Here is a 115,343-nt window from a genome sequence, read left to right on the forward strand (position 1 = left end):
AAGGCACTCTATATGGAGCATTCTGGTATGTAGATGAAACCAGTCTTGAAAGAGCTAAGGAATGGGACAAAACCTGGGGTGGTAAGTTAGGGGTCAATGATCCGTTCGTATACGGCCGCGACTGGTACGTAGATGCTTCTAATCGTAAGTTCTCTATACGTACTTTCGATCCTTATGATTACATGATTCGTGAATGGGCTCCTTCGCAAACACATAATATCTCGTTGAGCGGCAGGAGTGGTAAGACTGTGTTCAATGTCGGTTTAGGCTATTTGGACCAAAATGGTTTGATGAAATTGGCTAAACATGATGATTTCCGCAGATGGAACGGTTCTATACGTTTAAGTACCGAAATCAACAAGTATATTACAGCCCGTGCCGGAGCTAATTATTCGAAACGTAACAAACGCTATGCTTACGCGACAAACTCTACAACGGCTGACCCATGGCTCTATCTCTATCGTTGGGATAGTACTTATCCGATAGGATATGATGAGAACGGAAATGAAATGCGTAGTCCGGCTTCTGAAATTCATCAGGCGAACACTGCAAACAAAGAGAATAATTACTTGAGTTTCAATGTAGGCGCAACTCTGCAAATAACGAAGGATTGGAAGTTTGACATCGATTATACTTATGCAGGCGAAGACCAGATATGGAAAAAAAACGGTACTAAATTTACAGCCGCTGATACATGGACGTCTCCCGTCAAGAGATTGGATGGTAACGGTAACCAAATATACGTTAATAATATGGGAGAAGTGGTATCAGCAGGTACTGAAGGTGCTATGCCTGCATACGACTTGAGCTATCGGCAGTATACTGCAGACGGTGCTAATCCTGACCATATTCGTCGTGAAGTGACTAACGCTAAAAGACATACGCTCAATATTACAACTGATTATAATTGGCAGATCAACGAAAAAAACAATTTGAAGGTATTGGTTGGAATGAACCGGACTGACTGGGAATCTGAAGATAATTGGTCGCAGATCACTAACCTTACAGATATTAATAACCTCAGTTGGGATAAAACCATCGGCACGCAGACTTCCAGCGGTAACCTCTACTGGGATGGTCAGCTCGGTTTCTTCGGACGTGTCAATTACAATCTGATGGACAAATATTTGCTGGAAGCGAACATCCGCTATGATGGTTCTTCTAAATTTCCCAGCAATCTACAATGGCGCGCATTCCCTTCTTTCTCTTTAGGCTGGCGCCTCAGTGAAGAGAAATTCATGGACTGGTCCAAAACGTTCCTCTCTTCTTTGAAACTCCGAGGTTCTTGGGGTATGATTGGTGATCAGACTGTATCCAGTTCATTGTATGTGCCCACTATCAGCCAGGGACAGGCAAGTTGGCTTGATCCGAGTGGTAATAAGATTATTTATGCCGGAACTCCAGCGGCAGTAGATCCTAGAATCACTTGGCAAGATATAGCCACATTGGATTTTGGTTTCGATGCGCGATTCTTTAACGGTGAATTAGGGGTAACATTCGACTGGTATCAACGCGACACCAAGAACATGATTGTTCCGGGTGAAGGTGTTACATGGACTTTTGGTGCCGGTTCTCCGAAAGGGAATTTCGGCTCTTTAAGAACACGAGGCTGGGAACTTTCTATCGACTATAATCATCGATTTGAAAACGGATTAGGGATCAACGCTATGGTTTCTTTGTCGGATGCCCAGACTGAAATCACTGCTTATGGTGATACAAAGAGCATTGACAGTTGGTATATAGGGAAAAAATATGGTGAAATATGGGGCTATCGCACAGATCGCCTTTATCAAAAAGACGATTTCGTATATGCCGATGGTAAGTTAGTTACCGTTTGGGCCTTGAATGGTAAAGAAGTGCCCGCTAACACTCCCGGCGCTAAAGAAATGAACAAACTGAAAGATCCGAATGGGGTATATCAAGATTATTTCCAAACGGGAACAATAAAGTTTGGCCCCGGCGATGTGAAATATAAAGATGTGAATGGTGATGGGAAAATTGATGGCGGTTCCCGATCAGTAGGTACGGTAACCGATGAAAATGATCCGAATTACGGTAAACGTGATACGGGGGACTTGGAAGTTATTGGTAACTCTACACCGCGTTACGAATATGGTATCCGTTTGGGTGCTGACTATAAAGGCTTTGACTTCTCTATCTTTATGCAGGGTGTAGGTAAACGCGATATTTGGGGTGCCGGTTTTCTTGCTATCCCTGGCTTTAATACGGGTGACGGTGCTATGCCGCAGGCTATTGCAGGTAATTATTGGAGAGAAGATCGTACAGATGCTTTTTATCCGGCCGCTTATAATCTGGCAGGTTCCAATACTGGTTTCAACATGCAAACACAGGATCGATACTTGCTCAATATGTCTTATTTCCGTATCAAAAACATCACGCTAGGTTATACACTGCCTGCCGTATGGACTAAGAAAGTACTGATTAACAAGGCTCGTATTTATGTGGCCTGCGAAAATTTCTTTACGTTTGACAAACTGGGAGGTTTGCCGATTGATGCGGAAGAAATCTCAGGTTTCTCTATGTTCAACTCTACAAACTATAACTCCGGCCGTACAGGTGTTGGTACGCCAACCATGAAGAATATGTCTGTAGGTATTCAGTTAAACTTCTAAAAATATATCAATATGAAAAAATATATATTAATCATACTCTCTGCGGTAGTTCTAGCTACTACATCTTGTGATGACATTTTGGACCGCCCGCAACTAAACACTCCGACTGATGGCACCTTTTGGAAAACCGAGATGGATGCCCGTCTGTATGCCAACGGGTTTTATAGGAACTATTTTGTAGGCTATGCTGATGGATGGACAACTAATTATGCTCCTTTGCGTGGTTACTCCTTTTCGGATGATTTAGCTTCTACAGGTCAGCAGTCATCGTTTAGCAATTCGATTCCCAGTACCCTCGGCAGTTCAAATACAGGTGATTTGGCTACCTATCAGACCCAGTACGTTGGTCCGACTTGGAATTTTACCTGGATTCGTAAAGCGAACGTTTTTATGGAACGTCTGGAAGCTAATATGAAAGGGAATGTAACGGAAGAAGCGTATAATCACTGGCATGCTGTAGCAGCTTTCTTTAAATGCTTCTCTTACTCCCGGTTGGTAGCTGTATTTGGTGACGTACCCTACTATGAAACCTCATTTGCCAATAGCGACCTGGAAGCCATGTATAAAGACCGCGACAGCCGTGTATTTGTAATGGATAAAGTTTATGATATGTTAAAGAATGAAGTGTTGGTCAATATACGCACTAACGATGGCGATAACACTTTGAACCGGTATGTTGCAGCAGCGTTTGCCTCTCGCTGGATGCTTTTTGAGGGGACATGGCAGAAGTATCATGGCGGAGACCAGACTGCGGCAAACAAATATTTGCAGTTGGCAAAGGAAGCTGCCGAAATAGTAATCAATAGCGGTAAATACGCTATCGACACTCCATTCCGTGATGTGTTCGGTTCGCAGGACTTGAAAGGTAATAAAGAGGCTATTATGTATCGTCATTATACATTCGAAATGCTTAAACACCATATTGCATCTTATTCTAATGGTGTAGAAAGCCAGGCGCCAGCCCCCAATCTTGCGCTAGCAAAGTCTTTCATTTGCCAGGATGGTAAAGTTTATCAGCATTCTGATCTTGAGAATGCAAAGTTGTTGAGTGTAGCAAACTTGGCAAAAACTCGCGATCCGCGTTTTGAGGCAACATTTATTGATCATGTGAATATCAATTCTGTCACACTGCTGTATGCTTCCAAATTCATCGATCGTGAAGCATTGACGATGGATAATCCCAAGAACAATCCTATTTATGATTCTAATACCAATACAAATGATGCTCCGGTAATCCGTTACGCGGAAGTGCTGTTAAATTGGATTGAAGCTAAAGCTGAATTGGGTGGGGTAACTCAAGAAGATATCAACGCGTCTATTAATCAGTTAAGACGCCGTCCGCTGGATGCTACTGCACAGGCTAAAGGACTGAAAAACACTGCCGATATGGTATTAGCCGATATAACAGAAAATTTTGATCCTGCTAGGGATAAGGATGTCACCCCATTGATTTGGGAAATCCGCCGTGAACGCCGCATGGAGTTGTTTTATGAGCACTGCCGTTTGCATGACATCAAGCGTTGGAAGAAATTGGAGTATATGGACAACAACAAGTATCCGGATACAATGATAGGCCCTTGGGTAGATATGGTAAAAGAAGTTCCGGCTTACTTGGATGAACAGTATATTGGCAAGAGACAGGTCAAGAAGGAAGACGGTACAGTCATTACTTTCGATGGGAGCAATGCCTCCGAAATGGTAGGTTATTATATGCCTACTAATGTTCAGCCGCGTAATACTTTCAGTGACCGGAGTTATTGTTCTCCTGTAGGAGAGCAAGAAATCAATGCTTATGCGGAGAAAGGTTTCAAACTGACGCAGACAACAGGGTGGTAACTTTGTATAATAGTTTCTGAATCATTCTGGTTAAGAATATAATGCCCGCCCATTTGTGTTTTCAGCATAAATGAGTCGGGCATTATTGTTTATTCATTCATAATATAATGTAAATATGAAAAAATGCTTGCTTTTATTCTATTGGGCATGCACTGTATGTATGCTATATGCACAAGACAAGAATACTTCTTCTTTTCTTTTTGATGATTTTCAAGAAGCGGTTGTCTATTTCAAGAACGGTTCGCAATTTCGCGAAAAAATGAATTACAACATACTGGCAAACAAATTTTATTTTGTTGATCGTGTTGATAATAAGGTGAAGGCATTAAGTAACCCGCAAGATATACAGGTTATAAAATTCGGTAACCGGGTGTTCTATACGGAAGGGAATAATGGTATCGAGATTTTGCCGACGAATCCTGTACTGTATGTACAATACAAAGGGAATATGCGCAAAGAAGCCTCAAAAGGTGCGTTCGGCCAACCTACAGAAACAACTTCTGTAAAAACATACGGAGGAACGTATGCAGGACGCGGAGAACGTTATGATTTCGATCCGGAGAAGTTAATACTCGGGAGCCGATATAACATTTATTGGATAGAGCAAAAAGGAAAGAAAAAGCCTTTCAAGAATTTCAATCAGTTTTTGAAACTATATCCTAAACAGAAAGAAGAACTAAAGAGGTTTATCAAAGAAAACAATGTAGATTTCAATAATGTACAGCAAATCTCTATTTTGTGTATGCACGCTGAGTCTATTTATAACATTACCGACTAAAGTTACATTATTAAATGGTCATTAAATTAATGACCATTTAATAATGCAACGATAAAGACCAAGGGATAATGAGCGGATGATTATGAGATGAAAGATACAATCTTTTTTGTCCAATCCGCTAAATATAAAGGGATATTAATCAGTGTCCCGTCTTGCTTCAGATTGTTTAATGAATAGCGCAACTTGCATACCGGATGATAGGTTGCATCATAAACAGATAAGCTTTTACCTCCCAAACGGGTTTGAGCTTTTACTTCAACAGGGATAATGTCACTATCGGATTGAATGATAAAATCGACTTCCGCTTTTCCTAAAGAAGTCCAATAGCGTGGAAGGATGTCATATTGAGGCGCTAAACTTTGCAAAACGTAGTTTTCGGCAACAGCACCTTTAAATTCTGTATAAGTTTCATTTCCTAAAAAGATAGCTTCCGGCGGAAGACCTGACAATTCACGTAATAATCCGACATCAGATAAATAAACTTTAAATGCAGACAAATCATCGTAAGCTTTTAAAGGAAGAAAGGGCTTGGTGGTACAAAACACCCGATAAATCAAACCTGCGCTTTCCAACCAAAGCAGAGCGTCTTCATAATCACGGGCACGAGCGCCGGGTTTGACCATTTTGTAAACAAACTTTTGGTTCTCTTTGGCTAACTGGCTTGGGATAGAATTCCATATATGGATAATACGGGGAATATCCTTGTTTTCAGCATGCTTTGAAAAATCTAAAATATAGGCGTTAAGTATTGCCTGTTGTTCCTTTTTGACTTTTTCCATGCCTTTGTTTTCAAGGAAACTGTTGATGACAGCAGGCATGCCACCTATTACCAAATACTGCTGGTACAACTCGCTAAGGCGGTCTGTAATAAATTGAGGTAAAGCTGATATCTCGGACAATTCTTCCACGTAATTATATAGTTTCTCATTGGCTGTTTTCAGAAACTCTTTGAATGTGAGGGGATATAAATCGAGAAAATCAACTTTGCCTACCGGAAATGACTCCCCTTTAGTCAAAGCTACGCCTAATAATGAACCGGCAGCTACTACAACATATTCGGGTGAATCTTCGTAAAAATACTTTAATGAGTTTAAGGCAGAATTACATTCTTGAATTTCATCGAAAATGAGCAATGTCTCATTCGGTAAGATAGGGTAATCGGTCAGTAAGGACAATTGCGAGATAATCCGCGAAGGCTCTTTGGTCATTTTAAAGATTTCATGGATAGAATGATCCTTATCAAAATTGAATTTGACGGTGTATTTGAATTCTGTTCGTCCAAAATACTCAAGAATCCATGTCTTGCCAGTTTGACGAGCCCCTTTTAAAATAAGAGGTTTTCTCTCTGGATTGCGTTTCCACGTTTTCAATTCTTCGATTATACTACGATATAATTCCATAATAACTACTTTTATGTTTCGATTATTGGCAAAATATCACAAAACAGGTTCCGTTTATTGGCAAATATACCATAAATCGGAATATGAACAAATAATAAAGAGCTAAATAACATTTCTAATAAGAAAAACACAAAGAATAATTTGGCGTTAGCTAATTAAATGGGCTTTAATTAAATAATCCTCTATTTAATACAAAAACAAGGCATAAAAGATAAGTATATCGGACATGCGGCATCTATATATCGGACGCGTCACATCTATATATCGGATGCGCAGTATCTATATATCCAACGTCACCGATATATAGACGCTAAAAGAACAGGATGAAATCAGACTTGCCTGAAATTACATTGCTTGTTGTGAATAAGAACAAGCAATGTAATCATTCTCAACATTACTTGTTCCAGATCACAACATTACTTGCTTTCAGGTCAATCTTTCTTCTTTCAGGTTTCAGTTTTCCCCGAACGCCCTGTTCATCGGCATTCCGGCTGAAAGATACCTGAAACAGTCATAAGGTTGAAAGTTTCAGCTGTAACACCGATGAACAGGGTGCTCGGGGAAAACTGAAGGACCTGAAAGAGTATTTTCAGATTAAATAATTAGGTATAAGATGATACTCCATTTAATTCATTATCTGAAAGAAAGATATTAATTCTGCCAACAGATGTTATTATATTCTTTTTACCATAAAAAACTCGGCAATGTTCTCTTGGAACTTAGCTGATATATAATTATGGTAACAGAGATATAATATAAGTTAAACCTATAAATAGAGAAAGAGCCTATGAAACAGAAACTTATCTGACAGGAGAAATAGCCTTAGCTATTTCTAACTGACTATCCTTACCCCAACTTTTTAGAGAGAACTATTTAATTAATAACAAAATCATCAATCTTTTTATGAATGAAGATCGCAAAAAACGAGGATTAGCACATAGCAAATTCCTCACAGTAGTAGCAATGAGCGCACTGTTTTTAAGTAGCGGTAATGTGATGGCTACTCAAGTTGCTTCGGATAATGTCTTGGAAGTAACTGAGCAGTTACAATCTATTAATGTTACAGGTTTGGTCGTAGATGCGACGGGCGAGCCGATTATCGGTGCCAGTGTGGTAGAAAAGGGAACGACGAATGGTATTGTAACTGATATCGATGGTAAGTTTATTTTGAGTGTAAAGACTGGAGCTATATTAAAAATATCATTCGTAGGTTATCAGCCTCAGGAAGTGAAAGCTACACCTACTATGAAAATCGTGTTGAAGGAAGATACGGAATTACTGGATGAAGTTGTAGTTGTAGGTTATGGTGTACAGAAGAAAGCTAATCTAACAGGTGCGGTAACTACTGTAGACTTGAATAAGACTATGGCGGGACGCCCTCAGCAAGATGTATCCAAGGCATTGCAGGGTGCGGTTCCTGGTTTGAGCATTACTACAGAAAATGGTGATATCAACGGGAATGCTTCAATGCGTATTCGTGGTGTCGGTACGTTAAGCAACTCTGAAAAGAGTAATCCACTGATTGTGGTGGATGGAGTTCCGATGGACGATATCTCTTTCTTGAATACGCAGGATATTGAAAGTATCTCTGTACTGAAAGACGCCGCTTCTACCTCTATTTATGGTACCCGTGCTGCCTTTGGTGTTATTTTGATCAATACAAAGAGTGCTAAACCGACGGAAAAGGTTACTATAAATTATAGCAATAACTTTGCTTGGGATCAAGCAACCTACCTTCCGAATTTCTCGGATGTTCCCACACAACTTCGTTCTGCGTTGGAGGCTAAGGCAAATGCCAACCAATATGAAGTCGAACTTTTTGGTATGTATTTCGATAAGTTGTTGCCTTATGCTGAAAAGTGGGCACAACAGAATGGAGGAAGAAAACTGAAATACGGTGAAATGAGACCGTATCAGAGCGATAGCAATGTCGGTGATTATACCATCATTGACGGAACTCCTTATTACTATGCCGATTGGGATGTTCAGGATATTTATTATAGCAAAGCTGCTCCTTCGCAGAGCCACAACTTATCCGTTCAGGGAAGTTCAGGTAAAACTAACTACTACCTTTCTTTTGGCTATGATGAGAAAGAAGGTATTATGAAGGTGCGTCCGGATGAGTTGAAGAAGTACAACGTTTCAGTAAATGTGACTACGAATTTATATGATTGGTTGCAAGTAGGCGCACGTGTCAATTACTCCCGCAAGGCTTATCAACGCCCTGATATTTACAGTAGTACTTATCAGACCCTTTGGCGCTGGGGTTCTTTCTTCATTCCATCAGGCACCATTGATGGTTATGATACTCGCCTCATGGCTATGCGTAAACAAGCATCTGATCGTAAGGAAATAACAGACCTTACTCGTATGAATGCATTCTTGAAAGCTGAAATTATCAAGGGGCTTACTTTAAATGCCGATTTTACTTATGCAATTCAGAACTTGAACAGTGGTTCTGAGGACTTTTCGGTCTATGGTATCAACTGGTCAGGAATGCCTGTTCCCAGCTATATCGTTACCAAAAGTAATTCAGCTATTTGGCGTGATAATTCCAAGCAGAATACTTGGACTCTGAATGCGTATGCCAACTATGCCAAGACTTTTGCAAAGAGTCATAACTTGAATGTAATGGTTGGAGCCAATGCGGAAGAAGTGGATTACACTTATTTATATGGATATCGCAAAGGACTGTATGATGAAGCATATCCCGAATTGAATTTGGCGAGCCAAGATGGACAGCAAATAAACTGGTCACATACTTCCCGTGCATCAGCCGGTTATTTCGGTCGTATTAACTACGATTATAAGGGTATCTATCTGTTGGAAGTGAATGGACGTTATGACGGTTCTTCCAGATTCCCGCACAATGATAAATGGGCATTCTTCCCTTCTGCCTCTATAGGATATCGATTCTCGGAAGAAGCTTATTTTGCACCGTTGAAGAAAGTTATCAGCAATGCTAAATTCCGTGCATCCTATGGTGAAATTGGAAATGAAGCTATCGGAAACTATATGTTTGAAGAATTGATCAGCCAACGTGAAAATACATCGGCTACGGGATATATTTATTGGGTAGATGGCAATGGGGCCAATGCTAACAGATTGACTCAATACAATATGCCTAAACTGGTATCGAAGTCTCTTACCTGGGAACGTATCCGCACTACTGACATTGGTTTGGACTTAGGTTTCCTGAATAATGAACTGACCGTAGGTTTTGACTGGTATCAACGTGAAAACCGTGATATGCTTGCTCCAGCTCAAGTTTTGCCGAACAGTGTAGGTGCCACTGCTCCTTACGATAACGCAGGTACACTGCGTACTCGTGGATGGGAGTTGAACCTCGACTGGCATCATAAATTCGGTGAATTTAATGTTTATGCCAATTTCAATCTTAGCGATTCTAAAACGAAAGTAACAAAGTGGAATAATGATACTAAGTTGCTTAGTTCTTATTTTTCGGGCAAGACTTATGGTGACATTTGGGGCTTCGAAACAGATCGTTATTTTGAAGAATCAGACTTTACAGGTCAGAATGCAGATGGTTCATGGATCTATAAGTCAGGCGTTGCCAGCCAGTCCGCACTTGAACGGGCTCCGTTCCACTATGGTCCTGGTGATATTAAGTTCAAAGATTTGGATGGCAGTGGTGCGATTGACGGTGGAAAAGGAACAGCTGATGATCATGGTGACTTGAAAGTTATCGGTAATTCACTTCCTCGTTACGAATATAGCTTCCACTTAGGTGGTAGTTGGAAAGGCATTGACCTGGATTTGTTCTTCCAAGGCGTAGGCAAACGTTCTGATTGGACTATTGCTTCTCTGAATTTCCCGATGATGCGTTCTGCCGACTTAGCTGTTTACGAACATCAATCAAGTTACAACAGAGTGTTCTATAGTGATGACTGGAAAACAATTACCGGCTATGATATCAACCAAGGCAATACTTATCCTCGTTTATATCCGGGAAATGAAGCCAAAGGTACTGTATCGGGTATTGCGAACGGTTCCAACAACTACTATCCGCAAAGCCGTTACTTGACTGATATGTCTTATCTCCGTTTAAAGAACGTAACTGTCGGTTATACTTTACCGAAGGAATGGACCCGCAAAGCTTTCATCGAAAAGGCGCGCATCTACTTTAGCGGTAGCAACCTCTTCTTGCTTTACAAGGGTAGCGATCTCCCCGTTGATCCGGAAATCAGTACAGGCGACGGGCTTACTTCAGCAGGTTGGGGACGTACGGCACCTATTACCCGTACTTTCTCGTTCGGTATTCAGGTAACCTTATAATAATGATTAAAACAATAAGAATGATGAAAAAGCTATTCATATACGGAACAATGGCACTGATGGCCTTGACAAGTTGTAATGACTTTCTCGACAAAGCACCTTTGGATGCCTTTACCAATACTCCTGCATATTGGAGTAATACGAGTAATCTTGACAACCAATGCAATACGTTCTATAACAACTATTCAGGTTATGGAAACGGCAGTGGTAGCGGATGGTACTATTTTAAGACATTGAGTGATGATCAGGTAGACTATCAGTCGACAGTCTGGACTTACACAAGTGTAGTGGCTACTTCTACAAATTGGTCCGACCCTTTCACCGAAATCCGTCGTGCTAATTATATTATCGAAGGATTGAAAACATCTTCTCTTGATGACGCTGTTAAAGCTAATTATGAAGGTCTGGCACGTTTGAACCGGGCATGGGAATATTATCAATTGGTTCGCATGTATGGTGACGTACAGTGGATAACTACGGTTGTAGACCCGGCAGAAAAAGATGTGGTTTACGGACCACGTACGGATCGCGATATTGTAATGGACAATGTCCTTGAAGATCTGAACTATGCTACGACTACAATTACGGGAACCAACAAGCAACGCTTCAGTGCTGACATGGCACTGGCTATGAAAGCTGACATCACGTTGTACGAAGGTACCTACTGTAAGTATCGCAATGCAAATGACAATGCTGGTAAGGCTGCCGACAACGCTCGTGCTGAGAAGTACTTGCGTGAATGTGTGTCTGCTTGTGAAACTTTGATGGGGAAGGGATATTCATTGAATCCGAGCTACCAAGGAAATTATAATTCAATATCGCTCAGCTCCAATCCGGAAATGATATTCTATAAGCCTTATTCGCAGAATACATTTATGCATTCTACTATTGACTACACTATAAATACCAGTGGTACCAGCGGTATGACTAAAAATGCTTTTGACAGTTATCTGTTCCTTGATGGTAAGCCCAAAGCAACCACTACAATGGATACCAATGATGCCGCAGTAAAAGATGCAAATGGAAAGTATAACCTTGAGTCTGTGCTTGCTGTTCGCGATAAGCGATTGGCGATTACTCTCGATCCTGTATTATGCTTTAAGGGTAGTGCTTATAGCCGTGCCGGAGTTGCTGCATTTACTTCTACTACCGGTTATGGCATAGCTAAATATGATAATACGGCGGAATTGTCAGTAAGTGACCGTAACAGTATTGGCAAGCAATATACAGATTGCCCGCTTTTCTGGTTGTCTGTTGTCTATCTGAACTTTGCTGAAGCCAAGGCAGAGCTTGGAACATTGACGCAAGCCGATCTTGATAATTCCATCAATAAATTGCAGGAACGTGCCGGTCTGCCCGCTATGACTACCAGTCCGGAAGCCGATCCGGCTAATAATATGGGTGTCAGTAATTTGCTTTGGGAAATCCGCCGTTGCCGTCGTTGTGAGTTGATGTGCGATAACTGGACACGTTATTGGGATTTAATTCGTTGGCATAAGCTTGATTTACTTGACTCTTCCAAGAATCCTACGATCTATCTTGGGGCTAACATGAAGAATGTAGAAAATCCGGAAGTGGATGTTAATAGTGATGGGTACATGATTGGTTCCAATACCATCAACCAACCGCGTACCTACGAGGCTAAGCATTATTTCTATCCTATACCTACCACTCAGCTGACTCTGAACTCGAATATGGAACAGAATCCGTTCTGGAAATAAGGTGAGATTGTTAATGGCGTAACTGAAAGAGGTTGGATTCTATTTGTTAGAGTCCAGCCTCTTTCTTGTTGGGATATAGGGGCGTTGTTGGATATCACAAAATATTCTCTATCTTTGTAAAAAGCTGTCCGATACTAAAATCATAATTTTATCATTTGAACCATGCTTAAACTAAGAATGTTGTCACAGGGTATTGCAGGACCACGGTTTGAAAAGCCGGAGGAAGTTGTTGAATGGATGGGTGCCATGCAGGCACAGGACATCAGGGCGGCGAAGTGGGCTGTAGGGTTGCGTATTGCAAGTCCCTCGCTGACGGCTGTGCAAGAGGCGCTGGATACGGGCCGGATTTTGCGTCTTCATGTGATGCGTCCCACGTGGCATTACATTCCCGGTAGAGACATCAAATGGATGACGGGGTTATCCACTAAAGGTCTGCTGTCTAAATTTCGTTTTTATGCCAAGCATTTCAGTCTGACTGAAGAAGACTTCCTCCGCAGTAAGCCCCAGATAGAAGAAGTGTTGAGCGGACAACACCTGACGAGCCAGGAAGTTCTTGAACAACTCCACTCAAAGGGCATTGCTCTCGATGAACCCATCGTGAAAATGTATCTGAGTTTTGGCGAGGCAGACGGTACCGTGTGCAGCGGCATCGAGAAGAACGGAAAGCATACCTACGCACTGACCTGTGAAAGAATTCCGGATGCCATCGAGCTCTCCCATGAGGAGGCTCTTGCAGAACTTACACGGCGATATTTCAGGAGCCACGGTCCGGCCACACTGGAAGATTTTGTTTGGTGGTCTGCATTGAATATAGGCGAAGCGCGTAATGCCATCGCTTCACTTGGCACTGAAATGATAACAGAGCGGTATAATGACCGTGAAATGCTGATACATGCTTCTTCGCCCGGGCTTGTAGGAGAGGTGGAGATTGATGAAAGAAATGTATTCCAGTTCCTTCCACCGTTTGATGAATACTTGGTAAGTTACAAAAATCGTTTAGACTGTATAAAGGAAGCGCATACGAAGTATGCTTATAATAATTTTGGTATATTTCAATCTGTAATTCTCCATCAAGGCCGTATCACCGGGAATTGGCGTAAAACTTCAAAGAAAGGGGTTTTTGATACATCTTTTTTCCCTGGGTGCAGGCCTGCTGCGAAGAAACTTATCGAAAAAGCTATAAAGGAATGTGTATTGTTCCATGAAAGTTGAATTTTTCTTTATATTGTAATATGAAAGAAGAGGCTATCTCACATTCGAGACAGCCTCTTCTTCATTAATTACCATTTCTTTAATGGATATGTCTTTATCAGTAATGCTTAGAGAGCATTCTCTTTTACCAAATATTCTGCAATCTGTACTGCGTTCAGTGCAGCACCTTTCTTGATCTGGTCACCCACAATCCAGAAAGTCAGGCCGTTTTCATTAGCCAGATCCTTACGGATACGACCTACATAAACGGGGTCTTTACCTGCAAGGAACAAAGGCATTGGATATTCCTTTTCGGCAGGGTTATCCTGCAATACCAAACCGTCGCCTTTTGCAAAAGCTTCACGAGCTTCTCCCACTGAAATAGGACGTTCTGTTTCTACCCAAATACTTTCAGAGTGAGAACGAAGAGCAGGAACGCGTACGCAAGTTGCGCTTACTTTTATGTCAGAATGCATAATCTTGCGGGTTTCGTGGAACATCTTCATTTCTTCTTTGGTGTATCCATTATCAGTGAATACATCAATCTGAGGAATGAGGTTGAATGCCAACTGGTATGCAAACTTTTCAACAGTAACAGATTCACCTGCTAACACCTGGCGGTATTGTGTGTACAATTCATCCATAGCGGCAGCACCTGCACCGCTGGCGGCCTGATACGTAGAAACGTGTACAGTCTTTATGTGAGAAAGCTGTTCGATGGCTTTCAGTGCCACTACCATCTGTATAGTGGTACAGTTAGGGTTGGCGATGATGCCGCGTGGACGATCTTTTGCGTCGGCAGCATTTACCTCGGGAACTACCAAAGGTATGTCATTATCCATACGGAAAGCACTGGAGTTATCGATCATCACGGCACCATGTTTGGTGATGGTCTCGGCATACTCTTTAGAGGTACCAGCGCCTGCGGAAGTGAAAGCGATATCAACCCCTTTAAAGTCATCGTTGTGTTGCAAGAGTTTTACCTCGATCTGTTTACCGCGGAATGTGTATTTTGTTCCGGCACTGCGTTTAGAACCGAACAACACTAACTCATCCAACGGGAAATTTCTTTCATCGAGCACACGCAGGAACTCCTGTCCCACGGCTCCGCTTGCTCCAACAATAGCTACTTTCATTTTCTTTTGTTTTTTATTAAGTTTATAAAAATGTTCTTCTATGCTTAAAAACGATAGAATTGGCTGCAAATTTATAACAATTTGCTGTATGACAACGTATAAAATGAAAACTTTTTTGTTATTTTGCAACGTAAAACCTAAAACTTGAAGCCCATGGACTTATTTGACTTCAGTCTGAAACTTCCGATTACTGATCCTACATGGATATTCCTCCTTGTATTGCTTATCATATTGTTTGCTCCCATTTTGTTGAATAGATTGCGTATTCCACATATCATCGGTATGATATTGGCGGGATTGGTAATTGGTGAGCATGGATTTAATATTTTGGCGCGGGATAGTAGTTTTGAACTGTTTGGTAAAGTTGGTTTATACTATATAATGTTTTTGGCTGGTCTGGAAATGAATATGGCGGATTTCAAGCAGAATCGGGGGAAGGCCGTAATGCTGGGATTATTAGCTTTTATTATTCCAATCATGATCGGTTTGGTGGTGAATATGACCTTCTTGAAGTATAGTTTGATCACTTCAGTCCTGTTGGCAAGTATGTATGCTTCACATACTCTGGTAGCATATCCCATTGTTATCCGGTATGGTGTATCCCGACATCGAAGTGTCAGTATTGCTGTAGGAGGTACAGCGGTGACTGATACACTTACGTTGCTGGTCCTGGCTGTAGTGGGTGGTATGTTTAAGGGAGAATCCGGTGGACTGTTTTGGGTATGGCTGGTGGTTAAAGTCGTTTTCCTTGGTGGATTGATCATGTATTTTTTCCCCCGTATCGGTCGTTGGTTCTTCCGTAGGTACGATGATAATGTAATGCAGTTCATCTTTGTGCTTGCTATGGTATTCTTAGGGGCAGGATTGATGGAATTTGTAGGAATGGAGGGTATCCTTGGTGCATTCCTTGCGGGGCTGGTGTTGAACCGGTTGATACCCCATGTTTCTCCGTTGATGAATCATTTGGAATTTGTAGGTAATGCGCTTTTCATTCCTTACTTCCTGATTGGTGTGGGAATGATGATTGATATACATGTGATTTTTGGGCATGGTGATGCTCTGAAGGTGGCAGGAGTAATGATAGCGGTTGCTTTGACCGGTAAATGGATTGCTTGCTGGTTGACACAGAAAATCTATAAGATGGGAGCCATTGAGCGGGAGTTGATGTACGGTTTAAGTAATGCCCAGGCTGCTGCTACACTGGCTGCCGTCTTGGTCGGATATAACATCATCTTGCCCAATGGTGAAAGGTTGCTGAATGATGATGTGCTGAACGGTACTGTGTTGCTTATCCTTGTGACTTGCGTGGTGAGTTCGTTTATTACTGAGCGCGCTGCCCGTAAAATAGCTATTGATGAGGCGCATTTGGAGGATGAAAAGCGTCCGACAGAACTAGAGAAGATTTTGATACCGGTTGCAAATCCGGATACGATTGAAGACTTGGTTAATCTGTCATTGGTGATACGTGACCCTAAACAGAGGGATAATCTGTTAGCGCTGAACGTAATAAATGATAATAATGCGTCGGAAGCTCTGGAACTCCGTGGAAAACGTTATCTGGAGAAAGCGGCAATGATAACGGCTTCAGCGGATGTATCACTGAAACAAATTAGTCGTTATGATCTGAATATTGCTTCGGGTATTATCCATACTGCTAAAGAACATGGAGTGACGGATGTAGTGATTGGCCTGCACCGTAAGGTGAATATCGTGGATTCTTTCTTTGGTATGCTGGCTGAGAATTTGCTGAAAGGCTTGCATCGGGAAGTAATGATTGCTAAGTTCCTGATGCCGATTAATACTTTACGGAGAATTAATATTGCCGTTCCGCCCAAGGCGGAATATGAAGCTGGTTTCCAGAAGTGGGTGGAACATTTCTGCCGTATGGGAAATACATTGGGGTGCCGGGTGCATTTCTTCGCTAACGAAGAAACAACCACGCTTTTGCAAATTCTGGTGAAGAAAAGATTTAGTTCCACCATGACTGATTTTTCTCGTTTGGACGATTGGGGAGATTTGTTGTTGCTGACCGGGCAGGTGAATTATGATCATTTACTCGTGATTATCAGTGCCCGTCGTGGTTCTATCTCTTATGATCCTGCATTTGAGAGACTTCCCGCGCAATTAGGAAAGTATTTTGCCAATAATAGTTTGATAGTGCTGTATCCGGATCAATTGGGTGAGCCTCAAGATATGTTGTCATTTTCTAACCCGCGTGGCAATAATGAGGATCAGCATTATGAAAAGGTGGGTAAATGGTTCTATAAATGGTTTAGGAAAAGTGATAAGTGATTAGTAAGGATGGAAGATTGGCGGCAAAGGACACAACTCTTGTTGGGTGATGAAAAGATGGAACGGCTACGGCAGGCGCATGTGCTTGTAGTAGGCCTGGGTGGAGTAGGAGCGTATGCGGCGGAAATGATTTGTCGCGCGGGAGTAGGGCGTATGACGATTGTGGATGCAGATATGGTGCAACCAACGAATTTGAACCGTCAGCTTCCGGCTTTGCATTCTACGCTGGGGATGAGTAAGGCGGAAATTCTTGAGAAACGCTTCCGGGACATTAATCCGGAAATTGGACTGACCGTATTGCCCGTATTTCTGAAAGATGAAAATATTCCTGAACTGCTGGACGCGGCCTCCTATGATTTTGTAGTGGATGCTATTGATACATTGTCCCCAAAATGTCATTTGATTGCAGAGGCCATGAAGCGACATATTAAGATAGTCTCCAGCATGGGAGCCGGTGCAAAGAGTGATATAACTCAGGTCTGTTTTGCCGATATATGGGATACTTATCATTGCGGGCTGAGCAAAGCAGTCAGAAAACGACTCCAAAAAATGGGAATTAAGCGTAAACTGCCGGTAGTGTTCAGTACGGAGCAGGCAGATCCGAAAGCGGTACTGCTGACTGAGGATGAAATGAATAAGAAATCGACATGTGGAACTGTTAGCTATATGCCGGCGGTATTCGGATGTTATCTGGCGGAGTATGTGTTGAAGAGATTATGATCAGCAAGCACATCTTTTGCCATCTTATTGGCAAAGAATCAGTACTTAAGTAATTATTCATTAGATAAAAATGAAGTATGTATGATACAATTACAAGGAATAACCAAGAGTTTCGGTAGCCTGCAAGTTCTGCGGGGAATCGATTTGAACATAGATAAGGGCGAGATCGTTAGTATTGTTGGTCCGAGTGGAGCGGGAAAGACTACTTTACTTCAGATTATGGGAACTTTGGATGCCCCTGATAGCGGAATGATAACGATCGACGGTACATTGGTTAGCCGTATGAAGGAGAAGGAACTGTCGGCTTTCCGTAACAAACATATTGGGTTTGTCTTTCAGTTTCACCAGCTTTTACCAGAATTCACGGCATTGGAAAACGTGATGATACCTGCATTTATTGCAGGTGTGGGGCAGAAAGAGGCTACTGCATCTGCGCTGGAATTATTGGAGTTTATGGGCCTGACTGACCGTGCCGGGCATAAGCCCAATGAACTTTCAGGTGGGGAAAAACAACGTGTGGCCGTAGCCCGTGCTCTTATTAATCATCCGGCTGTGATACTGGCTGACGAACCTTCGGGTAGCCTGGATACTCATAATAAGGAAGAATTGCATCAGCTTTTCTTCGATCTTCGCAATCGTTTCGGACAAACATTTGTTATTGTCACTCACGATGAAGGACTGGCACGGATTACGGACCGTACGGTGCACATGGTTGACGGGGAAATAGTTTGATTTTATTTTCCCGTACTCATTACTCCTGATTCATTATCGCTATTGTTTACTTTTCTTTGTGTTGCTTTGAACTTACGCCCAAAAGAAAAATTGTAGGATAAGCTGACTAGAAACATACGTGAGCTTTCCTTAATATAGCTTTTAGTCTTGTACGAGGCAAATTGATTCCAATTCTCATTCTCTACTTTATAATTATCAGTGAATGGGTTGAAAGCACCTACGCCCAAACGGAGATCTTTATATTATTAATATAGACCTAATATCTGGATGTTTTCTCCTCCTGAGAGGGTTTCTCCCCAAAAGTTGTTCCAATTGGTATTGATCTGCCAGAACAGGGAGAATCGTTTGTAATTGAATGAAGCTTGTCCTTCGTAATACCAGTTGGTATAAGTATGAGAATAATTGTTTCCATGACTCATATAATGGTTCACTCCTCCTGTAAATGAAAGTTGTAGCATATCCCATAGTGGACCTACACGGAGCATCAGACGTCCAGATAACTTTTGCCAGTCTTTCTGGTTATCCCACGTTTGTACTATTTTATTGTCTTCCTGTAACTTCTCATCCATAATGGCATTGGGACGATAATCATATGCACCCCATAGATTACTGTAGAAAATGCCTTTCTTCCATTCATAAGTCAGTTCCGTGCGATAGCACATATACGATTTCAGGTTTGGATTACCACGGCGTATCTGGAAAGAGTCTATAGTTTGTTCTATAGCACTCAGGTTACTCAATGAAGGAGTTGCATTGAATACTTCGGCTTTCCAACGGAGGTATGAGTTCTCGGAAAAAGTGTAATGCAATGTAGCTTTCGGGTTTACATTGTACTTTTTAGAAGAATCATCATTCCCGCTTTGGTTGTAATAGAAACGGGTTAGACTGATTCCTAATCTATAATCCAATTTGTTTATCTTACCACGGTATTCACTGAATATGTAACTGTTTCCCTGGTTCATCCGGGTATCATAATTATGGCCGTTTCTGTATTCGTTGTTAGAATAGGACTGGGTGTGCTTTAAGCCAAAACTCAATGCGTTTCCTTTTGAGAACTGCTTTTCGTAAATGGCTTCTCCAATTAAGGAGTATTTGTCACCCAATACATTGTTATTAATGTCAGTCAACATTTCGTTGTGTAGGCTTTCCTGATAGATACGGTGCGACTTCTCCCGGTTGTAAGTTCCTACCAGATTGAATACCAACGTCTGCTTCTTTTTTAGGTTTTGCTGATAGTAGAGGTCTAAAGAGGGGCGAGTCCAGCTATTCTTGGTGCGGTCTATCATATTTACCATATCTGTTTCATCATTCACATTATAGAGCACTCCTTGGTAATCCCAATTGGGTTGATTGTTTCCACGCAGGCGGAATGTGGCACTGAAGAGAGAATTCTTGGATGCCTGAAGGCTGTAACTGACATTCAGATTTTGCATAAACAACATGGCATGGCTGGGTTCTCCCTTTTCTACGCGCTGAGTGGTATTTCCATCTGCTAAGCGGAATGTTTCTTCATTATCCCGATACATACCGTAGAAATCGCGGGGGCCCATGTGGTAAGAAAGACCGAATTCTGATTTTTTATGATTGACTTTACCGAATACGTTGTAGCTTCCCCACATTGCATTGATTCCCTGACTGAGATCGGTGCCGAAGCTTCCTCCCGTATCGGGGCGGCGAACAATGTAATCGAGTACGATTTCCGCATTGCCATAACGTAAGCCGGGATTGTCATGATATTCTATACGGATGATATCGGCGGGGCGCAGAGCTTTTATCTCATTGATATCTGCCTTGACTCCGTTGATACGTATTTGTAGTTCACCCCCACCGGATATTCCGATTTCGTTATTCATCGGATTGACCTGGATACGTGGGAGCATCAGTTCTTGTAACAGATTGACTCCATTGGTGGAGACTTTCATCTGGCGTTCGGAAGGGAATACCAGTTTCCGGTCGGGACGGTTGATTTGATTGGAACCATTGATGATTACACCCTCCAAGGCTACTGAGGCATCTTCCAGAAAAATATCTCCCAGATCTGTATTACGTTTTACTCCATTCAATGTGATGTATTGTGTGTTGTATCCAACACAAGAAAGAACCAATCGGTAATTTCCAGCTTCTACTTTATTGAAGATGAAGCTTCCGTTATTGTTGGTAGACACACCATTTACAAAGACAGAGTCGGTGGTTTGTAGTACTACGTTTACAAATTCTGTGGCTTCATTGTCTGTTGCATTGCGTATAGTACCTTTTATCTCTATTTTTTGAGCAAATACTCCCTGTACCATACTGACTATTAGTATGGCTATTAATAATCTTTTCATTGTGATTTTTTTATTTTAATTTCTAATTTCAGACTGGCCTGTCCTGTTTCAGATTGTTTTCTATTGATTAGACGAAGTAGAGTCTGGTAAAGTTGCATCAATTGCTATTTTTTATTTAGAAAAACAAACGCCTTTTAAATCTGTTTCTATATAAGATGGATGGAAATTATAACATTTTGTTATATCTTAGCCCTGATTTTTATAACTTATATAGATTGCATTATGAAAAAAGTAATTCTTGCTTTAGTTGCATCTGCATTTGTGTCATTCACTTATGCGCAGGATGTAAATTTCGATTCCTTTAAACGAATCGAATCGGATAAGGTGTTGAACCTGTCAGCCGATCAAATTGCAAAAATCAAAAAGCTAAATAAAGAAGTGGGACCTAAGTTTAGAGCTATTGGACGGAGTAACCTTACTGGATATGAAAAGGGGCAAAAGAAGAGGGCGTTGGCTCTTGAACACAAAGCTGCCATTAGGGCTATCTTGTCAGAAAATCAAATCAAAGCATGGGAAACGCATTATGGAAGTATGAATAATGGTGAAGGCTTGCGCGGCATCATGAAAGATGATTACGATAATAGACTCGATCAATTGGAAGCGAAGTTTGAAAAAGATAAAGAGGCTATTGAAAATAGTTCTTTATCTAAAGATGTCAAAAAAGACAAGGTGAGGTCCCTTAAAAATCAATATAAACAGGAGAAGGAACACTTGAAGAATGAACGTGATGCTGCTATCCGGTCAGGAGTTTTGGAGAAGTAATTTTAAGGCTATCACTCAAAGCAGACATAGTGGCTGATTCTTTCCAGATCAGCTTTTGTAAATTCCTCGTAAAGGGAGAAAGGTTTAAGGCTCGTTAACGAGCCTTTTTTCTTGCGGTATTCTACAATGGCTTTGGCTTGATAGAAGTTGATGTAAGGGTGGGAGCGTAATCTGTCTATGCCAGTGTGGTTCAAGTTTATGCGGTGAACATTTGTCAGGTCGATACTAAACCAGGCTTGCAGTTGTTGGGTATCCAGATTGATATCCTTTAATTGTTCTATTTGGTAGAATCCGCCAAGGTGTTGCCGATAACCCACAATCAGGCGGGCAATGCCGCTTCCGATACCCGGAACCTTTTTTAATTCGGTGGTGTCGGCGCGATTAAGATCAAGAATAGTGCCGGTTTTATATTTTATATTTTCCACTGGTACAGTTTCTGTAATATACAGTTGTGGTGTATGACGTACTGTGTCTTCCGGTGGGATATGTATGTAAGGTGACAGAACAGAGTATTGATCTTCTGTCATTCCATATATCTTTTTAAAATCTTCCGTTTTACGGAATTTGCCACCCTTTGCCCGATAGTGCAGGATATTCTTTGTCATCCATGCTGGTAGTCCTAAGTGTCGGAATGTTATGGAGTCTGCCGTATTGGGATTGAAAGAAGCCAAGATGACGGGAATGCTTTCTACCTTCTTTGGCTTATAACTCGTATATTGCTTTTCACCGGATTGCTCTTTTTCTTCCAGTGAGGCTATGAATTCTTCATATTCCTGTTGGGCGATAGCTTGTATAAGCTTGTCATCCAGAGAGATCTGATCTCTTCGTTGCCAGGCGGATATAAGATACCCGGCGAGAAAAACGATACAGATAGTTGCTATGAGCATCAGGATACCTCGCTTTTCTCCCCGGGAAAAGTAAAAGAAATCTTTAAATAGATTCTGCATCTCCTACAATTTCAAGAATCCCAATTCCTTAATAAAGATGAGTGAAATTGCTATCGGAGCTATAAACTTCAATATGAAAATCAGCAATTTGTAGAACGTTACTTTCAGTGTTCCGTTATTGCTGACTTCTTCCCAGACAATCTTTTTATTCAGATACCAGCCGGTAAAGATGGAAATGCACAGACCACCTAACGGTAACATGATCTTAGCTGTGACAAAGTCGAACATGTCGAATAAATTCAGTCCGAACAGAGTATATCCTTTACCTACTCCCAATGAAAGAGAACATAAGGTTCCCAAAAATATACAACCGCCCGTTACGAAGCTTGCCGCGCGTTTCCGGCTCAGGTGGAATTCCTCGTGCAGATAAGCCGTCACCACTTCGTGCATAGAGATGGTGGAAGTCAGTGCTGCAACTGCCAGAAGAATATAGAACATGACTGAAAATATATAAGCTAATAAAGGTACTCCGCTAAATGCCTGTTGGAATACATTGGGTAGTGTAATGAAGATAAGACTCGGACCGGCATCCGGCTGAATACCCACCGAAAATGCAGCAGGAAAGATGATAAGTCCTGCCAATATAGCTACAAATGTATCGATAATACTGACACTGAAAGCAGTTTTAGTCAGATTCGTGTCTTTTTTGAAATACGATGCATAGGTGCAAAGGCATCCCATTCCTAGACTCAGGGAGAAGAAGGCCTGTCCCATGGCACTTAGGAATACGTTGGTAGTTACCTTATCCCATTCCGGTTTTAGAAGAAATTCCAGACCGGCACCAGAGCCAGGTAATGCAATGGAACAACCTGCCAGTATGATTAACAGAATAAACAACATCGGCATCATAATTTTGGCAGACTTTTCAATACCTTTTTCCACCCCTTTCACGATGATGAAGTGGGTGGAAAGAAGAAAGAGTACCAGCCAAATAACGGGGCGCCAGGGATTAGAAGAGAAGGAATTAAAAGTGTTAATATAATCGGCTGCTGTTTTTCCGGCAAAGTTATCGGTAACAGCTTCACCAATGAATTCCAGTGTCCAGCCAGCCACTACGGAATAGTAGCTCAAGATCAGAAAACCTGCCAATACTCCCATACGACCTACCCAACGCCAGTGCGTACCCGGTGCCAGTTTTTGATAAGCACCGGCAGTGTTGGCGCGTGAATGACGTCCGATAAGAAACTCGGATACCATGATAGGAATTCCCAATATAAGTACACATGCTAAGTAGATGAGAATAAACGCAGCACCGCCGTGATTACCTGTCTCATAGGGAAATCGCCAGATATTACCCAGACCAACCGCGGAACCTGCCGAAGCAAGTATGACACCTAATTTGCTCCCAAAATTGGCTCTGTCATTTTTAGTCATAAAAAAGTAGATTTTTCTTTCATTTCGTTATTATTCTCTACTAGAACATGCAAATATAGAAAATGTTCTGTACTTTTGCGCACAAATCGTTCATAAATTGAGATATGCTATACTATATTAAGAAATATCCGGTATCATTACTGATTATACTGACGGTAATCTATTTGTCGTTCTTTAAACCGCCTACCACCGATTTGAGCAATATTCCTAATATTGATAAAATCGTACATGTTTGTATGTATTTAGGGATGTCTGGTATGTTGTGGCTGGAGTTCCTGCGGGCGCACCAAAAAGGAGATTCTCCATTGTGGCATGCATGGGTAGGAGCGTTTGTCTGTCCGGTATTATTTAGTGGAATGGTAGAATTGTTACAGGAATACTGCACTACTTATCGTGGAGGCGATTGGCTTGACTTTGCTGCAAATACAACAGGAGCGCTGATTGCTTCGCTGATAGGATATTTTGTATTACGTCCGCGAATGGCAAAGAAACAATAATGGTGATTGACTATAAATAATCAATCACCGTACTCAGTTTAATCCCGTTCGACCCTTTGATTAGGATCGTTTTTCCATGAGGTTTGCTTTTCTGTAAAACTTCGATGACTGCCGGGGCATCCGGGTAAGTCGGGAAGTTATGCTTTGCGGCGGCGAATTGCTCTCCTACCAGCATTACATCCTTGAAACCACATTCTGCCAAGAAGTCTGCAATTTTCTGATGTTCTTTCGGACCATCCTTTCCCAATTCCCTCATATCCCCCAATATCAGCATTTTATTTTCAACTTCCATATTACGGAAGTTGCTGATTGAGGCTTGCATGCTGGTTGGATTAGCATTGTATGCATCGATAATCAGTGTATTGTCTGCTGTCTGCTTCAGTTGTGAACGGTTGTTCTGCGGGGTATATTCTCGTAGTGCTGCATCTATTTTCTCCGATGCTACCTCAAAGAAGTGACCGATAGTAACGGCAGCAAGTGCATTGGCAAAATTATATTCACCGATTAGCTGTGTTTTTACTTCATGAGATTCACCGTCTTTGCCTGCTCTCCATTCAAAAATCAGATAGGGAGAATTGCCCGTAACGTGTCCGTTGACGTATAATTCATCCGCACTTCCATAAGAAATCAGGTTCAATCCCCGAGCCATATTCCTCAGATATAAATTATCGTGGTGGATGAAGATAGTAGAGTTTTTACGTTCGCGAAGATAGTCATACAGTTCGCCTTTAGTCTTGATGACCCCTTCGAAAGAACCGAAACCTTCCAGATGTGCTTTTCCTACATTCGTGATGATTCCGTATTCCGGTTCGGTAATGTCCACTAATTCTTTGATGTCACCCGGGTGGCTGGCTCCCATTTCTATGATGCCGAGATCGTGCTCTGCTCTTAGTCGTAGTAAAGTAAGGGGAACACCGATATGATTATTCAGATTTCCTTGTGTATAAAGTACATTGTATTTTTTAGAAAGAACAGCGGCCATTAGTTCTTTGGTAGTTGTTTTTCCATTAGTCCCCGTGATGCCGATAATACGTGTACCTATTTGACGGCGGTGATAGTTGGCTAGTTCCTGTAAGGTATGCAGACAGTTGTTAACTAATATGTAGTGTGAATCTCCGGCGAGTGCATATTCGGCTTCATCTATTATAACATAGGCACTTCCCGATTCTAACGCTTTGGCTGCAAAAGCATTTCCATTGAAATTGTCACCTTTTAGTGCGATGAATAAAGAACCTTCAGGGCAGTTGCGGCTGTCCGTAGTTACACTGGTACATTCCAGAAATATCTTGTATAGGGCGGTGATATCCATAACTATCTCCTTTTTGAAACGTTGTTATTTTCTGTTGTATAAAACGTTGCAAAGATAGGCATTCTCCGCTACAGTGATACATTTACAATGAAAATGTTTTTATTCTTTCAAAGGTAAAATCAGAATAAAACGGGAACCTGTGGTATAAGTTGAATCAATGGTGAGGCTACCTCCCATCTTCTCTACAATCAGGCGACTAATGGATAAACCTAATCCGGTGCCGGGCATAAACGTATCCAGTTTGTTGAAACGTTCGAAGACAGATTCTTGTTTCTCTATCGGGATGCCTATACCTGTATCGGTTACGCTAAAAAGAATCATCTTTTCTTCTTCACGAATGTGATAGGAAAGGGAAATACTGCCATGTGTTGTGAACTTTGCTGCATTTTGCAAAAGATTCATTAGAACCTGTGAAATGCGCTCGGGATTAGTCTGCATGGAGAAATTTTCCCGTTCGGGAGTAAATATGAGTTGTACATTAGGTTTCAGATAGGAATATGTCTGATCTATGCAAGTTTGACAAACACCTGTAATGTCTGCAATGGTTTCCGCAGGAATGTTTTGTTCTCCATCCAGAAAAGAAAGGTCGAGAACATCATTGATCAGTTGCAGCAGGTTAGTGCTGTTTTGTTCAATGATATGGGCGTACTCCTTGGTGTCCTCATTGTCACCGTAGTAGCTGCTAAGTATTTGTGAGAAACCTACAATGGAATTGAGTGGCGTACGTATCTCATGGCTCATATTTTGTATGAATTCCGATTTCATGCGGCTACCTTCTTCTGCTTGTTCTTTAGCATGTTTCAGTTCTACTTGTGAACGAATCAGTTCTTTGTTCTTTTCGCTAAGCTGTTTCTGAGAGATGCGTAATCGGCTGTTGAGCAGATGCTCACGATAGAAAATAATGAATCCAAGACTCAACAGGACGATTAGGAAAATAATGATACGTTGTTTGTTTACCAGATCGCGCTGTTGTATTTGTTGTTGCAGCTCGCTTTTTTCGAGATTCAGGCGTTCTACTCCCAGCATGGCGGCAAATTCTCCTGCGGCAATATCTTCATTTGTTATCTGAATTGAATCATTTAAAGCGTAATATTCCTGATAGTATTGTGCCGATTTGGAATTGTCCCCCATTTCATAATATATAGATGCGCGTCTACGCATAGCTTCTACTTTGTACCTTCCGTTCGGGTTGAATGTAGCAATTATATAATCCAGGGTTTCTAATGCTTTTTTGAATTGCTTTGTTTCTGTGTAGTATTTTTGTAGGACTTCATAATATTCTTCTACGTTTTTCTGTACCTCTTTCTTTGAGAGAAATAATTCTTTGGCTTTTTGCAGGTTTTTCCAGGATTGGGAATAGTCTTCAATAAAAAGGTAATATTGGGCTGCACGCACATGATAGTAGAACTCTTGCGTACTACTATAAAGACAGGAGGCACTTTTGTTGAGATTCTCGAGCGCTTTATCTGCTTCCCCCAATTCGCAGTAAAGGTTTGTTAATCCTGAGTAGGAGGTAGATAGATTGTACTTATCCAGATCGTATTGTAGAATGATTTCTATTTCCTTCTTTTTGTTGTCGATAGACAGGTTGAATAATCTTTTGAGGTGATAGATAGAACCTAAGACATTGTAGGCATTGGCTATGCCATTCATGTATTTCTCTTGTTCTGCCTCTTTCATCATTTTGTTAGCCTCGTATAAGGCTATGTTATATTGGTATTGCTTGATGTAGTAATTGATGAGTCTCATACTCCAAACAAAATAGTAATATTTAGGCTGATTGGTTTTCTTCGCAAAGTTTTTAACTACTTCTACATAATGATTGATACTGTCTGGTTGGCTATTTTGGTAATAATAGAAATCCAGTTTATTGCATAATGCCACGGCCTGCATGCGTTGGTCTCCTTTTTCTTCGGCCATAAGGAAAAGTGTATCTGACATTTGCACGGTGATAGGAGAACTCACTTCGGCTTTGCAACGCATATAGTAAGCATATAATGTGCTATCTACGTTGTATTCTTTTTGTGTGTCTCTTTGCTGTCCTTGCATTGGAGAACTGTATAAAGTGCCGAGACAATACAAAATGATGAAAATAGGAAAAAACGGCTTTTTTGTGTTCATTACTAATGTGGTAAAACTCTTTTTGCAAATTTAGCCTTTCTTTGTTGGAATAAAAAGTTTTTATGGAACTTTCTGGAAACTATTATATAGGTAAAGTCAGCATAAAGCGACACCCATCCGTATATTGGGTATCAAGTACAAGATTACCACCCATTCTTTCCATAATGAGACGGCTGAGGGCAAGCCCTAATCCGGTACCTTTTGAAAATGTATCTAACTTAGCGAATCGTTCGAACACAAAATCTTGTTTGTTTTGGGGAATGCCAATGCCGGTGTCAGTGATGCAAATCATGATTTGCTTTTGTTTGGGAAGAATGCGCCAGCTAAGTGTAATACCACCTTCTTCTGTAAATTTTGCTGCGTTGTGCAGTAATTGTAATACTACCTGTTCAAGACGTGCTGGGTTTGTATGCAGATAGAGTTCGTTCTGTTCAGGTTGATAAGAAAGAACGACTCCGGGTTTAACCAGGCGTTTTGCGCGTTCCATCCATTGTAGACAAAGCTCATTTAGCTCACTCTTTGTGTCGATAGGGATGGTAGTGCCACTATCAAGACTGGATAATTCCAATACGTCGTCTACTAATTGAAGCAGATGATTACTGCCTTGCTCGATGATAGTTGTATACTCTTTCGACTCTTCGTCTTCTTCGGAAATCTTGCTACTGAGTATTTGCGAGAAACCAACTATGGAATTGAGTGGGGTACGTATCTCATGGCTCATATTCTGTATGAATTCTGTTTTCATGCGGCTGGCGCTCTGTTCTGCATCTTTGGCACGCCGCAGAACTTTATTCAGTCGGGTTTCGCGAAAAAACATAATACCGACAATTACTACTATGATACATAATAGAATGATGATATGCCGGCGTGTTTCCAATTGTATTTCCTGATTTTTCTGTATTAACTCCTTGTTCTCTAAATTAAGATGTTCCATTCCCAAAATGGTTGCGAACTCTCCTACAGCTATGTCTTCCTGGGCACTATTCAGTGAATCACTGAGTTCAAAAGCTTTTTCGTAACTCTCAATTGCTTTCTGATAGTCCTTTTTAGCAGTATAGATAGCCCCACGTGTGCGGTATAGTGTTGGGGTGATAAATCCGTTTTGGCTCAGCTTTTCAAAGGCTTGTTGGAATATCCCCAGGGCTTTATCGTATTCACCGGTTTCTATGTAGTAATTGGTTTCAATTTCCAGTAGATTAGTAGCACGCTTAATACGCAGTTCGGTATTCTTGCTGAAAAGTTGTGTGGTTTCTTTTAGTGTTTCCCGGGCTTTGACCATATCTTTGGTGTGGATGTAATAACGGAGTAGTCCGCATAGATAAGCTCCTTGGTTTAGTTCATTACCTATATACAATTTACTTTCTTCAAGAGCCTTCCAAGCCTTTGCAGGTTCGTTGATGCGGAGGTAGCAGTTACTTAATTCAAGATATTTATTTGTCATATTATATTTATTCAGGTTGTATTTTAATATGAGGTCTATCAGTTTTTGCGCATATAAAGTGGCTTGTTTGTAGAGTTCTTTACTCTGATAGATGCGCAACAGTGCTTGGTAGCAATTCTGCATACCATCGATTTCTTCCCGGCTTTCCGACTCTTGTTGCATCTTGTTGGCCTCATAGAGGGCCAGGTTTAATTTCTTCTGTTTTGTGTAGTAAGTTATGAGGCGGCTGGCCCAGGCAAAATAATAATATTGAGGTTGATTGGTTTTCCGGGCAAAGTCTTTGATGGCATTGGTATACAATATCAGGCTGTCCTCTTGGCCTTCAAAGGACGGACCAAAATAGAAATGATCAGTTTTGCTGGATATGGCGACTGCCTGCATACGCAAATCTCCTTTTTCTTTGGCCATAAGGAATAACGTATCGAGCATCTGCATGACAGAAGGAGATTTTATTTCTGCCTTACAATGTTGATAATATACAAATAATGTACTGTCAACATGATACTTTTCTTGTTCGCTTGTCTGTTGCCCGTGGATATGTCCGGGAATAAGCAACCAGAAAAGTAGTAGAAAAAGAGAGACCAGTCCAGTCGTTCTGCATGCTTCCATAGTTTACTACTTCTATCTATTGGTTGTTAATCCTGAGCAAAGTTAACTTGTTTTTTTGTATTTAATGTATTTACGATAATCTTTTTTGGTTACATTTGCAAAGTATAAACGAAAAAGGATTATCCATGGAAACATTATCCTCTAAATATATTAACGTTAACGGTTCTTTGCTCGACCTGTCCGTTCCCTGTGTCATGGGAATATTAAATATTACTCCTGATTCTTTCTATGCCGGTTCGCGTATGCAGACTGAGGCTGAGATAACTGCGCGAGCACAGCAGATCTTGGATGAAGGTGCTGGAATTATAGATATCGGTGCATATTCTTCCCGGCCGAATGCGGAGAATGTTTCTCCTCATGAAGAAATGGAACGTTTGCGTATGGGATTGGAAATCTTGCGTAAGACACACCCCGGAGCTGTTATTTCTGTTGATACTTTCAGGGCAGATGTGGCACGGATGTGTGTGGAAGAATATGGAGTGGCAATCATCAATGATATTGCTGCCGGAGAGATGGATACGGATATGTTTCGTACAGTGGCTGAACTGAATGTGCCTTATATTATGATGCATATGCAGGGAACCCCACAGAATATGCAGAAACATCCGCACTATGACAATGTTTTGAAAGAGGTCTTCTTATATTTTGCACAGAAGGTGCAGCAATTACGTGATCTGGGTATGAAGGACATTATTCTTGATCCCGGTTTCGGTTTCGGTAAGACGGTAGAACATAACTATGAACTTCTGGCGCATCTCGAAGAGTTTCGTGTCTTTGAGTTGCCCTTATTGGTAGGTGTCTCCCGTAAGTCGATGATTTATCGTTTGTTGGGAGGTACTCCGCAGGATGCATTGAACGGAACAACAGTACTCGATACGATTTGTCTGCTGAAGGGTGCTGATATTCTCCGGGTGCATGATGTACGAGAAGCTGTGGAAACGGTGAAGATTGTGGAGGTGATGAGAAGGAATGGTGATAAGGTGATGGAGTGATAAGTGATAGAGGAAGGCCACTTGGCTCATAAATCATAAATTATAAATCATAAATCTTAAACTATTGTGTTTTTTGATATTGGAGTAAAAGATATTATCGATGTTTTGCTGGTTGCATTTCTGCTTTACTATACGTATAAGCTGATGAAAGCTTCCGGTTCCATCAATGTGTTTACGGGTATCCTGATATTCATATTGATCTGGTTGGTAGTGTCGCAGGTATTGGAGATGAAGTTGCTCGGTTCCATCTTTGACAAGTTGGTGAGCGTGGGTGTGGTAGCACTTATCATCCTCTTTCAGGATGAGATACGGCGTTTTTTACTGACGCTTGGTTCACATCAGCATGCCAGTGCATTGGTACGCTTCTTCACCGGGAATAAGAAGGAGAATATGCAGCATGATGAAATCATGCCGGTGGTCATGGCATGTATCAGCATGGGTAAACAGAAAGTAGGAGCTTTGATTGTAATTGAACATAATTTCCCGTTAGACGATGTGGTACGCACGGGGGAAGTTATCAATGCTGATATCAACCAACGTTTGATAGAGAATATCTTTTTCAAGAATAGCCCTTTGCATGACGGTGCAATGGTGATCAGCAAAGGAAGGATCAAGGCGGCAGGATGTATTTTACCGGTATCACATAATCTGGATATACCTAAGGAACTGGGATTGCGCCATCGTGCGGCGATGGGTATCTCTCAGGAATCTGATGCATTGGCTATTATCGTTTCCGAAGAAACCGGTTCCATTTCCGTAGCTTATAAGGGACAATTCCATTTGCGCTTGAATGCGGAAGAATTAGAAAGCCTGTTGACGAAAGAAAATTAGTTTCAGTTGTGACAAAATGATATTAAATTGCGTCTTATATACTGAAAACATATTTTATACAAAGAATATAACTTGATTATTAGCAATCTTAAAGAATAAAAAGATGGATAGACGGAATTTCTTACGGATGGGTAGTCTGGCGGTATTAGGTTCGCTGGCTGCTCCGTCGCTTGCCTTACCTGATACGGTACGGGGAGCTTTGGGAGGCACGGATAACAAATCTGCTGTAGCTGCGGCTATGAAGCATTTCGGTGTAACGGAGGCAGACCTGAAGAAGGTGCTGACTGCTGCACTTGAAAAAGGTGGGGATTATGCGGACCTTTATTTTGAACACTCTTTTAATAATGCTGTAGCCCTGATGGACGGTAAAGTGAACAATTGCAGTTCAAATATTGACTTCGGTATGGGGGTACGTGTATTAGCCGGTGACCAAAGCGGTTATGCTTATGTGGAAGGTGTGACGTTGGAAGAAATGTTGCGTGCTGCACGTACGGCTGCCCGTATTGCTTCTTCCGGTAAGGCTGGAAAGCCTGTCGCATTTAAGGAGAAGACGATTGATAGAGACCGTTATTCTGTAGTTACTCCTTGGGAAGAAGTGAGCCTGAAGGAGAAAATGCCTTATCTGCAAAAACTGAATGATAAAGTCTTTGCGTTGGACAATCGTGTACGTAAGGTGCAGGCTTCTTTGAGCGACAACACAACACATGTGCTGTTCTGTAATTCAGAAGGTGTGACTTACTATGATTACCGTCCGATGGTATCCTATATGGCTTTCTGTATTATGGAAGAGAACGGACGTATGGAAAATAACTACGCCACTCGTTCCTATCGTAAAGGATTTGAGTTTATGACGGATGATATCATCGAAGTGATAGCTCGCGAGGTTGTAGATAATACAGCAATCATGTTTAAAGCCATTAAACCTAAAGGTGGTGAACTCCCTGTGGTGATGGCATCCGGTGGTTCGGGTATCTTGTTGCACGAAGCTATCGGACATGCGTTTGAAGCTGATTTCAACCGTAAAAATGTTTCTATCTTTGCCGATCAGTTGAACAAGAAAGTATGTAATGAACATATCAGTGTGGTAGATGACGGTACGATTCCTTTCAATCGTGGTTCTGTAAACTTCGATGATGAAGGTATAGAAGGACAGAAGACTTATATCGTGAAGGATGGGGTATTGACCAGTTATCTGCACGACCGTATCAGTTCTAAACATTACGGTGTGACTCCTACCGGAAACGGACGTCGCGATACTTTCCGTAATGTACCTATTCCTCGTATGCGTGCCACGTATATGGAAGCCGGAGATATGAAGGAGGAAGATATCATCTCTACTGTAAAGAATGGTATTTATGCACAACAATTCACCAACGGACAGGTGCAGATTGGTGCAGGTGACTTTACATTCTTCGTAAAATTCGGTTATATGATTGAAGACGGTAAGCTGACACAACCTATCAAAGATATCAATATTATCGGTAACGGACCCAAAGCATTGGCAGACATCACGATGGTGGCAAGCAATGACCAGATCGATAACGGTACGTGGACATGCGGTAAGGACGGACAGTCTTGTCCGGTGACCTGCGGTATGCCTTCGGCTTTAGTAAGTAAATTAACTGTAGGAGGAGAAAACTGATGATAACAGATAATAATAAAAAACTGGCTCAATGGGCGATGGATTTCGCTTTGAAGAATGGTTGCCAGGCAGCCAAAGTTGTATTGTATGCCAATTCAAACACTTCTTTTGAATTGCGTGATGCTAAGATGGATCGTCTGCAACAGGCTTCTGAGAGTGGCATGGGAATTAATGTATATGTAGATGGGCGTTACGGTAATTATTCTACCAACCGTTTGGATAAGAAAGAACTTGAAACATTTATCAAGAATGGTATCGAGTCTACCCGTTATCTGGCTCCGGATGAATTCCGTGTATTGGCAGATCCCGCCCGCTATTATACAGGTGGCAAACCCGATTTGCAGATGTTCGATGATAAGATCTTTGGTATCAATCCGGATGATAAAGTAGCTTTGGCCCGTGCTGCCGCTGGAGAAGTTATGGGTAAGAATGATCGTATCATCTCAGTAGAGACTTCATACAGTGATGGTGAGAATGCTTCTTACCGTCTAATGAGTAATGGTTTTGAAGGTGAATCCAAATCAACCTGGTATTCAGTTTCTGCCAGTGTAGCCATTAAAGGTGAGGGTGAAGCCCGTCCGTCTGATTATTGGTATGGAAGCTCCCTGTTCTATGATAAATTGCCTAAAACAGATATCGGTTCAGTAGCACTGGAACGTGTATTGCGTAAATTGGGACAGAAGAAAGCTAAGTCTGGTAAATATACAATGGTGGTTGATCCGATAAATTCGGGACGTATGCTGAGTCCTGTATTGAGTGCTCTTTATGGCTCCTCTTTGCAGCAAAAGAACTCTTTCCTGATTGATAAACTAGATCAGAAAGTATTCTCGGATAAGTTGACTGTAATGGATGATCCGCACGTGATAGGGGCTAACGGTTCGCGTTATTTCGACAACGAAGGTGTGGCAACAGAACATCGTCCGATCTTTGAGAATGGTGTGTTGAAGACTTACTTCTTTGATACTTATAATGCCAAGAAGATGGGTGTAGCTCCTACTATTAGCGGTCCGTCACGTCTGGTACTTACTCCGGGTGATAAAGATCTTAATGGTTTAATTGCTGATGTAGCGAATGGCATCCTTGTTACCGGTTTGAATGGTGGTAATAGCAATAGCAACACAGGTGATTTCTCTTACGGTATCGAAGGGTTCCTTATAGAGAACGGTAAGTTGACGCAACCTGTCAATGAAATGAATGTTACCGGAAACTTCCTGACGCTATGGAATTCGTTGGCGGCTATCGGTAATGATGCTCGCACGGATCGTAGCTGGCTGGTTCCTTCATTAGTGTTTGAAGGAGTTGACTTCAGTGGACTTTAAGAGATTCTAAATAAAAGAAATCCCGCTTTTCTATGATGTTTATCACGGAAGAGCGGGATTGATTAATAATAATATAGGTATGAAAGCAATTGACTGGATAAACCATCTGAATATGAGTCGCCATCCTGAGGGTGGATACTACAAAGAAATATTTCGTTCCGAAAAGCTGGTTGATAACGATAAATCAGCCATGACTTCCATTTATTACCTGTTGGAAAATGAAGATAAATCAGCTTTCCATAGACTGACTTCTCCCGAAGTATGGTACTACCATGCGGGATATCCCCTGATGCTACATGTGATCCATCTCGATGGTAGATTAGTTACTCACTTGATGACTGCTGACTTTTCGGGCGAACAGCAGGTTGCCATTGAACCCGGATGTTGGTTTGCAGCTGAATTGCCTTCGCATTTCGGATATGCATTGGTCAGTTGTGCCGTTGCTCCCGGTTTTACCTTCGATGATTTTGAGTTGGGTACGTTCAATCGTTTATCGAAACTTTACCCGGATCATGAAGATTTGCTAAAACGGTTGTGTCAATAAAGGATTTATGGAAGAAAGTGTCATGCTTTTTTTATAATATCCAGTACCTTTATTGCAGCCGGAAAACCGATATAAGGCATACATTGTATGACGGCAGCAGTCAGTGTTTCCTTACTGTTCCCTACTTTCAGATTGGCTTGCAGATGTGATTGTAGTTGGGGTTCTGCACCAATTACAGTCAGTACGCAGAAGGTCAATAATTCACGCGTTTGGGTATTCAGTCCGCTTCGGGTTTGGAAATCTCCGAAATGAACTTCAGTCAGGAAACGTGCTACGTCGGCTCCCATGCCGCCCGGAACGTCTTTCAGTAATTCCTTCATAGCCTCTCCGTAAAGCGGTTTTTGAATAGCAAGACCTTTCTCCAAGCGATCTTCTTCTGTCACTGTCTCCTGTTTTTCCAAAGGTAACTTGATACCTCTTTCCGTGAATGTGGAGTTTATTGCACCCAATGCATTCAATACTTTGGGGAAGCCGATAATGGGGGCGCACTGATAGATAGCCTCGCGCAGTTCTATAGGAGTTACCCCTGTGTTTAGTGCAGCTCCGGCGTGACTTTTAAGCTGTGGCAGTTGCTGCATGGCGGCTAATGATACGCAAGTAATCATCTCACGGGTTTTTATATCCAGATCACCTGTGCGAAACACTTCTCCAAAGATATATTTCTGAAGTATATCCATCATTTCCGGATCTGTTCCTCCTCCGGTCAAAGCTTCTCCACCGAATAGTTGGGTGTAGTTCTCTTTGCATAATTCAATTCTATTCTCATCCTTTCCATTCTTACTGTTTCTGTCTTTTACAGCTTCCGCGTATTCTTCATCATTCACCACCTCAAGCCAGGTGTTCTGATTCGTTTGCGGATTGCACGCTATGGCAAGGTGTGAGAACCAACTGTCGGGTGCGGCACCGTGCCAATGTTCTACGTTGGGAGCGATTTCTACTACATCACCGGGCAACAGGCGGCGTGCAGCCTTTCCACGTTCCTGATAATAGCCCACACCACCTACGGCAATCAGTAGTTGTCCGCCTGTGTGGCTGTGCCAGTTATTGCGGCAACCGGGCTCAAACGTAACGTTGGACATCGGTACATTTAATTCTTTGCTGGTAGTCAAAGGTGCCAGCCAGGATTTACCTGTGAAATACTGTGCGTAGCCAGTATTCTCTTCCCCTACCGGGAAGTCACTGATTTTTGGAACTTCTGTTTTCATATCTTGTGCGTTTATATTGCCTGTACCGATTAAAACAACCGTTATGGCAATGATTATTCTTTTCAAATTCATAATATCTTGTTTTTATGATGGTAGATTCTATTGTCTTTCAATCTTCACGACTACATTGCCTGTTACGTCAAAAGCTTCTATTCCGTTTCCGTCGATGCGTCCCAAATGTATCAGTTCGCTGCTATGACTTCCACTTTTATAAAAGAGAGCGACGTTTCCCCAGGGAGCATATAAATCAATATCTCCCCGGGATGGAGTATGTCCTTTGGGAGCACCTTCTGTGTTGAATGCAGGTTCCGGATAAAATATCTTTTCAGCTCCGGCATAGTCATTCATAGTAACTTCTATAGGCAGACGTGACAGGAAATCACGAGCTGTAACATTATCTTTCATCGTTGCGGTAACTTCACGGTTACCTACGGTTATTTTAATCTTCATACTATTGTCTTCTGGTTTATTATCTTCGTCACCATCATTTTCGGGAGTTTTCGGTTGTTCAGTTTCCGGTTCTTCAAAACCATTGGGAGAATTGCTGCATGCCGTTATTGTAAGGGCAAACAATAACATTACTGGAAATAAGAATAGCTTTTTCATATTACTTCTTTATTAAATCAATATTTATTGGATTTTATATTCGCTTCATTCACAATGCAAAATTACCGAAGATACTCCGTAAACGTTGTATACAGATTACAGATAAAAGTAACTGAATTACTGTTTTTACCGGTTAGTGGGATTAATTTAGAATAAGAAAGGAATAGGAGTTAAGCTGCCAAGCCGCCACTTTTATTTCTTTTCCCTACTACCGTTAAGGAGAAGTCGTGCATCTGCTTATTCTTTCCACCGTGGAAAGAATAGACAGATACAGGAAAGCTCGCTAATCTTCCTCAGACAGGAACTTAAGAGATGCCGGTTTAGTGGTTGGTGATTTAAGTTTCCTTGACTTGTAACTCCGGGAGCAAGGTGGGAGATATAGTCTGTACACAAATTACGGATGGCTGTTTTTTTTGCCGGACGGGTACAGCTGAAAGGACTACCTACAGCCAGCCATTGTGCAGAACAACTTAAAATGTCTTCTTCTTATTTCGTGGATTTGCTGAAACATGATACAGGAAAGACCTTTCATGAATATGTGCAGTTTAAACGTATAGAGATTGCGAAGAACTGGTTGACAAAGACTGATAAATCAATTCTTCAGATTGCAAATGGGCTGGGATTTTCTTCTTCCAGATATTTCAGTTTGTTATTTAAAAGAATAAGTGGTTGTACTCCTGACGAATACAGGCAGCCTAACTAAATAGAACTAAGTTAGGCCGGTATTTGCTTAGTTTAGCATTAAACTCATATATGCTCGTTCCGAAGCAAAGATTTTTTCTGTTAATTGCCCGATGGTTAGTCGCTCGTGTGCACCCGGAAGTCGTCTGTGGCTATACATACATTTCCCTTTATTCAGATAATAATAACCGTTATTGGCTGAAAGTTCATTATCAATGAGGTCAATGTTCATTTCCTCTTCAGGATGTGCGGCTGCATAAAGTTGCAGTACAGGTTTGGCTTGAATGATGCGTATCATGCCCAGATCGAAAGCAGATTGATCTTTAACAGGGGGCATGATGATGTCGAGGCTTTCAGTCTGCATGTCTTGGCAAATGCGGGTGAGTAGCAAACGTTCTGCTTCGGGAGTATCTGCAAATAATTCATTTATAAACAGTTTAGAAGCTTCTTTATCGGGATATACAATGGCAAGAGCGGCGATTCCAAATTCATCCGAAAGAGTGAAAATACATCCACGGTTTAGGTTGAGGTCGGCCAGTATGACGTGGAAGTCAGCTTTTGTATGTTGCAGGCAGCAAGGGCGTTCCTGCATTTTACGACTCATATATTGATAGACATCTTCATCATAGTCTGTGTAAGCCTGAAAACACCAGCCTGTTTCGGCAGATGAAGTGAGAGAAGAAGTATCCGTTTCACTGGTTGGTAAATGAAATGTGCGTTTACCGTAACGGAAGGCCGTTGCGTAACCTACACGTGCGTAATAGCCAAATAGCCAAGGTTCGGCAGGAATAAGGGTAGTAAATGCGATATTATTACGATACATACGTCCGAATGCCTGAGATAGCAATTCTCGCATAACGCCCCGGCTACGGTAGTCGGGGTGAGTGCATGCGCCCGAAATATATGCAGTCGGTACGCTATTGCCATGAAAAGTGATCGGATAGGGAAGCATTTGTAAGGCGGCAATGACTTCATCACCACTTTCGATGGCAACATTCACTTCGCTGTTGTAACGAAGGTTAAAGTACATATCCACAAACTCGTCATTATCATTAAAACAAAGCTTCCATAGCTTCTTTACCTTTTCGCGCATTATTTCTATCTCCTATTCAAATGCTTACTATCTTTATTAACTATTTATTACTTGCTATTAACTGCTTTAAAGAATCTTACCATTTCACCGGATCTACAGGGATATCTTTCAGGCAAGCCATATATTTTTCCAGAATAATCACCGGCTGGTAGGACAGTTTGGCTTTGCGTAGTCCTTCGATACCCAAATCTTCTTCCCGGTTGATATAAGTATATTGTTCGGGAATATGATTGGCAAATTCATAATTTATCATGGTGTAGGCACCATCAATTGTGGTATCTGCTTTTTCTACATGCACGCCGAAAGTATCTTGGTTGATGGGCATACCGAAAGTGAAAGCTACAATTTTACCATCTACATGAAGAATACCTCCCGTCAGACCAAGGGCATCGAAGTTATGCAGCGCATAGATAAGGGCACGGCGTTCGTTACCCGTACCTTCGTGCTGGTCGCAGTTGTTCACTTTGCACCATTCGGCTTCCAGATCGAGACATTCCTGTATACGGTCGGAAGTGAGAGGAACATATTCATAATTGGTATAGGTCCGACGGAATTTATTGAGGTGGTTTCGTTTAGCTTGGAATTTCTTACCGGCCAATGTGGCAAGGTCGGTCCGAAGATATAGGTAGTCGGCATAATCCCTGTCCGCTTCGAAATGAAATTTGTCAGGCATAATAGCTTCCAAGTCCGCCCGCATGCCGGCACATACTCCGAGCATACAGAAACGTTCACCTTCCAGGTTGGCATCTTCTATCATGTCTTCCAGTACTTTCTTTAAATCTCCACTTCCGACGGGCATCATATATACCAGTTTCTCCCCTGCCCAGAATTTCAGTATCAGGAAGCCGTCCTGCACGGCAAACTGGGTGTCGTAAAGGAAACGCCAGCTACAGAGGTTAGAGAATGAAAGGTCACAGTTACGTCGGGGACTCTGCTGTGTATAAGATGTAATGAGTTCTTTGTCTTTAAGTTCAATGTCTTTAAATGATATCATATCGTCGTTTTCGTTAGTTTCAATATAAAGAATAACAAAGATAAAGAGAAATTGTTATAGCAACCCCAATAATCGTAAAATTGTTGGCGTAAGCAGGGCGGTGAAGATGCCATTCAGCGTAAGTCCGAGACTGGCGTAGGCCCCGTATTTACTGCTGATATCCATAGCTGTGGAAGTCCCCACAGCATGGGCGGCAGCTCCCAGGGATAATCCTTGGGCAATGGGGCTCTTAATACGCGTTAGTTTTAGGGTCTTTATTCCGATGATACTACCCAGCAATCCAACGCAAACCACTACGGCAGCCGTCAGTGCCGGAATACCCCCTAATGTATCTGCCACTTCCATAGCAATGGGAGTAGTGACGGATTTTGGGGCCAATGAATAGATTATCTCTTGTGGTGCTCCCATCAGTTTGGCAATCACCACTACGGAAACTACTCCGATGATGCAACCCGCCAGTTGTGAAAGCAGGATAGGGACCAATTGCTTTTTTATGGCTTCCAACTGTAAATATAGAGGTACTCCAAGAGCTACTACTGCCGGTTTCAGCCAGAATTCAATGAGATATCCGCCTTTGTTATAGGTTTCGTAACTGATATGCGCCATTTTCAGAAAGATAATCAGGATGGCGATAGTGAGTAAAATGGGATTAAGTAATAAAATACCAGTTTTCTTTTGCAACAGTTTTGAAAAGAAAAACACGCCGAAGGTGACGGCTAACAAGAAGAATTCGTTCTCTAAGTAACTCATTTGATTTTGCGTGCTAATTGATGAACCCACCCTGTAACGATTAAAACCAGCAGGGTGCTAACTAAAGAAGCTATGACTATCGGCCAGAACTGAGCAGCGATAATGTCAAAATAAAGCATGAGGGCTACACCGGGAGGAACAAAGAAAAATCCCAAATTAGCAACCAGGAAGTCGGACAATCCCTGCACCCATTGCAGTTTAATCCAACCCAATTTCAGAAAAAGGGTGAGCAACAGCATACCTACGATGCTGGACGGAAGCTTGATATCCGTAAGAAAAACAACCAATTCACCCAAAGCCAGGCATCCGAAAAGGATGGCGCATTGACGAATCATACTACTATTACCTATTTATTATTATTAAACTCAACTTCCTTTGGCTGAAAGGAATTAAAGGAACTGTCACTTCGCTGAAACTCTCCTAATAACTAATCAGAAGCTGAATTGTTTACTGAAAACGCTGCAAAGTTAGGCATTTTGTAGTTTGGCTGTCACTGTTTCCCGTGATATTTATTTCCATTTGTTTCAGGGCAATGAAAAAAAAAGACGTGATATGGATATTATTAGAAATATTTGCCTATTTTTGCGATAGCGATTGTATATAAAGTTTCAAGAGAAATATTAATCTTTTAAACAGGAAGAATATGAAAAAGAGTTTATTCATTAGCGCTTTAGTAGCGTTTGTTATGATGTTTTGTGTAAATGTGAATGCACAGGAAAAAGCTACAGGTAAGGCTTATAAAGACCTGAAAAAGCAGGAAAAAGTATTGGATAAGGATTTGCAGAAGAAAGCTATCAAAGAAGCTCGCAAAGAAGCCAAGAAACTGGAAAAAGAAGGCTTTAAGACTCCGGTAGGAAAACTGCCTCTGGCTAAGCAATTGGAAACAGCTTGGGAAAAACAAGCGGAATTGGATACTGAAGGTAATCCGTATTGGTACATCGCTTCTTCCAGAGCGGTAGGTGGAAATCAGTCGGCTGCTGCTTTGCAAGCTACCAATGCTGCAAAAATAGACTTGGCAGGTCAGATTCAGACCAAAGTATCTCAATTGATCGAAGCGAAAGTTGCTAATGACGACATGGGACAGGAAGAAGCTGCCAGTTTGTCAAGCGTAGTTGCTTCCAGCAAGAGTGTAATTTCTGCTACACTAGGTCGTACGATTCCTTTGGTAGAAGTATACAAAACTTTACCTAATAAGAACGTGGAAGTAATGGTTACCATTGGTTACAGCATGCAATCTGCTAACCAGGCTGCTGTTCAGGCTATCCGTAAAGAACTGGCTGCCAAGTCAGAAGAACTGGCAAAACAGTTGGATAAACTGGGCTATTAATTAATTCCATTTTCTTAAAAAAACAGATGGTGAATGAATAGGAACAACCTGATTGGGTGGATATTCCTTGTGATATGTACAATAGCTGCTCCGCTGCACGCCCAGAATTCTGTAAAGGTGAAGGGTGCGCAGGGGCGCTGGCAAGTGAGTGAGGAGATCACGCTGAAAGAAGCGGAAGAACGCGCCTTTATGGAAGCGAAGAAAGAAGCCTTGCGCAAAGCCGGTGTCATGGAGAATGTGTGGTCCGTATTCGGACAGATTTCCCAGGAGAGCGGCACGGAGTTTCACGAGGCATATTCACAGATGAACGTACTTGCGATTGGGGGAATGGTGAATGTTACCAACAAGAAAGTAGAGGAAGTGTGGGATACGAATACCCGTAGCCTGTATAAAGTGGTAACTATCGATGCCGTTGTGCAGAAAGAAGAAAAAGTGGATAAGTCGTATGCGCTGGAAGTGAAGGGCGTAGCGAATTTATATAAAGAAGGAGATGTATTTACCTGTACGTTGAAAGTGCACGGTACGGACTCCTATCTGAAGTTTTTCTGGTTTGATAGTACCGGCGGCGCATTGCTCTACCCTAATACTTACGAGCCCAACACCTTGTTGCAGGCCGAAAAGGAGTACAGTATTCCTTTCAGCAATGCGGTGGACTACCGCATGGAAAAGCAAGGAAAAGAGAGTGAGAAAATCAACATGATGATGGTGGCTACCAAGGAAAATATTCCTTTTACGGACGAGGTGACTTATCAGAATGTGTTGAAATGGGTATACTCCATTCCTAATGACAAGCGTTGTGCCTTCTACGACATGATACTTATCAAGTAATACATGTTTTTATTTTAACTTCTCTAAATCTATTGTACAGATGAATAAGATGAAGTGTTTTTCTGCTGCTTTAGTTGCCTTCTTTTTGTCGGCGACACACTTGTGTGCGCAAGACATTGAGAAAGAATTCGATGATTTCGCAAAGCAGCAACAACAAGAGTTTGAAGATTTCAAGAATAAGGCGGACGCGGAGTTTGAAACCTTTTTGCGGGAAACGTGGCAGAAGTATGAAGCATTTGCTGCGATTCCGGCTCCTGAACGTCCCGAACCACCCAAACCGGTAGAGTTTGACAAGACAAAGCCGACGATGCCGCCGGTGAATATTAAACCTGCCGCTCCGAAGGTGCCGGATGCTCCTGTGCCCAGTATGGGGGAGAAGGTTCCGGTGGATGTGAAACGTCCTGACCTGCCTGCCATTGAGGATAAACCTGCTCCGGGCGTATATGTACCGGGTAAGCCTTATACTCCTGTGTTGGTTGAAGTACCTCCTGTAAAACCGGGGAGTACGGTGTATCGCACTCCTGTAGAATTTTACGGTACTTCTTTTGAAGTTGCTCTGGAAGCTGCGGACGATCTTTCTCTGAAAGGTAATCGTGAGTCCGATGTGGCGGATGCCTGGAAAGCTATTTGTAAGAGGGATTACGAGCAGATGGTGAAGGATTGTATGACCATCAAGAAGGAGAAGAACTTGAGCGATTGGGCCTATCTGTTGTTTACGAAACAGATTGGAACACAACTATACGGTGCCGGAAATACGAATAATATTGTATTCTTGCAGATGTTTCTTCTGAATAAATCCGGGTATAAGGTACGCCTTGCCAAGATTGACGACCAGTTGAAGTTGATGGTTGCACCTGCCGGTACTATTTACGGTACACCTTATCTTACTATAAGCGGTAATAAGTATTATGTGTTTGAACCGACACCGGGAAGTTCGATGGGGATTTATACCTATCGTCAGGACTTTGCCAATGCTAAGAATTTGGTATGCTTGAATATAGAGGGTGTTCCCGCTTTCTCCATGAATGAATTTGAAAAGAGTCTGACTTCTTCTACAGGTGCTGTGAAAGTACAGACACAAGTGAATAAGAATCTGATAGACTTTTACTACGATTACCCCCAGTGTGATGTCGTGATTCACTACAAAACACCGATGAGTGAGGAATTGCGTGCTTCCCTTTATCCGCAACTGAAAACCGCTATTGCGGGTAAATCGCAGAAAGAGGCTGCCAATATTCTGCTCAACTTTGTGCAGACTGCTTTTGAGTACATGACGGACGGGGAACAATTCGGCTTTGAAAAGCCAAACTTCCCGGACGAAACATTCTATTATCCTTATTGTGACTGCGAAGACCGCGCAATGCTTTACTCTACTTTAGTGAGAGATTTGCTTGGTCTGGACACTATCTTGCTGGATTATCCTAACCATATTGCTTCGGCTGTCCGCTTTACCGAGGACATTCCGGGAGACTATGTGGTACTGGATGACGGCAGTAAATATCTGATTTGCGATCCCACCTATATCGGAGCACCCATCGGTGCCTGCATGGACCAGTACAAACAAGTGGCTCCAGAAATCATCCGTTAGTGTTAAATATTATAATAATTGCAATTCGGGGCATTTTTATGCCCCGAATTGCAATGTTGATATTGCAAAATTGTGTACTTTTGCGGCGTGAATAACACGTCTACTGGATTTTTATACACAATTTATATATATGCAGAGATTAATTAATGAAATCGTTGAGCGTGCGAAAGCCGACCGCCAACGTATTGTTCTTCCTGAAGGAACGGAAGAACGCACCTTGAAAGCTGCCAATCAAATTTTGACAGACGGAGTTGCTGACCTGATTCTTCTGGGTAATCCGGATGAAATTAATGCTTGTGCAACAGAATGGGGACTTGGAAACATCAGCAAGGCTACAATCATCGATCCGGAGAATCATCCGAAGAAAGAGGAGTATGCGCAATTGCTTTGTGAACTTCGCAAGAAAAAAGGCATGACTATCGAAGAAGCTCGTAAGTTGGTAGTTAATCCGCTCTATCTGGGCTGTCTGATTATTAAGAATGGCGATGCTGACGGTCAGTTGGCAGGTGCACGCAACACCACAGGCGATGTACTTCGTCCGGCATTGCAAATCATTAAGACAACTCCGGGCATTACTTGTGTATCCGGTGCAATGTTGTTGTTGACGCATGCTCCTGAATATGGAAAGAATGGTATTTTGGTAATGGGGGATGTAGCTGTGACTCCGGTGCCCGATGCAGAACAGTTGGCTCAGATTGCTGTTTGTACAGCTCGCACGGCTAAGTCTGTAGTAGGCATGGAACCGAAAGTGGCAATGCTCAGCTTCTCAACCAAAGGCTCTGCTAAGCACGAAGTTGTGGATAAAGTGATTGAGGCTGTAAAGATTGCACATGAGATGGATCCCGACTTGGCTCTCGACGGTGAATTGCAGGCTGATGCTGCATTGGTTCCGGAAGTAGGTGCCAGCAAAGCTCCGGGTTCTGCAATTGCAGGAAATGCGAATGTATTGGTGGTTCCGAGCCTTGAAGTAGGTAATATTTCTTATAAATTGGTACAGCGTTTAGGGCATGCAGATGCGGTAGGTCCTATTTTGCAGGGTATTGCCCGTCCGGTGAACGACCTGTCACGCGGTTGCTCCATCGAAGATGTTTATCGCATGATTGCAATTACTGCCAACCAGGCTATTGCAGCAAAGAATCAAAAATAACCATTAAATCTGAATATATAAAATGAAAGTCTTAGTATTGAACTGCGGTAGTTCGTCCATCAAATACAAGTTGTTTGATATGGATCATAAAGAAGTGATCGCACAGGGTGGTATTGAAAAAATAGGCCTTCAAGGCTCTTTCCTGAAGTTTACTTTGCCTAACGGTGAGAAGAAAGTTCTGGAGAAAGATATTCCCGAACATACCGTAGGTGTGGAGTTTATTCTGGATACACTGACCAGCCCTGAATTTGGCGCTATCAAATCTTTGAATGAAATCAACGCAGTAGGTCACCGTATGGTGCATGGTGGTGAGAAGTTCAGCGAATCTGTGTTGCTGACACAGGAAGTCCTGGATGCTTTCACGGCTTGCAACGACCTGGCTCCGCTTCACAATCCTGCTAACCTGAAAGGCGTAAACGCCATCTCTGCCATATTGCCGAATGTACCGCAGATCGGTGTATTCGATACAGCGTTCCATCAAACTATGCCGGACTATGCTTACCTCTATGCCATTCCTTACGAATTGTATAAGAAATATGGTGTGCGTCGTTACGGTTTCCACGGAACTTCTCACCGTTATGTTTCACAACGCGTGTGTGAGTATCTGGGAGTGAGTCCAGAGGGAAAGAAGATTATCACTTGCCACATTGGTAACGGTGGTTCTATCACTGCTGTTAAGGATGGTAAGAGCATAGATACCAGTATGGGATTGACTCCGCTGGAAGGTCTGATGATGGGTACCCGTAGTGGTGACATTGATGCCGGTGCTGTGACTTTCATCATGGAAAAAGAGAACCTGACTGCTGCCGGTGTATCCGACTTGCTGAATAAGAAGAGCGGTGTAAAGGGTATCTTCGGCGTATCCAGTGACATGCGTGAATTGGAGGCTGCCGTTGCTGCCGGTAACAATAAAATGGCCGACCTGACCGAAAAGATGTATTTCTATCGTATCAAAAAGTATATTGGTGCTTATGCTGCTGCTTTGGGTGGCGTAGACATCATCGTATTTACCGGTGGTGTAGGCGAGAACCAGGCTTCTTGTCGTTCCGGTGCATGCGAAGGTTTGGAATACATGGGCGTGAAGCTGGATCTGGAGAAGAATAAGATTCGTGGCGAAGAAGCAGTGATTTCTGCTGAAGATTCTAAGGTGAAAGTTGTAGTAATCCCGACTGATGAAGAACTGATGATTGCTTCGGATACAATGGCTATCCTGAACAAGAAATAATCCTTTTAAAGTAGATAGCGTCGCAATCGCGATGTAACAATAATGCCGGAAGCAATGCGGATTGCCTTCCGGCTTTATTTTTTTAACAATATCTGCTCCGGTCACTGGGGTAAATTCCTTATCTTTGTTTGTCATTTAAGAGAAAGCGACATTTATTCAAACTACTTTAAATATACCAACTTATGAAACGATTCATGTATGTATTGCTCTTTGTCCTGTTAACAGGCGCGACGTATGCGCAACAGGCAAAGTATGTATTCTATTTCATCGGTGATGGAATGGGAGTAAACCAAGTGAACGGTACGGAAATGTACCTGGCTGAACAGGAAGGACGCATTGGCGTGACGCCGTTGCTGTTCACTCAGTTTCCGGCTGTAGGTGTTGCCACTACTTTCTCTGCCACTAATTCGGTTACGGACTCTTCCGCTGCCGGAACTGCATTGGCTACCGGAGTGAAGACGTATAATGGTGCCATCGGTATGGATGACCAGAAGAATGTGATTCAATCAGTTGCCGAAAAAGCGAAGAAGGCCGGGAAGAAAGTCGGTGTAACTACCAGTGTCAGTGTAGACCATGCTACTCCTGCCGCTTTCTATGCTCATCAGCCTAACCGCAGCATGTATTATGAAATAGCCCTTGACTTACCGAAGGCTAACTTTGACTTCTATGCAGGTGGTGGTTTTCTGAAGCCTACTACTACCGCTGATAAGAAAGAAGCTCCGAGCATTTTCCCGATCATTGAGGAAGCCGGTTACACCATTGCGAAAGGTATTGATGACTTTAAGGTTAAGTCCACCCAGGCTGATAAGATGATTCTTATCCAGAAAGACGGTGCTAATCCTTCTTGTCTGCCTTATTCCATTGACCGTAAAGACGGCGATATGACCCTCGCTGAAATCACAGAAAGCGCTGTTTCTTTCCTGACCAAAGGCAAGAACAAGGGCTTCTTCCTGATGGTGGAAGGTGGAAAGATCGACTGGGCTTGCCATAGCAACGACCCTGCCACAGTTTTCGAAGAAGTGATTGATATGGACAACGCCATTAAAGTGGCTTATGAGTTTTATAAAAAACATCCGAAAGAAACTCTGATTGTAGTAACTGCCGACCATGAAACCGGTGGCTTGGGATTGGGTACAGGCAAGTATGAATTACATTTGAAGGCTCTGAAGAACCAGAAACAGTCTCAGGATTTACTTTCTACTACTATCACGGATTTGCGCAAAGCCAAAGGTCATAATGTAACCTGGGAAGATGCCAAGGCTCTGTTGGTAGAAAAGATGGGTTTCTGGAAAGAATTGCCTTTGACTTGGGAACAGGAGAAGATGTTGCGTGATGAATTTGAGCAATCCTTCGTAAAGAATAAGGTTGTGTTCGAAGAAACTCTTTATTCGAAAACTGAACCGCTGGCTGCTACCGCAAGAAAAGTGATGAGCCAGATTGCCATGATAGGCTGGACAAGTGGCAGCCACACAGCAGAGTATGTGCCGGTATATGCAGTAGGTGCAGGTTCTAAGGAATTTGCCGGTAAGTATGATAATACGGAAATCCCGAAACGTATAGCAAAAGTTGCGGGATACAAATAAACTACTAGCTACCAGTTACGAGCGACGAGCTACAAGTGCCATGCGGTATAATTGCGCAGCCACTTGTAGCTCGTAGCTTGTATCTCGTAGCTACTTTATTTCTTCCTTGACTATTTCGTCCATTTCCTTGAGACGTTTCTTACGGTCCTTTGCGGACTTTACTTTCTGTTCTTTGTATCCAAGGTCCGTATGTTCGGAAACCTCCTCGCTGAATTCTTCAAATTCATCCTTTGCCGGACGACCATGCGGGTCGATATTCTCTTCGGCAATCGCATTGTTTCTGTAAATCAAATCATCCATAACTGTATATTTTTAATGGTTTATGGATATACTACAAGGTTGCGGTGAAAAAGGTTTTGTACATTTCCCTTTTCTTGTGGCCATTTACAGAAGATTAAATAGACGAAGCATCTGTTTACAGTGCCGGGAGCAGGTATTTCCAGATTAGATCCAGTTCAACCTGCATGTCTTCGATATGTGCTGTAACGGCAATAACGGCGTCTTTTTCAGGAATTACGAGGATATATTGTCCGTTGGCCCCATTGGCACGGGCGGAAGTTTCGGCAATCCATTCTTCCGACAGTACTTGCCGGCCATTCCACTTCCCTTTTTGCAGGAAGAGTTGTCCCATCTTGGCAAGGTCTTCGGTTTTGAGGTATAGTCCCCAACCGCCGCAATTGATTCCTTGCGGGCTTTCCTGCCACTTCACATTGACGATGCCCAGTGGACGGAACAGTCGTGGATATAAATAATCCACTAGCTTTTCTCCGGTCACTTTCTGCACAATGGCGGAAAGCATATAGGTTCCGAGACTGTTATTAGCAAAGAAAGTGCCCGGCTTATGTTCTACGGGATGAGCGAGGAACTGCTCCACCCAATCCTTGGCGGGAGTTTCAGTAGCCTGGGTATTGACGCTCGGGGCTGTATCATGTCCGCAAGTCATAGTCAGTAAGTCGCGGATAGTCATGGCTTTTAGGTTTTCACTGACGTTTGCGGGTAGCTTATCCGGGAAGAAAGAGATTACTTTATCCGTCAGATTTAGCCTTCCTTCTGAAATGAGGAGTCCTACAGCCGAGGCGGTAAATGTCTTACTGACAGAGTTCAGAATGTGCGGCTCATCTTCTTTCCCTTCACCTATCCACTTTTCGGCAAGCACGTTACCATGTTGCACTATCATGATGCTGTGCAGGTCCTGGTTAGCTTTCTGCACTGCATCCAGGTATTTTTCCATAGCTTTCTCCAGTTTTTTAGAGGCAGTGCTACGTGGAAGTCCTTTTGTCAACTGGTTGATGGAAATTAGTTTGATGCCTTTATCTTCAATGACTTGCTTTACGCGCGGGCTGGTGAGGAGGTCTGTCACTCCCTGCCGGTCGAGTGCTACTTGTTCGTAGCCGATATGAAAGACGGTTCTCATTTCTTCGTTATCCAGTGCCGGATGGTCGAGGAACAGATACCGTTTACCGGCTTCCAGTTTATTGAGGGAACGGATGAAGCTCTCTTCTTTTTCAGCCGATGTCCGGCTCGGGCCATCATATCCGATATAGGTGAACCGGTAATCTTCGGGTGAATCCATGCGGTCGATGGAAGGGAGGTTGTACTCCTTTGCCAGTCGCAACACCAATTCGTTCACTTCTTTCGTGAATCCGGTGGACAGCATGTGCCCTGTCATGTGACTGAGTTGGGGAATGTTCTTCAGTGCCATTTCTATCTGCGCACGGAATTCTTGCTCCACCTCTTTGATATCCCATTTGTTTTCCATAACCGACTGTCCCGGATAGGCCGGATTAGCCCCCATCATCGGATAAAAATATCCGTTCTCGTCCGTCAGGCTGGGACAATGCGTTAGGGGGCGCCATTTTACATTTTCCCATTCGCTGGTAATGACTAAATGTAGTCCGGCATCCAATCCCGGATTTTCTTTCAGCAGACGAACGGCTTCCGGATACCAGGCGGCTACAGGCATCACTTCTACCGAGCGGGCGATGCCCGACTGATAAGTTTGAATACAAGCCTCGTTGACGGAGTGGAAAGCTCCAAGGTCGTCGATGCGGATAGCAAGGGTAGGGGCGGATTGTCCCCATGCCGGAAGGATACTTACGGCAAGCAAACATCCGGCGAAAAGGCGTTTCAGTCTTAAAAGGTTCATATCGGATTGGGCGGTTGGTTGGCGCTTTAAGGGGGGCTTCCGGGATGGATTATAGTTTGGTTTCTCCTTCAATAAAGTTCTCAAGGAAGAGATTCTCACCGTCGAATACGGCGTAGGAGAAATAATTAATCCAGTCTCCCAATATGGTGACACGGGCGGTGGCGCTCAACATCAGGTCCAGTTCGATGTGGCGGTGTCCGTAGATGAAGTAATTGATATTCGGGTGACTTTTCAGGTATTCCTTGGTGTAGAGCACCAGGAATTCTTTGTCTTCACCCATATAGTCGGGCTCCTTGCCGTCCACACGTTTCAGACGGCTATGTTTTGCCCAATTCAGTCCTAGCTCCATACTCCAACGCGGGTGTATGGCGGAGAAAAGGGTTTGCAGAAATTCGCTGTGAAACATGGAGCGCAGAAATTTGAACTTCTTGTCGGGGTCGCCCAAACCATCGCCGTGGGCAAGGTAGAACTCTTTGCCGTATATTTCCGTGGTGAGCGGTTCGCGGTGCATGATGACGCCGCACTCGCGGGTCAGATAGTCGCCGCACCAAATATCATGGTTACCTGTGAAGAAATGCACTTCCACTCCTATGTCCGTCAGTTCGGACAGCTTTCCCAGAAAACGGGTATATCCTTTCGGCACAACGGTCTTGAATTCATACCAAAAGTCGAACATATCTCCCAGTAAGTATACGGCAGAAGCCTTGTGCTTGATACTGTCGAGGAAATTAACGAGGCGTCGCTCTTGTGTACGCCCGTGTTCGATGGCACGTGAGCCGAGGTGTGCGTCCGAAAGGAAATATACATTCTTCATAACCGTGCTATTCTGGTGAGTTACAAATTACTAATTACAAATTACAGGAATCCCAGTTCCAGTTTGGCTTCTTCGCTCATCATGTCCTTGTCCCATTCCGGTTCGAACACCAGATTGATGGTGGCGGCAGATACACCGTCAACTGATTCCACTTTCTGGCGCACGTCTTCCATGATGAAGTCGGCTGCCGGACAGTTGGGGGCTGTCAAGGTCATATCAATATTTACTTCTCCGCTGTCGGAGACATCTATTTTGTAGATAAGTCCCAGATCGTATACATTTACCGGGATTTCCGGGTCGAATACGGTTTTGAGCATCGCTACTATTTTTTCTTCTATTTCAAACTTGGTCATATTCGTTTCATTTTAGTTAGGCAAAGATAGTTGAAACCGGAAGCAGAAGCAAATTTATTTGCATTATGCTGAATGCAACTCATCTTCGTGAAGCAAAGCTAAAGAAATAAATTGAAACTACAAAGGAACGGGTTTTGAAAAAGCCTGTCACAGGCACTCTGCAACTCGAATATTAAGACCTTTTATTAAGCACATTACTACCTTTTACATCAAACATTACTATCTTTCATCTGTATCTTTCTTACCACCCATGCAAAAGATGCCATCTTTTGTAGCAAAACATGCCATCTTTTGATGTGAAAGATGCCACCTTTCGTAGCAAAAGATGCCATCTTTTACATGAGCGGTAAGGAAGATCCGGGTGACTTCCTTTAATGCTTTCTCTTAAATCATTCCTTCATCGTTAAAGCTATAATACTTTCCGTCTGTTACAATAACGTGGTCGATGAGACGGATGTTCATTGTCTGAGCGCCTTTTTGGACAAGTTGCGTCAGGCGTTGGTCGTCTGTACTGGGGCGTGGGCTGCCGGAAGGATGGTTGTGTATCAGAGCTATTTGCGTGGCTCGTTGTATTAAGGCTTCGCGCAGGATGCTGCGTACGTCGGCAGTAGTCTGGTCGATGCCGCCGCGGCTGATGCGGGATTTGTCGATGACGCGGGAAGCCTGGTTAAGGAGTAAAACCCAGAATTCTTCGTGTGTCAGGTCGCAAAGAAGCGGGTGAAAGATTTCGTAGATGTCTTTGGAAGAGCGGATGGTGGCACGCTCCGGACGTTCCTGTAGCTTGCGGCGTTTACCCAGTTCCAATGCTGCCATGATGGTGATGCTCTTGGCGGGACCGAAGCCTTTGAAGCTGGAAAAGTCCTGCACTTCCCATTTACCCAATTGATTGAGGTCGTTGCCGCAAGTGGAAAGTACCCGTTGCATAAGTGATACCGCGCTTTCTTCTGTGTTTCCCGAACCGATAAGGATGGCAAGCAATTCAGCATCGCTCAAGGCTTCCGCTCCCTTCAGCATCATTTTTTCCCGCGGACGGTCTTCTTCCGCCCACTGATTGATAGTCAGTTTCTCCATGTTAATCACTAATCGCTAATCACTTATAAAAGTTCTTTTTGAAAGCCTCAAACTCATCTTGGCCGAGTATGCAGCGATTCCACCATGCTCTCCAAAAGCCTGTGCCGTATCCGATGAGTTGGATAAAGGAGGCGGCAATGGAATAGATGCCGATGCGCAGGCTTCGGTTCTGGATGGAAGAGTCTATGCATACCAGCAGTGCGTACAAAGCAATGGGCGTCAGACTGTAAAGGCAGAAAGGAGCACCAAGCAGCAGTACCGCTACTCCTAGTGTGAATGCTGCGGGCAGGAGGTGGACTACTTTCAGTGATTCCGGATATTTCTTATATAGATTGATGCGCGCAATTCCCGAATTATGCACTTGCTTGAAGAATTTCTTTAAGTCCGTGCGGCGTTTATGATATACCCATGCATCGGGGAATAACCGGCAGCGGTAACCGCCTTTAAATATCCGGATGCTGAAGTCTATGTCTTCTCCGAATCGCATCTTTGAAAAACCGCCCAATGCAGCATATAGGTCTCGCTTAACACCCATGTTGAAACTGCGCGGATAGAACTTATCCATTTTCTTTTTTCCTCCCCGGATGCCTCCGGTAGTGAAGAAAGAGGTCATGGAGTAGTTGATGGCCTTTTGTATATCTGTAAAAGACTCGTGAGCCCGGTCCGGTCCGCCGAAAGCATCGGCAGGACTGGCTTGCAGTTCTTTTTCAATGGCGGCGAGATAACCTGCGGGTAGGATGCAGTCGGAATCGAGGATGATCAGGTATTCCCCCGCGCTTCGTTCGGCGCCATAGTTACGGGTTTGTCCGGGACCGGAATTCGATTTGTTGTAATAGTGTATGTCCAGTTTATCCTGATATGTGTCCACTACCTCCTTGCAGGGAATGGAGGAACCATCTTCCACAATTACGACTTCAAAGTCTTTGAAACTCTGTTCGGTCAGACTTTGCAACAGTTCGTCTACTTCGTCGGGACGGTTGTATACAGGAATAATGACGGAGTATCTCATAGGTATTAATCTTTTAGTTCGTTTTCTATTTCTTCAATGCTGGGCAGGGTACTCTTGAAATCTTTTGGGTAAAGCTGACTTAATTCATATTCAGAGATACCGATGGGCAGGTTGGCTGTGTCCAGTGTATATCGTGCCACTATGTTGTTCTTGCTTTTACAAATTAGCAATCCTATAGTTGGATTGTCTTGTGGCAGTTTCATCTCATGATTGATGGCAGAGACATAGAAACCTAACTTACCAATATATTCGGGCTGGAAGTCTCCCGTTTTTAACTCTATCACTACATAACTGCGTAGTTTGAGATGATAAAATAGCAGATCGATAAAGAATTCATCACCACCGACTTCAAGGCGTACTTGCCGTCCTACATAGGCAAAACCATTTCCTAATTCAATGAGGAATTTGGTGATATTGTCAGTTAGGGCATCTTCCAACTCCCGTTCAAGATAACCATCACGCAGGGTGAGGAAGTCGAAATTATAAGGGTCCTTTGTTAGTTCCTGTGCAAGGCTGCTTTGTGATGCCGGTAGGCATGATGAGAAATTGTTAATAGAAGCACCTTCTCTGTAATAGAGACTACTTTCTATCATATTAAGTAACATATTTCGGCTCCAGCCATTTTCTACAGTTTTATTAATATAGAATACAGCCTCTTTTATGTTCTTTATTTTATCAATGATACAGCGTTGATGTCCCCATGGAACTGCGAAAAAGAGCTTTTCTATTTCTGCCACAACTTGTGGCAGTTTCTCACTTTTACTTTCCGCCCCAACTTGTGGCAGTTTTGTATCAGGCTGAGAATAAAAAGAATACCATTTCTTCATATACCAAAGGTTGCGCGAAGAAAAGCCACTCATATCTGGAAAATTCGTCTTTAGATCTTGGGATAATTGTTCAATGATGCCATCTCCCCATTTTGCTTCCGCTTTCAACCGGACTATATCACCTCCTATACTCCAGTATAGTTTCAATAACTCCGTATTTACTTTTACCGCTGCCTTAATCTGACTCTGGCGGATACGCTGTTTCAGTTCGCCTATCCACTCTTTATATTCGTTGTCTGTCTTTATCAGTTTACTCATGGTGCAATTCTATTGCTTATTGCTTACAAAGATAAATCATTCTTTTCCGATAATCTTCCCAATCGTATATTCTTTTGCTTCCCTATAGAAAAAAAAACTGCCTGCCAGAAGTGTTTAATTCTTCTGACAGGCAGCTTGTATAATCGTACTATGTAGGCGGAGACCGGCTTATGCCTTCACACGGCTTACATAAGAACCGTCACGAGTGTCGATTTCAATTGTTTCACCTTCATTGATGAACAGCGGAACGCGCACAGTTGCACCAGACTCTACAGTAGCAGGTTTCAACGTGTTTGTAGCTGTATCACCCTTTACACCCGGTTCGGTATAAGTAATCTTCATTTGAACCTTTATAGGCATATCAGCATAAAGAACTGTTTCAGTAGAAGCATCAGATACTACTTCCAGCACAGCACCTTCCAACAGGAAGTCAACACCATTGATCAGGTCGTGGGCAATGGGGTGTTGGTCGAAAGTTTCCTGGTTCATGAAGATGTAATCTTCACCTTCTTTATATAAGAACTGATACGGACGACGTTCTACACGTACATCTTCCAGTTTTTCACCGATGTTAAAGCGACGTTCCAGTACATAACCGTTTACTACGTCTTTCAGTTTTACACGCATGAAGGTATTACCTTTTCCCGGCTTTACATGCAGGAAGTCAATACAAAAGTACAGCTTGCCATCCATACGGATGCAAGTTCCGATTTTAATGTCTTGGGCATTAATCATACTAATATTTTTTATTTTAGATGTTATATAATTGTCTCCACTGAGCTTTGCGGGTGCAAAAGTAATGGAAATCAGTAAAAATCGCAAAAAGTTTTGAGAGAAAAAGACTTAACTCTTGGTTATTTTGAAAAAAGTCCCTATTTTTGCAGCCCGATTACGTGAAATAATAACATAAAACAATATACAGTAATGAAAAGAACATTTCAACCCTCTAACAGAAAGAGAAAAAACAAACACGGTTTCCGTGAGAGAATGGCTTCCGCTAACGGTCGCAGAGTATTAGCTGCACGTCGTGCTAAAGGCCGCAAGAAACTGACTGTTTCTGACGAATACAACGGAGTGAAAGCATAAGTAAACTCTTTGTAATAAAGAATAAGAAAGCCGCAAAGGACTGATAACAGTGCTTTGCGGCTTTTCTTATTGTGACGATAAAGCTTTAGCGGAATTAATTTCTTTCTGTAGGGTTATGAGTTAAATGATAAATAATCTTTTAGACGCGGATGACACGGATGACGCGGATCTTTTTTTTATCCACTTTTATAGCGCAGCCTTTTAAATCCGCGTTATCCGTGTCATCCGCGTCTAAAAAATAATATACCGAATGGCGCTTATCACTTATCACTAAACACTAATCACTTTTGTTCTTTTCTAATACGTTATGAATCTGAAATGTATTAGTTACACCAACGTTTTTCCCTTATTATTCCTCTATTTCCTTTCCGGCTTTTTTCCATTCTTCGAAACCTTTGTCGAGGTCGTAAACCACGTATCCCTTTTCGCTGAGTATAGCGGCAGCCTTTTTACTGCGTTTACCACTACGGCAATACAAAGCAACGGGTTTATCTTTCTGTAGAGTGGAGTCGGCTATTTCCGCAAAAGTCTTATCAAGTACATTGATGTTGATGCTTTTGGGAATGTGTGATTCCGAGTATTCGGCTACGGTGCGTACATCCAGACGTTGTATCTCAGGATTGGCTATCAGCGTGGAGAAATCTTCCACGGATACAGACTTGAAATCTCCTTTCTGCTGACAGGAGAAAAGAGAGGAGAAGAATAGGCAGATGCCTGCAATCAAAGAATTTATTTTCATCTTATTGGGGGGTATATTCAAATTCATAAGTTACTTCTTTGCCGGAATACGTGTTTAAGCTGAAATAGATTGTAACTTTATCAATTCCATCCTCTGCATATTGCCGTAACGGAACGGATGCATACGCACGTTTCGTGTATGCCTGCACATCTCCGCCATCATCATGATAGAGAGACAGACGTACCGTCCGGGTTCCTGCTTCTTTGTCCGTGGTGACTTCGTCCTCAATGAAATGGAACGAGTGCTTTCCGTTCTGCGACTTGATTTCCAGCATTATGTTCAGGTAATCAATTCCCATCCAGATACTCAGTATATCTGCCGGATCACGCTTGATTCCATCCTTAAATTTATCCGCAGACTGCGGCACAGGCGATATAGCACTCAATACTGCATACAATTTCACTCCGGATGTCCCATCGGCAGCTTCCGCCTTGCCATAGTTGCTGACAATGCGGGCAGAGGCATTAGCGTCTATACGTGTTTTCGACGCATCTTCCACTATTGCAAGTGTTTCGCCTTCATCCGTCAGCACGGATTGCAGGCTGCCGTCGGCACCGGCCTGTGCAGTCAGGAAGTCCAGTTTTACGGACGGATAATGATAATCATCGTCATCGCCGCAGGAAACCAGCATGAATACCAGTACGGGAAGAAACCAGCATAAAGAAACCGGAAATTGTAGCTTACCTTTCATATATTACTCTATTTCGGATTATCAGTTCTTGTAGCCAAATAATTCGTCAGTGGATTGGCATACATCAACAACATCTTTTCGCGCAGGAACGGGATGTCTTTATTGGGCAGTTCAATGCGTGCAAGTTGCTGGTCGATGTAGTCAGTGAAGTGTTTTTTCTCTTCGGCGGTATAATGACCGGCGAAGGCTTGGGTGCCCGACAAATAATCGTGAGCAATGTAATTGCCGGGATACATACGATAGTTTGCATGGATTCTCCGATCTATAAGGGCGGAGATCTGTGAAAACAGTTCGGGTTTGGAAAGAGAACGGTCCAGCTTTTCCAGCTCTTCATTGATGCACGACGCTACCTGGAAGTGCACGCGTCCTTTAGGTCCGAACAAGCCGGTCTGCATATTCTTCAGGTCGTCCTCCTGCGTCTTCTTGTAGTCCGGTATATCGCGTTTCAGTTGGAACTCCTGTGCTTTCAGGTAATCACAAGGATCGTATTCGTACGAAATGGCCAATGGAAGGATGTTCATTTCAATCAGGCGGTCGATAATGTCACCCTCACCGCCCATAGCCAGCATCTTGAGAACGCTTTCCTGTGTACGGTCGTTGGAGTCTTTGGCACGCCCTTCACGTTGTGCTATCCAGATAGACTGGTTCTTATCCTTAATAGTGTGGTGCATATAGCGCGACATGCGTCCGGAAGATTCCAGCATTTGGCGCATGGTCAGGGCACGTTGTACTATGAATGATTTGTTGACACGCACGAACTTCTTAATCCAGGGATAGATCAGCAGGTTATCGCCGATGGCAATTTCTACTGTATCCATACCTTTGTCTATCAACTCTACGGACAGGAAACCGGAGTCGAGAATGATATCGCGGTGGTTAGAGATATAAGTATAAGCGGATGTCTTGTCCGTCTGTGCCGTAAGGTCCAGAGTTACTCCCTGGGTCGTGTCTTTGGCAAATCTTTTCAGGATTGTGTAACAGAATGCTTTCTGAAACTCCAACTTCGTCTTGCATGTACGCATTTTCTGCGCAAGTGCCTCAAAGGGAACTTCCGGGAAAACAGCAGACGCCACCTGCTGGAAAGCCGGATCGGTAATCAGTTCCTCGTAAATCTGAGGAAGCTCCTCGTCATGATAAGGGCGGATTTCATCAAATTCCATATTCATAATGATTAACGTTTAGTGATTAGCGATTAGTAGTTTAGTCACTAAAACTGGTTCTCAATTATATCAGTCATTACATCCTTAATGTCTAATCCTGCGGCACGTACCTGCTGGGGTATGAAGCTGGTAGCCGTCATTCCGGGCGTGGTGTTCACTTCCAGCAGATTGACTTTATCTCCGGCAGTGATGATGTAGTCCACACGAATGATACCTGAAGCGCCCAGGATATCGTAAATGGCGGAAGTCAGTGTCTGTATCCGGTGTGTCAGGTCATCGGAGAGACGGGCTGGAGTGATTTCGGAAACCTGCCCGTTGTACTTGGCGTCGTAGTCGAAGAATTCATTCTCGGTCACTACTTCGGTGATGGGGAATACGACTGACTTCTCTTTAGTCTTATAACAACCGCAGGTCACTTCGGTGCCTTCCATGTAGGCTTCTATCAGAACTTCTTGCGCTTCATCGAATGCCTTAACAATGGCAGGCTGTATTTGTTCTTTCGTCTTAACTTTCGTTACGCCAAAGCTGGAACCTCCCAGACTGGGTTTGATGAAACAGGGCAAACCTATCTTTTCAATCACATCTTCATCGGAAATGGATTGTCCTTGGCGAAGCACTAAGGATTCTGCTATGCGTACTCCAAAGACTTTGAGATATTGGTTGCAGGCAAACTTGTCATACGTAAGTGCTGCTGCCAGTACACCACAACATGAGTAGGGGATGTGAAGGAGATCGAAATAACCTTGCAAGCGTCCGTCCTCTCCCGGAGTGCCGTGAATGGTGATATAGGCAAAGTCGAATGTGACCTTCCTGCCATTCATCTGAAAGCTGAAGTCATTCCGGTCAATGGGCGCTTTGCCGCCGTCGGGCAGTTGCACGTGCCAGTCGAGTCCGTGCATCTCCACAATATATAATGTGTACTTTTCCTTATCGATAAAGGAGTAGATACCCTGTGCGCTGCGCAGGGAAACTTGAAATTCGGAGGTATCACCTCCGCAAACAATAGCAATCGTGCGTTTCATTCTAAATCTCTGTTACTGATGTAGCCTCTCCATTTGTCTATCAGCAAGGTCATGTCTTCGGGCATTTCGGAGGTGAAGTACATCTCTTCGCCGGTGGCGGGATGTACAAAACCCAGTGTCATGGCGTGTAATGCCTGCCGTGGACAAGTATCGAAGCAGTTATTTACAAATTGTTTGTATTTACTGAAATGGGTACCTTTCAGAATCTCGTGACCGCCGTAGCGCTCATCATTGAAGAGTACATGGCCGATATGTTTCATGTGAACACGTATCTGATGGGTACGTCCCGTTTCAAGAATGCATTCTACAAGAGTGACATAGCCCAGACGCTCCAGAACCCGGTAATGGGTCACGGCATGCTTTCCCTGATCATCGGGCAGAACGGTCATCTGCATGCGGTCTCTGGGATTCCGGCCAATGTTTCCGGTGATGGTTCCCTCGTCCTGTTCAACGGTTCCCCACACCAAAGCACGGTAGCGTCGTTTGGTGGTTTTGTTGAAGAACTGCATACCAAGGTTGGTTTTGGCATCCGGTGTTTTGGCTATGACGAGCAGTCCGGAAGTGTCTTTATCGATGCGATGAACCAGACCGACGTGCGGGTCGTTGGCATCGTAGTCGGGATTATCTTTCATGTGCCAGGCGATGGCGTTCACTAAAGTCCCCTGGTAGTTTCCGTGTCCGGGGTGTACCACCAGTCCGGCAGGTTTATTCACTACCATGAGGTATTTATCCTCGTAGACTATATTAAGTGGAATATCTTCGGGAATGACTTCGTTTTCATAACGCGGACGATCCATCATGATGGTGATGACATCCATCGGTTTCACCTTGTAGCTGCTCTTGACCGGTTTGTTGTTAGCCATTACAAAACCGGCTTCCGCTGATTTCTGTATGCGGTTGCGCGAAGCGTTTGTCAGGCGGTCGAACAGGTATTTGTCTACGCGCATCATTTCCTGTCCTCTATCCACTACCACACGGAAGTGTTCATAGAGTTGGGCTTCATCACCGACAGGTTCTATGTCGTCCAGATCATCCTCAGTCACTATGTCGTCCGGCAAATCTTCTATCATTCTTGTTCTTTCTATGTGTTATTGTTATTATTCCCCGTATGATCGAGTTTAAAACCAGGACTCGTCTGCTGCGGAATCTTTAGAGGAGGTAGGGGTGGTAGCTTCTACTGCTGTAGAATCCCCTTCCTGAGGCAGCTCTCCACCGTCTCCCACAATTAGTGTAAGTGTGGCACCTACAGGTACTTTTTCACCGTTGGTCAGTGTACGGCTTTTATATTTCACACCGTATACCCAGTCTTTTTCTCCGGCTATGTGTTCGTTCTCGGACAGTTTGAAGCCGGCCGCCAGCAGGCGTGCCTGTGCTTGGCGCATGGAACTGTTGTCCGCTACATCGGGAACGACTAGCAAAGGGGTACTCAGGGTGTTTATGGTCAGATAGATGGTGCGTCCTTCTTTCACTTTCTGCCCGGCGGCAGGATTGTGTTCGAGGATGCATCCGGCTGGTAAGTTCTTTACATAGCTGGAGTCGGAAACAATGCAGGTAAGTCCTTGGTTGCGGAACATTTTCTCAGCTTCTGCCACTCCCATACCTTTCACGTTGGGCACTACTACCGCTTCACCGTGACGGGTGTATATATCCAGTCCCTTCAGCACTCCAAACAGTACAAGGGCAACCACAATGACCATTGCGATCAGGTTTATCCAGAAAAACTTATTCTGTTTGAAAGAAAAAAACTCTTTTATAGTCATAATCCTTGGCGTTGTTTGGGGACAAAGATAATGCAAACCGAAAGCAGTACAAAATATGCTTGCTTATTTTTGATGCTGAGGAGCTTTTTTAAAGGAGAAAGACGTTTTCGCTTCGTTTGGGAGTTACAGAAGTTAGAAGGAGTTAAAGCCAACACTCCTGCTGATGATTCACAACTTTATCGGCTTTAACTCCTAAGCCCGCTTGCGGGCTGATAACTCCTTTAGTTCCTCACTATAGCTCCTTATTCTGTTCAGAGTGACTCAAGCAGTCTCTTTAATACTACGGTAGCTGATATTTCACGATTAGCCGCTTCGGGGATGACAATAGATTGCGGACTTTCGATGACATCATCTGTTACAATCATATTGCGGCGCACGGGCAGGCAGTGCATGAAATAAGCATTGTTGGTTACTGCCATCTGGCGGTCGCTTACGGTCCACTCACGATCTTTGCTCAGAATTTGTCCGTAATTATCTCCGGCATAAGCCGCCCAGTTCTTGGCATAGACGAAGTCGGCGCCTTCGAACGCTTTCATCTGATCATATTCCACACGGGCATTCCCTACGAATTGCGGAGCAAGTTCGTAGCCTTCGGGGTGGGTGATGACGAAATCATAATCCGTGGCGTTCATCCATTCGGCGAATGAATTAGGCACGGCTTGGGGCAATGGGCGTGGATGTGGCGCCCAGGTCATTACCACTTTAGGGCGTGCCGTCTTCTTGTATTCTTCAATTGTGATGAGGTCGGCAAAGCTTTGCAACGGATGGCGGGTAGCTGCTTCCATTGAGAACACCGGGCGACCGGAATGTTGGATGAATTGATTTATGATTACCTCGTTATAGTCATCCTCTTTGTTCTCAAAGCGGGCGAACGAACGTACACCGATAATGTCGCAGTAGCAACCCATCACAGGAATAGCCTCCAGTAGATGTTCGGGTTTGTCTCCATCCATGATGACGCCGCGTTCCGTCTCCAGTTTCCATGCTCCTTGGTTGATGTCCAGCACGATAACATTCATACCTAGATTCGTAGCCGCTTTCTGCGTGCTGAGACGGGTACGTAAGCTAGAGTTGAAGAAAATCATCATCAACGTCTTGTTCCGTCCCAATTCTACGTATTTAAAACGGTCTTTCTTAATCTCAAATGCTTCATCCAGTGCAGCTTTCAGATTTCCGATGTCCTGCACACAAGTAAACTTCTTCATGTTATATATTTATGATTAATATGAATTAGGAGTAAGAGGGGGGAAAGAAGGAGCTAAAGAAGTTATCGTTTCCTTACCTGTCCTTCTCCTTCGACAATCCACTTGTACGTGGTCAGTTCTTCCAGAGCCATGGGACCGCGGGCATGCAGCTTCTGTGTGCTGATACCGATTTCGGCACCCAGACCGAACTGCGCTCCGTCTGTAAAGGAAGTCGGTACGTTGACGTATACGCAGGCGGCGTCCACATCACGACAGAACCACTCGGCACGGGTCTTGTCTTCGGTTACAATACATTCGCTGTGTTTGGAACCGTATTCCTGAATATGTGCTATAGCTTCACGAATGGACTGAACGGTTTTAATGGACATCTTGTAGTCCAGGAATTCCGTACCGAAGTCTTCTTCCGTGGCCTCCTTCAGTAACTCCGCAGGATAGCTTCCCTTCAGTACGTTGTATGCGTACATATCCGCATAGATTATCACATTGCTTTTTTGCAACGGTGTGCAAAGTGCCGGCAGATCGTTGAGGCGGTCACCGTCAATCAACAGACAGTCCAGAGCATTGCATACGCTGACGCGGCGCGTTTTGGCATTGTTGATAATAGCTGCACCTTTCTCTACATCACCGTAGCGGTCGAAGAAAGTATGGCAGATACCTGCGCCTGTTTCAATGACGGGTATGGTGGCATTTTGACGCACAAAGTTGATGAGGCTACTGCTGCCACGCGGAATAAGTAAGTCTACATACCCCCGGGCATTCAGCAACTCGGCTGTAGCTTCCCGGTCGGCGGGCAGTAATTCTACGATGTGCGGGTTGATGTTGAAATGTTCCAGTACCTCGTGTATCACGCTGATAATGGCTCGGTTGGAGGAGTCGGCATCACTACCGCCTTTCAGTATGCAGGCATTTCCGCTTTTCAGGCAGAGAGAAAATACATCGAAACTCACGTTGGGGCGTGCTTCGTATATAATGCCGATGACGCCAAACGGGACACTTACCTTTCTGAGCCTCATCCCCTGGGGATGTGTGTGCTCTTTCAGCGTACGTCCCACTGGTGAGGGAAGGGTTGCTACATTGCGTGTATCGGCAGCGATGCCTTGCAGGCGTTCTACGGTCAGTTTTAGCCGGTCGTATTTCGGATCATTTGGATCCATTCTTTCCAGGTCCTTCTTGTTCTCAGCGAGGATGAAGTCCGATTTTGCCAAGGCAGCGTCCGCTACAGCCAATAGTATCTGATTGATTTCTCTATCGCTCAGTGATAACAATTCCCGGCTGGCTTCCTGCACGGTGGCAAATACTTTGTTTAAGTCCATTTTCTTGTACTTCTTTTATCGATTACCCTGCAAATGTAGCAATTATATCGGGAATGCTTGCTTTATCCCTTTGAAAAAGAATGATAACAGAAGAAAGAGTCGTGTGCCATTGTGACTTTGGTATAAGGCGTAGTGTATATCGACTATTGTTTGATCCATAACAGAAAAGAGAGAAAATAATTTATCATTTTAAACTGTTCATTTGTCTGAATTTATTAATGATGAAGATACCTTTTATAAATGGTTTATTATCAGGGTGTTATAATGAACGTATTTCAGCATACGACTGATGAGGTGGTCTCAGTATCATACTGATCTCACAAATATCTTATTGTGTAAATATTGGTCATCTGTATATGGGGCACTTATCATACAAGATTATCGTTTTGCTTATAACGGAAAGGAAAGAACAAAAGTGATTAGTGTTTAGTGATAAGGGATTAGCGCTATTCGGTATATTATTTTTTAGACGCGGATGACGCGGATAACACGGATTTAAAAGGCTGCGCTATAAGAAGTATAAAAAAATCCGCGTTATCCGCGTCATCCGCGTCTAAAAGATTATTTATCATTTAACTCATAACCGAAAAAAATGAATTATTTTCGACATTAATCCTTATTAATTCTATTTTAAGTCGATATTAATGTCTTTTCATTGATATTATTAATGGGTCGCACTTTTCTTTGCATTCGGAAAACATAAACTTAAAGAATCATGAAAAACCGTTTGATAGGTCTGTGCATTGTATGTGCTTGCTGCTTGATGGCTAAAGCTGATGACTTAAAACTCTGGTATCAGCAACCTGCCAAAGTATGGACCGAAGCATTACCTTTGGGTAATTCACGTTTGGGCGCCATGGTCTATGGCGGAGTGGTTAACGAACAGATACAGTTGAATGAGGAGACTGTCTGGGGCGGTGGTCCTCATCGCAACGATAGTCCGAAGGCATTCGGTGTATTGCCCAAAGTCAGGGAACTTATTTTTGCCGGACGTGAGAAGGAAGCCGAAAAGGTTATGGCTGATAACTTCTTTACCGGGCAGCATGGCATGCCTTTCCAGACGATTGGCAGTTTGATGCTGGAATTTGACGGACATGCCGATTACTCCAATTATCGCAGAGATTTAGATTTGGAACGGGCAGTCGCATCTGTGCAGTACAAGATAGGCGAAGTGAATTATACCCGTACCATATTCACTTCTTTGGTAGATAATGCTTTGATCATCCGTATCGAGGCGGATAAACCCGGTGCAGTCAATTTTACAACCAGATATAGTACCCCGTATAAAGAGTACGAGATAAAGAAGAATGGCAAAAGCCTCCTGTTGTCCGGACATGGTTCTGCGCACGAAGGCATTCCTGGAGCTATTCGTTTTGAAACCCGCACACAGATAAAGGCGGAGAAGGGTAAAGTCAATGTCACCAATAATTGCATTGAAGTGAAAGGTGCAGATGCTGCTGTGATTTATGTGACGGCTGCAACCAACTTTGTCAATTATAAAGATGTAAGTGCCAATGAAACCCGTCGGGCAACGGAGTTTCTGGCAAAAGCCATGAAGCGTCCTTATGCCCAGGCGCTTACTGCTCATGAAGAAGCCTATCAAAAGCTTTTCGGACGTGTCTCTCTGAACATCGGCCCCTCCAGTCAAGAGGAGACATCTTACCGTATCAAGCATTTCAATGAAAGGAAAGATTTGGGTTTGGTGGCGTTGATGTTCCAGTTCGGGCGTTACCTGCTTATATCCTCTTCGCAACCCGGCGGACAGCCTGCCGGACTGCAAGGCATCTGGAATCATGAACTATTGGCTCCGTGGGATGGAAAGTACACCATCAATATCAATACGGAGATGAACTATTGGCCGGCAGAAGTGACAAATCTCCCGGAAATGCATGAACCGCTGTTCCAGATGGTGAAAGAATTGTCAGAGTCGGCACAAGGCACAGCACGCACCTTGTACGAATGCCGTGGATGGACCGTACATCATAACACGGATCTGTGGCGTATGGCCGGACCTGTGGATGGTGCTTCGTATGTCTGGCCGTTGGGTGGTGCTTGGCTGAGCCAACATCTGTGGCAACATTATCTTTATACAGGCGATCAGGCATTCCTGAAAACAGCATATCCGGCTTTGAAGGGGGCAGCCGATTTCTTCCTGGATTTCCTGGTGGAACATCCTAAATATGGCTGGATGGTCTGTGCACCTTCTATGTCTCCTGAACAGGGCCCTCCGGGAACCGGTACAATGATTACTGCCGGATGTACGATGGACACCCAGATTGTGCTGGATGCATTGACTTCCGTACTGTCGGCTACCCAACTGTTGTATCCCGCTAATACCTCCTATCGGGATAGTCTGCAAAGCATGATTAAGCGTTTGCCGCCTATGCAGATAGGCAAGCATAACCAGTTGCAGGAGTGGCTGGCGGATGTGGATGATCCGAATAATGACCATCGTCATGTTTCCCACTTGTACGGGCTTTATCCCAGTAACCAGATTTCCCCCTATGCGCATCCGCAGCTTTTCTAGGCAGCTAAACGCTCACTTCTCTATCGGGGTGACATGGCTACGGGGTGGTCTATCGGTTGGAAAATCAATCTGTGGGCACGTCTGCTCGACGGTGATCATGCTTATAAGATTATCAAGAATATGTTGAAACTGGTGGAAAAGGATAATCCTGACGGACGTACTTATCCGAACATGTTTGACGCACACCCGCCTTTCCAGATTGATGGAAACTTCGGTTTCACTGCCGGTGTAGCCGAGATGTTACTTCAAAGTCATGACGAGGCTTTACATTTATTGCCCGCCTTGCCTCAGGATTGGAATAAGGGTAGCGTAAAAGGTCTGGTAGCCCGCGGTGCTTTTGAAGTGGACATGGATTGGGATGGCGGTGAATTGACTACGGCTACCGTAACTTCACGCATTGGCGGCAATCTGCGTATACGTTCGTATGTGCCGTTGGAAGGTACAGGTCTTAAGGAAGCGAAGGGTGATAATCCGAATCCGTTGATGAAGCGCGGAGCTATTAAGGAACCGCTGGTCGCTGCCGGATTAAGGGCGCAATATCCTCTCTTGTATAAGATTTATGAGTATGATATACAGACACAACCGGGAGAAAAGTACACATTGCACAGAGCATTCTGACAATCGATATTACGAATAAGAAATAGAAATAGGTTATGGTAAAAAGATTAAATTGGTTTATTGTATGCTTGTTGTTTTCAATAGGTATTACGGCGCAGGCTGCCGGTAAACAGTACAATTCGTACAAAGGATTGGTGATGGCCGGTTATCAGGGGTGGTTTAATGCCCCTGATGATGGCGCTAATCGGGGGTGGTACCACTATACCGGACACGATGGCTTTCGCCCCGGTTCTTGTACGATTGACTTCTGGCCGGAAGTGTCGGAGTATAAAAAACTGTATAAGACGGAGTTCAAGTTTGCAGACGGAACGCCCGCTTATACTTTCTCTTCGCACGATGAGTCTACGGTAGATACTCATTTCAGATGGATGAAAGAATATGGATTGGATGGTGTGTTTATGCAGCGTTTTGTCGGGGAAATCCGTGGTGAGAGTGGTTTGAAGCATTTCAATACTGTTTTGAACTCTGCCATGAAAGCCGCCAATAAATACGAGCGTGCCATTTGTGTCATGTATGATTTAAGTGGTATGCGTCCCGGTGATGAGGATGTTTTGCTGAAAGATATTACCGATGTGGCTAAACGTCATTCTCTGAAAGATCATGCCAAGAATCCCTCCTATCTGTATCATAATGGAAAACCGCTGGTTACGGTCTGGGGGGTAGGTTTCAATGATCACCGCCGTTACGGTCTGGATGAAGCCGAAAAGATTATCAATGGTTTGAAGGCACAGGGCTTTAGTGTGATGTTGGGAGTGCCTACACACTGGCGCGAATTGAGTGGAGATACCGAATCGGACCCTCGTCTGCATGAGTTGATAAAACGGTGTGATGTTGTGATGCCCTGGTTTGTAGGACGGTATAATGAAGACTCGTATCCTCGTTATCAGAAACTGATTAAAGGTGACATCGAGTGGGCGAAAAAGAATAAAGTGGATTATGTACCTTTGGCTTTCCCAGGATTCTCCTGGCGTAATATGAAGGGGCATGAGAACAGTGTGCAGATACCGCGTAACAAAGGTTCGTTCCTTTGGAAGCAGTTGGCCGGAGCTTTGAAGGAAGGTGCGGAAATGCTTTATGTAGCTATGTTTGATGAGATAGATGAAGGTACGGCTATCTTTAAATGTGCTAAAAAGGTTCCCGTAGGTGCCAGTACATTTGTGCCCATTGAGGAAGGCATTGGTAGTGATCATTATTTGTGGCTGGTGGGCCAGGCCGGTAAAATGTTGCGTAAGGAAATACCGTTGGAGATGAAGCAACCGGTACGTTAGTTCTTGTTCTGTTCATCAATGATTTCCATTAGGGAATATTTGTATGTAGTTCCCAATGAAGCTGCATATTCTTTACAGAAAGCATCGTAAACGGTTTTGGCGAGTCCTTTCTTTCCCTGTTGGCAAAGAATGCGGCACTTTATACAGAGGGCTTCCTCATTGATGTAGTCATGCTGGAATAGGGTGTCCGCTATCTGCAATTTCAGCGTGTCCGAAAGATCCTCCTGCTTTAATAATCGGCATAACAAGTCGATGGTGTCATTGGAGAAATCATTCTTGAATGTATCGATCCAATCAGTCTCAATGTTAGGAAGCATCATACCGCGCAATAACAGCTCCAATAGCTTTTCCAGATCCTGACTATTGTTCTTGTTGTATAAGTGGAGAGCCTCCAGGTAGTCGCAAATGGTGCCATTCTCAAATTGTATGCTCCAGAAGCCATTCTGGTTCAATATCTTGATGTCACCCACTTTGTCCAGCAGACTGCGAAGCTTACTCATATATACATTACGATTGTTTTTAGCGGATTCTTCCGTTTTATCATACCACAACAACTGAATCAACTTGTTTCCAATGATACCTTTGGAATCTTTTCCCGTATAAAGAATTAATAATATCAATAAGTATTTGAGGGTAGGGGTAAAGGAAAATGTAATGTCATTCCCTTCCTTGTCAATGACACGGAAGCCACCAAAGAAACAAATACATTTCCTGGAGAAGTCATAGTTATGAAATGTGGGGACGGACATGTTGATAGGCATATCAATCTTGATTTCCGGCTTCTCTTGTCTCTGGAGAGTATTGGGAGCCTTGTCGGTCACATTTGTCTTCTGAGATTTACTTTCCTCATTCCGGGAGAGTATGGTGCGCTTCTTTCTGTAATAAAGAGTTCCTATTCCGATAGCAAGCAAACCTCCGATAATGCATAGCCAAACATAGAGCTTATTGCTACCGGCAGTCTGGGCTTTAGACACTTCGGACTGTTTGAATGATGAAACGGGAATAGGAGGAAAATTCAGTTCATAGATGTCTATATCTGCTTTTCCGCTGACTTCGGCCTGGTGTACAGCCAGATATAGTTTCTTCTGTTTTGGGGAATAATATAGATTACTGTATAGATATTGTCCAGGGAATTTCAGCCCCATGGGCAATGACATGGGCTCGAAGTGTGGCGTTTTTGTATCGATTTTCATCAGGATACCACCTAATTGTGTACAGAAGAAATAGAAACAGTCTTTTTCCGAGTCATAAATCATATTCTCGCCAGGTTGGAAGTCACCATCATCCGGATTTTGAGGGGCTTCCCATAGCTTGTTGACCTGTTGGGTGAGTAAGTTGACCGAATAAAGATCATAATAATTCCGGGGAGATAATTCCTGGCGTCCGGACGGACAACCACGACCGCCGAAGATATAAAGTGTACTGTCCACAAGAGCGGAACTGGAGGAATACCGGGGATGGATATTAGTCAGATTGATATACCGTTGCGGTGTGTTTTCATACGGGTAACTGATTAGTAGTCTATTGTTATAGTGATAATGTCCATATCCGCCAAAGCTGATTAGTGAGGAGTTGGAGGGATTGTAGACGAGCGTATTGTTCCAATAGTCATGTTCCGCGACGGGGGCCTGCGTTCCTTTCCAACTTTGGGCATTAGAATCGAATGCCGAATAAAGATTTTCATTCAGATTGTAGGATAGTAACTGATGGCGTTGGGGGATGTAGATAAGCTGGTTCGGATAGTTTGCTACGAATTCTCCACCTTTCACCCGTATGGAATCTGTCACTTTTTCATCTGCGTGAAAAACGTATAGTCTCTTATTATCGTTGGCTATATAGAACGTGGCGACAGTGGGATCGAACGCAATGGAAGGAGAGGTGGCAAAATGTTGTGAATAGATTTTCTTCCAAGTAATGTATTGGTCGATAATCCACTGTGTATTCTTGCCGGAAGCGGGCTTATGAGATGTTTCATCATAACAAATGTCTCCATTATGACGCGCCATTTTCCATAGACGGATTTCCTGGTTCCCGCGTTTCAGACTGATATCTTTCAGGTTAACGGAAGCTACATCATCTAACACGAAATCTTCGAAAGGACAATAACCGAAAGCAATGCGTATTTCTTGTGCACCTATTAATGCCGGATAGTTGACATTAATTTGTGTGCTGTCGTAAAGTACTGTTATATTCCCGTCTTTGGGGTCAAAAGTCAGGCTGACTGAAACCCAGGTTTCACGTCTTGCTTCTTTTTGGATGGGATGTACGGCATCTCCGGTGACCAGAATGGGGAAACGCCTGTCATTCTCACCCACGCTGTACATTAAATCTATATTTTTATTGTCATTTGTAATAATTCGGAACACGGTTCCGAATACATTATCCGGTCTGATCCAAAGGTTAAAGTTCAGGGTGACTTTTTCTCCTTTGGTATCTATGGGCTTTCCATCTTCTAATGCCATACTGGTGAACTCGGAGTTCTGAAGTGGGTAGGACTGGATATGCAGGCCATATTCAGGAAGCTGGGCTATTGAGTTCAAGCATATAGATAAAAGGAAGAATATAGATAGTGTCTTTTTCATTCTGAAGTTCCTTTATGAAGTATTAGCTTGGACAAAAGTAATATTTTTCGGTGAAAAGCAATTACTAAATTATACAATTCTTCGGAGAGGACTTCTCTTTTTCACTTAAAGGGCCTCATTAAGCGGATTTTAATGTTTCATTAATTATAGTTTCACTGTTTTATTAATAGGTTACCGTTTACTTTGCAACATCAAACAGAGTAAAATTAATATCTGATAGTATGAATTTTAAAAAGCACTTGTTTCTTTTTGCAGGTATATTGTCCTGCTCTTTTATAATGGCTCAACAGCCAAGTGATATCTTATCAGTGTCGGCATCAACCAAACTGGAGAAAGCCTCGCTGGCTTTTGATAAAGATCCGAAAACGATGTGGGAAGTGAATGGTCAGGATCTGAAGGCGGACCAGTGGCTGATGTTTACCATACAGACTCCTGGTGATGTGTGTGAACTTAACCTTCAGATGCAGGGTGTATCAAAGGAAGAACTGAAGCAACTGATGAGTGTATTTGTTACTTATGATCCGATGAATCTGGGAGTTCCGGTAGACTATCAGGTGAAGGGTAGTGCGAAAGAAATGCAGGTCACGTTTTCACCTAAATACGGTGCCCACGTTCGACTGGCATTTAAAGGCGATAGCCGTGTGAAACCTTTTTCGGTGAAAGAGGTAGCGGTGCTTTTGGCAGATAAAGTGCTGAAAGACCGAAAAGGAGAGAAAACATCTCTTCGTTATATGGATCCGACGCTTCCGGTGGAAGAACGTGTGGAAAGTCTGCTGAGTGTAATGACTCCGGAAGACAAGATGGAATTGATTCGTGAGGGATGGGGGATCCCGGGGATTCCTCATTTATATGTACCGCCCATTACAAAAGTAGAAGCGGTGCATGGGTTCTCATACGGTAGCGGTGCTACTATTTTTCCGCAAGCATTGGCAATGGGAGCCACCTGGAATAAGAAACTGACAGAAGATGTTGCTATGGCTGTTGGTGACGAAACTCTTGCAGCAGGTACTATGCAGGCATGGTCTCCGGTACTCGATGTGGCACAGGATGCACGTTGGGGACGTTGTGAGGAGACATTTGGTGAAGACCCTGTGCTGGTATCACAAATTGGTGGAGCCTGGATTAAAGGATATCAATCTAAAGGCTTGTTTACTACTCCGAAACATTTTGGTGGGCATGGCGCCCCCTTGGGCGGACGTGATTCCCATGATATCGGTTTGTCCGAACGTGAAATGCGTGAGGTGCATCTGGTTCCGTTCCGTCATGTGATTCGCAACTATGACTGCCAATCTGTAATGATGGCTTATTCTGATTATCTGGGTGTGCCGGTTGCTAAAAGCAGAGAGTTATTGCATGGTATTCTGCGTGAGGAATGGGGATTTGACGGCTTTATTGTGAGTGACTGCGGTGCTATTGGTAATCTGACTGCCCGTAAACATTATACAGCAAAAGATAAGATAGAAGCCGCTAATCAGGCTCTGGCGGCAGGTATCGCTACCAATTGTGGTGATACTTACAATGACAAAGAGGTGATACAAGCTGCAAAAGACGGACGTATCAATATGGAAAACCTGGATGAGGTTTGTCGCACCATGCTGCGTATGATGTTCCGTAACGAACTGTTTGAGAAGACACCGAATAAACCTTTGGACTGGAATAAGATATATCCGGGATGGAACTCAGACAGCCATAAAGAAATGGCACGTCAGGCAGCACGCGAATCTATTGTAATGCTGGAAAATAAAGATAACATATTGCCTTTGGCTAAAGATATGCGTACGATTGCTGTAGTAGGTCCCGGAGCGGATGATCTCCAGCCGGGTGACTATACTCCCAAACTTTTACCCGGTCAGTTGAAATCTGTATTGACAGGTATCAAACAAGCGGTGGGTAAGCAGACAAAGGTGGTTTATGAACAAGGTTGTGATTTTACAAGTCCGAATGGAACGGATATTCCCAAGGCAGTGAAAGCAGCTTCTCAGTCGGATGTAGTAGTGTTGGTTTTGGGAGATTGCTCTACCAGTGAATCAACGACAGATGTTTACAAGACTTCCGGAGAAAATCATGATTATGCCACTCTTATTTTACCGGGTAAGCAACAGGAGTTATTGGAAGCCGTTTGTGCAACCGGCAAACCTGTAATCTTAATTCTTCAGGCAGGCCGTCCTTACAACTTGTCTAAGGCGTCAGAACTGTGTAAAGCTATTCTTGTTAACTGGCTACCGGGACAAGAAGGTGGTCCGGCTACGGCTGATGTGCTGTTCGGTGATTATAATCCTGCCGGTCGTTTGCCGATGACGTTCCCGCGTCATGTAGGTCAGCTTCCTCTGTATTATAACTTTAAGACTTCCGGTCGTCGTTATGAGTATTCAGACATGGAATTTTATCCTCTTTATTATTTTGGATATGGTTTAAGCTACACTTCTTTTGAATATTCCGGTTTGAAGATACAGGAAAAGGATAATGGTAATGTTGCAATACAGGCAACTGTGAAGAATGTGGGGCAACGTGCCGGAGACGAAGTTGTTCAGTTGTATATAACTGATATGTATGCCAGCGTGAAAACGCGTATTACAGAGCTGAAAGATTTCACTCGTGTTCATCTGCAACCGGGTGAGTCAAAGATAGTTTCTTTTGAACTGACACCTTATGAACTCTCATTACTCAATGATCGTATGGACAGAGTAGTAGAGAAAGGAGAGTTTAAGATATTAGTCGGCGGAGTTAGCCCTCAGTATGTGGCAAAAGACCGTATAAAAGATAGTGTAGGTTATGCGGATGCAAAGAAAGGATTGTCCGGTATGCTTGAATATACTCATGAATTTGCCGCAGATTTCGGTTTGTCATTGTTCAAAGTTGAAGAGAACTTGCTGAAAAATCAGAAGACAATCTGGGTATCTGTTAAGAACAATGGTACTCTGATGGATACTGGTAAGATAGAAATGTACGTTGGAGGTAAGAAGACAGGAGAGAATGTGCATTATGAACTGGCTCCGGGAGAAGAGAAACTGATACCTTTCAGTGTGGATAAGAATAATGACGGAGATGTGCTGTTCACCACTAAATATAAAGTGTTGTCTATATAAACTTGATATAATGAAGAAACTGTTAGCATTTATATGCCTGTGTATACAGATTGTCCCCATAATGGGACAATCTGTATTGCGTACTTCACATGGAGTAAAAGTAGAGACAAAAGCTGCCTGTGTGGAACTGGAGTGCTTCTCTTCTTCCATTATTCGTGTGAAGAAGTATCCTCTTGGGCAAGCGCCGGAAAAACAGTCGTTATCTGTTACGATGCAACCAAAAAAGGTGAAGTATAAGATACAGGAAGCAAATAATCAGGTAATACTTACTACTTCCGAACTGACCGTTTTGCTGGATATCATTCAGAACCAGGTTCGCTTTGCGACTAAAGACGGGAAGGAATTGTTGGCAGAAAAACCTTCCTCCACAGGTTTCACTTCTTTCAATGATGCAGGTAATTCTACATATCGGATTCGCCAAACTTTCTTGTTGGATAGTGATGAGGCTATTTATGGTTTGGGACAGCACCAGCAGGGAAAGATGAATCAGCGTAATCAAACTCTTTTCTTGCAACAGGCGAATACGGAAATATGTATTCCTTTGGTCCATTCCATCAAAGGCTATGCGTTGTTTTGGGATAACTATTCTCCTACCACTTTTACAGACAATGCACAAGGAATGACTTTTGATTCGGAGGTTGGTGATTTGTGCGATTATTACTTTGTTTATGGCGGTGGAGCAGATAAAGTAGTGGCTGGATTGCGTGAATTAACAGGACAGGCTCCCATGTTTCCACTTTGGACATTCGGTTTTTGGCAATCAAGAGAGCGATATGTCAGCCAGGATGAACTGGTTGGCGTTGTTGCGAAATATCGTGACCTGAAGGTGCCTCTGGATGGCATTATTCAGGATTGGCGTTATTGGGGAGAAGACCATAAAGATTGGAATGCGGTAGAATTTCGTAATCCGAAATTTCCCGATCCAAAGAAAATGATGGAAGAGGTGCACCATCTGAATGCCCATGCCATTATTTCAGTGTGGCCTTCTTTTGGACCCGCTACCGGAATCTATGCTGATTTGAAAGCTCTGAACAAGTTGATGATACATGAAACTTTTCCGCAGGATAATGGTGTGAAGGTATATGATACTTATGATCCCATAGCGAGAGATATCTATTGGAAATATATGAATAAAAATATGTTCAGCATCGGAATGGATGGTTGGTGGCTGGATGCAACCGAACCGGAACATAGTCCGGCGAAAGAAGGAGACTTGGATTTTCAAACTTATCTGGGCTCTTTCCGTAAAGTGCGTAATGCTTTCCCACTTGTAAGCGTGGGCGGCGTTTATGATCATCAAAGACAGGAGACTTCCGATAAACGCGTTTTTATTCTGACTCGTTCTGCTTTTGCAGGTCAGCAACGTTATGCCGCCCAGGCATGGTCCGGTGATGTTGTTTCTGATTGGGATGTGTTGCGTAATCAGATTCCGGCAGCCTTGAATATCTCATTGACAGGTATTCCTTATTGGAATTCTGATATTGGTGGTTTCTTTTCTGGCAGAAAGTTTCCGGAAGGTGTGAAAGATCCGGCATTCCATGAATTGTATGTGCGTTGGATGCAGTTTGCAGCTTTTACGGGAATGATGCGTTCGCATGGCACAAACACTCCCCGTGAAATATTTATGTTTGGTGAACGTGGATACTGGGCTTTCGATGCGCAAGAGAAAATGATTAATCTTCGCTATCGATTATTACCTTATATTTATTCAACCTCATGGGAGGTTACTTCTAATGGTGGAAGTCTGATGCGTGCTTTGTTCTCTGACTTTCCGGAAGATAAAAAGGTTACAGATATAGGCGATGAGTATATGTTTGGAAAGTCCATATTGGTAGCTCCGGTAATAAGTGAAGTAAAGAGACGCTCCCTGTATCTGCCTGAGGGTACGCAATGGATTGATTTTTGGACAGGTGAAAAGCAAAAGGGCGGGCAGGAGATTAGTCGTGAAGCTCCCATTGATATTATCCCATTATATGTGAAAGCAGGTTCCATCATTCCTGCCGGGCCTTCCGTTCAGTTTGCAACCGAGAAGTCATGGGATGATCTACAGGTTCGCATCTATCCGGGTGCCGATGGGGAATTTACCTTATATGAAGACGAGGATGATAACTATAATTACGAAAAAGGTAAATATACCACTGTCCGTATGACGTGGAGTGACAAGGATAGGCAGTTAACTATCCATCCTCGTCAGGGTAGCTATGATGGCATGTTGCAAAATCGTAACTTTCGTATCGTTGTTGTAGATAATCTGAAAGGATTGGGATTGGATAATGAATCGTATACTGTGAATGTGGAGTATAAAGGAAAGAAACTTAATATAAAACTACCATGAAAAGCATTACGGAATTAGTTAGTATAGCCTTGCTGTCAGGCTTGTTGGCCAGTTGTGCTTCGGAGCAACGGACTACGGTTAATAGTGATCGGATTGTGACAAATCCTATTGATTTGAATTATCGTTTCCAACCGAATGAAGAGTCACGGCGTGAAGCTGCCGATCCGGTACTGGAATATTTCAAAGGATATTATTATATGTTTGCTTCCAAGTCCGGTGGTTACTGGCGCTCCGAAGACTTGGCAAAGTGGGAATATATTCCTTGTACAACTATTCCGACTATGGAGGATTATGCGCCTACAATTCTTGTTTATGGTGATACACTTTACTTTACCGCTTCCAGTGGAAATACCCGAATTTATAAGAATGCCCATCCGGAAAAAGATACTTGGGAAGAAGTAGATACAAAATTTGAGTATCCTCAACATGATCCGGCATTCTTTAAAGATGATGATGGAAGAGTTTATCTTTATTGGGGATGTTCGGATGTAGATCCGATAATGGGAGTAGAAGTGGATCCCAAAGATGGTTTCCGCGCTATCGGTGAACCTAAAGCTTTGATACATCATAATTGTGATAAATATGGTTGGGAAGTTCCCGGTAAGAATAATGAAGAACCGCGCCAAGGCTGGAATGAAGGTCCGTGTGTGCTGAAGCATAATGGACGGTATTACTTACAGTATGCCGCTCCCGGTACTCAATACCGTATTTATGGTGATGGTAACTATGTGGGCGATAATCCGTTAGGGCCTTTTGAGTATGTAGAAGATAATCCTTTCTCTTTCAAACCCGGTGGTTTTATTGGTGGTGCCGGACATGGACATACCTTCAAGGATAAATATGGAAATTACTGGCATGTAGCTTCCATGACTATCTCTGTTCGTCACTGGTTCGAACGTCGTTTGGGATTATTCCCGGTAGTTGTTTCTGATAAATACGGTATGTATGCGCTTACTACTTTTGCAGATTATCCCTTCTGTATTCCCGACAGGAAAGTAGACTTCGAAAAAGAAGATATCAACATGGGGTGGAACCTACTTTCGTATAAGAAGAAAGTAACTGCATCTTCTTCTCTTGAAGGTTACGAACCGGAATTGGCTAATGATGAACAAGTTGAGACCTGGTGGGCTGCACAGACTGGTAACAAAGGTGAATGGTTACAAATTGATCTTGGCGAGCCTATGGATGTGAAGGCTATTCAGGTTAATTTTGCAGATCATAATTTCAATATCCATGCTCCCCATGGACCGGTGGTATATCAATATTATATTGAAGGATCGGTAGATGGAAATAAATGGACTCGTCTGGTAGATGAAGAAAAGAATCAGCAAGATACTCCTCACAAATTACATACTCTGGCTACACCAGCGAAAATGCAATACCTGAAAATCTGCAATTCAAAAGATATGGAAGGCTCTTTCTCCTTATTTGATTTGCGTATCTTCGGACAAGGTGATGGTAAAGTACCCGTTGCCGTAACAAGTTTCCAGGCTACGCGTGATGAGAATGACAAACGTATCTACCGTTTTGTATGGGATTCTCAAGAAAATGTAACAGGATACATTTTACGTTGGGGAACACAGAAAGAAAAACTTACCCATTCAATGGTGGTTTACGACAATCAATACGAGGCCCGCTATTTCAATAGGGATTCAGAATATTATTTTTCTATCATTGCTTTTAATGAAAATGGTGTAGGAGAATAGTTCGCTGAATGAGAATTTATTAACTGGACTTGCAGTTTTGTAATCTATTTGGGTTATAAAGCTGCAAGTCTTGTTTTTGTACTATATTCAATTTTATGAAGTAGAACACACATAGGCTACCTTTTCGGAAAAGACTCCTTACTGTTGATTATTAGTGGATGTGTTTTATTTACAGATTTATTTAAATGAAAGAATTATAATTTTTCATGTAATACCTATATAGTAGTTTTTTATCTATCTATAAATAGCTGTTTCGCTGCTACGCAATGATTGAATAGTCACATATCGGTAGTTTAAATATTACCTGAATATCGTTTAAACTTCACTTGACACCTTCTGTTTCCTTCGATTAATCTATTTATATATTATTTTTTAAGTGGTATCTGTTAAAATGCAGTTAGGACCCTATTTAATAGTGAAAAAAATGCTTTGATTAATGTCTTTTTAAGGATAATATTAACGTTCTCCTTATAATTTTGTCCTTATATAATTTTAATTATCAAATTAATAGATATGAAAAATGCACAAGTATACGTAAAATACCCTCCTCCCGAATAGGGGTTCTTGGGATTATAAAAAGATGAGATTTTAAAAATGACTTAATTTATATATTTATCAACTTTTAATTTAATTATTATGAACAAACGATTTCTAAACGCGCTTTTGTGTGGTATGCTGTTTTTTTCATGTGGAACATTCTTTGTTTCATGTAGTGATGACGACAATTCCGATTTGGAGAATCGCGTATCAGTTCTCGAAGGTCTAATTGACGACATTAAGTCTCAACTTAGTAAGGCAATTACAATAGGTGCCACAGTTACCAACTGGGATGCTGAAAAACGTATTATCACGTTGAATAATGGAACACAGATTGATCTTGGTTCGCTTAGTAGTGGTGGTGAAGCTTCTAACATTGCCTTGGGAGATGGAGTGATTATTATTTCTATTGATGGTGTCGATTACGCTTTACCACTGGCTACTGCTATCAATTCATTGGTTTTCTGCCCGGAATCAACTGACCCCATTGTTTACATTGATCAGGTTACCAACCAGAATGGTGTAATGTTACGCTTCCTTGCAACACCTGCTCTCAGTGCAGATGCCCTTAGTAAGGCCAAGATTACTATTGCTGACGCTCGGGAGGTACAAACGCGTGCTAACACCAGTTTCTTCAAGCTGAAAGACTTGAAAGCTGATGGCGATCTTATCCAAGCAACGATGAAGGTATGGGATGCCACTCCAGGTAAGATTTATACTGTGGCTGTACATTTATCAGTACCAGGTGCTACGATTAGCTCTAATTACTTCTATGTATCGGTAGATGCTGATGTGGAGGTTGTTACCGAAGATCTTTCTATAGCTCCTGAACTGAAAGGACTCAATGGCGCTTCCCTAAATGAAGATGGCTCTTGGACGGCTACCTTACCTGATGGAACAGGTGATGTTCCTGCTTTCTTAGGTACTGTCAAGTTCCAAGAGATGATTACCATCCCTGGTGTTGACAATTTGTTTTACACATTAGCTCCAGCCGATCAGCAGAATGAATCTGTACGTAACAACTACAATAATCTTTCTGCTAATCTTTCTGCCGATGGTACATGGAATTGCGTGAAGCGTCCAGGTACGACGGGTGGTGAAGAAGGTATCTTGATTTTGCTCAAGGATGCAGATGATGTGACACGCGCTAAAGTGTATATTAAAGTCATCGATCCATTGGCTGATATTGATTTTCAGGAACTCTGTGGTGTAGAAGGTAATTTTGAGGGTGAACTTTATGGACGTGACGGTCGCTTCTTTGCTCCAGGTGTGAACGAATTAGATGTTCCGGCTACACTTGCTGCTTATGAAACAGAGATTCCTATTCGCCATTCTGGTGATGCTTTTTTTGTGGCTTATGCTAACTACAATGTTTCTACTGATGCGACAGGTTCATTGGTTTACAATGATGGTAGTGGCCAACTGGTATTGGGTGATTTTGCCAAAAAGTATTTGGGTGGTGCTCGCGGTGTATTCTGGTACTATCGTGGCTTCATGCTCGTTGTTCCCGAAACATTGGCGACCGATGGCAAATACGTTGATGAAACAGGTACCTATAATGGTGGTGAAAACTATGGCTACGATACATGGGGATCGGGTAATCCGGCTGATTACGTGAACAATTCTAACTTCTATGATTTCCGTCCAGGTGATGAATTTAGAACTGTTGCTTCTTTCGGTTGGAAGATGAATGAGAAGACCGGTGTGCTGACTACTCCGGCCGATTATGAAGGTTGGGGTGTTCGTATTGCTTTTGCAGCCGGCTTTGAATATGCTTATGGTGTGAAGAGTCTTTGTGGTAAAGGTGCCGACCAGTTGGGGATGCTTTTTATTAATCGCCGTACGGCTGCTGAAAATGCCAAAATGCCCTCTAAAAAATAGTCAAGGGAGAAATTTTCAGCAAGAGGGCACTATGTCTGCTCCTTTTGCTGAAATTCCAGACCAATTAAGATTTTCGTATAACAGAAAAATCTAACTTATGAAACAGTACATTCAAAATAATAAAAGGAGGAGAAGTGACTCCACGTCATCATTTAAAATGATGATGTTTGCATTTCTGTGCCTTCTAATTGCATTGCCTGTCTCGGCACAACTTCGCACTGTTACTGGTACGGTAGTCGATGGTACAGGTGAGGCGGTTATCGGAGCTAATATTCGGGTGGAAGGAGATCGCACACGAGGCACTATTACCGATATTGACGGTAATTTTAAAATAGAAGCTGCCCCAAAAGAAAAATTAATCATTTCTTTTATTGGTTATAAAGATGCCGTGGTAGTAGCTTCTACCAATAAACTGAACATTACGTTGAAAGATGACAACGAAATGCTCGAAGAAGTGGTGGTGGTAGGTTATGGTACGCAGAAGAAGGCTACGCTGACCGGTGCTGTCTCTGCCGTTAATAGCAAGGAAATAGCCGTAACCAAGAATGAAAATGTGGTAAACATGCTTTCCGGTAAAATTCCTGGTGTGCGTATCTCTCAACGTAGTTCGCAACCTGGTGAGTTTGACAATGCTATTGATATTCGTGGTATGGGTGAGCCGTTGATTGTGGTAGACGGTATTCCTCGTGATAAAGATTATTTCTCGCGTATGGATGCTAACGAAATCGAATCTGTATCTGTCTTGAAAGATGCCTCTGCCGCCATTTACGGTGTACGTGCTGCCAATGGTGTCATATTGGTTACAACCAAGCGCGGTGAAACCGCTGATGGTAAGTTTGACATTACTTTTTCTGCCAACTATGGCTGGCAGCAGTTCCTTTATGTACCCGAGACGGCAGATGCTGTGACGCACATGTTGCTAATTAACGAGAAGACATACAATACTACGCAGACGCAAAACTTCTTCCTTCGTCAGGCTCCCACGTACAGTTACGACCGTATCTTTGAGTATAGCCGTAACGGACGCAAGGGTACTAACTGGACAAAGGAACTCTTCAACGACAATGTGCCACAGCAGCAGTACAATGTCAGTGTGAACGGTGGTTCGGAGAAGGTGAAATATTTCTTTAATCTTGGTTATTTGAAGCAGGAGGGTGCTTATAAATTCAATTCACTGAATTATGACCGTTGGAACTTCCGCAGCAATGTAGATGCGAAAATCACCAACCGTTTGAAGGCGTCTGTACAATTAAGCGGTTACATGGATGAGAAGAATCAACCGTTTACTGATATATGGTCAGTATATAAGAAAGCGTGGACTTATCGTCCTACCTCTGATGCTTATATTGATGGTGATCACAGTCTTCCCGCTTATGACTCTGAGATGTTGGAGCCGGAAAATCCGGTAGCCGCTATCAATAGCAGCCTTTCTGGTTTTCGTCGTGAGAAGCGTAATAACTTCAATGGTTCGTTAGCACTGACTTACGATATCCCCGGTGTGAAAGGCTTACAGGCAAAGGCTTTTTATAGTTACGATTACTATACCACAAACAATACGTATTATAATCGTGCGTACAAGCTGTATAGTAAGAATGCCGATGGTACAATGACTACTTACGATCGTCATGCTGATGCCTATTTGAAGCGCCAAACGGATCCCTCTTATGGTACTGTGATGCAACTTTCTTTGAACTATGACAAAAAGTTTGGTGATCATAATATCAATGTTCTGGCCTTGTTTGAAGAACAGTATAATCAGTGGGAGAATTTTTATGCTCAGCGTTCTATGTTGCTGGATGGTGAATACCTGCTCTATGGCGAAAACGAAGGTCAGATTGGTAAGATGGACGGTGCAGGAGACAAAACACGTCGCGCTTTCGTAGGTCGTATGAACTATGATTATAAGGGACGATATATGGTAGACTTTTCATTGCGTTATGATGGATCTTCCAGTTTTCCTAGAGATTCTCGTTGGGGACTTTTTCCGGCTGTTTCTGTAGGTTGGCGTGCCAGCGAAGAGACATTTATAAAGAATCTGGTGCCTTTTATGAGCAATTTGAAAATTCGTGCCTCTTATGGTCGCATGGGAGATGATGGCGGCGCCAGTACTTATCCGCAAACGGCTATTGCCTATCAGTTGGATACGGATGGTAAGATTGGTTATATTTATAACGGTACATTTATTACCGGTGTATCGGCCACAGCAATTCCTAATCCTAATTTGACGTGGTACACATCCGACACATACAATGCTGGTATTGACTTTGACTTGTGGAACGGAAAATTAAGTGGTACATTGGAAGTATACAAGCGTAAACGTAAAGGATTGCTAGCTACTTCTTCAGCCGTTATTCCCGGTACAGTAGGTGCTTCATTACCTCAGGAGAATCTTGAAAGTGACCAAACTTACGGTTGGGAAATCAGCTTGGGACACCGTAATAACATAGCAGGTGTGTCCTATTGGGTGAATGGGCAGATATCTGCTACCAAGAACCGTTGGGACTATCACTTGGACGGTCAGGCAGGTAACTCTATGGAAAACTGGTATCGTAATGATGTTTCAGGGCGTAACAAGGACATATGGTTTACGTATGAAGAAGGTGGTCGTTTTACTAACTATGATCAGATTCGTTACCACAATACTACGGGGGCTAATTTCGGTCAGTCAACTCTGCCTGGTGATTACTGGTATAAAGATTGGAACGGTGACGGTGTTGTAAATGATAATGATAGACATCCGATGGCTACCTATAATCTGCCTGTTTTCAACTATGGTATAACGATGGGGGCCGAATGGAAGGGGATTGATCTCTCCATGAACTGGCAAGGCGCAGCAGGTGTGTATAATTCGTATGATGAAGTATTCACTGAGGTAGGCCCCTTCAATGGTGGTGCTGTGTTGGACATCTATACTGACCGTTGGCATACAGTTAATGCAACGGACGACCCTTGGAATCCCAACACGCAGTGGGTGTCAGGGCTCTATCCAGCTACTGGTCACAGTTTCAGTACGGGTTCTACTGGCATCAAGAATACATCGTATATTCGTCTGAAGACACTGGAATTGGGCTATACGTTACCCAAGACTTGGCTTGTCAAAGCGGGTATCAAAAACCTACGTATATATGTTAATGCTTACAACCTGTTGACTTTTACGGGGCTGGATAATATTGATCCTGAACGTCCGGGCCGTCAGGGTGGAGCTAATAACAATCGTGATGAGGGTATTTTGTTCTATAACTATCCGGTGAACCGCACATTCAATATTGGCGCAACGCTTAAATTCTAATATGATAAGGAGAATTGAAAATGAAGATATTTAAATATGTATTTGTAGCAGCCGCATTGGGGTTGACAGTTATTTCGTGTGCCGATATGGACTTGGAACCCAAAGGTTTGCTCTATGATAATGTGTTGATGAGTTCGGACAATGGTATCCAAAAATATTTGGCATTGGTTTATCAGGATCTGCCGGTTGAAGACTTTAATTATGGTCAGAATGGTGATCAAAAAGGGTATGCTACGGTGAACAATAATGGTTGGCACGTGGGTAACCAATGGCAAGCACAGAAAAGTAGTCCTGCTTCTGCCTGTTTGGAGGCTACTGGACGCTGTTCAGAGTATGGTGATGGTTGGGGATATTGGCCCTATGACCGTATTCGCGATATTAATACATTGATTGAGAAATTACCGCAATATTATGAGGAGGGTAGTACTGAACTGAATGAGCATTTGGCGGAAGCTCGTGCTTTGCGTGCTTTCTATTATTTCGGTATGGTGAAGCGTTACGGTGGTGTCCCCATCGTGCGTACCGTACTTGATCCTTTGGCACCTGTTGAGGAGTTGAAACAGCCGCGTGATACGGAGTATGATTGCTGGAAGTTCATTCAGGAAGACTTGGAATTTGCTATGGAGAACGGTGCTTCAGATAGAAGCAAGGTGGAGCGTATGAACCGTTATGGAGCAGCTGCTCTGATGTCACGTGCTATGCTTTATGCAGGTACTATTGCTAAGTATGGTGGATACATCAGTACCACCGGTCCGGCAGTACAAGCTGGATTGATGGGTATGTCTGCCGATAAAGCTACCGAGTTCTTTCAGGCATCTTATGACGCTTGCAAGTTTTTGAAAGAAGCAGGTTTCAAGTTACATACGGGGGCTGATAAGGTGCAGAACTTTCTTGACGTATTTGGAAAGATAAATAAAGAAGACGAAGATATTTTTGTAAAAGAATATGGTTCTAACTCTGAACTGCCTGCCGGAACCAGTTTGTTTCACATGTGGGATACTGCGATATTACCGTTAGGCGATGGCCTATCCGCTGACTTGGGTTGTGCTTTGCAGCCTACATGGGAGATGATTTCTATGTATCAAGTTCCGACAACAATTGACGAGAATGACCAACCGATTCGTTTTAATGATATCACCGACTTCTGGAATAATGGTGAAATGGAAGCACGCTGTCAGGCAACGTTTTTCTTCTCTGGTATGAAGGAACCGAATTCGGGTACAATGATTGATATTCAGGCTGGTGTCTACAAGACGTTTGCCGGACTGACTGCTTCGATGGTAACTAGTGCTGAAAATGGTACGGATAATGAGTATAATGCAGGTATTCGCATTCGTACTGATGCTGCTTCAAATCGTGGCGAATCACAGGAAATTAATGGCAAGATGGTTAAGATTTCCGGTGCGCATGGTATGACGGTGAGTGGTGGTGACGAAGGCCGTGGCTATATGGGGGCCTTCATTCGTAAGTACGTGGACTATCAAGGTATTAATACTACTCGTGTCTTCTTCTCATGCCAGCAGCCATGGAAGATTTTCCGTTACGGTGAGGTGCTTTGTAACTGGGCGGAAGCTGCATATGAATTGGGCTTGGAATTTGGTGACGAAGCGTTGAAGCAAGAAGCTATTGCTATTGTGAATGAACTACGTGACCGTGCAGGTGCTCGTCTTTATACAATGGTAAGTAGTCCTGCCGATCTAGGTACGGAGGTATATGGTTTCCCCATTGATGAGAATCTCCAGTTTATTCGTGATGAGCGGGCTCGTGAGCTTTGTTACGAGAACCATCGTTTGTTTGACTTGCGCCGCTGGCGCGTGGCCGATGTCATGTTCCAGGATGGTGTGAAGGTACATACACTTTCTGCTTACTACGTGGTGGACGAGGATAAATGGATTTTCTTGAGTGAAGAACCGGTAGAGAACCGCAAGCAAAATTTCTACAAGAGATGGTATTATGAACAGATTCCGGGTGGAGAAATAGGTAAGAATGATCTGCTGATACGTAATGACGGTTATTAATGGTAAATCTAATAAATGTGATGAATATGAAGAATTTTTTATATAATTTGTTGTTAGGCGGTACATTGACTTTTGGGGTCGCCTCTTGCATGGAAGTAGATAATTTCGATGCTCCGTCAGAATGCTTGACGGGTAGCATTATTGATGTTACTACAGGACAGAACATTCTTGCTGATCAGGCAGAAGCCCGTGTGCGTATTTGGGAGAAGAGTTACAGTCTCAATCCCTCTCCACAGGATATTCCGGTGAAGCAGGATGGTACGTATAACAATACTAAATTATTTGCCGGTACGTATGATGTAGCTGCGGAAGGTCCCTGGTGGCCAGTAGATACACTTCGTAATGTTCCTGTAGGAGGCAAAGTGACACGGAACTTTGAGGTGACACCTTATTTGAAAATTACGGACTTTTCTGCCATATTGGATGGTGATACTCTTCGCGTAGAGGGAAGATTAGCTGCTCCGCCCATTCCAAGCTATAATGCAGATCGTGGCGATGTGATGCCACAAATAATGGATGTGCGTTGTTTTATTAGTTCCATTCAGTTCTGTGGTAATGCCAATCATTTGGATGCTTATTACAATTTGGAAGTGAACAAAGTGAAGAAAACGGTGATCAACGTGCGTAAGGCATGGAGTAACATTTCTGATGGTGTGGAAGGCAGTGACGGACTGACTCATAGTAAGGATACCTATAAGTTTGCTGTATGGGCTAAGCCGGGTTACACTTTTTTTGTTCGTATGGGTGCCCGAGTGGATGATACCTTCCAAATGTATAATTACTCGGATATAGTGAAGATTGAAGTTCCTCAATAAATTATAGTGGCTATTTAAAATTATAAACAGGATTGAATTTGGATAACAGGTCGGAAAAAGGTTTCCGAAGCCTTTTTCCGACTTTTAATATAAAAACGAGAAAATGAAAATGAAATTAAATAGATTATGCTTTATTATATGTTGTGGCTTGTTGTCAAGTTGTTTTGTAACTTCGTGTGGTGATGACAAGGTGGAAATTCCGCCTGCTATTCAACCGGAAGATCCTGACAAACCTACTGTTCCAACTGAGGAAGAGTATAATAAGCCAACGTTTACCCTTCATGAAGAAGGCCAGCCGTTTGATACCTATCGTGGATTGATGATGACTGGTTATCAGGGATGGTTCGGAGCACCAGGTGATGGATGTAGTCATAGCAATGCGGATAATACCGCTTGGTATCATTATCGGGAAAATGATGTGTTTAAACCAGGTGTCTTACAAAATTCCATTGATATGTGGCCTGATATGTCTGAATATACAAAGAAATATACGCCAGGTGTGGATGGTCCTACTAATCGTTCCTCCAAATTTATTCTGCCCAGCGGTGAGGTAGCGCAAGTATATAGTGCTTATGACGAATCGAGTGTACTACTCCATTTCAAATGGATGAAGGAATACGGTATTGATGGTGCTTTTATGCAACGTTTCGTGGGTGAGGTCATCAATAATCCCGATGGAAAAGATCACTTTGATATGGTATTGAAACATGCAATGAAGGGAAGTAACCAATACCAACGTGCTATCAGTATAATGTATGATTTAGGAGGTTTTATGGAAGGTAGCCGCGATGAGAGTGCAGTGCTGGCGGATGCACAGGCAATTATGGATTTGTATCAGTTAAAAGATCGTAGTCAACAGAAGTTCTACCTATATGAGGATGACAAGCCACTTCTTGCTCTTTGGGGAGTGGGTTTTGATGAGAAGCCTTTCAATGCAGAAGACATAATTAGTTTGATAACTGCGTTAAAAGATCAAGGTTGGAGTATAATGTTGGGCGTGAACGATGATTGGCGTACGCATAACTCCACTAAATGGCCACGTGCCAAGTATCAAGAGGTGGTGAAAAGTGCTAATGTCATTTTTCCTTGGTTTGTAGGTCGATATGGTACAATCGCTGACTATAATAGTAAACGTAAACCGATAATTGATGCGGACATTAAATGGTGCAAAGAGAACGGTGTGCATTATGCTCCTCACTGCTTCCCAGGTGGAGCTGATTTGAATATGCATCCGAATAATAGTGTGGTAGATCGCTTGGGGGGAAAGTTTTTTTGGGAACAGCTTTATGGCGGCATCAAGTTAGGAGCAGAGATGATCTATGTTGCGATGTTTGATGAAATAGACGAAGGTACTGCTATTTTTAAGTGCTTGAACAAGAAGGATGTTCCGAGTAATGTACCTGAAAAGGATTACTATGTGTGGTATAATAAGAATACTGGTAGTTATGGGCGTGGTGCTGCTTCGGTGGATGAAAGTACACTTGGCGGAGGCTGGTGTAAGAAGGCAAGTGAATTGAACATTGTATTCCAGGGTATTGAAGATGATCTGCCTACTGATCATTATCTCTGGCTTACCGGACAGGCACGTAAGATGCTTCGTGGTGAGGTGCCGTTGAAGAATACTTGGCCAGCACGGTAGTTCGTTACTAATGCTATAAGGAGCCGGATTTTACTGACTTATACCTATTCCAATCAGACAAAAAGTAATTATGGCTAATTATGAATAGTACTACCCCTTCTTTCGGTTATTCCTATCAAGAAACTTTGGAATGGACAATAACAGTCCAGAATTAATATCTACTACTTAAATTATTGTAATTATGAGAAACTGCTTTTTATTATTATTTTTTCTTTTCCTGTTCGGAAGCTTGAGTGCAGCACCCAGGCATTCAAAAAATACCAAATATCCATCATATAAGGGTCTTGTTATGGCGGGGTATCAGGGCTGGTTTCATCAGCCAGGCAAAGGAGTGATGTATCCTGACGAGAATAGTGTCCGTATTGATATGTGGCCGGATGTCAGTGAATATGAAAAAACATATCCGACAGGCCAAAAACTTGCTGATGGTTCTACTGCCCGTTTCTTTTCTTCTACCGATGAAAGTACAGTAGACCTACATTTCAAGTGGATGCAAGAGTATGGATTGGACGGAGTGTTCATGCAGCGTTTCTTTGGAGCAGCTCGTCCGGAAGCACGTAAAAGGAGTTTCGTTTTACAACATGCCATGAAAGCGGCATCCAAGTATAGACGTGCTATCGGGGTTATGTATGATTTATCCGGTTTGGGAGCTAAAGGTGAAGATTGCTCCATGCTGATAGACGACTGGAAATATTTGGTTGATTCGTTGCGTGTGACTAATCAAGAGGGTGAACAAACGTATGTTTTTTATAATGGCAAGCCGTTGGTTACCATTTGGGGAGTTGGTTTTCCAGACCGTCCATATGATATCCGTAATATTGGTCTGGAGCGTTTCATGGATTTCTTGAAGAATGATCCGGAATATGGTGGTTGTAGCGTGATGTTGGGGGTACCCACTTTCTGGAGAGACTTGAATGCTGACTGTGTACACGACCCCTACTTACACGAACTGATCAAACAGGCAGATATTATTTTGCCATGGATGGTCCAGCGTTTTACTCCATTGCTTCACAATGATATGGACCGTTATCGAGATGTCATTCTTGATGATATTGCTTGGTGTAAAGAGAATAATATCGGCTATGTGCCTTGTGTAACTCCGGGATTCAGCTGGTACAATCTGAGTCGCCATGCATTTAAGGATGATGTGAAACCTTCCGGTTCGATTCCCCGTCAGGGTGGACGTTTCTATTGGCAACAGATTTCTACAGCGATCAATGCAGGAGCTACGATGCTGTATGTAGCTATGTTTGATGAGGTAAACGAAGGTACTGCAATCTTTAAATGTACAGATAATCCTCCTGTTGGGAAAGAAGTCAAGTTTGTGGGGATGGATGGAATGCCTTCTGACCATTACTTGTGGCTCACAGGGGAGGCTGCAAAAATGCTTCGTCATGAAAAACCGCTGAGTTTCGAAATGCCTCGGCGAGATGCGAACAAATAGTGCAGCTTTAACAAAAAAAAAATAATATTTTTTAATAGTGTAGTTTTATTTTTGATCATATTAAACACTTAAACAGGAAATATACGTATGAAAACTTTTTTTATCACCTTGGCTGCCTTGTCGCTCACATTGATGAGTTGTAACAGCCAAAAGCAAAAAACGGTTACTTTAGGGCCGAATCCTTTTATTACTCACATGTATACTGCCGACCCTTCGGCCCATGTATGGGAGGACGGACGCTTGTATGTGTACGCTTCGCATGACATTGATCCGCCACGTGGGTGCGATTTGATGGACCGCTATCATGTATTCTCTACGGATGATATGGTAAATTGGACAGATCATGGTGAAATTCTGAACTCTTCACAGGTGCCTTGGGGACGTAAAGACGGTGGATTCATGTGGGCGCCCGATTGTGCATATAAGAACGGTACTTATTACTTCTATTTTCCGCATCCGAGTGGTGATGACTGGAATAATACCTGGAAAGTCGGTGTAGCTACCAGCAAGTATCCCGCCAAAGACTTTGAAGTGCAGGGATATATTGAAGGATTGGGTAATGCTTTTGCAATGATTGACCCTTGTGTGTTTGTAGATGATGACGGGCAGGCTTACTTCTATTATGGCGGTGGCGGTCGTTGTGCGGCAGCCAAACTGAAAGATAATATGATGGAAATAGCTGAACCTTTGAGAGACATGGAAGGACTGAAAGATTTTCATGAAGCTACCTGGGTGCATAAGAAAGACGGTGTTTACTATATGTCGTATGCTGACAATCACTCGGATAATGGAAAAGGTGCCAACCGCTTGAATTATGCAACAAGTGACTCTCCGATGGGGCCGTGGAAATATCAGGGCATTTATCTGGAACCGACAGGTTGCGATACAAGCCATGGATCTATAGCTGAATATAAAGGTGAATGGTATGCTTTCTATCATAACTGTTCTATTTCAGGACAGGGAAACCTACGTTCGGTCTGTGTAGACAAGCTGTATTATAACTCGGATGGAACAATACAGGTGGTAAAACAGACACGAGGACAGAAATAATTATTAAAAAGAGACTTATTTAGCTATTTATTCAATTTTAATCGGCTATTAAGTCTTTTTTAATCGAAAGGGAAAGCTTTAGGTCTTACATTTGCCTTCACGAATAAATATAAACTAAAACTGTTATATTATGAAAATTACACATTGCCTGGCTTCTGTAGCTTTAGTTTCCATGTTGGGCGCTTGTAGTGGAGTACAAAATCAAGTAACTGCCGTGAAAGGTCCGGTTGACTATGTAAATCCTTACATGGGAAATATCAGTCACTTGCTGGTGCCTACTTTCCCGACTATTCATCTGCCGAATAGTATGCTTCGTGTTTATCCCGAACGGGCGGACTATACAACAGATCAGTTGAACGGTCTTCCTTTGATTGTAACCAGCCATCGTGGAAGTTCAGCTTTCAACCTGAGTCCGTATCAGGGAGAGAATCTTCGTCCGGTTGTAGCTTATAGCTATGATGATGAAAAGTTGAAACCTTATTATTATGAGGTGATTCTCGATGACGAGGAAATTAAAGTGAAGTATGCACCCTCTCATCAGTCGGCTCTTTATCAGATAGATTATAGCCAGCAGGATAAACCTGTATACATGATGATTAATTCACGAAACGGTGCCATCAAAGCAGGTGACGGATTTGTGAGCGGTTACCAGCAATTGGAGAATAATACGCGTGTGTACTTGTATATAGAATCGGATATTGCTCCTATAGAAACGGGTATCTTGGCTGATGGTAAAATAGATGCAGGCACGAAGGAAGCTGAAGGTCGCAATGCCTGTGCTGTTTTGCACTTTGCCGACGGAACGAAAACGGTAAATCTGCGTTATGGTATTTCGTTTATAAGCGAGGAACAGGCTAAAGAGAATCTGCAACGTGAATTGCCGGACTATAATCTACAGGCTTTGGCAGAAAAAGGACGCCAAATCTGGGATAAAGCATTGAGCGATATTCAAGTAGAAGGTGGCAGTGATACAGATAAGCAAATTCTTTATACGTCACTCTATCGCATATTCGAACGCCCCGTTTGTATCAGTGAGGGCGGTCGTTATTTCAGTGCATTTGACGGAAAAGTGCACGAGGATAATGGCGAACCTTTCTATACGGACGACTGGATTTGGGATACCTATCGCGCAGCTCATCCCCTGCGTCTCCTGATTGACGAAGGTACGGAAAAGAATGTGATTGACTCTTATCTGCGTATGGCTGAACAAATGGGTAATATGTGGATGCCTACCTTCCCTGAAATTACAGGTGACTCCCGCCGTATGAATTCCAATCATGCCGTAGCAACAGTAGCTGATGCGGCTGCTAAAGGCTTACAATTCGATTTGGCTAAGGCCTATGAAGCTTGCCGTAAAGGAATTGAAGAAAAAACACTGGCTCCGTGGTCGGGGGCTGCCGCCGGTTGGATTGATGATTTCTATAAGAAGAACGGATATATCCCTGCACTTCAGGAAGGAGAAAAAGAAACAGACCCGAATGTACATCATTTCGAAAAGCGTCAGCCGATTGCAGTTACACTGGGAACAGCATACGACCAATGGTGCTTGTCGCGTATAGCCGATATGTTGGGAAAGAAAGAAGATGCTGCTCACTATCTGCAATGTGCTCATAATTATCGCAACGTGTATAATGCAGAAACAGCTTTCTTCCATCCGAAGGATAAGAATGGTAAGTGGATCGAACCATTCGATTATCGTTTCTCCGGAGGTATGGGTGCCCGTGAATATTATGGTGAGAATAATGGTTGGATTTATCGTTGGGACGTTCCTCACAATGTAGCCGATCTGATTGATTTGATGGGTGGTAACCAACAGTTTATAGCAAATCTGGATCAGACTTTCCGTGAACCGCTGGGACGTGGCAAATATGCTTTCTATGCACAGATACCGGATCATACGGGAAATGTGGGACAATTCTCGATGGCCAATGAACCTTCTTTGCATATTCCTTATCTGTATAACTATGCAGGTCAGCCTTGGAAGACACAGAAACGTATCCGTCAGTTGCTGAAGACTTGGTTCCGTAACGACCTGATGGGGGTACCGGGAGATGAAGACGGTGGCGGTATGTCGGCATTTGTTGTATTCTCTTCTTTAGGTTTCTATCCGGTTACACCGGGATTCCCGGCTTATAATATCGGTAGTCCTTTGTTTGCTAAGGCTAAGGTGATGTTGAGCAACGGAAAGGTATTTGAAATAGAAGCACAAGGTGCGTCGGATGAAAATAAATACATCCAATCTGCAACATTGAACGGAAAAGAATGGAATAAGCCTTGGTTTAGTCATGACGACATAAAAGAAGGTGGGAAATTGGTATTGGTGATGGGTAGCAGACCCAATAAGGCATGGGGTAGCACAGGTGATGCAGTGCCCCCATCCGCAGAAAAACAATAAGGTATAAGTCAATAGGAAAAAACCATGAAAACACTTAAAAAGATTGTATTTACAGGATTATTAGCTCTAATAGCCTGTGCCGGAGTGGCACAGGCTCAAGAGCTATATAAGGATGAGAAAGCACCGATGCATGAGCGCATCATGGATTTATTATCACGCTTGACGGTTGAAGAAAAAATCAGCCTGTTGCGTGCCACCTCTCCGGGAATTTCCCGTCTGGATATTCCTAAGTATTACCACGGTAACGAGGCGCTTCACGGAGTGGTTCGACCGGGACGCTTTACCGTTTTCCCGCAAGCTATCGGACTGGCGGCAACCTGGAATCCGGAGCTGCAATTGCAGGTAGCTACGGTTATTTCTGATGAGGCCCGTGCCCGTTGGAATGAATTGGATCAGGGACGGGAGCAGAAAAGCCAGTTCAGTGACTTGCTGACCTTCTGGTCTCCCACAGTGAATATGGCGCGTGACCCACGTTGGGGACGTACGCCAGAAACTTACGGAGAAGACCCCTATTTAAGTGGTATCATGGGTACTGCTTTTGTGAAAGGTCTGCAAGGCGATGATGACCGTTATCTGAAGATTGTATCGACTCCCAAGCATTTTGCGGCTAATAATGAAGAACACAATCGTTTTGTATGTAATCCGCAGATTTCAGAAAAACAGTTACGTGAATATTACCTTCCGGCTTTTGAAGCGTGCGTGAAGGATGGTAAATCAGCTTCCATCATGTCAGCATACAATGCGCTGAATGATGTGCCTTGTACCTTGAACGCCTGGTTATTGACGAAAGTACTTCGTAAGGACTGGGGATTTAAAGGATATGTGGTTTCCGATTGCGGTGGACCTTCTTTGTTAGTGAATGCGCATAAATATGTAAAGACTAAAGAAGCAGCCGCTGCTTTATCCATAAAAGCAGGTTTGGATCTGGAATGTGGAGATGATGTATATGACCAGCCTTTGCTGAGTGCATACCGTCAATATATGGTTACGGATGCGGACATCGACTCCGCAGCCTATCGGGTGTTGAGAGCGCGTATGGAATTAGGATTGTTCGATAGTGGAGAACAGAATCCTTATACGAAAATATCTCCTGCTGTGATAGGATCGGCAGAACATCAGGAAGTGGCTTTGAATGCTGCACGTGAGTGTATTGTATTACTCAAGAATCAAAAGAAAATGTTGCCGCTTAACGCCAGGAAGGTAAAATCCATAGCAGTGGTAGGCATCAATGCGGGTAGCAGTGAGTTTGGTGATTATAGCGGATTGCCGGTAATCGCTCCGATCTCTGTATTGCAAGGTATTAAAGACAGGGTAGGCGATGATGTAAAAGTGGTATACGCCCCATGGAAGTCTGCTGTAGACGGAATGGAACTTATACAGGGTGCCAGTTTTCCGGAAGGATTGAAGGCCGAGTATTTTGACAATACCAAGTTGCAGGGAACTCCGAAAGTGCGTAAAGAAGAATGGATCAACTTTGAGCCTGCCAACCAGGCGCCGGATCCCTTCTTGCCTAAATCTCCTTTGTCTGTCCGTTGGACCGGAAAATTGCGTCCTACGGTTACCGGACAATATACACTTAGTTTCACATCGGATGACGGTTGTCGCCTGAGCATTGACGGTAAGATGCTGATTGATGCGTGGCCGGGACATGCTGTCCGGACTGATACCGCTACTATTTATCTGGAAGCCGGAAAAGATTATCAGTTGAAGGCTGAATATTATGATAACCGTGACTATGCTATTGCCAAACTGCAATGGCGTGTTCCACAGGTAGGAAAAGTGACGCGACTGGATTTGTACGGCGAAGCCGGAAAGGCGGTGCGTGAGTGTGAGACAGTGGTTGCCGTATTGGGTATTAATAAGTCAATAGAACGTGAAGGGCAAGACAGATATGATATTCAGCTTCCGGCGGACCAACAAGAGTTCTTGCAGGAAATCTACAAAGTAAATCCGAATATCGTAGTTGTATTGGTAGCAGGTAGCTCATTGGCTATCAACTGGATGGATGAGCATATTCCGGCTATCGTGAATGCTTGGTATCCCGGTGAAAGCGGAGGTAAAGCTGTAGCGGAAGTCTTGTTTGGTGATTATAATCCGGGTGGTCGTCTGCCGTTGACCTATTACAGAAGTCTGGATGAACTCCCTCCGTTTGATGATTATGATATAACTAAGGGACGTACTTATAAATACTTCAAAGGGGATGTTTTGTATCCTTTCGGTTATGGTTTAAGTTATACCACGTTTAAGTATTCCAACCTGCAAGTGGCAGATGGTGAAGAGGAGATAAATGTTTCTTTCCAACTGAAGAATTCAGGTAAATATGCAGGTGATGAGGTTGCTCAAGTATACGTGAAGTTGCCTGAACGGGATGAAATAATGCCTATCAAAGAGCTGAAAGGTTTTGAGCGTGTCACATTGAAGAGTGGTGAAAACAAGAAGGTGACTTTGAAACTGCGTAAAGATCTGTTGCGTTATTGGGATGAGGCGAAAGATAAGTTTGTCTGTCCTTCCGGTGATTATACGATCATGGTAGGTGCTTCTTCTGCTGATATTCGTTTACAGAAAGTGGTTTCGGTATTGCAGAAATGACAGAAACAGTGCTATTAATTACTAATATAAAACACATTACTTATGAAAAAGCATTTTTATCCTATTTTTGCATTATTCCTGGTGGGAGTTATGTTCTCTTGTCAGTCGCCTAAAAGCAATTCGACGAAAGAAGAAGCGGCGGGAATTGACAGTATGGCTCCCAATCCATTTATCACGCACATGTACACCGCCGATCCTTCGGCACATGTATGGGCGGACGGACGTTTGTATGTATATGCTTCGCATGATATAGATCCTCCGCGTGGTTGCGATTTGATGGATCGTTATCATGTGTTCTCTACGGATGATATGGTGAATTGGACAGATCATGGTGAAATTCTGAATTCGTCACAAGTGCCCTGGGGACGCAAAGAAGGTGGATTTATGTGGGCTCCCGACTGTGCTTACAAGGATGGTACGTACTATTTCTACTTCCCGCATCCCAGTGATACGAAGTGGAATGATAGTTGGAAGATCGGTGTAGCTACCAGCAAAGAACCGGCTGCTAATTTTACTGTGCAGGGGTATATCGAAGGAATGGACCCGTTGATCGACCCTTGTGTATTTGTGGATGATGACGGTCAGGCTTATATCTATAACGGTGGCGGCCAGATTTGTAAAGGCGGTAAACTGAAAGATAATATGGTGGAACTGGATGGAGAAATGAAGGAAATGGAAGGTCTGGAAGACTTCCACGAAGCTACATGGATTCATAAATATAATGGAAAATACTATCTCTCTTATTCCGATAATCACGATGAAAACTGGAATGACGGTGTGAAAGGTGACAACCGTATGCGCTATGCTATCAGTGATAACCCGCTCGGTCCCTGGAAATCTATGGGTATCTATATGGAGCCTACAGACAGCTATACCAATCACGGTTCTATCGTAGAATATAAAGGTCAGTGGTTTGCATTCTACCACAACAGTGCTTTATCTAATCATGACTGGTTGCGCTCTATTTGTGTAGACAAACTTTACTACAATGAAGACGGAACTATCCAGATGGTGAAACAAAGAAAATAAGATAGCTTATGAGGTTAATAAGTCTGATTTTACTGTTCCTGCTAAGTGGAACTGTTTCAGCGCAAAAGGTCGAGTGGTATACTACCACTCAGACTTCTCCGTGGGTGAAACAGAAGGTAAAGCCGGAACGTACAACTACCGGAGCAGAGATTGTGCTTGACCCGGCTCAACGCTTACAATTGATTACGGGTATAGGTGGATGCTTCAATGAAATGGGTTGGGATGCGCTGAATGCTTTGTCGGCTGAAGATCGTGAAGCTGTTCTTCAAGCTATCTTTGGCAAAGATGGAGCTTGCTTCGACTATTGTCGTCTTCCGATGGGAGCTAATGATTTTGCCATGAGTTTTTACTCTTCGGCGGATGTTGCAGGAGACTTTAATCTGGTGAATTTCAATATCGACCGTGACAGGTATATTCTGATTCCTTATATTAAAGCTGCCCGTCAGATAAATCCTGACTTGCGCATTTGGGCTTCTCCCTGGTGTCCTCCGCCTTGGATGAAGACGAATAATCATTATGCTTCTGCGGTTCGTCCGTCCGGAGAGAAAGACGTGAATGGATTGCTACCGCGTGAAGCTATAGCAGAATTCAGTACCGGTTTCCGGATGGAAGAGGGGTATCTGAAAACGTATGCCGATTACTTTGCGCGTTTTATTAAAGCTTATGAAGCCGAAGGATTACCGCTGGAATGTATCCATGTTCAGAATGAGCCTTGTTCCAACCAGGTTTTTCCCAGTTGTAAATGGCGCACGGAAGATCTGACTTTCTTCCTGGGGCATTATCTGGGGCCGACTTTCGAGCGGGAGAATATCAAAACTGATATTTATTTTGGAACTATCAATACATCCAATCCGGATTATGTGCGCACTGCTTTGCGGGATGAACAGGCAGCTAAGTACATTAAGGGTGTTGGTTTCCAGTGGGATGGTAAGAAGGCTATCCCAACTATCCATCGTGAATATCCTAATCTGAACCTGATGCAAACTGAGACTGAATGTGGCAACGGAGCAAACTCATGGGATTATGCTGAATATACGTGGAACCTGATGAAGCATTATTTCAGTAATGGTATCAATTCCTATCACTATTGGAATATGATTCTTCCTACTCCGGGCATTAGTCCTTGGGGATGGAATCAGAATTCTATGGTGTCCATTGACAAAAAGCAACAAACCGTAAAGTATAATCCGGAATTTTATCTGATGAAGCATTTAGGGCATTTTGTACAGACAGGCGCTTATAGGCTGGAAACACCGTCGGATAAGAATATGCTTGCTTTCGTTAATCCGGATGGTACAATCACTGCCATCGTTGCAAATGTGACTGATCATGAGGAAACAATGTGTGTAAAAGTGAGGGAACAGAGGGTAACGCTTACGTTGCCTCCCCACTCATTCCATACTGTAAGTTGGAAGTTATAGTGGCAGTACTGGTATCTCAGCTTGAAACTGAGAGTTTCGCGGCATGAAACAAACAGTTTCAAGCAATGAAACTGAGAGTTTCACGGCATGAAACAAACGGTTTCAAGTAATGAAACTGACAGTTTCACGGCATGAAATAAAAAGAAGGTGCATTAAGAGTAATCCTGATGCACCTTCTTTCCTTTTCTTTATTATTCTATGTAGAGATAATCGTAGTGTACTACTGGTTTCTTGCCATGCTTTCCCATTGCTTCCCTGGCCTGTGTGGAATCACAGTTTGCCTTACCCACACCGATGGGCTTACCTCCGAAGTCTACAATCCGCACAATGTCATCCTTTTCAAATTCGCCGATGACGTCGATGATGCCTACAGGTAGAATGCTGACTGCCTTATCCGAAAAAAGCAATTCGGTAGCACAGTAATTGATGTGTAACTCGCCTTTGGCAAACCCCTCGCTGTGTGCAATCCATTTCTTTACACTGGATACAGGTTCGGGAGAAGGAGTGAAGCGGGTACATAGCGTACTTTCAGGGTGTTGAATCAAATCGACAAGGATGTTGTCCCGCTTACCATTGGCAATGATAACTGTGATACCTTCATCAGCTACTTTACGGGCAATATTGGTTTTAGTTAGCATTCCGCCACGGCCGAAGCTGGACTTGGAGGTCTGAATGTATGAAGAAAGGTCTTTTCCCTGACCGATTTCACGGATCACTTCAGAAGCTGGATCAGCAGGAGAACCGTTGTAAATTCCGTCAATATTACTGAGAATAATCAAAGCCTGTGCATCCATCATGGAGGCTATCAGGCCGGACAACTCATCATTATCCGTAAACATCAGTTCGCTTACAGAAATCGTATCGTTTTCATTGACGATGGGAATCACTCCATTCTCTAACATCACCGTCATGCAGTTCTTTTGATTGAGATAGTGTCTGCGGGTGGCAAAGTTCTCTTTCATAGTCAGCACTTGACCAACAGGAATACCATGTTCGCGAAAGAGTTCGTAATAACGGTTGATTAGTTTGGCTTGGCCTACGGCAGAGAAAAGCTGGCGCTGATCTACACTGTCCAACTTCTTGGCGGAGTGCACTTCGCTACGTCCGGAAGCTACGGCTCCGGACGACACAAGTATGACTTCTACTCCTGTCTTATGCAGTTCAGCTATCTGATCGACCAAAGCGGACATGCGTGTTACGTCCAGAGTACCGTCACGGCGTGTCAGGACATTGCTGCCTACCTTTACAGCTATTCTCGAAAATTGTTGTTCCATGTGTTGTATATCGTTCTTATGTGGTTTCTGGAGGAAAGTGAAAGGATTATTCTTCGTCTTTTCCTTTATCACGTTCACGGATTATCTCCATGGCATCTTCATATGTTTCCTCGCTGACGAGAATGGTTACATCCGGTGCTATATAAGGTGCGATGGTGCTCATAAGTCCATCTTTGATAATAGTTGCTATACCATTGTTTTCGAGTAAACCCTTAACAAGTTCTGCTTCCCACGGTGATCCTTTGAACACTTCAACTGTGCGGCTATAGTCTGTTGATTTCATAATGGTAAGAATTAATAGATTTATATATTACAAATATAACAAGTATTTCGGAGAAAAGATTTGTTTTATCCTTAAATGTTTGGCAATTATAACTCTATTCGCTGCACAGTTACCGCTTCATTCAGAAAGGTAGATGCCGATTCGGTGAACTTCTCTTCTGCTTCCGTAGTGTAGTAGGTGCAATTTCCGCCTTTTGTACATTTGGCGTCCATTTCCGGGTGACGCTGTAAATAATCTTTCAGACTAGTTGCTACTAATTCCCCTTGTGCTACGGTGGTAATGCCCTTGGGCATATGCTTCTCTATTTTAGGTAGCAGTATTGGATAATGGGTACATCCGAGAATGACCGTATCGATTTGTTCATCTTTTGACAGAAGTTCGTTGATATATTTGCGTACAAAATAATCAGTTCCGTCTCCTTCCGCCTCATTGTTTTCTACGAGGGATACCCATAACGGACAGGCTTCACCCTCCACCTGGATATCCGGAAAAAGTTTATGTATTTCCAGCGGATAGGATTCCGACTTTATGGTTCCCGCAGTAGCCAGAATTCCTACATGGCGACTATGGGTAATATTACCGATACATTCCACAGTAGGACGGATGACGCCCAGTACGCGACGTGCAGGATCCATTTCGGGAAGATCGTTCATTTGTATGCTGCGTAATGCCTTGGCGGACGCCGTATTGCATGCCAGGATAACGAGATGGCATCCCATTTCGAACAATCGGGTGACAGCTTGCAATGTGAACTCATACACGATTTCGAAAGAACGTGTACCATAGGGTGAACGTGCATTGTCTCCCAAATAGATGTAATCGTACTGGGGCAGGGCTTCCCGTATCTTGCTCAGGATAGTCAGTCCGCCATATCCGGAGTCGAATACACCGATAGGGCCGGGGATAGTGGGTAATTTTTGCTTCATAACAGAAATACTTTGTACACAATGCAAAGATAATGCAAATCGAATGCAGAACTTTCATGCTTGCATGAAAAAAGTTATGCTGAGGTACCGCTTATCTTATTTAAAGATAGAAAAAGGCGTGAACTGTTTGCAGTCCACGCCTTTTTCTATCTTTAAATAAGATATGTCTTTACTTAATTCCCAGTTGGGTTTTAACTTTAGAAGTAACATCTACACTCTCTGCACCTACATAAGGTATTGGTGTGCGAGCTAAATCAAAGATATAGATTGCGCCTTCTGCTTTGCCTACAGCCTGGATGGCGTCATCCAATTTTTTATAGATGGGAGCCAATGCATCTTGCTGTGCTTTCTGCATGCTTTGATATGCTTCCTGTTGGAATTCTTCTTGTCTTTGAGCCATCTCTTGCAATTCTTTCTGGCGTCTTTCTGCTATATTTCTCGGCAGAGAGTCAGCTTGCTGTTGGAATTCTTGCACTTTCTTGTTGAATTCTGATTGAGTGCGTTCCATTTCTTGAGTATACTTCTTTGACATAGCTTCCAGATCAGCTTGTGCCTTAGTATATTCCGGCATAACAACAATAACCTCCTGAGAGTTCATGTGAGCAAATTTTTGTGCCATCGCTCCCAAAGGAAGAGCGAACAGTACCACGAGTAGTGCGATTTTTTTAAGCATAATGTTTATTGTTTATTTTAATAATTAGTCGTTGAATAAATGCAAATATAGTGCAAACTGAACGCAAAACAAAATAAGCTTGCTTATTTTTAATGCTGAAGTGCGGCTATATTCGCGAAGCAAATGTATGAAATTAATTTGAATATCCTAACTTAGCAAGCACTTCATTGCTGATATCAATACGCGGAGAAGCAAAAATAATGCTTGTTGCGGATGCACGGTCTACAACTACCGAATATCCTTTCTGCTCCGATATTTCTTTAACCGCATTATAAATTTCATCCTGAATAGGTTGCATCAGACTTTCACGTTTCTTGAATAATTCTCCTTCAGGACCAAAATAAGTGCGGCGCAGTTCAGCGGCTTCTTTCTCCTTAGCGACAATCGCTTCCTCTTTCTTTCCCTTTTGTTCTTCTGAAAGAAAGACGGCTTCCGATTGATAGTTCTTGTATAAGGTTTTGGCTTCCTCGGCAACTTTCTCTACTTCACTCTGCCATTTCTTGGAAACCTGGTTCAACTGTTCGTTAGCACGTTCGTAAGCCGGAATGTTCTTCAGGATATACTCCATATCGATCAAGGCAAACTTTTGTGCGCTGGCTGTCATACCTACGGCAAACAGCAAGATCATTAATAAAACAGACTTTCTCATAACGTTTGGTTTTTGTGATACAATTAGAATTCTTGTCCTAAGATAAAGTGGAATTGACTGCCACCGTAATCTGAGGAACCACGTATTTTATCGAAACCATAAGCCCAGTCAATACCCATCATACCGATCATCGGCAGGAAGATACGGACACCGACACCTGCGGAACGTTTCAATTCGAATGGATTGAAATTCTTCACATCATGCCATGCATTACCGGCTTCTACAAAACCTAACGCATAAATACTGGTACTTGTTTCCAGCATCAGCGGATATCTTAACTCAAGTCCGAGACGGGTATAAGCATAACCTTCGTAACCGTAAGGAGTCAATGAACTGTTTTCATAACCACGAAGGGCAATGCTTTCCGTTGCGTAGCTGGAGTAACCGGTCATACCGTCACCACCTACATCGAATGTTTCGAACGGAGACTTCTTATACTTGTTGTAGTGTCCCAGCAAACCGAATTCAACACGGCCCATCAATACCGGAGTACGTTTAACTGCTACCGGGTCCATCAACGGGATGTACACCTTGGATTTGAATTTCCATTTGTGATATTCAATCCATTTGTGCATCTTGTTCATGTCGTCCTGGCTGGTAGTACTGTACTTGCTGTAGTCAGTTCCATCAAACAGTGAGTACGGCGGAGTTAACTGTACTGACAATGAGAACTCTGAACCGGAACGGGGATAGATCGGATTGTCAATAGAACTACGAGACAATGTCAGGTTGATACTAAGGTTGTTACACTTACCGTTTGTAACGGGGAAGTACTGCCAGTCGCTCAGGATATAGCGTTGGTAAGATAACTCAGCGGTAAACTGGAAGTAGTCATCCGGCCATTTCAAACGTTTACCGAACATAGCTGCTACACCGAACATCTTGATAGACTTGTCGGGGTCGTAATAGTTCTCATAGCTGTTGTAGTTACCGTAGTTATACATACCATAACCGTACATACCACTATACATACTGTTGTAGTAGCTATTCATATATGCCGAGTTGTAGTAGCGGCTACTGATATCTGTCTGTACGGAATAGAAGGCCGACAGAGAGAATGCGTTCGGACGTTTACCACCGAACCACGGGTCATAGAATGAAATGCTATAGGATTGGTAATACTTGGCATTAGTCTGTCCGCTGACGGTCAAGGTCTGGCCATCACCCTGCGGCAGGATACCACGGTAGTTTTCACCCGGATGCAACAAGTTGGCCAGCGAGAAGTTAGTGAACTTCAAACTCAACTTACCGATGATACCGGTTTGTCCCCACCCGGCAGAGAATTCCACCTGGTCGTTAGCTTTGGATACCAGATCGTAACCTATATCTACAGTTCCGTCTTCTGGTCTTGGCTGAATATCCGGTTTGATTTGTTCCGGGTCAAAGTGTCCCATCTGCTGGATTTCACGCATAGAACGCATCAGGTCTTCACGGCTGAACAGGTCACCCGGACGGGTACGGAGTTCACGGCGTACTACGTTTTCGTACAAACGGTCGTTACCATTGATGCTGATCTTATTAATGGTAGCCTGACGGCCTTCGTAAATACGCATTTCCAGGTCGATGGAGTCTCCTACGATATTTACTTCTACGGGTTCGAGGCTGTAGAACAAATAGCCGTTGTTATAGTAGAGGTTACCGATAGCATCTTCGTCTGACATGGTACGTTCTTCCAGTAATTTCTGGTTGTATACATCACCTTTCTTCATGCGAAGCATAAAGTTCAACTGTTCGGAAGGATACAAGGTGTTACCTACCCACGTTACATTACGCAGATAATATTTTTCTCCTTCATCAATCTTCATGAAGATGTCTACGGTGCGGTCATCGTACGGTTTGATGCTATCTTCTACGATCATAGCATCGCGATAGCCTAATTCGTTGTACTTATCGATGATCAACTGCTTGTCTGCCTCGAAGTTTTCTTCCACGAACTTCTTGGTACGGAACAGATTGAGCAATTTATTCTTTTCGTTGGTCTTCTTCATGATGCGTTTCAACTTCTTAGTTGCAATCGCTTCATTGCCAACGATGGTGATTTCGTGTACTTTTACCTTCTCCTTTTTGTCGATGTCGATATCCACGATCACCTGGTTATCGTTGGATACATCGTCTTTCTGCGAGATGATAACTTCTGCATTCTTAAAGCCTTTATCATCAAAGTAGCGCTTAATCAAAGTTTTGGCGCGGTCAATGACATTCGGGGTCACCTGTCCGCCCTTAATCATACCGATCCGGCTTTCTATATCCTCGCGCTCTGACTTCTTCACGCCGTGATAGCGGATATCGGATACACGCGGACGCTGAGTCAGATGAATCGTAAGCCAGACCTTATCGCCTTCTATCTTATCTGCGGTGATTTGAACATTGGAGAACAGACCATGCTTCCAGTAACGCTTACAAGCCTGAGTGACTTCGTCACCCGGTATGGTAATCGTTTGTCCTACAGACAAACCGGATAGTCCGATCAGTACATAGTCCTCATAGTTCTTAACTCCTTCTACTTTAATTTCTGCAATTTCATACTTCTTGGGTGTTCCCGAATAGAGAATAACCGGTTTTGCTGCATCATTATCGGTGCCATTGGCATCTTGAGCCGCACTTGTCAGTACACAACCGAAGAGGCAGATAAACGCTGTGAGTATAGAGAAAATACGATAGTGCATTTATGTTTTTGATTAAATATGTTTGAGTTTAACTGATTTGTTCACTGGTTTTGCCGAATCTGCGTTCCCGTCTCTGGTAGTCGCAAATGGCTTTGCAAAGTTCCTCTTCCCGAAAATCGGGCCAATAGGTTTCACAAAAATAAAGTTCCGAATACGCGCATTGCCAAAGAAGGTAATTACTCAGACGGATTTCTCCACCGGTGCGTATCAGCAAGTCGGGGTCAGGCATGAAGTGGGTAGTCAGGTGCTTTGACATTAAATCGCAGTCGATCTGTTCGGGCGTCAATTCTCCTTTCTGCACCAAAGCGGCAATTTGCCGGCTGGCTTCTGTGATTTCCCAACGTGAAGAGTAGCTGAGTGCAAGTACCAGGCACATACCTGTATTCTTAGAAGTATTTTCTACGCAATTGTATAAACGTGTCTGTACATTTGCGGGTAACTTTTCTATATCTCCGATGATCCGGAAACTGATGTTATTCTTCATGAACGTGTCCTCTTCGATGGAGTCGAAAAGAAGGCTCATCAAGGCTGCCACTTCATCTGTCGGGCGATTCCAGTTTTCGGTTGAGAACGTATATAGGGTCAGATATCTGATGCCCAGTCTGGCTGCCTCTTCGGCTATTACATGGACGGTTTCTGCACCGACCTGATGTCCGTAGCTGCGCTCGTGTCCGCGCTGCTTCGCCCATCGTCCGTTGCCATCCATGATAATCGCCACATGCTGGGGTATCCGGCTCAAATCAATTTGTTCTTTATATTGCATCTTTTTTAGTTGTTACATTCCTTACATCTTGGGAAGAGGTCGTAGGTGACGAAAAAGACGGTAAATGCATAACTGTCTTTATTCTTCCAACCTTTTCCTTTTATCTGGTATGGGTCTTCCAGTTGCAAACCTTCCCGTTGAGTAACATCCAACTGGTCGCTAAGGCTGAACCGCATCGTAAACTCGCATCCTATATTGATGCGTGGGGTTGCTTTGAATTTTATTCCCACTCCTATGGGGATGTTCATCGTAAAGACCGTTTTTACAGGCTTTGGTGCAAACGTAAAACCCAATCCACCTAATATATAAGGTGTAAATCGACGGTCACCCCGGTACGTATTACCGATACCATATCCCAAAAAGTTATATTCAAACTGTGCTCCCAAATCGATTATAGTCCGTTTGAAAGTGGCATACTCTCCATTCGGATACACATTTTTGAAATCTCTCGTGTCACCGGAAATCCTGCCGGCTGTCAGATTGCCTTTTATTGCCATGTGTGGATTCAGTAAATACCGGGCTATAAAACCTCCCGCTATACCTGTGTCTTTAAATGGGGTGCTGCTATTTGCATCTCCCATATAAAAACTTCCTCCAATGACTCCTCCCATCTCCCAAGTATATTCTTCCTGTGCCATGGCACAACAGAATGGGAACATGAGCAGGCAAAATACTATCTTTATATTTCTTGTAATAGTCATACCGTTTTCTTGTTACTCCTTAACTATATAAGGAAACGGAAATTTGACTATTTTATTATTGTTGCTTGAATCCCAGTTTGTTTAGACGTCCACGCCAAACAGAACCGTCTTGATTCCATACAATCCAAATATAATGGTTCTTATCAATAGCCAGAGAATAATCTCCCTTACCTTCGAATAAGCTCTCATATTCAATTGTTTCTTCCTCGTCTTCGTCTCCCTTAATGATAACTTTTTCTGATGCATATCTGAATTTATCAGCAGATTCATTCCATGCAATGCCTGCAAGGGAAGAATAGATGGTTTTAAACTCTCCACCCATCATGTGGAATTGGCTTCCATAATACATGATTGCTGGATTCTTCATAGCTGGGCAAGAAAAGTCTGTCGGGGTACTCATATCGGCCCAAACAAGTCCGTCCTTTGAAAACCAAGGTATTGTAGCTTCAACCGTTTCTTCAACATTGCCTACTACTACTGTTTGTTTGATACCACTTGCATTCGTGAATACAGTAGAATATATTTCTTTTAAAGGGAAATCAGAGGGAACTTCTTCGCCTTCTTTCCAAGTTGTTTCTCCGGCGCTTTTTGCACAGAAGAAATTCTTTCCATCTTTTGCAAAGATACCGGTAAGCATATTTTCACTTCCTGTTACCTCATCTGCAGGAATACCTGCTAAGAATGTTACCATGTACATTCCCTGCGTATCCATTTCTTTCCAATTTATACCATTATCGGAGTAGAATGCTTTTCCCCCTACAGTGGTGTATAATTGGTTATCGAAATTAATGATAGAGGTCAATTCGGCATCTGAAGGAAGACCGCTGATTGTAATCAGGTTTCCCCACTGTATGCTTGCTGGATTTGATACGGAAGTGCGATATGCTGTTGTCGTAGAGGTGTAGACTAATAAATCTTCATTCAAAACGACAGATCTTTGCTTACCGGAAGCCGGAGAAGCCGGAAGTGAAGGCATTTCTCTCCAAATCAGTGAGTCCGGATCCTGTGTGTGAACATTTACCTTGATAGTATATTCGCGGGTAGTGATTCCGTCGGCTGCATGTACTTTTAGTTTGATCGGTTCTCTCAGGTCAACTGAGTCGTTCATGTTGAATACAGTGTCATTCAGACCAGAAGTTACCCATCCTGTTACCGTCAGTGTGTCGATTAAGATACGTTTTATGATGGAATCAGCACCCATAGGAAGCGAGTCTACATTATAAATTTCTCTTTTCAACTGGTCAATTGTAAACTTATAATATACGCCTTTTGTTATACTATCAATACCAAAGGCACGTATCGTCGCGTCGGAACTATATTCATAATTTTCATCTGAGTCAAGACACGAACTTATGGCAATTGACATAAGAAGAAAACTCAGTATTACGGATAAAAACTTTATTCTCATTTTCTAAAGATAGTGTTTATTTACAAGTTGCAAAAATAGGAACATTTTTTTCTATAATCAGCATCCCGGGGAAGTTTTATATAAAATTATAGATAATACCCCTGTTTTTCTCGATAAAAAAGCATCAAAATGAGGTAATTCGGACTATTTCGTTGCTGTATAATGCCGTATACTTCTGCCGAAAGATTGCTCACTGGCATAACTAATTTTATCGTTCATTTCAGGAGCTTTAACACCGGATATCAGTGATCTGGGGCTTTCTTCAACATATGCTTCATCCCAAAGCCCCGCATCGATGAAAGATTGTAGTAAGGTGCTTCCGCCCTCCACCAACAGAGATTGAATACCACGCTCATACAATATCTGCATGATCTGAGGCAATATGTCCTGTTGGAAATCTATCGGGAGATATTCCACGTTGGGCAGAGCGTCATGAAAGTGTTCGGTAAAGACGAGTGTCAGTACACTTCCGTCAAACAAATGAAGGGTAGGAGACAGACTCTGTTTCCGGTCGATGACGAGACGTATGGGAGGGCGCCCATACCAGTTGCGTACATTTAAAGATGGATTGTCCAGTTTAGCAGTACGTGTGCCTACAAGAATGGCAGAATGTTCCGCTCTCTTTTTATGTACCAGCATGGAGGTTAAGGGAGTGGATAGAATCACAGGATTACCCTCGGTCCGGCATAAGTCAATAAACCCGTCTGCGGATTCTGCCCATTTCAGTGTGATATATGGGCGGTGCAAGGTGTGAAAGGTTATGAATCTTTTGATTAGGTGTCGACATTCGTCTTCCAGTACTCCTACGATTACTTCTCGTCCGGCATCTCTCAGCTTCTGTATGCCCCGTCCGGCAACCTTGGAAAAAGGGTCCTGGCAGCCGATGACGATACGGGGGATTTGTTTTTCAATAATCAAATCTGCACAGGGGGGAGTTTTCCCGTGATGAGAGCAGGGCTCCAGACTTACATAGATGGTGGAACGCTTTAGTAATGAGGTCTCTTTTACGGAACGAATAGCATTGACTTCAGCGTGTGCTTTTCCGCAACGTACATGATAGCCCTCACCGATGATTTTCCCGTCGCATACGATTACCGCACCTACCATCGGGTTGGGAGCGGTGTTGCAAAGTCCGTTTTGCGCCAATTGTATACAGCGGCGCATGTATTTTTCTTCTTCTATGTGTGCCATTTTTCTATGATAATTCTTACTTTTGCACCCCAAAATGGATTCTTCGCAGTAGGATACGGACGGAGATCGGTCTGACCGGGAAGCCGAACAGGTGAAGAATCCGCTAAATATCCATTATGAACATTACCGCCTCTTACATTCGCCGGAAATTGCAGGGCCGTTATGATCCCCGCGAAGCCGGAAACCTGTCCCGGATTATCTGTTGCGAGATATTGGGGCAGCAAACTGTGGATTATTATCTGGGCAAAGATATAATTTTATCTGTAAAAGAGGAACAGGAATTGGAAAGCATTCTTGCCCGTTTACATAATTTTGAACCGATACAATATATTTTAGGGGAAGCCCGCTTCTTGGGAAGAACTTTTCGCGTGACTCCGGGTGTGCTTATTCCCCGTCCGGAAACCGAGGAACTGGTAGAGATGATGTTGAAAGAACTTTCTCCCGTTTCTCGTGTTTTAGACGTTGGGACAGGTAGCGGTTGTATCGCCATTTCTTTGGCGAAAGAATTACCGGAGTCGCAAGTCACCGCTTGGGATGTATCGGGAGAAGCTTTATCTATTGCTGCTGCTAATAGTAAGGCTTTGCAGGCATCTGTACGGTTCGAACAGCGCGATGTGTTAACTTATGAACCTTGTGTGGCGGACTGTTATGATGTAATTGTGAGCAATCCGCCTTATGTTACTGAAGCTGAGAAACAGGAGATGGAACACAATGTGCTGGACTGGGAGCCTTCGTTGGCATTGTTTGTGCCCGATACAGATCCTTTGCGTTTTTATCGTCGCATAGCCGTGCTGGGACTTGAGATGCTTACGTCCGGTGGAAAACTTTATTTTGAAATTAACCGTGCTTTTGGAAAGGATACTGTAGCGATGTTGTGTGAAACAGGATATCGCGCGGTCAGACTCCAAAAGGACATATCTCATAATGATCGATTTGTAATAGCCGAAAAATGACGAATATTACTGAAACAGAGGCGCTGAATAAAGTAGCTGCCTATTGCTCTACAGCGGAACATTGCCGTGCTGAGATTTCTGAAAAACTACAGCGTTGGGGATTGCCCTATGATGTCATTGACCGCATTCTCAAGCGGCTGGTAGATGAAAAATATATTGATGAAGAGCGCTTCTGTCGTGCCTTTGTGAATGATAAATATCGCTTTGCTAAATGGGGGAAAGTGAAAATTGCCCAAGCACTGCAACTGAAGAAAATTTCTTATAATACATGCCGGCAGTTTTTGAATGAAATAGATGAAGAAGAATACTTGTCTATTTTAGATAGTTTGCTGACTGCAAAAAGGAAAAGTATACATGCGGAGAATGAGTATGAACTGAATGGAAAATTGATGCGTTTTGCCCTGAGTCGGGGTTTTGAAATGAAAGATATTCGTCATTGTATACAACTTTCTGACGAAAATGACGACTTTGAGTGAAAAATCTCTTTATTCTTTTTTTTATTCTCGTTCTGTTTCTGTATTTTTGTGCCATATTTACTATAAATAGCTAATTTAGTTATGAGAACTTTAGAAAAACTATTCGCAGAGAAGTTGCTGAAGATAAAAGCGATTAAACTACAACCGGCAAATCCCTTTACATGGGCTTCCGGATGGAAATCTCCCTTTTACTGTGATAACCGCAAAACACTTTCTTATCCTTCTTTGCGTAATTTTGTAAAGATTGAGATTACCCGTTTGATATTGGAACGTTTCGGGCAGGTGGATGCAATTGCCGGCGTAGCAACAGGCGCTATCCCTCAGGGAGCTTTGGTTGCCGATGCGCTGAATTTGCCGTTTGTGTATGTACGTTCTACCCCGAAAGACCATGGATTGGAAAACCTGATCGAAGGAGAGCTTCGCCCGGGTATGAAAGTTGTGGTGGTTGAAGATTTGATTTCTACAGGTGGAAGTAGCTTGAAGGCCGTAGAAGCTATTCGTCGCGACGGATGTGAAGTAATCGGTATGGTTGCAGCTTATACCTATGGTTTCCCGGTTGCAGAAAAAGCATTCAAGGATGCCAAAGTTCCTTTGGTGACGCTGACGAATTATGAAGCGGTTCTGGATGTTGCACTTCGTACGGGTTACATCGAAGAAGATGATATTGCAACGCTGAACGAATGGCGTAAGGACCCTGCACATTGGGATGCTGGAAAGTAACGGCGGTTTATACTATAAAATAATTAATATGATAAAAGGGCCATTCGGATAGTTTCTGTCCGGATAGTTCTTTTTTTGTCTTTTAAAGAGAATCAAAATATGACAAAATTTGAAAGTAGTGTAAAAACTATACCTGCCTCACAGGAGGCTGTTTATGAGAAACTTTCTGATTTGAATAATCTGGAGAAGTTTAAAGACAGCTTGCCGGAGGATAAAGTTAAGAATTTGAGCTTTGACTCGGAGAGTATGATGATAGAAGTAGCTCCTGTGGGTAAAATAGCGCTGAGCATAGTAGAAAAAGAACCATGCAAGTGTATTAAGTTTGCCACAACTACTTCACCACTGCCCTTCAATTTGTGGATACAGATTGTTCCGGTAACAGAAACAGAATGTAAACTGAAATTGACCATTGGCTTGGAACTGAATCCTTTCATGAAAGGTATGGTTCAGAAACCTTTGCAAGAAGGGTTGGAAAAGATGGCGGATATGCTGTCGATAATACCTTATTAATCACTAACTGTTAATCACTAAATAAATGGCTCAGAAACTTTGGGAGAAATCCGTTCAAGTAAATAAGGATATAGAACGCTTCACGGTGGGACGTGATCGCGAGATGGACCTTTATCTGGCTAAACATGATGTGGTAGGTTCTATGGCTCACATCACCATGCTCGAAAGTATTGGTCTGCTGACGAAGGAAGAGCTGGCTCTTTTGCTTGAAGAACTGAAAAATATCTATGCGGCTGCCGAGAAAGGGGAGTTTGTGATAGAAGAAGGAGTGGAAGATGTACACTCGCAGGTGGAATTGATGCTGACGCGTAAATTGGGTGATATAGGTAAGAAGATACATAGTGGTCGTTCGCGTAACGATCAGGTGTTGCTCGATCTGAAACTTTTCACGCGTGCGCAGATTAAGGAGATTGCTGGAGCCGTAGAACAACTGTTTCATGTGCTGATACGCCAGAGTGAGCGTTTTAAAGATGTGCTGATGCCGGGTTATACTCATTTGCAGATAGCTATGCCGTCTTCTTTCGGATTGTGGTTTGGCGCTTATGCCGAGAGTCTGGTGGATGATATGCTCTTTTTGCAGGCAGCATTCAAGATGTGTAATCGTAATCCTTTGGGTTCGGCTGCCGGGTATGGTTCTTCATTCCCATTGAATCGTACGATGACAACACGTTTGTTGGGCTTTGACTCTTTAAACTATAATGTTGTTTATGCCCAGATGGGGCGTGGCAAGATGGAACGTAATGTAGCTTTTGCTTTGGCGAGTATTGCCGGAACTATCTCCAAACTGGCTTTTGATGCTTGTATGTTCAACAGTCAGAACTTCGGTTTCGTGAAGCTGCCTGATGATTGCACGACAGGTTCCAGCATTATGCCCCATAAGAAGAACCCGGATGTCTTTGAATTGACGCGTGCCAAGTGCAATAAACTGCAATCATTGCCACAACAGATTATGATGATTGCCAATAATTTGCCGTCCGGCTATTTCCGGGATTTGCAGATTATTAAGGAAGTCTTTTTGCCTGCTTTCCAAGAATTGAAAGACTGTTTGCAGATGACTACCTATATCATGAATGAAATAAAGGTGAACGAACATATCCTCGACGATGACAAATACCTGCTTATTTTCAGTGTGGAAGAAGTGAACCGCTTGGCACGTGAAGGTATGCCTTTCCGGGATGCTTATAAGAAAGTGGGATTGGACATTGAAGCCGGAAACTTCTCACACAGCAAGCAAGTGCATCACACACATGAGGGAAGTATCGGTAATCTCTGTAACGATGAAATCTCGGCGCTGATGCAGGAAGTGGTAGATGGTTTCAATTTTCATGGAATGGAAGTAGCTGAAAAAGCTTTGCTTGGTCGATAAATACGATATTGTATGCGGAAACTCTGTATAGTCATAGGAATGCTTTGGTTGTGTGTCACCAGTTGTGGTGATTCCTACGAATCGAGCATTCCTTCCGTTACCTTTAATTTTTCATGTAGTCTTTCACAGTCTCCTTATTATAAGATTACGACTCCCGGTCAGTTTCTGAAGATAGAGAAGAATGTAAATGGACTGCCGGTGGGCTATGCGGGATTGATTATCGGGCAGAGTGTTTTCTCAGAGGGGAATACTTATGTTGCTTATGATGCAGCTTGTCCGGTGGAGGCTAGTCGTAATGTTTCGGTGGAGGTCAGGGAAGATGGATTGGGGACGGCAGAATGTCCTAAATGCCATACCCAATATAATTTGAGTAGTGGCGGATTTCCTACGGGGGAAGGTACAGAGTATCTGAAACATTATAAAGTCACCGTGTCCGGCACTTCTTTGCAAGTGAGGAACTAATAAAACTGTAACATTTTCCATGTAAAAAATTTGGCTGTAACGGGGAAACTCCTTATCTTTGCACCCGTTCTACAAAAAAGACCTGCGGAAATAGCTCAGTTGGTAGAGCATAACCTTGCCAAGGTTAGGGTCGCGAGTTCGAGTCTCGTTTTCCGCTCTCCTTTATAGGATGCTCGAATGGTGGAATGGTAGACACGAAGGACTTAAAATCCTTTGGCCATTGCGGCTGTGCGGGTTCAAGTCCCGCTTCGAGTACTGATTAAAGCTCCATAAATCAATGATTTATGGAGCTTTTTGTTTTCCTCATTTTCTAAAGAAGAACTTTCGGATCAACGTAAAAACTTTCCTTTAGCATTAAATTAAGTCACATTTCCTACGAATTATGCGGTTCGTGTAAACCAAGAGTTAAACTGGAAAATGTATGAAAGCTACTATTAATGTGTTGTGTTACAAGTCAAAAACTCAATAGTACTTTTATATGAGATCCTAGGAGTAGGTGAGGTTATAGTGCATAAGTTTTAGTACTTCTTTAATTTATTGACTTAAAACAATGAAAACTTAATTCCCTTCCACACTTCTACACTTCCTTATTCATCGGCCTTAGCGGGTGGAAGGGTGTAGTGAGAAAAATGAAGGATGCTATTCTTTCAGTTTTATTTTCACGATGCAAATGAGTTGTTTGCCTCTATAATATTAAATTATACTCTTTCAATATTGATTTATCACCTTGCTATATGGACGGAAGGCTTATTAATTAAGGTACTTATGTAATACTTGTATCCTACAAATAAGTCACTTGTGTTACAGATATGAAATACTTGTATGGTATACATTAAACACTTGTGTGGTATGTGTTCAATGTTGTACTTTCTTTTTTCGTCAAAAAGAGATTGGAAATCTTAAACATCTTTCTGCAAAAGGGTTATATTTGCAATATAATATACATCATCATCTATGTACTTAAAGAAAATTATGGCTGCAACCTTCGCTGCAACTGCGCTTGCCGGGCAGGCACAGGAGAAAACTTTTAGCATTATTCCCGAACCGGTGGAGATAACTGTAACCGGACAGGGAGAGTATTTGATTCAACGTAATACGGTCATTCGTATGTCAGAACCAACGTTGGCACCTTCGGCTACCTATCTGGCTGATTATATGGAGCGCTATCTCGGTATCCCCTTGCAAGTGGAGCTCCCAAAATCAGGTAAATCCCGAAAGAAACTTTCGTCTGCTGTAGAAACAATACTTTCGAAGCCGGGTGACCAACCTTGTATCATTCTGAAAAATCAAAAGAATGGAGAAATTCCAGGAGGTTATCAGTTGGAGATTACCCCTGTAGGTGGTGTACGTATTGAAGGAAATGATGAGGCGGGTGTCTTCTATGGTGTTCAGACGCTTATACAATTATTGCCCACCCGTGCGGGTGTGTTGCCTATCCTTCCGACTCTGAAAATTATCGATTATCCGCGTTTCCCTTATCGTGGTATGCATTTGGATGTGGTACGTCATTTCTTTCCCGTAGATTTCATCAAAAAGTATATTGATTACCTTGCGCTTCATAAACTCAACTATTTTCATTGGCATCTGACAGATGATCAGGCTTGGCGTGTTGAGATGAAATGCCGCCCGGAACTGACGGAGAAAGGTTCTATCCGCAAGGGAGAGATTTTCGGACTTTATCCTGGAAAGTATCAACCGTTACCTTACGGCGGTTATTATACCCATGAAGATGTACACGAAATTGTACGTTATGCTGCTGAACGTCATATCACAGTGATTCCTGAGATAGATATTCCCGGGCATTGTATGGCAGTACTTGCCACTTATCCACAGTTCAGTACTACGCCGAATGAACCTAAAAAGGCAGCATTGACGTGGGGGATCTTCAATAAATTCAATAATGTACTGGCACCAAAACCTGAAGTCTTTGACTTCCTGAAAGATGTGTTTTCTGAATTATGCGACCTCTTTCCCGGTCAATATATTCATGTGGGTGGCGACGAGTGTGCCAAGCGCTGGTGGCAGGAATCCGAAGAGACGCAACAGTTTATGCGTGAACATGAGTTGAAAGACGAAAAGGCATTGCAAAGCTATTTCATCCATTATGTGCAGAAGGTGGTAAACGCGAAAGGTAAAACGTTGATTGGTTGGGATGAGATCCT

86 protein-coding genes, 2 tRNA genes and 2 pseudogenes (2 of these 90 cut by a window edge) are annotated in these 115,343 nt (G+C 43.0%); 49 read left to right on the forward strand and 41 right to left on the reverse strand.

Annotated features, from left to right (window positions below):
• The 3 genes from K429_RS0100355 to K429_RS0100365 all read left to right on the forward strand — a co-directional run.
• Nucleotides 1–2,633: the 3' portion of a TonB-dependent receptor gene (locus K429_RS0100355; RefSeq protein WP_025725693.1), read on the forward strand. The gene continues 889 nt to the left of window position 1, outside the view; 2,633 of the gene's 3,522 nt are visible here — the last part of the coding sequence; its start codon lies beyond the left edge, outside the window; its stop codon occupies nucleotides 2,631–2,633.
• A 12-nt stretch (nucleotides 2,634–2,645) separates the two neighbouring features.
• On the forward strand, nucleotides 2,646–4,469 hold the full coding sequence (locus tag K429_RS0100360) for a RagB/SusD family nutrient uptake outer membrane protein (RefSeq protein WP_025725694.1): 1,824 nt from the start codon (nucleotides 2,646–2,648) through the stop codon (nucleotides 4,467–4,469).
• Nucleotides 4,470–4,584: 115 nt separating this feature from the next.
• A complete protein-coding gene (locus K429_RS0100365) occupies nucleotides 4,585–5,247 on the forward strand; it encodes a hypothetical protein (protein WP_022209859.1) in 663 nt (220 codons plus the stop codon).
• 80 nt (nucleotides 5,248–5,327) lie between these two features.
• Here K429_RS0100365 and K429_RS0100370 read toward each other — a convergent pair whose 3' ends face one another.
• Nucleotides 5,328–6,647, reverse strand: coding sequence for an ATP-binding protein (locus K429_RS0100370; RefSeq protein WP_025725695.1), 1,320 nt, complete (start codon nucleotides 6,645–6,647; stop codon nucleotides 5,328–5,330).
• Between the two features lie 903 nt (nucleotides 6,648–7,550).
• Here K429_RS0100370 and K429_RS0100375 point away from each other — a divergent pair.
• From K429_RS0100375 to K429_RS0100385, 3 genes are all read left to right on the forward strand, one after another.
• The gene (locus K429_RS0100375) at nucleotides 7,551–10,943 is read left to right on the forward strand and encodes a TonB-dependent receptor (RefSeq protein ID WP_007210701.1); all 3,393 of its coding nucleotides are present in this window, start codon (nucleotides 7,551–7,553) and stop codon (nucleotides 10,941–10,943) included.
• A 23-nt stretch (nucleotides 10,944–10,966) separates the two neighbouring features.
• A complete protein-coding gene (locus K429_RS0100380; RefSeq protein ID WP_022209683.1) occupies nucleotides 10,967–12,664 on the forward strand; it encodes a RagB/SusD family nutrient uptake outer membrane protein in 1,698 nt (565 codons plus the stop codon).
• Nucleotides 12,665–12,826: 162 nt separating this feature from the next.
• Nucleotides 12,827–13,876: a winged helix DNA-binding domain-containing protein gene (locus K429_RS0100385; protein ID WP_007210699.1), complete on the forward strand. Its 1,050-nt coding sequence runs from the start codon at nucleotides 12,827–12,829 to the stop codon at nucleotides 13,874–13,876.
• A 107-nt stretch (nucleotides 13,877–13,983) separates the two neighbouring features.
• Here K429_RS0100385 and K429_RS0100390 read toward each other — a convergent pair whose 3' ends face one another.
• Nucleotides 13,984–14,991 carry an aspartate-semialdehyde dehydrogenase gene (locus K429_RS0100390; protein WP_025725696.1) on the reverse strand — a complete coding sequence of 336 codons (1,008 nt, stop codon included), beginning with the start codon at nucleotides 14,989–14,991 and terminating at the stop codon, nucleotides 13,984–13,986.
• A gap of 153 nt (nucleotides 14,992–15,144) precedes the next feature.
• Here K429_RS0100390 and K429_RS0100395 point away from each other — a divergent pair, with 153 nt between their 5' ends.
• The 3 genes from K429_RS0100395 (at nucleotide 15,145) to K429_RS0100405 (ending at nucleotide 18,735) form a co-directional block, all read left to right on the forward strand.
• Nucleotides 15,145–17,283: a cation:proton antiporter gene (locus K429_RS0100395; RefSeq protein ID WP_025725697.1), complete on the forward strand. Its 2,139-nt coding sequence runs from the start codon at nucleotides 15,145–15,147 to the stop codon at nucleotides 17,281–17,283.
• A 9-nt stretch (nucleotides 17,284–17,292) separates the two neighbouring features.
• The gene (locus K429_RS0100400) at nucleotides 17,293–18,003 is read left to right on the forward strand and encodes a ThiF family adenylyltransferase (RefSeq protein WP_022209679.1); all 711 of its coding nucleotides are present in this window, start codon (nucleotides 17,293–17,295) and stop codon (nucleotides 18,001–18,003) included.
• Between the two features lie 81 nt (nucleotides 18,004–18,084).
• Nucleotides 18,085–18,735, forward strand: a complete 651-nt coding sequence (locus K429_RS0100405; RefSeq protein WP_025725698.1) for an ABC transporter ATP-binding protein — start codon at nucleotides 18,085–18,087, stop codon at nucleotides 18,733–18,735.
• A gap of 2 nt (nucleotides 18,736–18,737) precedes the next feature.
• On the opposite strand, the pseudogene K429_RS28340 reads toward K429_RS0100405, so the two are convergent.
• A pseudogene (locus K429_RS28340) lies at nucleotides 18,738–21,062 on the reverse strand (outer membrane beta-barrel protein).
• Nucleotides 21,063–21,284: 222 nt separating this feature from the next.
• Here K429_RS28340 and K429_RS0100420 point away from each other — a divergent pair.
• Nucleotides 21,285–21,824, forward strand: a complete 540-nt coding sequence (locus K429_RS0100420) for a hypothetical protein (RefSeq protein WP_231501791.1) — start codon at nucleotides 21,285–21,287, stop codon at nucleotides 21,822–21,824.
• Between the two features lie 11 nt (nucleotides 21,825–21,835).
• On the opposite strand, the gene K429_RS0100425 is transcribed toward K429_RS0100420, so the two are convergent.
• Both K429_RS0100425 and K429_RS0100430 read right to left on the reverse strand, forming a co-directional pair.
• Complete coding sequence (locus K429_RS0100425) at nucleotides 21,836–22,771, reverse strand: helix-hairpin-helix domain-containing protein (RefSeq protein WP_025725700.1); 936 nt, start codon at nucleotides 22,769–22,771, stop codon at nucleotides 21,836–21,838.
• A gap of 3 nt (nucleotides 22,772–22,774) precedes the next feature.
• Nucleotides 22,775–24,145 (reverse strand): sodium-dependent transporter, encoded by a 1,371-nt coding sequence (locus K429_RS0100430; protein WP_022209674.1) that lies wholly within the window; start codon nucleotides 24,143–24,145, stop codon nucleotides 22,775–22,777.
• Nucleotides 24,146–24,249: 104 nt separating this feature from the next.
• On the opposite strand from K429_RS0100430, the gene K429_RS0100435 reads away from it, so the two are divergent.
• On the forward strand, nucleotides 24,250–24,642 hold the full coding sequence (locus tag K429_RS0100435) for a VanZ family protein (RefSeq protein WP_007210677.1): 393 nt from the start codon (nucleotides 24,250–24,252) through the stop codon (nucleotides 24,640–24,642).
• 10 nt (nucleotides 24,643–24,652) lie between these two features.
• Here K429_RS0100435 and murF read toward each other — a convergent pair whose 3' ends face one another.
• From murF to K429_RS0100450, 3 genes are all read right to left on the reverse strand, one after another.
• A complete protein-coding gene (gene murF, locus K429_RS0100440) occupies nucleotides 24,653–25,951 on the reverse strand; it encodes a UDP-N-acetylmuramoyl-tripeptide--D-alanyl-D-alanine ligase (protein ID WP_007210676.1) in 1,299 nt (432 codons plus the stop codon).
• A 99-nt stretch (nucleotides 25,952–26,050) separates the two neighbouring features.
• Nucleotides 26,051–28,000, reverse strand: coding sequence for a HAMP domain-containing sensor histidine kinase (locus K429_RS0100445; RefSeq protein ID WP_231501792.1), 1,950 nt, complete (start codon nucleotides 27,998–28,000; stop codon nucleotides 26,051–26,053).
• 154 nt (nucleotides 28,001–28,154) lie between these two features.
• The gene (locus K429_RS0100450; protein WP_025725702.1) at nucleotides 28,155–30,122 is read right to left on the reverse strand and encodes a HAMP domain-containing sensor histidine kinase; all 1,968 of its coding nucleotides are present in this window, start codon (nucleotides 30,120–30,122) and stop codon (nucleotides 28,155–28,157) included.
• A gap of 125 nt (nucleotides 30,123–30,247) precedes the next feature.
• On the opposite strand from K429_RS0100450, the gene folP reads away from it, so the two are divergent.
• From folP to K429_RS0100475, 5 genes are all read left to right on the forward strand, one after another.
• Nucleotides 30,248–31,114, forward strand: coding sequence for a dihydropteroate synthase (gene folP / locus K429_RS0100455; protein ID WP_025725703.1), 867 nt, complete (start codon nucleotides 30,248–30,250; stop codon nucleotides 31,112–31,114).
• A 66-nt stretch (nucleotides 31,115–31,180) separates the two neighbouring features.
• The gene (cdaA, locus tag K429_RS0100460; RefSeq protein WP_007210672.1) at nucleotides 31,181–31,945 is read left to right on the forward strand and encodes a diadenylate cyclase CdaA; all 765 of its coding nucleotides are present in this window, start codon (nucleotides 31,181–31,183) and stop codon (nucleotides 31,943–31,945) included.
• Nucleotides 31,946–32,048: 103 nt separating this feature from the next.
• The gene (locus tag K429_RS0100465; RefSeq protein ID WP_025725704.1) at nucleotides 32,049–33,587 is read left to right on the forward strand and encodes a TldD/PmbA family protein; all 1,539 of its coding nucleotides are present in this window, start codon (nucleotides 32,049–32,051) and stop codon (nucleotides 33,585–33,587) included.
• Nucleotides 33,587–34,906: a TldD/PmbA family protein gene (locus K429_RS0100470; protein ID WP_007660568.1), complete on the forward strand. Its 1,320-nt coding sequence runs from the start codon at nucleotides 33,587–33,589 to the stop codon at nucleotides 34,904–34,906. The genes K429_RS0100465 and K429_RS0100470 overlap by 1 nt, the downstream gene beginning before the upstream one ends.
• A 79-nt stretch (nucleotides 34,907–34,985) precedes the next feature.
• Nucleotides 34,986–35,450 (forward strand): cupin domain-containing protein, encoded by a 465-nt coding sequence (locus tag K429_RS0100475; protein WP_025725705.1) that lies wholly within the window; start codon nucleotides 34,986–34,988, stop codon nucleotides 35,448–35,450.
• Nucleotides 35,451–35,470: 20 nt separating this feature from the next.
• Here the strand turns inward: K429_RS0100475 and K429_RS0100480 are convergent, their stop codons facing one another.
• Together K429_RS0100480 and K429_RS0100485 are read right to left on the reverse strand one after the other, a co-directional pair.
• Nucleotides 35,471–36,727 (reverse strand): carboxymuconolactone decarboxylase family protein, encoded by a 1,257-nt coding sequence (locus K429_RS0100480; RefSeq protein ID WP_044096263.1) that lies wholly within the window; start codon nucleotides 36,725–36,727, stop codon nucleotides 35,471–35,473.
• A gap of 27 nt (nucleotides 36,728–36,754) precedes the next feature.
• Nucleotides 36,755–37,261 carry a cyclophilin-like fold protein gene (locus K429_RS0100485; RefSeq protein ID WP_025725707.1) on the reverse strand — a complete coding sequence of 169 codons (507 nt, stop codon included), beginning with the start codon at nucleotides 37,259–37,261 and terminating at the stop codon, nucleotides 36,755–36,757.
• A gap of 400 nt (nucleotides 37,262–37,661) precedes the next feature.
• Between K429_RS0100485 and K429_RS0100490 the strand changes: the two genes are divergently transcribed.
• The gene (locus tag K429_RS0100490; RefSeq protein ID WP_025725708.1) at nucleotides 37,662–37,964 is read left to right on the forward strand and encodes an AraC family transcriptional regulator; all 303 of its coding nucleotides are present in this window, start codon (nucleotides 37,662–37,664) and stop codon (nucleotides 37,962–37,964) included.
• A 27-nt stretch (nucleotides 37,965–37,991) separates the two neighbouring features.
• Here K429_RS0100490 and eis read toward each other — a convergent pair whose 3' ends face one another.
• The 4 genes from eis to K429_RS0100510 all read right to left on the reverse strand — a co-directional run bounded on the left by eis (nucleotide 37,992) and on the right by K429_RS0100510 (nucleotide 41,114).
• Complete coding sequence (eis, locus tag K429_RS0100495; protein ID WP_033160329.1) at nucleotides 37,992–39,035, reverse strand: enhanced intracellular survival protein Eis; 1,044 nt, start codon at nucleotides 39,033–39,035, stop codon at nucleotides 37,992–37,994.
• Nucleotides 39,036–39,111: 76 nt separating this feature from the next.
• Nucleotides 39,112–40,029 carry a DUF2156 domain-containing protein gene (locus K429_RS0100500; protein WP_022209663.1) on the reverse strand — a complete coding sequence of 306 codons (918 nt, stop codon included), beginning with the start codon at nucleotides 40,027–40,029 and terminating at the stop codon, nucleotides 39,112–39,114.
• A 54-nt stretch (nucleotides 40,030–40,083) separates the two neighbouring features.
• Nucleotides 40,084–40,779: an LrgB family protein gene (locus K429_RS0100505; RefSeq protein WP_025725710.1), complete on the reverse strand. Its 696-nt coding sequence runs from the start codon at nucleotides 40,777–40,779 to the stop codon at nucleotides 40,084–40,086.
• A complete protein-coding gene (locus K429_RS0100510; RefSeq protein ID WP_007210661.1) occupies nucleotides 40,776–41,114 on the reverse strand; it encodes a CidA/LrgA family protein in 339 nt (112 codons plus the stop codon). Before K429_RS0100510 ends, K429_RS0100505 begins: the two co-directional genes overlap by 4 nt.
• Before the next feature lie 308 nt (nucleotides 41,115–41,422).
• Here K429_RS0100510 and K429_RS0100515 point away from each other — a divergent pair, with 308 nt between their 5' ends.
• The 6 genes from K429_RS0100515 (at nucleotide 41,423) to K429_RS0100540 (ending at nucleotide 48,477) form a co-directional block, all read left to right on the forward strand.
• Complete coding sequence (locus tag K429_RS0100515; protein WP_022209662.1) at nucleotides 41,423–42,106, forward strand: hypothetical protein; 684 nt, start codon at nucleotides 41,423–41,425, stop codon at nucleotides 42,104–42,106.
• Between the two features lie 33 nt (nucleotides 42,107–42,139).
• Complete coding sequence (locus K429_RS0100520) at nucleotides 42,140–42,934, forward strand: hypothetical protein (protein WP_007210659.1); 795 nt, start codon at nucleotides 42,140–42,142, stop codon at nucleotides 42,932–42,934.
• Between the two features lie 40 nt (nucleotides 42,935–42,974).
• Nucleotides 42,975–44,522 carry a hypothetical protein gene (locus tag K429_RS0100525; RefSeq protein WP_025725711.1) on the forward strand — a complete coding sequence of 516 codons (1,548 nt, stop codon included), beginning with the start codon at nucleotides 42,975–42,977 and terminating at the stop codon, nucleotides 44,520–44,522.
• A 130-nt stretch (nucleotides 44,523–44,652) separates the two neighbouring features.
• Entirely contained in the window at nucleotides 44,653–45,669 is a 1,017-nt protein-coding gene (gene pta / locus K429_RS0100530) for a phosphate acetyltransferase (RefSeq protein WP_022209660.1), read from the forward strand.
• Nucleotides 45,670–45,691: 22 nt separating this feature from the next.
• Entirely contained in the window at nucleotides 45,692–46,894 is a 1,203-nt protein-coding gene (locus tag K429_RS0100535) for an acetate kinase (RefSeq protein WP_007210656.1), read from the forward strand.
• Nucleotides 46,895–47,076: 182 nt separating this feature from the next.
• Complete coding sequence (locus tag K429_RS0100540; RefSeq protein WP_025725712.1) at nucleotides 47,077–48,477, forward strand: alkaline phosphatase; 1,401 nt, start codon at nucleotides 47,077–47,079, stop codon at nucleotides 48,475–48,477.
• A 90-nt stretch (nucleotides 48,478–48,567) separates the two neighbouring features.
• Here the strand turns inward: K429_RS0100540 and K429_RS0100545 are convergent, their stop codons facing one another.
• The 8 genes from K429_RS0100545 to efp all read right to left on the reverse strand — a co-directional run bounded on the left by K429_RS0100545 (nucleotide 48,568) and on the right by efp (nucleotide 55,690).
• Nucleotides 48,568–48,777, reverse strand: coding sequence for a hypothetical protein (locus tag K429_RS0100545; RefSeq protein WP_007217045.1), 210 nt, complete (start codon nucleotides 48,775–48,777; stop codon nucleotides 48,568–48,570).
• A 115-nt stretch (nucleotides 48,778–48,892) separates the two neighbouring features.
• A complete protein-coding gene (locus tag K429_RS0100550) occupies nucleotides 48,893–50,623 on the reverse strand; it encodes a serine hydrolase (RefSeq protein ID WP_025725713.1) in 1,731 nt (576 codons plus the stop codon).
• A 49-nt stretch (nucleotides 50,624–50,672) separates the two neighbouring features.
• Nucleotides 50,673–51,437, reverse strand: a complete 765-nt coding sequence (locus K429_RS0100555) for a UDP-2,3-diacylglucosamine diphosphatase (RefSeq protein ID WP_007217047.1) — start codon at nucleotides 51,435–51,437, stop codon at nucleotides 50,673–50,675.
• Nucleotides 51,438–51,478: 41 nt separating this feature from the next.
• On the reverse strand, nucleotides 51,479–51,790 hold the full coding sequence (locus K429_RS0100560) for a metal-sulfur cluster assembly factor (RefSeq protein WP_007210649.1): 312 nt from the start codon (nucleotides 51,788–51,790) through the stop codon (nucleotides 51,479–51,481).
• 384 nt (nucleotides 51,791–52,174) lie between these two features.
• Nucleotides 52,175–52,861, reverse strand: a complete 687-nt coding sequence (gene radC, locus K429_RS0100570) for a DNA repair protein RadC (protein ID WP_025725714.1) — start codon at nucleotides 52,859–52,861, stop codon at nucleotides 52,175–52,177.
• Between the two features lie 19 nt (nucleotides 52,862–52,880).
• Nucleotides 52,881–53,870 (reverse strand): glycosyltransferase family 2 protein, encoded by a 990-nt coding sequence (locus K429_RS0100575; protein WP_025725715.1) that lies wholly within the window; start codon nucleotides 53,868–53,870, stop codon nucleotides 52,881–52,883.
• A 5-nt stretch (nucleotides 53,871–53,875) separates the two neighbouring features.
• Nucleotides 53,876–54,955, reverse strand: coding sequence for a YhcG family protein (locus K429_RS0100580; protein ID WP_007217049.1), 1,080 nt, complete (start codon nucleotides 54,953–54,955; stop codon nucleotides 53,876–53,878).
• Between the two features lie 168 nt (nucleotides 54,956–55,123).
• A complete protein-coding gene (gene efp / locus K429_RS0100585) occupies nucleotides 55,124–55,690 on the reverse strand; it encodes an elongation factor P (RefSeq protein ID WP_007210643.1) in 567 nt (188 codons plus the stop codon).
• A gap of 189 nt (nucleotides 55,691–55,879) precedes the next feature.
• On the opposite strand from efp, the gene rpmH reads away from it, so the two are divergent.
• The gene (gene rpmH, locus K429_RS0100590; protein WP_002558970.1) at nucleotides 55,880–56,041 is read left to right on the forward strand and encodes a 50S ribosomal protein L34; all 162 of its coding nucleotides are present in this window, start codon (nucleotides 55,880–55,882) and stop codon (nucleotides 56,039–56,041) included.
• 349 nt (nucleotides 56,042–56,390) lie between these two features.
• On the opposite strand, the gene K429_RS0100595 is transcribed toward rpmH, so the two are convergent.
• From K429_RS0100595 to K429_RS0100635, 8 genes are all read right to left on the reverse strand, one after another.
• Nucleotides 56,391–56,807, reverse strand: coding sequence for a rhodanese-like domain-containing protein (locus tag K429_RS0100595; protein WP_007210642.1), 417 nt, complete (start codon nucleotides 56,805–56,807; stop codon nucleotides 56,391–56,393).
• Complete coding sequence (locus K429_RS0100600; protein ID WP_007210641.1) at nucleotides 56,782–57,471, reverse strand: NigD-like C-terminal domain-containing protein; 690 nt, start codon at nucleotides 57,469–57,471, stop codon at nucleotides 56,782–56,784. The genes K429_RS0100595 and K429_RS0100600 overlap by 26 nt, the downstream gene beginning before the upstream one ends.
• Nucleotides 57,472–57,479: 8 nt before the next feature.
• Nucleotides 57,480–58,637 carry a hypothetical protein gene (locus tag K429_RS0100605; protein ID WP_025725716.1) on the reverse strand — a complete coding sequence of 386 codons (1,158 nt, stop codon included), beginning with the start codon at nucleotides 58,635–58,637 and terminating at the stop codon, nucleotides 57,480–57,482.
• A gap of 41 nt (nucleotides 58,638–58,678) precedes the next feature.
• Nucleotides 58,679–59,653: a D-alanine--D-alanine ligase gene (locus tag K429_RS0100610; RefSeq protein WP_007217053.1), complete on the reverse strand. Its 975-nt coding sequence runs from the start codon at nucleotides 59,651–59,653 to the stop codon at nucleotides 58,679–58,681.
• Entirely contained in the window at nucleotides 59,650–60,723 is a 1,074-nt protein-coding gene (locus K429_RS0100615; protein ID WP_007217054.1) for an RluA family pseudouridine synthase, read from the reverse strand. Before K429_RS0100615 ends, K429_RS0100610 begins: the two co-directional genes overlap by 4 nt.
• 48 nt (nucleotides 60,724–60,771) lie before the next feature.
• On the reverse strand, nucleotides 60,772–61,413 hold the full coding sequence (locus tag K429_RS0100620) for a PASTA domain-containing protein (protein WP_025725717.1): 642 nt from the start codon (nucleotides 61,411–61,413) through the stop codon (nucleotides 60,772–60,774).
• A 251-nt stretch (nucleotides 61,414–61,664) separates the two neighbouring features.
• Nucleotides 61,665–62,618, reverse strand: coding sequence for an acetylornithine carbamoyltransferase (locus K429_RS0100630; protein WP_007217055.1), 954 nt, complete (start codon nucleotides 62,616–62,618; stop codon nucleotides 61,665–61,667).
• Nucleotides 62,619–62,680: 62 nt separating this feature from the next.
• A complete protein-coding gene (locus K429_RS0100635; RefSeq protein WP_025725718.1) occupies nucleotides 62,681–63,931 on the reverse strand; it encodes a glutamate-5-semialdehyde dehydrogenase in 1,251 nt (416 codons plus the stop codon).
• 715 nt (nucleotides 63,932–64,646) lie between these two features.
• Between K429_RS0100635 and K429_RS28345 the strand changes: the two are divergent.
• Together K429_RS28345 and K429_RS0100645 are read left to right on the forward strand one after the other, a co-directional pair.
• Nucleotides 64,647–67,076 (forward strand): annotated as a pseudogene (locus K429_RS28345) (glycoside hydrolase N-terminal domain-containing protein).
• Nucleotides 67,077–67,111: 35 nt separating this feature from the next.
• A complete protein-coding gene (locus K429_RS0100645; protein ID WP_025725719.1) occupies nucleotides 67,112–68,344 on the forward strand; it encodes a glycoside hydrolase family 71/99-like protein in 1,233 nt (410 codons plus the stop codon).
• Here K429_RS0100645 and K429_RS0100650 read toward each other — a convergent pair.
• The gene (locus K429_RS0100650; protein WP_025725720.1) at nucleotides 68,341–70,926 is read right to left on the reverse strand and encodes a hypothetical protein; all 2,586 of its coding nucleotides are present in this window, start codon (nucleotides 70,924–70,926) and stop codon (nucleotides 68,341–68,343) included. The genes K429_RS0100645 and K429_RS0100650 overlap by 4 nt on opposite strands.
• A 221-nt stretch (nucleotides 70,927–71,147) precedes the next feature.
• Between K429_RS0100650 and K429_RS0100655 the strand changes: the two genes are divergently transcribed.
• The 14 genes from K429_RS0100655 (at nucleotide 71,148) to K429_RS0100720 (ending at nucleotide 98,160) form a co-directional block, all read left to right on the forward strand.
• Nucleotides 71,148–74,012 (forward strand): glycoside hydrolase family 3 N-terminal domain-containing protein, encoded by a 2,865-nt coding sequence (locus tag K429_RS0100655; protein WP_025725721.1) that lies wholly within the window; start codon nucleotides 71,148–71,150, stop codon nucleotides 74,010–74,012.
• A gap of 10 nt (nucleotides 74,013–74,022) precedes the next feature.
• Nucleotides 74,023–76,347 (forward strand): glycoside hydrolase family 31 protein, encoded by a 2,325-nt coding sequence (locus K429_RS0100660; RefSeq protein ID WP_025725722.1) that lies wholly within the window; start codon nucleotides 74,023–74,025, stop codon nucleotides 76,345–76,347.
• On the forward strand, nucleotides 76,344–78,053 hold the full coding sequence (locus tag K429_RS0100665) for a family 43 glycosylhydrolase (RefSeq protein ID WP_025725723.1): 1,710 nt from the start codon (nucleotides 76,344–76,346) through the stop codon (nucleotides 78,051–78,053). The genes K429_RS0100660 and K429_RS0100665 overlap by 4 nt, the downstream gene beginning before the upstream one ends.
• 636 nt (nucleotides 78,054–78,689) lie before the next feature.
• Nucleotides 78,690–80,471, forward strand: a complete 1,782-nt coding sequence (locus K429_RS0100670) for a hypothetical protein (protein ID WP_155923367.1) — start codon at nucleotides 78,690–78,692, stop codon at nucleotides 80,469–80,471.
• A gap of 97 nt (nucleotides 80,472–80,568) precedes the next feature.
• A complete protein-coding gene (locus K429_RS0100675; RefSeq protein ID WP_025725725.1) occupies nucleotides 80,569–83,760 on the forward strand; it encodes a TonB-dependent receptor in 3,192 nt (1,063 codons plus the stop codon).
• Nucleotides 83,761–83,780: 20 nt separating this feature from the next.
• Nucleotides 83,781–85,778 (forward strand): RagB/SusD family nutrient uptake outer membrane protein, encoded by a 1,998-nt coding sequence (locus K429_RS0100680; protein WP_025725726.1) that lies wholly within the window; start codon nucleotides 83,781–83,783, stop codon nucleotides 85,776–85,778.
• 26 nt (nucleotides 85,779–85,804) lie between these two features.
• Complete coding sequence (locus K429_RS0100685) at nucleotides 85,805–86,593, forward strand: DUF3823 domain-containing protein (RefSeq protein WP_025725727.1); 789 nt, start codon at nucleotides 85,805–85,807, stop codon at nucleotides 86,591–86,593.
• A 103-nt stretch (nucleotides 86,594–86,696) separates the two neighbouring features.
• Entirely contained in the window at nucleotides 86,697–88,232 is a 1,536-nt protein-coding gene (locus K429_RS0100690) for a glycoside hydrolase family 71/99-like protein (protein WP_025725728.1), read from the forward strand.
• 181 nt (nucleotides 88,233–88,413) lie between these two features.
• Nucleotides 88,414–89,676 carry a glycoside hydrolase family 71/99-like protein gene (locus tag K429_RS0100695; RefSeq protein WP_025725729.1) on the forward strand — a complete coding sequence of 421 codons (1,263 nt, stop codon included), beginning with the start codon at nucleotides 88,414–88,416 and terminating at the stop codon, nucleotides 89,674–89,676.
• 87 nt (nucleotides 89,677–89,763) lie between these two features.
• Nucleotides 89,764–90,726: a family 43 glycosylhydrolase gene (locus K429_RS0100700; RefSeq protein WP_025725730.1), complete on the forward strand. Its 963-nt coding sequence runs from the start codon at nucleotides 89,764–89,766 to the stop codon at nucleotides 90,724–90,726.
• Between the two features lie 130 nt (nucleotides 90,727–90,856).
• Complete coding sequence (locus K429_RS0100705; RefSeq protein ID WP_025725731.1) at nucleotides 90,857–93,121, forward strand: GH92 family glycosyl hydrolase; 2,265 nt, start codon at nucleotides 90,857–90,859, stop codon at nucleotides 93,119–93,121.
• A 24-nt stretch (nucleotides 93,122–93,145) separates the two neighbouring features.
• The gene (locus tag K429_RS0100710; RefSeq protein WP_025725732.1) at nucleotides 93,146–95,710 is read left to right on the forward strand and encodes a beta-glucosidase; all 2,565 of its coding nucleotides are present in this window, start codon (nucleotides 93,146–93,148) and stop codon (nucleotides 95,708–95,710) included.
• A 42-nt stretch (nucleotides 95,711–95,752) separates the two neighbouring features.
• Nucleotides 95,753–96,739, forward strand: coding sequence for a family 43 glycosylhydrolase (locus K429_RS0100715; RefSeq protein ID WP_007210616.1), 987 nt, complete (start codon nucleotides 95,753–95,755; stop codon nucleotides 96,737–96,739).
• An 8-nt stretch (nucleotides 96,740–96,747) separates the two neighbouring features.
• On the forward strand, nucleotides 96,748–98,160 hold the full coding sequence (locus tag K429_RS0100720) for a glycoside hydrolase family 30 beta sandwich domain-containing protein (protein ID WP_025725733.1): 1,413 nt from the start codon (nucleotides 96,748–96,750) through the stop codon (nucleotides 98,158–98,160).
• 191 nt (nucleotides 98,161–98,351) lie between these two features.
• Here K429_RS0100720 and proB read toward each other — a convergent pair whose 3' ends face one another.
• The 10 genes from proB to ribD all read right to left on the reverse strand — a co-directional run bounded on the left by proB (nucleotide 98,352) and on the right by ribD (nucleotide 108,694).
• A complete protein-coding gene (proB, locus tag K429_RS0100725) occupies nucleotides 98,352–99,434 on the reverse strand; it encodes a glutamate 5-kinase (RefSeq protein ID WP_007217072.1) in 1,083 nt (360 codons plus the stop codon).
• Between the two features lie 46 nt (nucleotides 99,435–99,480).
• The gene (locus K429_RS0100730) at nucleotides 99,481–99,717 is read right to left on the reverse strand and encodes a DUF2007-related protein (RefSeq protein ID WP_007210613.1); all 237 of its coding nucleotides are present in this window, start codon (nucleotides 99,715–99,717) and stop codon (nucleotides 99,481–99,483) included.
• Between the two features lie 86 nt (nucleotides 99,718–99,803).
• Complete coding sequence (murI, locus tag K429_RS0100735; protein ID WP_007217073.1) at nucleotides 99,804–100,643, reverse strand: glutamate racemase; 840 nt, start codon at nucleotides 100,641–100,643, stop codon at nucleotides 99,804–99,806.
• A gap of 169 nt (nucleotides 100,644–100,812) precedes the next feature.
• Nucleotides 100,813–101,316, reverse strand: a complete 504-nt coding sequence (locus K429_RS0100740) for an OmpH family outer membrane protein (RefSeq protein ID WP_025725734.1) — start codon at nucleotides 101,314–101,316, stop codon at nucleotides 100,813–100,815.
• Nucleotides 101,317–101,449: 133 nt separating this feature from the next.
• Nucleotides 101,450–101,965, reverse strand: a complete 516-nt coding sequence (locus tag K429_RS0100745; protein ID WP_007217074.1) for an OmpH family outer membrane protein — start codon at nucleotides 101,963–101,965, stop codon at nucleotides 101,450–101,452.
• A gap of 23 nt (nucleotides 101,966–101,988) precedes the next feature.
• Nucleotides 101,989–104,631, reverse strand: coding sequence for an outer membrane protein assembly factor BamA (bamA, locus tag K429_RS0100750; RefSeq protein ID WP_007210609.1), 2,643 nt, complete (start codon nucleotides 104,629–104,631; stop codon nucleotides 101,989–101,991).
• A gap of 28 nt (nucleotides 104,632–104,659) precedes the next feature.
• On the reverse strand, nucleotides 104,660–105,394 hold the full coding sequence (locus K429_RS0100755) for an isoprenyl transferase (RefSeq protein ID WP_007217075.1): 735 nt from the start codon (nucleotides 105,392–105,394) through the stop codon (nucleotides 104,660–104,662).
• Nucleotides 105,395–105,399: 5 nt separating this feature from the next.
• Complete coding sequence (locus K429_RS0100760; RefSeq protein ID WP_007217076.1) at nucleotides 105,400–106,095, reverse strand: DUF6089 family protein; 696 nt, start codon at nucleotides 106,093–106,095, stop codon at nucleotides 105,400–105,402.
• A gap of 55 nt (nucleotides 106,096–106,150) precedes the next feature.
• Complete coding sequence (locus K429_RS0100765; RefSeq protein ID WP_025725735.1) at nucleotides 106,151–107,503, reverse strand: DUF6242 domain-containing protein; 1,353 nt, start codon at nucleotides 107,501–107,503, stop codon at nucleotides 106,151–106,153.
• Nucleotides 107,504–107,647: 144 nt separating this feature from the next.
• Nucleotides 107,648–108,694 carry a bifunctional diaminohydroxyphosphoribosylaminopyrimidine deaminase/5-amino-6-(5-phosphoribosylamino)uracil reductase RibD gene (gene ribD / locus K429_RS0100770; protein ID WP_044096270.1) on the reverse strand — a complete coding sequence of 349 codons (1,047 nt, stop codon included), beginning with the start codon at nucleotides 108,692–108,694 and terminating at the stop codon, nucleotides 107,648–107,650.
• 116 nt (nucleotides 108,695–108,810) lie between these two features.
• Here ribD and prmC point away from each other — a divergent pair, with 116 nt between their 5' ends.
• From prmC to K429_RS0100820, 9 genes are all read left to right on the forward strand, one after another.
• Nucleotides 108,811–109,647: a peptide chain release factor N(5)-glutamine methyltransferase gene (gene prmC, locus K429_RS0100775; RefSeq protein ID WP_007210604.1), complete on the forward strand. Its 837-nt coding sequence runs from the start codon at nucleotides 108,811–108,813 to the stop codon at nucleotides 109,645–109,647.
• The gene (locus tag K429_RS0100780; RefSeq protein WP_007217080.1) at nucleotides 109,644–110,123 is read left to right on the forward strand and encodes a regulatory protein RecX; all 480 of its coding nucleotides are present in this window, start codon (nucleotides 109,644–109,646) and stop codon (nucleotides 110,121–110,123) included. The genes prmC and K429_RS0100780 overlap by 4 nt, the downstream gene beginning before the upstream one ends.
• An 81-nt stretch (nucleotides 110,124–110,204) precedes the next feature.
• Complete coding sequence (gene pyrE / locus K429_RS0100785; protein WP_007210602.1) at nucleotides 110,205–110,843, forward strand: orotate phosphoribosyltransferase; 639 nt, start codon at nucleotides 110,205–110,207, stop codon at nucleotides 110,841–110,843.
• Nucleotides 110,844–110,942: 99 nt separating this feature from the next.
• Entirely contained in the window at nucleotides 110,943–111,353 is a 411-nt protein-coding gene (locus K429_RS0100790) for a polyketide cyclase (RefSeq protein WP_007210601.1), read from the forward strand.
• 25 nt (nucleotides 111,354–111,378) lie between these two features.
• Nucleotides 111,379–112,719, forward strand: a complete 1,341-nt coding sequence (argH, locus tag K429_RS0100795; protein ID WP_007217081.1) for an argininosuccinate lyase — start codon at nucleotides 111,379–111,381, stop codon at nucleotides 112,717–112,719.
• A 12-nt stretch (nucleotides 112,720–112,731) separates the two neighbouring features.
• Entirely contained in the window at nucleotides 112,732–113,181 is a 450-nt protein-coding gene (locus K429_RS0100800; RefSeq protein ID WP_025725737.1) for a hypothetical protein, read from the forward strand.
• Between the two features lie 84 nt (nucleotides 113,182–113,265).
• Nucleotides 113,266–113,338 (forward strand) — tRNA-Gly (locus tag K429_RS0100805).
• Nucleotides 113,339–113,352: 14 nt separating this feature from the next.
• Nucleotides 113,353–113,436 (forward strand) — tRNA-Leu (locus tag K429_RS0100810).
• A gap of 717 nt (nucleotides 113,437–114,153) precedes the next feature.
• On the forward strand, nucleotides 114,154–115,343 hold the 5' portion of the coding sequence (locus K429_RS0100820) for a beta-N-acetylhexosaminidase (protein WP_231501793.1). The gene runs 472 nt beyond the window's last position; only the first 1,190 of its 1,662 coding nucleotides appear in the window; its start codon is at nucleotides 114,154–114,156; its stop codon lies off the right edge, out of view.

It is taken from the genome of Bacteroides sp. 14(A), from assembly GCF_000526555.1.
Taxonomy (GTDB): Bacteria; Bacteroidota; Bacteroidia; order Bacteroidales; family Bacteroidaceae; genus Bacteroides; species Bacteroides cellulosilyticus.

Bases quoted from the DNA above. Each gene is read 5' to 3' on its own strand.
- K429_RS0100360 (WP_025725694.1), top strand. From the start codon at position 2,646: ATGAAAAAATATATATTAATCATACTCTCTGCGGTAGTTCTAGCTACT.
- K429_RS0100365 (WP_022209859.1), top strand. From the start codon at position 4,585: ATGAAAAAATGCTTGCTTTTATTCTATTGGGCATGCACTGTATGTATG.
- K429_RS0100370 (WP_025725695.1), bottom strand. From the start codon at position 6,647: ATGGAATTATATCGTAGTATAATCGAAGAATTGAAAACGTGGAAACGC.
- K429_RS0100375 (WP_007210701.1), top strand. From the start codon at position 7,551: ATGAATGAAGATCGCAAAAAACGAGGATTAGCACATAGCAAATTCCTC.
- K429_RS0100380 (WP_022209683.1), top strand. From the start codon at position 10,967: ATGAAAAAGCTATTCATATACGGAACAATGGCACTGATGGCCTTGACA.
- K429_RS0100385 (WP_007210699.1), top strand. From the start codon at position 12,827: ATGCTTAAACTAAGAATGTTGTCACAGGGTATTGCAGGACCACGGTTT.
- K429_RS0100390 (WP_025725696.1), bottom strand. From the start codon at position 14,991: ATGAAAGTAGCTATTGTTGGAGCAAGCGGAGCCGTGGGACAGGAGTTC.
- K429_RS0100395 (WP_025725697.1), top strand. From the start codon at position 15,145: ATGGACTTATTTGACTTCAGTCTGAAACTTCCGATTACTGATCCTACA.
- K429_RS0100400 (WP_022209679.1), top strand. From the start codon at position 17,293: ATGGAAGATTGGCGGCAAAGGACACAACTCTTGTTGGGTGATGAAAAG.
- K429_RS0100405 (WP_025725698.1), top strand. From the start codon at position 18,085: ATGATACAATTACAAGGAATAACCAAGAGTTTCGGTAGCCTGCAAGTT.
- K429_RS0100420 (WP_231501791.1), top strand. From the start codon at position 21,285: ATGAAAAAAGTAATTCTTGCTTTAGTTGCATCTGCATTTGTGTCATTC.
- K429_RS0100425 (WP_025725700.1), bottom strand. From the start codon at position 22,771: ATGCAGAATCTATTTAAAGATTTCTTTTACTTTTCCCGGGGAGAAAAG.
- K429_RS0100430 (WP_022209674.1), bottom strand. From the start codon at position 24,145: ATGACTAAAAATGACAGAGCCAATTTTGGGAGCAAATTAGGTGTCATA.
- K429_RS0100435 (WP_007210677.1), top strand. From the start codon at position 24,250: ATGCTATACTATATTAAGAAATATCCGGTATCATTACTGATTATACTG.
- murF (WP_007210676.1), bottom strand. From the start codon at position 25,951: ATGGATATCACCGCCCTATACAAGATATTTCTGGAATGTACCAGTGTA.
- K429_RS0100445 (WP_231501792.1), bottom strand. From the start codon at position 28,000: ATGCAAGGACAGCAAAGAGACACACAAAAAGAATACAACGTAGATAGC.
- K429_RS0100450 (WP_025725702.1), bottom strand. From the start codon at position 30,122: ATGGAAGCATGCAGAACGACTGGACTGGTCTCTCTTTTTCTACTACTT.
- folP (WP_025725703.1), top strand. From the start codon at position 30,248: ATGGAAACATTATCCTCTAAATATATTAACGTTAACGGTTCTTTGCTC.
- K429_RS0100465 (WP_025725704.1), top strand. From the start codon at position 32,049: ATGGATAGACGGAATTTCTTACGGATGGGTAGTCTGGCGGTATTAGGT.
- K429_RS0100470 (WP_007660568.1), top strand. From the start codon at position 33,587: ATGATAACAGATAATAATAAAAAACTGGCTCAATGGGCGATGGATTTC.
- K429_RS0100475 (WP_025725705.1), top strand. From the start codon at position 34,986: ATGAAAGCAATTGACTGGATAAACCATCTGAATATGAGTCGCCATCCT.
- K429_RS0100480 (WP_044096263.1), bottom strand. From the start codon at position 36,727: ATGAATTTGAAAAGAATAATCATTGCCATAACGGTTGTTTTAATCGGT.
- K429_RS0100485 (WP_025725707.1), bottom strand. From the start codon at position 37,261: ATGAAAAAGCTATTCTTATTTCCAGTAATGTTATTGTTTGCCCTTACA.
- K429_RS0100490 (WP_025725708.1), top strand. From the start codon at position 37,662: ATGGCTGTTTTTTTTGCCGGACGGGTACAGCTGAAAGGACTACCTACA.
- eis (WP_033160329.1), bottom strand. From the start codon at position 39,035: ATGCGCGAAAAGGTAAAGAAGCTATGGAAGCTTTGTTTTAATGATAAT.
- K429_RS0100500 (WP_022209663.1), bottom strand. From the start codon at position 40,029: ATGATATCATTTAAAGACATTGAACTTAAAGACAAAGAACTCATTACA.
- K429_RS0100505 (WP_025725710.1), bottom strand. From the start codon at position 40,779: ATGAGTTACTTAGAGAACGAATTCTTCTTGTTAGCCGTCACCTTCGGC.
- K429_RS0100510 (WP_007210661.1), bottom strand. From the start codon at position 41,114: ATGATTCGTCAATGCGCCATCCTTTTCGGATGCCTGGCTTTGGGTGAA.
- K429_RS0100515 (WP_022209662.1), top strand. From the start codon at position 41,423: ATGAAAAAGAGTTTATTCATTAGCGCTTTAGTAGCGTTTGTTATGATG.
- K429_RS0100520 (WP_007210659.1), top strand. From the start codon at position 42,140: ATGAATAGGAACAACCTGATTGGGTGGATATTCCTTGTGATATGTACA.
- K429_RS0100525 (WP_025725711.1), top strand. From the start codon at position 42,975: ATGAATAAGATGAAGTGTTTTTCTGCTGCTTTAGTTGCCTTCTTTTTG.
- pta (WP_022209660.1), top strand. From the start codon at position 44,653: ATGCAGAGATTAATTAATGAAATCGTTGAGCGTGCGAAAGCCGACCGC.
- K429_RS0100535 (WP_007210656.1), top strand. From the start codon at position 45,692: ATGAAAGTCTTAGTATTGAACTGCGGTAGTTCGTCCATCAAATACAAG.
- K429_RS0100540 (WP_025725712.1), top strand. From the start codon at position 47,077: ATGAAACGATTCATGTATGTATTGCTCTTTGTCCTGTTAACAGGCGCG.
- K429_RS0100545 (WP_007217045.1), bottom strand. From the start codon at position 48,777: ATGGATGATTTGATTTACAGAAACAATGCGATTGCCGAAGAGAATATC.
- K429_RS0100550 (WP_025725713.1), bottom strand. From the start codon at position 50,623: ATGAACCTTTTAAGACTGAAACGCCTTTTCGCCGGATGTTTGCTTGCC.
- K429_RS0100555 (WP_007217047.1), bottom strand. From the start codon at position 51,437: ATGAAGAATGTATATTTCCTTTCGGACGCACACCTCGGCTCACGTGCC.
- K429_RS0100560 (WP_007210649.1), bottom strand. From the start codon at position 51,790: ATGACCAAGTTTGAAATAGAAGAAAAAATAGTAGCGATGCTCAAAACC.
- radC (WP_025725714.1), bottom strand. From the start codon at position 52,861: ATGGAGAAACTGACTATCAATCAGTGGGCGGAAGAAGACCGTCCGCGG.
- K429_RS0100575 (WP_025725715.1), bottom strand. From the start codon at position 53,870: ATGAGATACTCCGTCATTATTCCTGTATACAACCGTCCCGACGAAGTA.
- K429_RS0100580 (WP_007217049.1), bottom strand. From the start codon at position 54,955: ATGAGTAAACTGATAAAGACAGACAACGAATATAAAGAGTGGATAGGC.
- efp (WP_007210643.1), bottom strand. From the start codon at position 55,690: ATGATTAATGCCCAAGACATTAAAATCGGAACTTGCATCCGTATGGAT.
- rpmH (WP_002558970.1), top strand. From the start codon at position 55,880: ATGAAAAGAACATTTCAACCCTCTAACAGAAAGAGAAAAAACAAACAC.
- K429_RS0100595 (WP_007210642.1), bottom strand. From the start codon at position 56,807: ATGAATTTGAATATACCCCCCAATAAGATGAAAATAAATTCTTTGATT.
- K429_RS0100600 (WP_007210641.1), bottom strand. From the start codon at position 57,471: ATGAAAGGTAAGCTACAATTTCCGGTTTCTTTATGCTGGTTTCTTCCC.
- K429_RS0100605 (WP_025725716.1), bottom strand. From the start codon at position 58,637: ATGAATATGGAATTTGATGAAATCCGCCCTTATCATGACGAGGAGCTT.
- K429_RS0100610 (WP_007217053.1), bottom strand. From the start codon at position 59,653: ATGAAACGCACGATTGCTATTGTTTGCGGAGGTGATACCTCCGAATTT.
- K429_RS0100615 (WP_007217054.1), bottom strand. From the start codon at position 60,723: ATGATAGAAGATTTGCCGGACGACATAGTGACTGAGGATGATCTGGAC.
- K429_RS0100620 (WP_025725717.1), bottom strand. From the start codon at position 61,413: ATGACTATAAAAGAGTTTTTTTCTTTCAAACAGAATAAGTTTTTCTGG.
- K429_RS0100630 (WP_007217055.1), bottom strand. From the start codon at position 62,618: ATGAAGAAGTTTACTTGTGTGCAGGACATCGGAAATCTGAAAGCTGCA.
- K429_RS0100635 (WP_025725718.1), bottom strand. From the start codon at position 63,931: ATGGACTTAAACAAAGTATTTGCCACCGTGCAGGAAGCCAGCCGGGAA.
- K429_RS0100645 (WP_025725719.1), top strand. From the start codon at position 67,112: ATGGTAAAAAGATTAAATTGGTTTATTGTATGCTTGTTGTTTTCAATA.
- K429_RS0100650 (WP_025725720.1), bottom strand. From the start codon at position 70,926: ATGAAAAAGACACTATCTATATTCTTCCTTTTATCTATATGCTTGAAC.
- K429_RS0100655 (WP_025725721.1), top strand. From the start codon at position 71,148: ATGAATTTTAAAAAGCACTTGTTTCTTTTTGCAGGTATATTGTCCTGC.
- K429_RS0100660 (WP_025725722.1), top strand. From the start codon at position 74,023: ATGAAGAAACTGTTAGCATTTATATGCCTGTGTATACAGATTGTCCCC.
- K429_RS0100665 (WP_025725723.1), top strand. From the start codon at position 76,344: ATGAAAAGCATTACGGAATTAGTTAGTATAGCCTTGCTGTCAGGCTTG.
- K429_RS0100670 (WP_155923367.1), top strand. From the start codon at position 78,690: ATGAACAAACGATTTCTAAACGCGCTTTTGTGTGGTATGCTGTTTTTT.
- K429_RS0100675 (WP_025725725.1), top strand. From the start codon at position 80,569: ATGAAACAGTACATTCAAAATAATAAAAGGAGGAGAAGTGACTCCACG.
- K429_RS0100680 (WP_025725726.1), top strand. From the start codon at position 83,781: ATGAAGATATTTAAATATGTATTTGTAGCAGCCGCATTGGGGTTGACA.
- K429_RS0100685 (WP_025725727.1), top strand. From the start codon at position 85,805: ATGAAGAATTTTTTATATAATTTGTTGTTAGGCGGTACATTGACTTTT.
- K429_RS0100690 (WP_025725728.1), top strand. From the start codon at position 86,697: ATGAAAATGAAATTAAATAGATTATGCTTTATTATATGTTGTGGCTTG.
- K429_RS0100695 (WP_025725729.1), top strand. From the start codon at position 88,414: ATGAGAAACTGCTTTTTATTATTATTTTTTCTTTTCCTGTTCGGAAGC.
- K429_RS0100700 (WP_025725730.1), top strand. From the start codon at position 89,764: ATGAAAACTTTTTTTATCACCTTGGCTGCCTTGTCGCTCACATTGATG.
- K429_RS0100705 (WP_025725731.1), top strand. From the start codon at position 90,857: ATGAAAATTACACATTGCCTGGCTTCTGTAGCTTTAGTTTCCATGTTG.
- K429_RS0100710 (WP_025725732.1), top strand. From the start codon at position 93,146: ATGAAAACACTTAAAAAGATTGTATTTACAGGATTATTAGCTCTAATA.
- K429_RS0100715 (WP_007210616.1), top strand. From the start codon at position 95,753: ATGAAAAAGCATTTTTATCCTATTTTTGCATTATTCCTGGTGGGAGTT.
- K429_RS0100720 (WP_025725733.1), top strand. From the start codon at position 96,748: ATGAGGTTAATAAGTCTGATTTTACTGTTCCTGCTAAGTGGAACTGTT.
- proB (WP_007217072.1), bottom strand. From the start codon at position 99,434: ATGGAACAACAATTTTCGAGAATAGCTGTAAAGGTAGGCAGCAATGTC.
- K429_RS0100730 (WP_007210613.1), bottom strand. From the start codon at position 99,717: ATGAAATCAACAGACTATAGCCGCACAGTTGAAGTGTTCAAAGGATCA.
- murI (WP_007217073.1), bottom strand. From the start codon at position 100,643: ATGAAGCAAAAATTACCCACTATCCCCGGCCCTATCGGTGTATTCGAC.
- K429_RS0100740 (WP_025725734.1), bottom strand. From the start codon at position 101,316: ATGCTTAAAAAAATCGCACTACTCGTGGTACTGTTCGCTCTTCCTTTG.
- K429_RS0100745 (WP_007217074.1), bottom strand. From the start codon at position 101,965: ATGAGAAAGTCTGTTTTATTAATGATCTTGCTGTTTGCCGTAGGTATG.
- bamA (WP_007210609.1), bottom strand. From the start codon at position 104,631: ATGCACTATCGTATTTTCTCTATACTCACAGCGTTTATCTGCCTCTTC.
- K429_RS0100755 (WP_007217075.1), bottom strand. From the start codon at position 105,394: ATGCAATATAAAGAACAAATTGATTTGAGCCGGATACCCCAGCATGTG.
- K429_RS0100760 (WP_007217076.1), bottom strand. From the start codon at position 106,095: ATGACTATTACAAGAAATATAAAGATAGTATTTTGCCTGCTCATGTTC.
- K429_RS0100765 (WP_025725735.1), bottom strand. From the start codon at position 107,503: ATGAGAATAAAGTTTTTATCCGTAATACTGAGTTTTCTTCTTATGTCA.
- ribD (WP_044096270.1), bottom strand. From the start codon at position 108,694: ATGGCACACATAGAAGAAGAAAAATACATGCGCCGCTGTATACAATTG.
- prmC (WP_007210604.1), top strand. From the start codon at position 108,811: ATGAACATTACCGCCTCTTACATTCGCCGGAAATTGCAGGGCCGTTAT.
- K429_RS0100780 (WP_007217080.1), top strand. From the start codon at position 109,644: ATGACGAATATTACTGAAACAGAGGCGCTGAATAAAGTAGCTGCCTAT.
- pyrE (WP_007210602.1), top strand. From the start codon at position 110,205: ATGAGAACTTTAGAAAAACTATTCGCAGAGAAGTTGCTGAAGATAAAA.
- K429_RS0100790 (WP_007210601.1), top strand. From the start codon at position 110,943: ATGACAAAATTTGAAAGTAGTGTAAAAACTATACCTGCCTCACAGGAG.
- argH (WP_007217081.1), top strand. From the start codon at position 111,379: ATGGCTCAGAAACTTTGGGAGAAATCCGTTCAAGTAAATAAGGATATA.
- K429_RS0100800 (WP_025725737.1), top strand. From the start codon at position 112,732: ATGCGGAAACTCTGTATAGTCATAGGAATGCTTTGGTTGTGTGTCACC.